This window comes from Yoonia vestfoldensis (assembly GCF_002158905.1).
Taxonomy (GTDB): Bacteria; Pseudomonadota; Alphaproteobacteria; order Rhodobacterales; family Rhodobacteraceae; genus Yoonia; species Yoonia vestfoldensis_B.
In genome coordinates, this window is record NZ_CP021431.1 from 3,520,831 (window position 1) to 3,634,060 (window position 113,230).

The 113,230-nt window shown below is 61.7% G+C and carries 103 protein-coding genes, 1 tRNA gene, 1 pseudogene and 1 riboswitch (2 of these 106 running past the window's edge); of the genes and pseudogenes, 53 read left to right on the forward strand and 52 right to left on the reverse strand.

All coding sequences use genetic code 11. From position 1 onward, the window contains the following. The 4 genes in view from LOKVESSMR4R_RS17660 to LOKVESSMR4R_RS17675 are tightly spaced (at most 56 nt apart) and all read right to left on the reverse strand, a layout consistent with a single transcriptional unit that may run on beyond the window. Nucleotides 1–230, reverse strand: the 5' end (the start) of a protein-coding gene (locus tag LOKVESSMR4R_RS17660) for an ABC transporter ATP-binding protein (protein WP_087211459.1). It extends 1,606 nt beyond the left edge of the window; the window shows 230 of its 1,836 coding nt (coding positions 1–230); its start codon is at nt 228–230; its stop codon lies beyond the left edge, outside the window. Nucleotides 231–286: 56 nt separating this feature from the next. Next, a complete protein-coding gene (locus LOKVESSMR4R_RS17665) occupies nt 287–1,429 on the reverse strand; it encodes a CCA tRNA nucleotidyltransferase (protein ID WP_087211462.1) in 1,143 nt (380 codons plus the stop codon). Further along, nucleotides 1,426–2,010 (reverse strand): CoA pyrophosphatase, encoded by a 585-nt coding sequence (locus LOKVESSMR4R_RS17670; protein ID WP_087213527.1) that lies wholly within the window; start codon nt 2,008–2,010, stop codon nt 1,426–1,428. Before LOKVESSMR4R_RS17670 ends, LOKVESSMR4R_RS17665 begins: the two co-directional genes overlap by 4 nt. Further along, the gene (locus LOKVESSMR4R_RS17675) at nt 2,003–2,995 is read right to left on the reverse strand and encodes an Hsp33 family molecular chaperone HslO (protein ID WP_087211465.1); all 993 of its coding nucleotides are present in this window, start codon (nt 2,993–2,995) and stop codon (nt 2,003–2,005) included. Before LOKVESSMR4R_RS17675 ends, LOKVESSMR4R_RS17670 begins: the two co-directional genes overlap by 8 nt. 76 nt (nt 2,996–3,071) lie before the next feature. On the opposite strand from LOKVESSMR4R_RS17675, the pseudogene LOKVESSMR4R_RS17680 reads away from it, so the two are divergent. From LOKVESSMR4R_RS17680 to LOKVESSMR4R_RS17690, 3 genes and pseudogenes are all read left to right on the forward strand, one after another. After that, nucleotides 3,072–3,510 (forward strand): annotated as a pseudogene (locus tag LOKVESSMR4R_RS17680) (NUDIX domain-containing protein). Between the two features lie 261 nt (nt 3,511–3,771). Continuing rightward, nucleotides 3,772–4,989: an argininosuccinate synthase gene (locus LOKVESSMR4R_RS17685; RefSeq protein ID WP_087211468.1), complete on the forward strand. Its 1,218-nt coding sequence runs from the start codon at nt 3,772–3,774 to the stop codon at nt 4,987–4,989. After that, nucleotides 4,986–5,273, forward strand: a complete 288-nt coding sequence (locus tag LOKVESSMR4R_RS17690) for an SCP2 sterol-binding domain-containing protein (protein ID WP_087211471.1) — start codon at nt 4,986–4,988, stop codon at nt 5,271–5,273. Before LOKVESSMR4R_RS17685 ends, LOKVESSMR4R_RS17690 begins: the two co-directional genes overlap by 4 nt. Here LOKVESSMR4R_RS17690 and LOKVESSMR4R_RS17695 read toward each other — a convergent pair. Genes LOKVESSMR4R_RS17695 through LOKVESSMR4R_RS17710 form a run of 4 tightly spaced genes read right to left on the reverse strand, consistent with a single transcriptional unit; the run spans nt 5,270 to nt 9,989 of the window. Then, nucleotides 5,270–5,956, reverse strand: coding sequence for an HAD family hydrolase (locus LOKVESSMR4R_RS17695; protein ID WP_237331843.1), 687 nt, complete (start codon nt 5,954–5,956; stop codon nt 5,270–5,272). The two genes, LOKVESSMR4R_RS17690 and LOKVESSMR4R_RS17695, sit on opposite strands and share 4 nt — an antisense overlap. A gap of 8 nt (nt 5,957–5,964) precedes the next feature. Further along, nucleotides 5,965–6,864, reverse strand: a complete 900-nt coding sequence (locus tag LOKVESSMR4R_RS17700; protein WP_087211477.1) for a D-amino acid aminotransferase — start codon at nt 6,862–6,864, stop codon at nt 5,965–5,967. A 3-nt stretch (nt 6,865–6,867) separates the two neighbouring features. After that, on the reverse strand, nt 6,868–7,734 hold the full coding sequence (locus tag LOKVESSMR4R_RS17705) for a ribokinase (RefSeq protein WP_087211480.1): 867 nt from the start codon (nt 7,732–7,734) through the stop codon (nt 6,868–6,870). Further along, complete coding sequence (locus tag LOKVESSMR4R_RS17710; protein ID WP_087211483.1) at nt 7,734–9,989, reverse strand: NADP-dependent malic enzyme; 2,256 nt, start codon at nt 9,987–9,989, stop codon at nt 7,734–7,736. The genes LOKVESSMR4R_RS17705 and LOKVESSMR4R_RS17710 overlap by 1 nt, the downstream gene beginning before the upstream one ends. A gap of 97 nt (nt 9,990–10,086) precedes the next feature. Here LOKVESSMR4R_RS17710 and mutS point away from each other — a divergent pair, with 97 nt between their 5' ends. Continuing rightward, nucleotides 10,087–12,726, forward strand: a complete 2,640-nt coding sequence (gene mutS / locus LOKVESSMR4R_RS17715) for a DNA mismatch repair protein MutS (RefSeq protein WP_420645895.1) — start codon at nt 10,087–10,089, stop codon at nt 12,724–12,726. A 9-nt stretch (nt 12,727–12,735) separates the two neighbouring features. Here mutS and LOKVESSMR4R_RS17720 read toward each other — a convergent pair whose 3' ends face one another. Then, nucleotides 12,736–13,251 (reverse strand): nucleotide exchange factor GrpE, encoded by a 516-nt coding sequence (locus LOKVESSMR4R_RS17720; RefSeq protein ID WP_420645919.1) that lies wholly within the window; start codon nt 13,249–13,251, stop codon nt 12,736–12,738. Nucleotides 13,252–13,302: 51 nt separating this feature from the next. Next, complete coding sequence (gene hrcA, locus LOKVESSMR4R_RS17725; protein WP_087213533.1) at nt 13,303–14,367, reverse strand: heat-inducible transcriptional repressor HrcA; 1,065 nt, start codon at nt 14,365–14,367, stop codon at nt 13,303–13,305. 115 nt (nt 14,368–14,482) lie between these two features. On the opposite strand from hrcA, the gene rph reads away from it, so the two are divergent. From rph to hemW, 3 genes are read left to right on the forward strand one after another with little or no spacing between them, the layout of a single operon-like run. Continuing rightward, nucleotides 14,483–15,190 carry a ribonuclease PH gene (rph, locus tag LOKVESSMR4R_RS17730; protein ID WP_087211489.1) on the forward strand — a complete coding sequence of 236 codons (708 nt, stop codon included), beginning with the start codon at nt 14,483–14,485 and terminating at the stop codon, nt 15,188–15,190. Then, nucleotides 15,190–15,798, forward strand: coding sequence for an RdgB/HAM1 family non-canonical purine NTP pyrophosphatase (gene rdgB / locus LOKVESSMR4R_RS17735; RefSeq protein ID WP_087211490.1), 609 nt, complete (start codon nt 15,190–15,192; stop codon nt 15,796–15,798). The genes rph and rdgB overlap by 1 nt, the downstream gene beginning before the upstream one ends. Beyond that, nucleotides 15,791–16,939: a radical SAM family heme chaperone HemW gene (gene hemW / locus LOKVESSMR4R_RS17740; protein ID WP_087211493.1), complete on the forward strand. Its 1,149-nt coding sequence runs from the start codon at nt 15,791–15,793 to the stop codon at nt 16,937–16,939. Before rdgB ends, hemW begins: the two co-directional genes overlap by 8 nt. On the opposite strand, the gene LOKVESSMR4R_RS17745 is transcribed toward hemW, so the two are convergent. From LOKVESSMR4R_RS17745 to hemJ, 7 genes are all read right to left on the reverse strand, one after another. Then, on the reverse strand, nt 16,936–17,823 hold the full coding sequence (locus LOKVESSMR4R_RS17745; protein ID WP_087211495.1) for a ParB/RepB/Spo0J family partition protein: 888 nt from the start codon (nt 17,821–17,823) through the stop codon (nt 16,936–16,938). The two genes, hemW and LOKVESSMR4R_RS17745, sit on opposite strands and share 4 nt — an antisense overlap. 4 nt (nt 17,824–17,827) lie before the next feature. Further along, nucleotides 17,828–18,625: a ParA family protein gene (locus LOKVESSMR4R_RS17750; RefSeq protein ID WP_087211498.1), complete on the reverse strand. Its 798-nt coding sequence runs from the start codon at nt 18,623–18,625 to the stop codon at nt 17,828–17,830. Then, nucleotides 18,615–19,229 carry a 16S rRNA (guanine(527)-N(7))-methyltransferase RsmG gene (rsmG, locus tag LOKVESSMR4R_RS17755; RefSeq protein WP_087211501.1) on the reverse strand — a complete coding sequence of 205 codons (615 nt, stop codon included), beginning with the start codon at nt 19,227–19,229 and terminating at the stop codon, nt 18,615–18,617. Before rsmG ends, LOKVESSMR4R_RS17750 begins: the two co-directional genes overlap by 11 nt. Before the next feature lie 4 nt (nt 19,230–19,233). Then, entirely contained in the window at nt 19,234–21,105 is a 1,872-nt protein-coding gene (mnmG, locus tag LOKVESSMR4R_RS17760) for a tRNA uridine-5-carboxymethylaminomethyl(34) synthesis enzyme MnmG (protein WP_087211504.1), read from the reverse strand. Between the two features lie 12 nt (nt 21,106–21,117). Beyond that, the gene (gene mnmE / locus LOKVESSMR4R_RS17765; protein ID WP_087211506.1) at nt 21,118–22,398 is read right to left on the reverse strand and encodes a tRNA uridine-5-carboxymethylaminomethyl(34) synthesis GTPase MnmE; all 1,281 of its coding nucleotides are present in this window, start codon (nt 22,396–22,398) and stop codon (nt 21,118–21,120) included. A gap of 30 nt (nt 22,399–22,428) precedes the next feature. Beyond that, nucleotides 22,429–23,700: a transcription termination factor Rho gene (rho, locus tag LOKVESSMR4R_RS17770; protein ID WP_087213535.1), complete on the reverse strand. Its 1,272-nt coding sequence runs from the start codon at nt 23,698–23,700 to the stop codon at nt 22,429–22,431. A 116-nt stretch (nt 23,701–23,816) separates the two neighbouring features. Then, a complete protein-coding gene (gene hemJ / locus LOKVESSMR4R_RS17775) occupies nt 23,817–24,266 on the reverse strand; it encodes a protoporphyrinogen oxidase HemJ (RefSeq protein ID WP_087211510.1) in 450 nt (149 codons plus the stop codon). 409 nt (nt 24,267–24,675) lie between these two features. On the opposite strand from hemJ, the gene LOKVESSMR4R_RS17780 reads away from it, so the two are divergent. The 4 genes from LOKVESSMR4R_RS17780 to dnaQ are packed head-to-tail and all read left to right on the forward strand — an operon-like array spanning nt 24,676 to nt 27,364. After that, entirely contained in the window at nt 24,676–25,275 is a 600-nt protein-coding gene (locus tag LOKVESSMR4R_RS17780; RefSeq protein ID WP_087211513.1) for a Maf family protein, read from the forward strand. After that, on the forward strand, nt 25,272–26,099 hold the full coding sequence (locus tag LOKVESSMR4R_RS17785; protein WP_087211516.1) for a shikimate dehydrogenase: 828 nt from the start codon (nt 25,272–25,274) through the stop codon (nt 26,097–26,099). Before LOKVESSMR4R_RS17780 ends, LOKVESSMR4R_RS17785 begins: the two co-directional genes overlap by 4 nt. Then, nucleotides 26,096–26,674 carry a dephospho-CoA kinase gene (coaE, locus tag LOKVESSMR4R_RS17790; protein WP_087211518.1) on the forward strand — a complete coding sequence of 193 codons (579 nt, stop codon included), beginning with the start codon at nt 26,096–26,098 and terminating at the stop codon, nt 26,672–26,674. The genes LOKVESSMR4R_RS17785 and coaE overlap by 4 nt, the downstream gene beginning before the upstream one ends. Before the next feature lie 3 nt (nt 26,675–26,677). Next, the gene (gene dnaQ, locus LOKVESSMR4R_RS17795; protein ID WP_087211521.1) at nt 26,678–27,364 is read left to right on the forward strand and encodes a DNA polymerase III subunit epsilon; all 687 of its coding nucleotides are present in this window, start codon (nt 26,678–26,680) and stop codon (nt 27,362–27,364) included. Here dnaQ and secB read toward each other — a convergent pair. Both secB and LOKVESSMR4R_RS17805 read right to left on the reverse strand, forming a co-directional pair. Further along, a complete protein-coding gene (gene secB, locus LOKVESSMR4R_RS17800; RefSeq protein WP_087211524.1) occupies nt 27,361–27,867 on the reverse strand; it encodes a protein-export chaperone SecB in 507 nt (168 codons plus the stop codon). The two genes, dnaQ and secB, sit on opposite strands and share 4 nt — an antisense overlap. Before the next feature lie 58 nt (nt 27,868–27,925). Continuing rightward, nucleotides 27,926–28,405 carry an FxsA family protein gene (locus LOKVESSMR4R_RS17805; protein ID WP_087211530.1) on the reverse strand — a complete coding sequence of 160 codons (480 nt, stop codon included), beginning with the start codon at nt 28,403–28,405 and terminating at the stop codon, nt 27,926–27,928. Nucleotides 28,406–28,516: 111 nt separating this feature from the next. Here LOKVESSMR4R_RS17805 and LOKVESSMR4R_RS17810 point away from each other — a divergent pair, with 111 nt between their 5' ends. From LOKVESSMR4R_RS17810 to LOKVESSMR4R_RS17820, 3 genes are read left to right on the forward strand one after another with little or no spacing between them, the layout of a single operon-like run. Then, nucleotides 28,517–29,176 (forward strand): Tim44/TimA family putative adaptor protein, encoded by a 660-nt coding sequence (locus LOKVESSMR4R_RS17810; RefSeq protein ID WP_087211534.1) that lies wholly within the window; start codon nt 28,517–28,519, stop codon nt 29,174–29,176. 42 nt (nt 29,177–29,218) lie between these two features. Next, entirely contained in the window at nt 29,219–30,178 is a 960-nt protein-coding gene (locus LOKVESSMR4R_RS17815) for a murein transglycosylase A (RefSeq protein ID WP_087211538.1), read from the forward strand. Next, the gene (locus LOKVESSMR4R_RS17820; protein ID WP_087211541.1) at nt 30,178–30,762 is read left to right on the forward strand and encodes a Smr/MutS family protein; all 585 of its coding nucleotides are present in this window, start codon (nt 30,178–30,180) and stop codon (nt 30,760–30,762) included. The genes LOKVESSMR4R_RS17815 and LOKVESSMR4R_RS17820 overlap by 1 nt, the downstream gene beginning before the upstream one ends. Here the strand turns inward: LOKVESSMR4R_RS17820 and LOKVESSMR4R_RS17825 are convergent. The 4 genes from LOKVESSMR4R_RS17825 to hslV form a co-directional block, all read right to left on the reverse strand. Next, a complete protein-coding gene (locus LOKVESSMR4R_RS17825) occupies nt 30,745–31,980 on the reverse strand; it encodes an MFS transporter (protein ID WP_087211543.1) in 1,236 nt (411 codons plus the stop codon). The two genes, LOKVESSMR4R_RS17820 and LOKVESSMR4R_RS17825, sit on opposite strands and share 18 nt — an antisense overlap. 62 nt (nt 31,981–32,042) lie before the next feature. Then, nucleotides 32,043–33,341 carry an ATP-dependent protease ATPase subunit HslU gene (gene hslU, locus LOKVESSMR4R_RS17830; RefSeq protein ID WP_087211546.1) on the reverse strand — a complete coding sequence of 433 codons (1,299 nt, stop codon included), beginning with the start codon at nt 33,339–33,341 and terminating at the stop codon, nt 32,043–32,045. Next, a complete protein-coding gene (locus tag LOKVESSMR4R_RS17835; protein ID WP_087211549.1) occupies nt 33,338–34,420 on the reverse strand; it encodes a hypothetical protein in 1,083 nt (360 codons plus the stop codon). Before LOKVESSMR4R_RS17835 ends, hslU begins: the two co-directional genes overlap by 4 nt. Next, entirely contained in the window at nt 34,417–34,971 is a 555-nt protein-coding gene (gene hslV / locus LOKVESSMR4R_RS17840; RefSeq protein WP_087213538.1) for an ATP-dependent protease subunit HslV, read from the reverse strand. Before hslV ends, LOKVESSMR4R_RS17835 begins: the two co-directional genes overlap by 4 nt. A gap of 101 nt (nt 34,972–35,072) precedes the next feature. Between hslV and LOKVESSMR4R_RS17845 the strand changes: the two genes are divergently transcribed. Beyond that, nucleotides 35,073–35,990 (forward strand): hypothetical protein, encoded by a 918-nt coding sequence (locus LOKVESSMR4R_RS17845; protein WP_087211552.1) that lies wholly within the window; start codon nt 35,073–35,075, stop codon nt 35,988–35,990. 2 nt (nt 35,991–35,992) lie between these two features. On the opposite strand, the gene trxA is transcribed toward LOKVESSMR4R_RS17845, so the two are convergent. The 8 genes from trxA to regB all read right to left on the reverse strand — a co-directional run bounded on the left by trxA (nt 35,993) and on the right by regB (nt 47,790). After that, nucleotides 35,993–36,313 carry a thioredoxin gene (gene trxA / locus LOKVESSMR4R_RS17850; protein WP_087211556.1) on the reverse strand — a complete coding sequence of 107 codons (321 nt, stop codon included), beginning with the start codon at nt 36,311–36,313 and terminating at the stop codon, nt 35,993–35,995. A gap of 59 nt (nt 36,314–36,372) precedes the next feature. Further along, a complete protein-coding gene (addA, locus tag LOKVESSMR4R_RS17855) occupies nt 36,373–39,705 on the reverse strand; it encodes a double-strand break repair helicase AddA (protein WP_087211560.1) in 3,333 nt (1,110 codons plus the stop codon). Next, nucleotides 39,702–42,626, reverse strand: coding sequence for a double-strand break repair protein AddB (gene addB / locus LOKVESSMR4R_RS17860; RefSeq protein WP_087211565.1), 2,925 nt, complete (start codon nt 42,624–42,626; stop codon nt 39,702–39,704). Before addB ends, addA begins: the two co-directional genes overlap by 4 nt. After that, on the reverse strand, nt 42,619–43,290 hold the full coding sequence (locus tag LOKVESSMR4R_RS17865) for a nucleotidyltransferase family protein (RefSeq protein ID WP_087211568.1): 672 nt from the start codon (nt 43,288–43,290) through the stop codon (nt 42,619–42,621). Before LOKVESSMR4R_RS17865 ends, addB begins: the two co-directional genes overlap by 8 nt. Then, nucleotides 43,287–44,255 carry an aminoglycoside phosphotransferase family protein gene (locus LOKVESSMR4R_RS17870; RefSeq protein WP_087211571.1) on the reverse strand — a complete coding sequence of 323 codons (969 nt, stop codon included), beginning with the start codon at nt 44,253–44,255 and terminating at the stop codon, nt 43,287–43,289. Before LOKVESSMR4R_RS17870 ends, LOKVESSMR4R_RS17865 begins: the two co-directional genes overlap by 4 nt. Then, nucleotides 44,248–44,712, reverse strand: coding sequence for a tRNA (adenosine(37)-N6)-threonylcarbamoyltransferase complex ATPase subunit type 1 TsaE (tsaE, locus tag LOKVESSMR4R_RS17875; protein WP_087211574.1), 465 nt, complete (start codon nt 44,710–44,712; stop codon nt 44,248–44,250). Before tsaE ends, LOKVESSMR4R_RS17870 begins: the two co-directional genes overlap by 8 nt. A gap of 41 nt (nt 44,713–44,753) precedes the next feature. Continuing rightward, nucleotides 44,754–46,313, reverse strand: coding sequence for a PAS-domain containing protein (locus tag LOKVESSMR4R_RS17880; RefSeq protein ID WP_087211577.1), 1,560 nt, complete (start codon nt 46,311–46,313; stop codon nt 44,754–44,756). Nucleotides 46,314–46,386: 73 nt separating this feature from the next. Beyond that, a complete protein-coding gene (gene regB, locus LOKVESSMR4R_RS17885) occupies nt 46,387–47,790 on the reverse strand; it encodes a sensor histidine kinase RegB (protein WP_157898270.1) in 1,404 nt (467 codons plus the stop codon). A gap of 143 nt (nt 47,791–47,933) precedes the next feature. Here regB and LOKVESSMR4R_RS17890 point away from each other — a divergent pair, with 143 nt between their 5' ends. Both LOKVESSMR4R_RS17890 and LOKVESSMR4R_RS17895 read left to right on the forward strand, forming a co-directional pair. Then, nucleotides 47,934–48,485 (forward strand): ActR/PrrA/RegA family redox response regulator transcription factor, encoded by a 552-nt coding sequence (locus LOKVESSMR4R_RS17890; protein ID WP_237331969.1) that lies wholly within the window; start codon nt 47,934–47,936, stop codon nt 48,483–48,485. 55 nt (nt 48,486–48,540) lie between these two features. Then, nucleotides 48,541–48,999, forward strand: coding sequence for a copper chaperone PCu(A)C (locus LOKVESSMR4R_RS17895; protein ID WP_087211581.1), 459 nt, complete (start codon nt 48,541–48,543; stop codon nt 48,997–48,999). On the opposite strand, the gene ppsR is transcribed toward LOKVESSMR4R_RS17895, so the two are convergent. Together ppsR and LOKVESSMR4R_RS17905 are read right to left on the reverse strand one after the other, a co-directional pair. Continuing rightward, complete coding sequence (gene ppsR, locus LOKVESSMR4R_RS17900) at nt 48,993–50,420, reverse strand: transcriptional regulator PpsR (protein WP_087211584.1); 1,428 nt, start codon at nt 50,418–50,420, stop codon at nt 48,993–48,995. The genes LOKVESSMR4R_RS17895 and ppsR overlap by 7 nt on opposite strands. A gap of 35 nt (nt 50,421–50,455) precedes the next feature. Continuing rightward, the gene (locus LOKVESSMR4R_RS17905) at nt 50,456–51,256 is read right to left on the reverse strand and encodes a cobalamin B12-binding domain-containing protein (RefSeq protein ID WP_237331844.1); all 801 of its coding nucleotides are present in this window, start codon (nt 51,254–51,256) and stop codon (nt 50,456–50,458) included. 265 nt (nt 51,257–51,521) lie between these two features. On the opposite strand from LOKVESSMR4R_RS17905, the gene bchF reads away from it, so the two are divergent. From bchF to LOKVESSMR4R_RS17980, 15 genes are all read left to right on the forward strand, one after another. Then, entirely contained in the window at nt 51,522–52,034 is a 513-nt protein-coding gene (bchF, locus tag LOKVESSMR4R_RS17910; protein ID WP_087211590.1) for a 2-vinyl bacteriochlorophyllide hydratase, read from the forward strand. Further along, the gene (locus LOKVESSMR4R_RS17915; protein ID WP_087211594.1) at nt 52,031–53,311 is read left to right on the forward strand and encodes a ferredoxin:protochlorophyllide reductase (ATP-dependent) subunit N; all 1,281 of its coding nucleotides are present in this window, start codon (nt 52,031–52,033) and stop codon (nt 53,309–53,311) included. Before bchF ends, LOKVESSMR4R_RS17915 begins: the two co-directional genes overlap by 4 nt. Before the next feature lie 61 nt (nt 53,312–53,372). Next, nucleotides 53,373–54,923, forward strand: a complete 1,551-nt coding sequence (bchB, locus tag LOKVESSMR4R_RS17920; RefSeq protein WP_087211600.1) for a ferredoxin:protochlorophyllide reductase (ATP-dependent) subunit B — start codon at nt 53,373–53,375, stop codon at nt 54,921–54,923. Then, nucleotides 54,913–58,455, forward strand: coding sequence for a magnesium chelatase subunit H (locus LOKVESSMR4R_RS17925; protein WP_087211606.1), 3,543 nt, complete (start codon nt 54,913–54,915; stop codon nt 58,453–58,455). Before bchB ends, LOKVESSMR4R_RS17925 begins: the two co-directional genes overlap by 11 nt. Before the next feature lie 37 nt (nt 58,456–58,492). Beyond that, nucleotides 58,493–59,389 carry a ferredoxin:protochlorophyllide reductase (ATP-dependent) iron-sulfur ATP-binding protein gene (gene bchL / locus LOKVESSMR4R_RS17930; RefSeq protein WP_007206350.1) on the forward strand — a complete coding sequence of 299 codons (897 nt, stop codon included), beginning with the start codon at nt 58,493–58,495 and terminating at the stop codon, nt 59,387–59,389. Beyond that, nucleotides 59,389–60,081: a magnesium protoporphyrin IX methyltransferase gene (bchM, locus tag LOKVESSMR4R_RS17935; RefSeq protein WP_087211609.1), complete on the forward strand. Its 693-nt coding sequence runs from the start codon at nt 59,389–59,391 to the stop codon at nt 60,079–60,081. The genes bchL and bchM overlap by 1 nt, the downstream gene beginning before the upstream one ends. Next, nucleotides 60,078–61,508, forward strand: a complete 1,431-nt coding sequence (locus tag LOKVESSMR4R_RS17940) for a PucC family protein (RefSeq protein WP_087211612.1) — start codon at nt 60,078–60,080, stop codon at nt 61,506–61,508. Before bchM ends, LOKVESSMR4R_RS17940 begins: the two co-directional genes overlap by 4 nt. Before the next feature lie 18 nt (nt 61,509–61,526). Continuing rightward, a complete protein-coding gene (puhA, locus tag LOKVESSMR4R_RS17945) occupies nt 61,527–62,300 on the forward strand; it encodes a photosynthetic reaction center subunit H (RefSeq protein WP_087211615.1) in 774 nt (257 codons plus the stop codon). Between the two features lie 55 nt (nt 62,301–62,355). Further along, nucleotides 62,356–62,997: a photosynthetic complex putative assembly protein PuhB gene (gene puhB / locus LOKVESSMR4R_RS17950; RefSeq protein ID WP_087211619.1), complete on the forward strand. Its 642-nt coding sequence runs from the start codon at nt 62,356–62,358 to the stop codon at nt 62,995–62,997. Nucleotides 62,998–63,002: 5 nt separating this feature from the next. After that, complete coding sequence (puhC, locus tag LOKVESSMR4R_RS17955; protein ID WP_087211622.1) at nt 63,003–63,461, forward strand: photosynthetic complex assembly protein PuhC; 459 nt, start codon at nt 63,003–63,005, stop codon at nt 63,459–63,461. A gap of 51 nt (nt 63,462–63,512) precedes the next feature. Further along, nucleotides 63,513–63,809 (forward strand): hypothetical protein, encoded by a 297-nt coding sequence (locus tag LOKVESSMR4R_RS17960; protein ID WP_204248696.1) that lies wholly within the window; start codon nt 63,513–63,515, stop codon nt 63,807–63,809. Next, nucleotides 63,806–64,924, forward strand: coding sequence for a magnesium-protoporphyrin IX monomethyl ester (oxidative) cyclase (gene acsF, locus LOKVESSMR4R_RS17965; RefSeq protein ID WP_087211627.1), 1,119 nt, complete (start codon nt 63,806–63,808; stop codon nt 64,922–64,924). Before LOKVESSMR4R_RS17960 ends, acsF begins: the two co-directional genes overlap by 4 nt. A gap of 82 nt (nt 64,925–65,006) precedes the next feature. Continuing rightward, on the forward strand, nt 65,007–65,804 hold the full coding sequence (gene puhE, locus LOKVESSMR4R_RS17970) for a putative photosynthetic complex assembly protein PuhE (RefSeq protein WP_087211630.1): 798 nt from the start codon (nt 65,007–65,009) through the stop codon (nt 65,802–65,804). A gap of 5 nt (nt 65,805–65,809) precedes the next feature. After that, complete coding sequence (gene hemA, locus LOKVESSMR4R_RS17975) at nt 65,810–67,027, forward strand: 5-aminolevulinate synthase (protein WP_087211633.1); 1,218 nt, start codon at nt 65,810–65,812, stop codon at nt 67,025–67,027. A gap of 111 nt (nt 67,028–67,138) precedes the next feature. After that, nucleotides 67,139–67,582, forward strand: coding sequence for a c-type cytochrome (locus LOKVESSMR4R_RS17980; protein WP_087211636.1), 444 nt, complete (start codon nt 67,139–67,141; stop codon nt 67,580–67,582). Nucleotides 67,583–67,654: 72 nt separating this feature from the next. On the opposite strand, the gene bchO is transcribed toward LOKVESSMR4R_RS17980, so the two are convergent. Genes bchO through crtA form a run of 4 tightly spaced genes read right to left on the reverse strand, consistent with a single transcriptional unit; the run spans nt 67,655 to nt 71,832 of the window. Then, entirely contained in the window at nt 67,655–68,491 is an 837-nt protein-coding gene (bchO, locus tag LOKVESSMR4R_RS17985; RefSeq protein WP_087211641.1) for an alpha/beta fold hydrolase BchO, read from the reverse strand. Then, complete coding sequence (locus LOKVESSMR4R_RS17990; protein ID WP_237331970.1) at nt 68,491–70,101, reverse strand: magnesium chelatase subunit D; 1,611 nt, start codon at nt 70,099–70,101, stop codon at nt 68,491–68,493. The genes bchO and LOKVESSMR4R_RS17990 overlap by 1 nt, the downstream gene beginning before the upstream one ends. A gap of 28 nt (nt 70,102–70,129) precedes the next feature. Further along, the gene (gene bchI / locus LOKVESSMR4R_RS17995) at nt 70,130–71,134 is read right to left on the reverse strand and encodes a magnesium chelatase ATPase subunit I (protein ID WP_087211648.1); all 1,005 of its coding nucleotides are present in this window, start codon (nt 71,132–71,134) and stop codon (nt 70,130–70,132) included. Then, on the reverse strand, nt 71,131–71,832 hold the full coding sequence (gene crtA, locus LOKVESSMR4R_RS18000; RefSeq protein ID WP_087211651.1) for a spheroidene monooxygenase: 702 nt from the start codon (nt 71,830–71,832) through the stop codon (nt 71,131–71,133). Before crtA ends, bchI begins: the two co-directional genes overlap by 4 nt. A 107-nt stretch (nt 71,833–71,939) precedes the next feature. On the opposite strand from crtA, the gene LOKVESSMR4R_RS18005 reads away from it, so the two are divergent. The 7 genes from LOKVESSMR4R_RS18005 (at nt 71,940) to LOKVESSMR4R_RS18035 (ending at nt 79,685) form a co-directional block, all read left to right on the forward strand. Further along, complete coding sequence (locus LOKVESSMR4R_RS18005) at nt 71,940–73,478, forward strand: phytoene desaturase (protein WP_087211653.1); 1,539 nt, start codon at nt 71,940–71,942, stop codon at nt 73,476–73,478. Next, nucleotides 73,475–74,497, forward strand: coding sequence for a 15-cis-phytoene synthase (gene crtB, locus LOKVESSMR4R_RS18010; protein WP_087211656.1), 1,023 nt, complete (start codon nt 73,475–73,477; stop codon nt 74,495–74,497). Before LOKVESSMR4R_RS18005 ends, crtB begins: the two co-directional genes overlap by 4 nt. 29 nt (nt 74,498–74,526) lie before the next feature. Then, nucleotides 74,527–75,006, forward strand: a complete 480-nt coding sequence (tspO, locus tag LOKVESSMR4R_RS18015; RefSeq protein WP_087211659.1) for a tryptophan-rich sensory protein TspO — start codon at nt 74,527–74,529, stop codon at nt 75,004–75,006. Nucleotides 75,007–75,046: 40 nt separating this feature from the next. Continuing rightward, the gene (locus tag LOKVESSMR4R_RS18020; protein WP_087211662.1) at nt 75,047–76,843 is read left to right on the forward strand and encodes an adenine deaminase; all 1,797 of its coding nucleotides are present in this window, start codon (nt 75,047–75,049) and stop codon (nt 76,841–76,843) included. Beyond that, on the forward strand, nt 76,840–78,321 hold the full coding sequence (locus LOKVESSMR4R_RS18025; RefSeq protein ID WP_087211665.1) for an AMP nucleosidase: 1,482 nt from the start codon (nt 76,840–76,842) through the stop codon (nt 78,319–78,321). The genes LOKVESSMR4R_RS18020 and LOKVESSMR4R_RS18025 overlap by 4 nt, the downstream gene beginning before the upstream one ends. Nucleotides 78,322–78,454: 133 nt before the next feature. Then, complete coding sequence (locus LOKVESSMR4R_RS18030) at nt 78,455–78,745, forward strand: HU family DNA-binding protein (protein WP_007206370.1); 291 nt, start codon at nt 78,455–78,457, stop codon at nt 78,743–78,745. Between the two features lie 76 nt (nt 78,746–78,821). Continuing rightward, entirely contained in the window at nt 78,822–79,685 is an 864-nt protein-coding gene (locus LOKVESSMR4R_RS18035) for a DMT family transporter (protein WP_087211668.1), read from the forward strand. 18 nt (nt 79,686–79,703) lie between these two features. On the opposite strand, the gene aroC is transcribed toward LOKVESSMR4R_RS18035, so the two are convergent. Then, nucleotides 79,704–80,807 (reverse strand): chorismate synthase, encoded by a 1,104-nt coding sequence (gene aroC / locus LOKVESSMR4R_RS18040; RefSeq protein ID WP_087211671.1) that lies wholly within the window; start codon nt 80,805–80,807, stop codon nt 79,704–79,706. A 90-nt stretch (nt 80,808–80,897) separates the two neighbouring features. Next, nucleotides 80,898–80,996: riboswitch (TPP riboswitch) on the forward strand. 37 nt (nt 80,997–81,033) lie between these two features. Between aroC and thiB the strand changes: the two genes are divergently transcribed. Genes thiB through LOKVESSMR4R_RS18055 form a run of 3 tightly spaced genes read left to right on the forward strand, consistent with a single transcriptional unit; the run spans nt 81,034 to nt 84,207 of the window. After that, the gene (gene thiB / locus LOKVESSMR4R_RS18045; protein WP_237331845.1) at nt 81,034–82,023 is read left to right on the forward strand and encodes a thiamine ABC transporter substrate binding subunit; all 990 of its coding nucleotides are present in this window, start codon (nt 81,034–81,036) and stop codon (nt 82,021–82,023) included. Further along, nucleotides 81,999–83,528 (forward strand): ABC transporter permease subunit, encoded by a 1,530-nt coding sequence (locus tag LOKVESSMR4R_RS18050; RefSeq protein ID WP_087211675.1) that lies wholly within the window; start codon nt 81,999–82,001, stop codon nt 83,526–83,528. Before thiB ends, LOKVESSMR4R_RS18050 begins: the two co-directional genes overlap by 25 nt. Beyond that, nucleotides 83,515–84,207 (forward strand): ATP-binding cassette domain-containing protein, encoded by a 693-nt coding sequence (locus tag LOKVESSMR4R_RS18055; protein ID WP_087211679.1) that lies wholly within the window; start codon nt 83,515–83,517, stop codon nt 84,205–84,207. The genes LOKVESSMR4R_RS18050 and LOKVESSMR4R_RS18055 overlap by 14 nt, the downstream gene beginning before the upstream one ends. Before the next feature lie 53 nt (nt 84,208–84,260). Here the strand turns inward: LOKVESSMR4R_RS18055 and LOKVESSMR4R_RS18060 are convergent, their stop codons facing one another. Genes LOKVESSMR4R_RS18060 through petA form a run of 3 tightly spaced genes read right to left on the reverse strand, consistent with a single transcriptional unit; the run spans nt 84,261 to nt 87,050 of the window. Further along, complete coding sequence (locus tag LOKVESSMR4R_RS18060; RefSeq protein ID WP_087211682.1) at nt 84,261–85,127, reverse strand: cytochrome c1; 867 nt, start codon at nt 85,125–85,127, stop codon at nt 84,261–84,263. Between the two features lie 9 nt (nt 85,128–85,136). Beyond that, on the reverse strand, nt 85,137–86,477 hold the full coding sequence (locus LOKVESSMR4R_RS18065; protein ID WP_087211685.1) for a cytochrome b: 1,341 nt from the start codon (nt 86,475–86,477) through the stop codon (nt 85,137–85,139). 12 nt (nt 86,478–86,489) lie between these two features. Continuing rightward, complete coding sequence (gene petA, locus LOKVESSMR4R_RS18070) at nt 86,490–87,050, reverse strand: ubiquinol-cytochrome c reductase iron-sulfur subunit (protein WP_087213548.1); 561 nt, start codon at nt 87,048–87,050, stop codon at nt 86,490–86,492. A 373-nt stretch (nt 87,051–87,423) separates the two neighbouring features. On the opposite strand from petA, the gene LOKVESSMR4R_RS18075 reads away from it, so the two are divergent. Beyond that, the gene (locus LOKVESSMR4R_RS18075) at nt 87,424–88,071 is read left to right on the forward strand and encodes an outer membrane protein (protein ID WP_087211688.1); all 648 of its coding nucleotides are present in this window, start codon (nt 87,424–87,426) and stop codon (nt 88,069–88,071) included. A gap of 3 nt (nt 88,072–88,074) precedes the next feature. On the opposite strand, the gene LOKVESSMR4R_RS18080 is transcribed toward LOKVESSMR4R_RS18075, so the two are convergent. From LOKVESSMR4R_RS18080 to dapF, 4 genes are all read right to left on the reverse strand, one after another. Beyond that, nucleotides 88,075–88,674 (reverse strand): glutathione S-transferase, encoded by a 600-nt coding sequence (locus tag LOKVESSMR4R_RS18080; RefSeq protein WP_087211691.1) that lies wholly within the window; start codon nt 88,672–88,674, stop codon nt 88,075–88,077. A 19-nt stretch (nt 88,675–88,693) separates the two neighbouring features. Continuing rightward, the gene (locus LOKVESSMR4R_RS18085; protein WP_087213551.1) at nt 88,694–89,326 is read right to left on the reverse strand and encodes a glutathione S-transferase; all 633 of its coding nucleotides are present in this window, start codon (nt 89,324–89,326) and stop codon (nt 88,694–88,696) included. A 68-nt stretch (nt 89,327–89,394) separates the two neighbouring features. Next, nucleotides 89,395–90,651 carry a tRNA (N(6)-L-threonylcarbamoyladenosine(37)-C(2))-methylthiotransferase MtaB gene (mtaB, locus tag LOKVESSMR4R_RS18090; RefSeq protein WP_087213554.1) on the reverse strand — a complete coding sequence of 419 codons (1,257 nt, stop codon included), beginning with the start codon at nt 90,649–90,651 and terminating at the stop codon, nt 89,395–89,397. Beyond that, nucleotides 90,648–91,466 carry a diaminopimelate epimerase gene (dapF, locus tag LOKVESSMR4R_RS18095; RefSeq protein ID WP_087213557.1) on the reverse strand — a complete coding sequence of 273 codons (819 nt, stop codon included), beginning with the start codon at nt 91,464–91,466 and terminating at the stop codon, nt 90,648–90,650. The genes mtaB and dapF overlap by 4 nt, the downstream gene beginning before the upstream one ends. Before the next feature lie 95 nt (nt 91,467–91,561). Between dapF and LOKVESSMR4R_RS18100 the strand changes: the two genes are divergently transcribed. Further along, nucleotides 91,562–91,637, forward strand: a tRNA-Lys gene (locus LOKVESSMR4R_RS18100). 164 nt (nt 91,638–91,801) lie between these two features. Here the strand turns inward: LOKVESSMR4R_RS18100 and LOKVESSMR4R_RS18105 are convergent. After that, complete coding sequence (locus LOKVESSMR4R_RS18105; RefSeq protein ID WP_087211694.1) at nt 91,802–92,695, reverse strand: hypothetical protein; 894 nt, start codon at nt 92,693–92,695, stop codon at nt 91,802–91,804. A 467-nt stretch (nt 92,696–93,162) separates the two neighbouring features. On the opposite strand from LOKVESSMR4R_RS18105, the gene LOKVESSMR4R_RS18110 reads away from it, so the two are divergent. Genes LOKVESSMR4R_RS18110 through LOKVESSMR4R_RS18140 form a run of 7 tightly spaced genes read left to right on the forward strand, consistent with a single transcriptional unit; the run spans nt 93,163 to nt 107,358 of the window. After that, a complete protein-coding gene (locus tag LOKVESSMR4R_RS18110; protein ID WP_087213560.1) occupies nt 93,163–95,142 on the forward strand; it encodes an alpha-1,4-glucan--maltose-1-phosphate maltosyltransferase in 1,980 nt (659 codons plus the stop codon). Then, a complete protein-coding gene (gene treS / locus LOKVESSMR4R_RS18115; protein WP_087211696.1) occupies nt 95,139–98,420 on the forward strand; it encodes a maltose alpha-D-glucosyltransferase in 3,282 nt (1,093 codons plus the stop codon). The genes LOKVESSMR4R_RS18110 and treS overlap by 4 nt, the downstream gene beginning before the upstream one ends. Further along, nucleotides 98,417–100,597 carry a 1,4-alpha-glucan branching protein GlgB gene (glgB, locus tag LOKVESSMR4R_RS18120; protein ID WP_087211699.1) on the forward strand — a complete coding sequence of 727 codons (2,181 nt, stop codon included), beginning with the start codon at nt 98,417–98,419 and terminating at the stop codon, nt 100,595–100,597. The genes treS and glgB overlap by 4 nt, the downstream gene beginning before the upstream one ends. Beyond that, nucleotides 100,597–102,663 carry a glycogen debranching protein GlgX gene (gene glgX / locus LOKVESSMR4R_RS18125; RefSeq protein ID WP_087211702.1) on the forward strand — a complete coding sequence of 689 codons (2,067 nt, stop codon included), beginning with the start codon at nt 100,597–100,599 and terminating at the stop codon, nt 102,661–102,663. Before glgB ends, glgX begins: the two co-directional genes overlap by 1 nt. Continuing rightward, a complete protein-coding gene (gene treZ / locus LOKVESSMR4R_RS18130) occupies nt 102,660–104,381 on the forward strand; it encodes a malto-oligosyltrehalose trehalohydrolase (RefSeq protein ID WP_087211706.1) in 1,722 nt (573 codons plus the stop codon). The genes glgX and treZ overlap by 4 nt, the downstream gene beginning before the upstream one ends. Continuing rightward, nucleotides 104,378–106,093 (forward strand): 4-alpha-glucanotransferase, encoded by a 1,716-nt coding sequence (gene malQ / locus LOKVESSMR4R_RS18135; RefSeq protein ID WP_087211708.1) that lies wholly within the window; start codon nt 104,378–104,380, stop codon nt 106,091–106,093. Before treZ ends, malQ begins: the two co-directional genes overlap by 4 nt. After that, complete coding sequence (locus LOKVESSMR4R_RS18140) at nt 106,090–107,358, forward strand: alpha-amylase family glycosyl hydrolase (protein ID WP_087211711.1); 1,269 nt, start codon at nt 106,090–106,092, stop codon at nt 107,356–107,358. The genes malQ and LOKVESSMR4R_RS18140 overlap by 4 nt, the downstream gene beginning before the upstream one ends. On the opposite strand, the gene tnpC is transcribed toward LOKVESSMR4R_RS18140, so the two are convergent. From tnpC to tnpA, 3 genes are all read right to left on the reverse strand, one after another. Continuing rightward, nucleotides 107,350–108,840 (reverse strand): IS66 family transposase, encoded by a 1,491-nt coding sequence (gene tnpC, locus LOKVESSMR4R_RS18145; protein WP_420645907.1) that lies wholly within the window; start codon nt 108,838–108,840, stop codon nt 107,350–107,352. The genes LOKVESSMR4R_RS18140 and tnpC overlap by 9 nt on opposite strands. 123 nt (nt 108,841–108,963) lie before the next feature. After that, nucleotides 108,964–109,317 (reverse strand): IS66 family insertion sequence element accessory protein TnpB, encoded by a 354-nt coding sequence (gene tnpB, locus LOKVESSMR4R_RS18150; RefSeq protein ID WP_087206430.1) that lies wholly within the window; start codon nt 109,315–109,317, stop codon nt 108,964–108,966. Then, complete coding sequence (gene tnpA / locus LOKVESSMR4R_RS18155; protein WP_087206431.1) at nt 109,314–109,745, reverse strand: IS66-like element accessory protein TnpA; 432 nt, start codon at nt 109,743–109,745, stop codon at nt 109,314–109,316. The genes tnpB and tnpA overlap by 4 nt, the downstream gene beginning before the upstream one ends. A 104-nt stretch (nt 109,746–109,849) precedes the next feature. On the opposite strand from tnpA, the gene LOKVESSMR4R_RS18165 reads away from it, so the two are divergent. Both LOKVESSMR4R_RS18165 and LOKVESSMR4R_RS20660 read left to right on the forward strand, forming a co-directional pair. Next, entirely contained in the window at nt 109,850–110,782 is a 933-nt protein-coding gene (locus LOKVESSMR4R_RS18165; protein ID WP_157898271.1) for a hypothetical protein, read from the forward strand. 81 nt (nt 110,783–110,863) lie between these two features. Then, nucleotides 110,864–111,073: a DUF378 domain-containing protein gene (locus LOKVESSMR4R_RS20660; protein WP_087211719.1), complete on the forward strand. Its 210-nt coding sequence runs from the start codon at nt 110,864–110,866 to the stop codon at nt 111,071–111,073. A gap of 35 nt (nt 111,074–111,108) precedes the next feature. Here the strand turns inward: LOKVESSMR4R_RS20660 and LOKVESSMR4R_RS18175 are convergent, their stop codons facing one another. The 3 genes in view from LOKVESSMR4R_RS18175 to LOKVESSMR4R_RS18185 are tightly spaced (at most 4 nt apart) and all read right to left on the reverse strand, a layout consistent with a single transcriptional unit that may run on beyond the window. Continuing rightward, entirely contained in the window at nt 111,109–112,125 is a 1,017-nt protein-coding gene (locus LOKVESSMR4R_RS18175; RefSeq protein WP_087211722.1) for a P1 family peptidase, read from the reverse strand. After that, nucleotides 112,109–112,846 (reverse strand): SDR family oxidoreductase, encoded by a 738-nt coding sequence (locus LOKVESSMR4R_RS18180; RefSeq protein WP_087213564.1) that lies wholly within the window; start codon nt 112,844–112,846, stop codon nt 112,109–112,111. The genes LOKVESSMR4R_RS18175 and LOKVESSMR4R_RS18180 overlap by 17 nt, the downstream gene beginning before the upstream one ends. 4 nt (nt 112,847–112,850) lie before the next feature. Beyond that, nucleotides 112,851–113,230, reverse strand: partial view of an aldehyde dehydrogenase family protein gene (locus tag LOKVESSMR4R_RS18185; protein ID WP_087211725.1) — the 3' end only. 1,063 nt of this gene lie beyond the right edge of the window; 380 of the gene's 1,443 nt are visible here — the last part of the coding sequence; its start codon lies beyond the right edge, outside the window; the stop codon is at nt 112,851–112,853.

The following is a 113,230-nucleotide window of genomic DNA, read 5'->3' on the forward strand; positions in this document are numbered from 1 at the left end:
CAGACCTCGGACGGGGTGCCGCTTTGCAGAATGTCGATCAGCCGCCCCAGATAGGAAATCAGCCAGATTTCCACCGCCGCCACAACGACAGACAGCGCCCCCGTAACCCAGAAAACCACGCGGAACGGTTCTGCATAGGCGCGCAGAAATGCAAAGAGCCGCTGTGGCGGCGTGTCGGTCTCCTGATACGCTGTATAGGGATCGACCAGGTCTTCGAAAAACCGGAACATGATTTCAGCCTTGGGATGTAGAGCTTCCTGATACAGAGGTTTGCGCGAAAGGAAAACTACCCGCGCAAGTGTCGGAGCAATTCAGCCTTTGTCAGCGTGAAACCAGAGGCGATCCAAGCGGACTCGGCCTTTTTCATCGCTTGCCCCAAGGCTGGTCCGCGCAGGTCAGGCATCAGGTCAGCGGCTTGCAAAGGAAAGGTCTGATCGGCCGCGAAATGCGCGTTTTTGCCAATGTTAGTGTCTAATTCCTGCCCCAAAACCGCCGCCATAATCGCCGCCTTGTCGATCGCGGCCTCGGACCCGTGGCGATAGGCAAGCTCTGGCAAGGGCAGATCGGACGCGATCTGGTCCAGCGCCAGCGCATCGCGTTTGGACAGACGCAACGCGCCCGCAGGATCACCGCCCAGCGCAGCCAGACGGCGAATGGCCGATGGCGCTAGACCCGCCGCGCCCTCGATATGGACCAGAACGGCAAGCGGTGCCGCGACCGCCCCCGGCAATATCTGCGCCAGAACGCCCGCCGCCGCCATCGACGCCACGGCAGGGGCCGGATCAGGGGCAGAGAGAAGTTTGAACATCTCTGCCGTGACCCTTTCGCGCGACAGGCTGGCCAGCCCGTCAATATTGGCAGCACAAGCGGCCAGCGCGTCCGGATCAAGACCATCCGCGCCATACCAGGCATGAAACCGGAAAAACCGCAGGATGCGCAGGTAATCTTCTTTGATCCGCTGATCCGCATCCTCGATAAACCGGACGCGGCGGGCGAACAGATCAGGCAAACCGCCCAAAGGATCGACCACCATCCCATCCGGTCCGGCATAAAGCGCATTCATCGTGAAATCGCGGCGGCGGGCATCCTCGGCCATGTTATCGGCAAAGGCGACGACAGCGCGCCGGCCATCCGTGGCCACATCGCGGCGAAAGGTGGTGACCTCGAAAGGGGTGTTTTGGGCAATAACAGTGACTGTTCCGTGGTCAATCCCGGTTGGGATCACCTTCAACCCCGCCGCCTTGGCAAGCTGTGTGACGACATCGGGCCGCGCATCGGTGGTCAGGTCCAGATCGGCGACAGGCGCGCCCAACAGCGCGTTGCGCACGCAACCGCCGACAAACCACGCCTGATATCCGGCATCCGTCAACACGCGGCACAGCTGCTGCGCAGCCGGATTGGTCAACCATGCGCCCGTCACGCGTGTCATGACACGCGGTCCACGAAAGCACGCAAGATACGCGCGGTCGCACCCCAAATGTAATAAGGCCCAAAAGGCACCGTGTAATACAGCCGCTTGCGCCCCTGCCAATGGCGGCCTTCGGTGCGGTAATGCGCGGGGTTGATCAGATGGGCCAAGGGAACCTCGAACACTTCACTGACTTCATTCGCCTCTGGCCTGGCGTCAAAACGGCCATGCACAATCGCCAGCACAGGCGTGATCAGATAGCCCGTCACCGTCTGATGCGGCGGCAAGACGCCCAATACATCGACCTGATCGGACGAAAGGCCGATTTCCTCATGCGCCTCGCGCAGGGCGGCGGCGGTCAGCGAAAGATCACCCGCATCCTGCTTGCCACCGGCAAAGGCGATCTGGCCGGGATGATGTTTCAACCGCGCCGACCGTTTGGTCAGGATCACGGTTTCCGTCTCGGCCCGCACGGCAAACAGGACCGCCGCAGGGGTCAATTGCACCTGCGGCAGCGCGATATCTTGGTTAAGGTCGAAATCACTGGATGCGCGCCCCTCGCGGGACAGCGCATCCAACAGGCGCTGATGCAGGTCAGGCACTGGCATCCTTGGCTTCAAACCCAAGGGTTTCCGGCGCAAAGACATAATGCGCCCCGCAGAACTGGCAATCGGCGGTGACGGTGCCTTCGTCTGTGGTCATCGTGGCGATATCCTTGGCCGAATAGATCGACAGGCTTTGCCGGACGCGGTCCTCGGAACAGGTGCAGCCAAAGGTGATGGGCTGGGCGTCATAGACCCGCGGCCCTTCCTCGTGGAACAGACGGACCAGCAATTCGGTCGGGGTGACGCTGGGCCCGATCAGTTCCAGATCATCGACCGTATCCAGCAACACATTGGCGCGGGTCCAGTTTTCGCCTTCGTCGTCGGACAAAAGATCAACCGCTGCCAGCAAACCCTGCTCGCCCGACCCGCCCTCGCCCGTGGCGAAAGGCGAGGCTTTGGGCATATGCTGCAACATCACACCACCCGCACGCCAATGCGCGGCCTCGCCGGGGGTCTGGCTGCGGCCATAGGTCAGCGCGAAACGGGTCGGGATCTGTTCGGATTGCGCGAAATAGGTCTGCGCGCAGGCCGACAGCGACCCGCCCGCCAAGGGCGTGATCCCCTGATAAGGGGCCGTGCCTTCGCCCTGATCGATCAGGATCGCGAAATAGCCGTTGCCAACATGGCTGAACGGCTCGGCGTCATGGTCCAGCCTGTCGGCATCATAGGACGCATAGGCGCGGATTCGCGCGGGCTGGCCGTCATCGGTCGGGCCATAATAATCGGTGGCGATCAACCGCGCCGCCCCCGACCCGCGCACCTGCAAGGACAATTTCCAGCGCAATTTCATCGTCTGCCCGATCAACGCGGTCAACAGCGCCATTTCGGCGACCAAAGCCTCGATCACGGGGGGATAATCATGTTGCTTCAACACCTGTTCCAGCACGCCATCAAGGCGCGCGACCCGACCGCGAATGTCGGATGCATCAAGTTGGAACGGCAGGACGGTATCGTCCCAAGCGATTTTGGCGCTGAGGCTCATGGGCTTTCCTTAACTGTCAGGAATTGGCATACCGCGCCTATATAGGCGGGGCAACCCGGCGTCCAAGAGGCAAGCCATGATCAAACGATACGGCACGGTCCCGAAAAGTGGCCAGCGCTACAGAACACGCGCCGGGGCCTATGCGATCCTGCCGCGCGGTGGCAAGCTATTGCTGACCTATCAAGGCGACCCACATTACGAGGTGCAATTGCCCGGCGGCGGCATCGACCCCGGCGAAAGCCCGCTGCGCGCGCTGCACCGCGAAGTGTTCGAAGAAACCGGATACCGTATCGCCGCCCCCCGCAAGCTGGGCACATTCCGGCGGTTCACCTTCATGCCGGAATACGACCTCTGGGCGGAAAAGCTGTGCCATATCTATCTGGCCCAGCCAGTGCGCCCGCACGGCCGGCCCGCCGCGTGAACCGGGGCATCTGGCGATCTGGATGTCCCCGACCGAGGCATTGTCGGAACTCTACAATGACGGCGATGCCGCCTTTGTGGCGCGACACGCCTAGGCGCATTCCAACGAACATTGTGGCGCGGGATATCTCGGAGCCTCCGGCGGGGATATTTTCTTCTCGGAAGATGGAAGAAACGGTCCGCAAGTCGCGCAACTTTTATTCAAATGCAGAACACCGCTTTTCTTCCGAGCCAAAATATCCCCGCCGGAGGCCCTTCTGCGTCGCAGACGCAGCAGGATCGGGGCGCATCCTTGCCCATCGGCACGAAACCCGCTATCGCGCGAGACCAGACATATTGACGCAAAGGCTGCTTGCATGACCGCCCCTAAAAAAGTTGTTCTGGCCTATTCCGGTGGCCTTGATACCTCCATCATCCTCAAATGGCTGCAGACCGAATATGGCTGCGAGGTCGTGACCTTCACCGCCGATCTGGGTCAGGGCGAGGAACTGGAACCCGCCCGCGCCAAGGCCGAAATGATGGGTGCGAAATCCATCTATATCGAGGATCTGCGCGAAGAATTCGTCCGCGATTTCGTCTTCCCGATGTTCCGCGCCAATGCGCTGTATGAAGGGCTTTATCTGCTGGGCACATCCATTGCGCGGCCGCTGATCTCCAAGCGCCTGGTCGAAATCGCCGCTGCCGAAGGGGCCGATGCGGTCGCCCATGGTGCCACTGGCAAAGGCAATGATCAGGTGCGGTTCGAACTGGCCGCCTATGCGCTGAACCCCGATATCAAGGTGATCGCGCCTTGGCGCGAATGGGATCTGACCAGCCGCACCAAGCTTCTGGAATTTGCCGAGAAAAACCAGATCCCTGTCGCCAAGGACAAGCGCGGCGAAGCGCCGTTCAGCGTGGATGCGAACCTGCTGCACACCTCCTCCGAAGGCAAAGTGCTGGAAGACCCCGGTCAGGAAGCGCCCGATTACGTCTATCAGCGCACCGTCGCCCCCGAAGATGCGCCCGATACGCCCGAAATGGTGGAAATCACCTTTGAACGTGGCGATGCCGTGGCGATCAATGGTGAGGCCATGTCGCCCGCCACGATCCTGACGAAGCTCAATGAACTCGGGGGCAAGCATGGTGTGGGGCGGCTTGATCTGGTGGAAAACCGCTTTGTCGGGATGAAATCGCGCGGCATCTATGAAACGCCGGGTGGGACGATTTTGCTGGAGGCGCATCGCGGGATCGAGCAGATCACGCTGGATTCAGGTGCTGGCCATCTGAAAGACAGCATCATGCCGCGCTATGCCGAACTGATCTATAACGGTTTCTGGTTCAGCCCCGAACGCGAGATGCTGCAGGCCCTGATCGACAAGAGCCAGGAACATGTGTCCGGCACCGTGCGGGTGAAGCTTTACAAAGGGTCCGCCAGCACCGTGGCGCGCTGGTCCGACCGGTCGCTTTATTCCGAAGCGCATGTCACCTTCGAGGATGACGCCGGTGCCTATGACCAGAAAGATGCGCAGGGGTTCATCCAGTTGAACGCGTTGCGGCTGAAGCTGCTGGCATCGCGCGCACGCCGCCTGAAATGACGCTGGCCGAGATCACGGCCCTGCTGCAACGGGGCGTCGATCACGCGCCGTTGCAGGGGTCGCTGAAATTCGATTGCGGGGTTGACGGGGTCGTCGTGCTGGAAAACAACACAACGTCCACCATCGACCGCCCCGCCGATTGCACGATCCGCATCACGCTGGACAATCTGGCCAAGCTGGTCAAAGGCAAGCTGAACCCGATGACCGGCGTGGTGACGGGCAAGCTGAAAGTGTCCGGCGATGCCCGGATCGCGCTGAAACTGGGCGAATTGTTGAAGGCTTAAAGCCTGACAGCCGCCAGTTTGTCGTAAAACGGCATGGCGTCGCGGCATAGCTGCGCGGCCTCGCCCGCGAGTTCCGGCAAATCGCCCTCTGCCCCGGCAAACCCCGTGCTTTGATGCACGGCGTTATACCAATGGCTGGCCCAGATGCCGTCCTCGGCCCTTGGGCCTGCGGGCCAATGCAGCATCGCTGGGTCGAAATCCAGCCCGATGGCAGCGCAAAGCTTGCGCAGCATGGTTGCGGGGTCGGCGCGGATATCGGCGCTGTCGATCACCACGCCACCCAATTTGTCGAACAGGGCCGCCTGCTGGGGATAGCCAATCGCCTCTAGGCTGATGTGATCCATCTTGGCGCCATAGCTGGCGATCACCCGCGCGGGATGGCGGATCAGATGCACATTCACACAATCCGCCGCCCAATCCAGCGGAAAGCCCGCGATCATGTGATGCGGCATATGTTTCATGTAAAAATGCGGCTTTTGCCCTGTGATAGTGTCTAAACAGCGTCGCGCCACCGCGGCGGGGTCGGTTTCATGGGCGGCGATGATCTCGGCCCGCAGCGGATGGTCGGCACCGGTCGCGGCCAGATAGGGCGCATAGAAGGGTTCGTCCCAGATCGCGCAATCGGCGCGGTTGCCAAAGGCATACATCATCGCGGTGGACAGGTTCCGCGGGCCAGACCACATGGCAATCCTCATGATGATGCCACCAGATCTTTGTAAAGCGCACGCAGGCGGGTGGTCACGGGGCCAAGATCGCCTGTCCCGATCACCCGCCCGTCGATACGGCCCACAGGGGTTTGCGCGCCGAAAGTGCCGGTCAAGAAAGCCTCATCCGCGCTATAGGTGTCCACAAGGCTGAAATTCCGCTCAAAAACAGGGATATCATTGACGCGGCAGAGGTCGATGACCTTTTGGCGGGTGATGCCATTCATGCAATAATCGCCCGTGCTGGTCCAGACCTGCCCTTTTTTCACGATAAAGAAATTGCAGGCATTGGTCGTGTTCACGAAGCCATGCACGTCAAGCATCAGCGCCTCATCCGCGCCGGCCTTTTGCGCGGCGATACAGGCGAGGATGCAATTCAGCTTGGAATGGCTGTTCAGTTTCGGGTCCTGCGTCATCGGCAGCCCGCGCATATGCGGCACGGTGGCCAAGGTGATCGGGCGCGGGATCTTGGGCAGGGAATGTTCCATGATGATCACGCATGTCGGCCCCTGCTGGGACAGGTTCGGATGCTGGAAAGGCCGCGTTTTCACACCGCGCGTCACCATCAGCCGGGCATGGGCGTCGGTGGTCATGCCATTGGCTTTTTGCGTCTCTAACAAGGCGGAAATGACAGATTTTCGGTCCAGGCCGATATCCAGATCAATCGCTTTGGCAGCCTCGAACAGCCGGTCGATATGGTCGTCCAGAAAGGCCCATTTGCCATTATAAAGCCGCAGCCCTTCCCAGATACCATCACCCAGCATGAAACCGCTGTCATAGACACTGATCACGGCCTGCGCCTTGGGGACAATCCGCCCATCGACATAGATCAGGATCGCATCGTTGCGGGCGTCTTGCGCGGCTTGGTGGGTGGTGACCTCGGCCATGGTTTATCCTTGGAATGCCTGCACTTCGGAAAGATCGGGGATCACATCGGCGGTGCCATGGCGCATGACCATCAAGGCGGCGGCGCGCATCGCCTGCCCGATTGCCTGCGCCATCGGCATGCCGCGATCCAGCCCCGCCAGCACATAGCCGGTAAAGGTATCGCCCGCGCCGGTGGTATCGACGGGATCGACCTTGATCGCGGGGAAATGCTGATGGCCTTGCGGACCATGCCAATCCGCACCATCCGCGCCCCGCGTGACGATCACATCGGCGAGACCCAGATCAGCGGGCAGCTTGCCGGTGGCTTGGCGCAGCTGATCCGCCTCGACCGCGTTCAGGATCAGGAAATCAAGGTAAGGCAGCACGGCCATCACCCGATCGGCATCAAAGGGCGCGGCAGCATAGGCGACGCGCAGCCCCATCTTGCGACCAAGGCTGGCGGCGGTGCGTTGCAGGTTGGTTTCATTCTGGATCACCAGCCAGTCGCCTGTCTGCGCCTCGGCCATCGCGGTCTGCAAGATGGTCTGCGGAATCTCGGCATTGGCACCCGGATGCAGCAGGATCGCATTTTCGCCCTTGGGGTCGACCATGATGATCGCTTGCGCGGTTTCAGTGTCTAACACGGCGATATTGCGGGTATCGACGCCATATTCCAGCAGGCGTTCGACCGCCCATAAACCATCCTGCCCGACCGCGCCGATATGATGGACATGCGCGGCAGCCCGCGCCGCGGCCACCGACATATTCGCCCCTTTGCCGCCCAGAAACATCTTGCGCCCTGTCGTGCCCAGCGTTTCACCGGGGCCGGGAATATGCGGCACGGCATAGACGAAATCCGCGTTGATCGACCCGAGATTCCAAATCGCCATCAGTCGATCCCGCAGGCGGCGATGACAGCCATATTCAGGATATCATTCACCGTCGACACGGTGGAACAGATCTGCATCGGCTTGCCCACGCCGGACAGGATCGGGCCGATCACGGTGGCACCGGCCATTTCCTGCATCAGCTTTACCGAGATCGAGGCCGAATGCCGCGCAGGCACGACCAGCACATTGGCCGGGCCGGTCAGGCGCGAAAACGGATAATTTTCCTGCGCGCGCGCGTTCAGGGCGACATCGACGGTCATTTCGCCCTCATATTCGAAATCGACACGGCGGCTGTCCAGCACGACCGGGGCCTTGCGCATCTTTTCGGCGCGTTCCGACACGGGCGATCCGAAGGTCGAGAAGGACAGAAACGCCACGCGCGGTTCCAACCCCAGATCGCGCGCGACCGAGGCGCCGCGTTCAGCGATATCGGCCAGATCGTTTTCATCGGGCCATTCATGGACCAGCGTGTCGGTGATCAGCACGATCCGCCCTTTATGCAGCACGGCGGTCACCCCGACCGCGCCATCATGGGGCTGCGCGTCGAACACATGGTTGATCAGTTCCAGCACATGCGCCGATTTACGGGTCGCGCCGGTGACCATGCCATCCGCATGGCCATGCGCCAGCATCAATGCCGCGAACACATGCCGGTCGCGCGCGGCAAGGCGGTGGATGTCCTGCACATCGAATCCCTTGCGCTGCAAACGCTTGTAAAGAAACGCCTTATAGGTTTCGAGATGGGTGGTATTGGCGGCATTCACAACCTCGATCTCGTCCACGGCTTCGGCCAGACCTTCGGCGGTCAGCTTGGCGCGCACATCGTCAGACCGGCCCACGACCAGCGCCTTGCCCATGCCCGCGCGCTGATAAAGCACGGCCGCACGCAAGACGCGCGGATCGTCGCCTTCGGCAAAAACCACGGTGGATTGCGCCGCACGCGCGCGCGCGTTCAGGCTGCGCAGGATCGACGCGGTCGGGTCCATGCGGGATTTGAGAGACAGCTCATAAGCGTCCATATCCACGATAGGCCGCCGGGCGACGCCGGTTTTCATCCCCGCTTGGGCCACAGCGGTCGGAATCCGGTGGATCAGGCGCGGGTCAAAGGGCGTCGGGATGATGTAATCGCGCCCAAAGGACAGTTTCTTGCCATAGGCCATGGCAACCTCGTCGGGCACATCCTCGCGCGCCAAAGCGGCAAGGGCTTCGGCGCAGGCGATCTTCATCTCGTCATTGATGGCGCGGGCGTGGATATCCAGCGCGCCACGGAACAGATAGGGAAAGCCCAGGACATTGTTGACCTGATTGGGGTAATCGCTACGGCCCGTGGCGACGATCGCATCGGGGCGGACGGCGTGCGCCTCTTCGGGGGTGATCTCGGGGTCGGGGTTGGCCATGGCGAAAATCACGGGGTTCGGGGCCATGCTGGCGACCATATCCTGCGTGACGGCACCTTTGGCGCTGACACCAAGGAAAACATCGGCATCTTTCATCGCATCCGCAAGGCTGCGGGCATCGGTCGCCACAGCATGGGCCGATTTCCATTGGTTCATGCCTTCGGTGCGGCCTTGATAGATCACCCCCTTGGTATCGGCCATGATGCAATTGCCATGGCGCGCGCCCATGGATTTCAGCAATTCAAGGCAAGCGATCCCCGCCGCCCCCGCGCCGTTCAGCACGATTTTGACATCTTCGATCTTTTTGCCCGACAGATGCAGCGCATTCAGCAGACCGGCCGCACAGATCACGGCCGTGCCGTGCTGGTCGTCATGGAACACCGGAATGTCCATTTCTTCCTTCAGCCGCTGTTCGATGATGAAACATTCGGGCGCTTTGATATCTTCCAGATTGATGCCGCCAAAGGTCGGGCCCATCAGGCGGACAGCATTGCAAAAAGCATCGGGGTCTTCGGTATCCAGTTCGATATCGATGGAATTGACATCGGCAAAGCGCTTGAACAGCACGGATTTGCCTTCCATCACCGGCTTGGACGCCAGCGCGCCCAGATTGCCAAGGCCCAGCACCGCGGTCCCGTTCGAGATTACAGCGACCAGATTGCCCTTGTTGGTGTAATCATAGGCAGTGGCCGGATCGGCGTGGATTTCCTCGCAAGGGATCGCGACGCCGGGGGAATAGGCCAACGACAGGTCGCGCTGCGTGGTCATCGGCACGGTGGCCTGTATTTCCCATTTACCCGGGCTTGGCTGCATGTGGAATTGCAGCGCATCTTCGCGGGTCAGTTTGTTCTTGGCCATGTGGTTCCCCCTCTGCCCGCCATTCATAGCGGGTTCCGCCCGACAGCCGCAACGGATACATTTCGGGGTTTCGCCGCCTTGGCCCGCTGGATAGGGTATGGCGAAGGTTCGCGGGGGCAAGATGAACACGACAGCCACACCCATGATGGCCCAATATCTGGAAATCAAGGCGCAGCATCCCGACGCCCTGCTGTTCTATCGCATGGGCGATTTCTACGAGATGTTCTTTGACGATGCCATCGCCGCCGCCGAGGCGCTGGATATCGCGCTGACCAAACGCGGCAAACATGATGACGCCGATATCCCGATGTGCGGTGTGCCGCATCATGCCGCCGAAAGCTATTTTCTGACGCTGATCCGCAAAGGGTTTCGCGTCGCGGTCTGCGAACAGATGGAAAGCCCGGCCGAGGCCAAGAAACGCGGGTCCAAATCCGTGGTCCGGCGCGAGGTTGTCCGCTTGGTCACCCCCGGCACCCTGACCGAGGATTCGCTGCTGGATGCGCGGCGGCATAATTATCTGGCGGCATTTCATATCGTGCGCGACCAAGGCGCGCTGGCTTGGGTCGATATCTCGACAGGGGCGTTTCATGTGATGCCCTGCGCGGGGGCGAAACTGGGGCCGGAACTGGCCCGCCTGACCCCACGCGAAGTCATCGTCGTGGACAGCGCACAAGCCGATTGGACCGGATTAGTGTCTGAATCAAGCGCTGTGCTGACAACTTTGGGCGCGGCCGCCTTTGACAGCACGGCAGGGGAAAAGCGGCTCTGCGCGCTGTTCAAGGTGGGGTCGCTGGATGCTTTTGGCGCATTCGAACGGGCCGAGATTGCCGCCATGTCCGCTGTCGCCGAATATCTGGATATCACCCAGCGCGGCAATCTGCCCCTGCTGCGCCCGCCGATGCGCGAAACCCAGAAATCCGCGATGCAGATCGACGCCGCGACACGGCGGTCGCTGGAATTGACCCATGCGCTGGCGGGTGGACGGCAGGGATCATTGCTGGCCTGTATCGACCGGACGGTGACGGCGGGCGGCGCGCGGCTGTTGGAACGGCGGCTGGCCTCGCCCAGCTGCGATCTGGGGATCATCACCGCGCGGCAGGATGCGGTGGCTTTCATGCTGGATCAAACACGGCTTTGCGATGATATCCGCGACGCTTTGCGCGGCACGCATGATCTGGACCGCGCTTTGTCGCGTTTGGCGCTGGACCGTGGCGGGCCGCGCGATATGGCCGCGATCCGCAATACGATTGCGCAGGCCGCACGATTGCCGATGCAGCCCGATTTGCCGCCGCTGCTGGCCGATGTCGCACGCGATCTGACGGGGCATGATGATCTGCTGGCCTTGCTCGATGCCGCCTTGGTCGCCGAACCGCCGCTGCTGGCGCGCGATGGCGGGTTCATCGCGGCAGGCTATGACGCGGAACTGGACGATGCGCGCAAGCTGCGCGACGAAGGCCGGTCCGTGATCGCGGGGATGCAGGCCGATTTCATCGCGCAGACGGGGATTACCTCGCTCAAGATCAAGCATAACAATGTGCTGGGCTATTTCATCGAGACCACGGCGACCCATGCCGAAAAGATGTTCGCCCCGCCGCTGAACGATACCTTCATCCACCGGCAAACCACTGCGAACCAAGTGCGTTTCACGACATTGGACCTGTCCGAGATCGAAACCCGCATCCTGAATGCAGGCGGCCATGCGCTGGAGATTGAAAAGCGGCTCTATTCCAGCCTGAAAGAGGCTATTCTGGCGCAGGCCGGGCCGCTGGGTGCGCTGGCCCGCGCGCTGGCCGAGGTTGATCTGGCCACCGCGCTGGCGCATCTGGCGCGCAGCGAAAACTGGGTGCGCCCGAAACTGGACGACAGCCGCGCCTTTGCGATTACCGGCGGGCGGCATCCGGTCGTGGAAATGGCGCTGCAAAAGCAAGGCGCGCCCTTTGTCGCCAATGATTGCGCGCTCAGCGATGCGCGGGTCTGGTTGCTGACGGGGCCGAATATGGCGGGTAAATCGACCTTTCTGCGGCAGAATGCGCTATTGGCGATACTCGCGCAGATGGGCGGGTTTGTCCCTGCGACAGCGGCGCATATCGGCATTGTCAGCCAGATTTTCAGCCGTGTGGGCGCATCGGATGATCTGGCGCGCGGGCGGTCAACCTTCATGGTGGAAATGGTCGAAACGGCGGCGATCCTGAACCAGGCGGATGACCGCGCGCTGGTGATTTTGGACGAAATCGGGCGCGGCACGGCGACTTATGATGGCTTGTCCATTGCTTGGGCAACGCTGGAACATCTGCATGATGTGAACCGCTGCCGCGCGCTGTTCGCCACCCATTACCACGAGATGTCGGCACTGTCGGCGAAACTGGACGGGGTCGAAAACGCGACCGTCACGGTCAAGGAATGGGACGGCGACGTGATCTTCCTGCATGAGGTCAAACGCGGCACCGCCGACCGCAGCTATGGCGTGCAGGTGGCACGGCTGGCAGGGCTGCCGCAGGTCGTGGTGGACCGCGCCAAGGTGGTACTGGAAGCGCTGGAAAAAGGCGAACGCGAGGGCGGGCGCAAAGCAATCGTCGATGATCTGCCGCTATTCGCGGCCATCCCCGCCCCGGCAGCCGTGAAACAGCCCGGATCAGAGGTCGAGGCGCGGTTGAAAGAGGTCCTGCCCGACGAGCTGACGCCGAAAGAGGCGTTGGCGTTGATTTATGAGCTGCGGGGGATGGTGGCGCCGGGGTAAAACCCCGGCCTACGATGCCGGTGTCGATGACACGCCAACCTGCGCGGGGCGCAGCAGGCGGTCGTGCAGCATGAAACCTTCGGCAGCGACCTGGATGATATCGCCCGCCTTGGTGCCGGGCAGCGGGGCCTCGAACATGGCCTGATGCAGCTGCGGATCAAAGCGGTCACCGACCTGCGGCACAATCGGGTCGATCCCATGTTTCTTGAACACGGAAATCAGCTCGCGCATGGTCAGTTCAACACCTTCCAGCAGAGCCTTGTTCACGTCCTGCTCTGCCTCATCGGCCGATTGCAGGGCGCGGCGCAGGTTGTCGTAGATCGGCAGCATATCGCGGGCGAAACGGGCGCTGCCGTAGTTTTCAGCCTCGCGGCGGTCGCGGTCGGCGCGTTTACGGGTGTTTTCGGCATCGGCCAAGGCGCGCATGAATTTATCGCGGAAATCGTCCCGCTCTGCGCGCAGCATCTCTAGCTCTTCGATCCCAGCCTCGACGGCTTGATCCATTGCATCGCCTTCGGCGGCCATTTCATCAAGGCTTTGGAATGCGGCGTCTTTATCGGCCATATTTATCTTCCTTCAGGAGCGGTCGGCAATCATCTTGCCCACCAGCTGTGCAGTGTAATTCACGATCGGCACGATCCGGCCATAGTTGAGCCGGGTCGGACCAATGACACCCACGGCGCCAATGATCTTGCGGTCGGCGTTCATATAAGGGGAAACGACCAGAGATGAACCCGTCAAAGAGAACAATTTGTTTTCCGAGCCGATAAAAATGCGCACGCCGTCACCATCCTGCGCCAGATCCAGAAACTGGGCGATGTCACGCTTGCGTTCCAGATCATCAAACAGGCTGCGAATGCGGTCGAGATCGCCTTCGTTTTCCTTGTCAGTCAACAGATTACCACGGCCGCGCACGATCAGGCGTTCGGTCGCCTCGCCCTCGTTTTCCCATAGGGCCAGGCCGCTTTGGACCAATTCGGCGGCCAGGCTGTCGATTTCACGGCGGCGCGTCTTGATTTCACGCGCGATCACCTGCCCCAGTTCGGACAATGTATGCCCTTCGGCGATGGCGTTGAGGAAATTCGCAGCCTCGCGCATGGATGACGGGGTCTGGCCGGGGGGTGGCGTGAAAATGCGGTTTTCAACATGGCCATCGGCAAAGACCAGCACCACCAGCGCGCGATCCTTGTTCAAGGACACGAATTCGATGTGCTTGATCGGGGCTTCGTGTTTCGGGGTCAGCACAAGGCTGGCACCATGTGTCACACCGGACAAGGCCTGCCCGACCTGATCCAGCATGGTGGCGACATCGCTATCGGCGGATTGCATGGTCTGGTCGATGGCCTGCCGGTCCTTGCCATCCAGATCACCAATTTCCAACAACCCATCGACGAACATCCGCAGGCCCAGCTGCGTCGGCACGCGCCCCGCGCTGATATGAGGACTGCCCAGAAGCCCAAGATATTCAAGGTCTTGCATCACATTGCGCACGGTCGCGGCGCTGACCTTTTCCGACAGGGTGCGGGTCAGGCTGCGCGAACCGACAGGCGCGCCGCTTTCAAGATAGCCTTCGACGACGCGGCGAAACACTTCGCGCGAGCGGTCGTTCATCTGGGCGATATTCGGGGTCTGATCCGGCAATTTGACCTCTTTCAGGGCGATGGCAGTTAAGGCCAAGTTGCACCGCGCGTCAATCGGGGTTGGATTTCAGATGTGGGCATACTATGCCCGCAAGGCAAGCAACAGGAGTATTCCCATGCGTCCATCTGGCCGTCAGATCAACGAAATGCGCAAGGTCACGATCGAGACCAATGTCACGATGCATGCGGAAGGGTCCTGCCTGATCAAATGCGGCAATACCCATGTGCTATGCACCGCCACGATCGACGAACGGGTGCCGCCGTTTCTGAAGAACTCGGGCCTTGGCTGGGTGACTGCGGAATATGGCATGCTGCCCCGCGCGACAAACACGCGGATGCGGCGCGAGGCCAAAGAAGGCCAATCCGGCCGCACGCAAGAGATTCAGCGCCTGATTGGCCGGTCGCTGCGTGCCGGTGTGGACCGTGTCGCGCTGGGTGAGCGGCAGATCATCGTGGATTGCGATGTGATCCAGGCGGATGGCGGGACGCGTTGCGCCTCGATTACCGGGGGTTGGGTGGCGCTGAAACTGGCGGTGCTGAAGCTGATGAAGACAGGCCAGATCAGCAGTGACCCGCTGGTGGACCCTGTCGCCGCGATCTCTTGTGGCATCTATGCTGGGCAGGAAGTGCTGGATCTGGATTATCCCGAAGACAGCGAAGCCGGCGTCGATGGCAATTTCGTCATGACAGGTGGCCGGCTGGTCGAGGTGCAGATGTCAGCCGAAGGCGCGACCTTCAGCCGCGCGCAGATGGACGGATTGCTGGGCCTTGCCGAAAAAGGCGTGGCAGAGCTGACCGCCTTGCAATTGGCCGCGGTGCGCTGATGCGCAGGTTCACGGGCGATCATCTGCTGGTGGCGACCCATAACAGGGGCAAGCTGGAAGAGATTGCCGATCTTCTGGCACCTTACGGCGTCAAGATCAGTGCCAACGCGGATCATGGCCTGCCCGAACCAGAAGAAACCGAGACGACATTCGTCGGCAATGCGCGGATCAAGGCGCATGCCGCAGCACAGGCAACCGGCCTGCCCGCCCTGTCCGATGACAGCGGGATCACGATTGACGGGTTGGGCGGCGCGCCGGGGGTCTATACGGCAGATTGGGCCGAAACACCGCAGGGGCGCGATTTTATCATGGCGATGGAACGGTCCTGGGCGGAACTGGAGGCCGCAAACGCCCCCTATCCGCGCCTGGCGCAGTTTCGCTGCACATTGGTGCTGGCCTGGCCCGACGGGCATGATGAAGTGTTCGAAGGCGTGATGCCGGGCCAGATCGTCTGGCCGATGCGCGGCGATCAGGGACATGGCTATGACCCGATCTTTCAACCAGATGGCTATGACCAGACTTTTGGGGAAATGGACCGCTGGGAAAAGAACAAGATCAGCCACCGGGCTGATGCTTTCCGCAAGCTGATCGCGGGCTGTTTTGGCTGAGGATTGGGAATGCGGCGGCTTTGGCCTTTATATCCATTGGCCCTTCTGCCAGGCCAAATGCCCCTATTGCGATTTCAATTCACATGTCGTGGCACAGATCGACCACAGGGCATGGGAGGCTGCTTATCTTAGCGAAATCAGCCGGTTAGGTGCTGAGACCGAAGGCCGTGTGCTGCGGTCGGTGTTCTTTGGCGGCGGCACGCCCAGCATGATGGACCCCGCCCTTGTCGATGCGGTGCTGACGCGGGTGCGCGCGACATGGCCGATGGCCAATGATATTGAAATCACGCTGGAAGCGAACCCGACATCGGTCGAGGCGGACAGGTTCGCGGGCTATCGTGCGGCGGGTGTGAATCGCGTTTCTATGGGGATTCAGGCGCTGAATGATCCCGACCTCAAGGCGCTGGGGCGGCTGCATGGGCGCGACGAGGCGCTGCGCGCCTTCGAGATCGCACGGGGGGTTTTTGAGCGGGTGAGTTTTGATCTGATCTATGCGCGACAAGGCCAGACCCTGGCCGCCTGGGAGGCGGAATTGCGCGAGGCGCTAAGCCTCGCCGTGGATCACCTGTCGCTTTACCAGCTGGCAATCGAGGACGGGACCGCCTTTGGTGACCGCTATGCAGCGGGCAAGCTGCGGGGACTGCCCGATGACGATGCGGCAGCAGATATGTATGCGCTGACGCAAGAGATTTGCGCGGCACATGGTTTTGCAGGCTATGAGGTGTCAAACCATGCGCGACCGGGCTGCGAGAGCATCCATAACCAGATCTATTGGCGCTATGGCGATTATGCCGGGATCGGGCCGGGGGCGCATGGGCGGCTGACGCTGGACCGCCGCCGCTATGCGACCGAGGCCGGGCTGGCGCCGCTGGGCTGGCTGGCGCAGGTCCGCAAGACCGGCAATGGCGATCTGTCGCGCAGCCTGCTGGACGAGGCAGCGCAGGCGACAGAACGGCTGTTGATGGGGATGCGGTTGACCGAAGGCGTGTTGCTGGAACGGCTGGATATGGCGGCTTTATCAAGCAAGATCAAAGATTTAGCTGATATGGGCATGGTCGAGATAGCCGAGGATCGGCTGCGCGCGACGGCCGCCGGCCGGCCTGTTCTGAATGCTGTCCTGCGGACCTTGCTGGCGGATTAATTCCCCGCCAGCGCGCGCAGCAGATCATCAAGCTGATCCAAGGATTTATAGCTGATCGAGATCTTGCCGCCTTCATCGCCCGCCTTGTGATCGATCGTGACCTTCATGCGCAGGGTCGCAGAAAGCTCATTTTCGATCTGGATCGTATCGGGATCCTTGGGGACCGGCGCGCCGGGAACGGAACGGCGTTTAAGCGCGGGGCCTTTTTTGGCGAGGTTTTCAGCCTCTCGGACAGAGAGTTTGCGCTGAATATATTCGCGCGCGAGCGTCACGGCCTGAGGATGGCCGACAAGCGTGCGGGCATGGCCAGCGGTCAGCGCGCCAGAGACAAGATAGCCCTGCACCTCTTCTGGCAGTGACAACAGCCTGAGAAGATTGGCGATATGGCTACGGCTTTTGCCCAGGGCCGTGGCCATCTGGTCCTGGGTATGGCCGAATTTATCCATCAATTGGCGATAGCTGGCCGCCTCGTCCACAGCGTTAAGATCGGCGCGCTGGATGTTTTCGATAATCGCGACTTCGAGGACTTCGGTATCGGAATAATCGCGCACCAGCACCGGAATCTCGTGCAATTTGGCGATCTGTGCGGCGCGCCAGCGCCGTTCGCCCGCGACAATTTCATAGCTGTCGGGGTCCTGCGGGGACCGGCGCACGATCAGCGGCTGGATGATCCCCTTTTCAGCGATAGAGGCCGCCAATTCGCGCAAGGCATCCTCGGCAAATGTACGGCGGGGCTGGTCGGGATTGGGGCGGATACGTTCCACCGGGACAATCAAATCGGGGCGCGGCGTGCCGGTCTGCGACGTTTCGGGCTGGCCGACATCGGACATCAACGCCGACAGGCCCCTGCCCAGACCACGCGGGTTTTTCGTGCTGCGTGCCATGATGCTAAGCCTTTTGCTTTTTTGATTTCTTTATGATTTCGCGGGCCAATGCGCGATAGGCGATACTGCCCTTGGAGGCCGGGTCATAGGTCAGCACCGGCATGGCGAAAGAGGGCGCCTCGCTGAGGCGGACATTGCGGGGAATGACGGTCTTGAACACCATGTCACCCATGTTTTCGCGCGCATCCTGTTCGACCTGCAGCGACAGGTTGTTGCGGCTGTCATACATCGTCAGCACGATGCCTTCGATCCGCAGATCGGGATTGGCGGATTGCCGGACGTCACGCACCGTCAGGATCAGTTGCGACAGCCCTTCGAGCGCGAAAAATTCGCTTTGCAGTGGGACAAGAATGGATTGCGCCGCCACCATCGCATTGACCGTCAATATATTGAGAGAGGGTGGGCAGTCGATCAAGATATAGTCGTATCCGGCAACATGTTCCAGAACATCGCGCAGCAGGAAACTGCGTTTCTTGTTATCGAGAAGCTCCATATCAGCCGAGCTGAGGTCGGTTGTCGCCGGGATAATCATCAAGCCGGACACATTGGTGGGCTGTGCCGCCTCTGACACGGTCGAATCGCCGGACAAAAGGTCATAGGTCGTGATATCACGCTGATCCGCAGCGACGCCAAGCCCGGTAGAGGCATTGCCCTGCGGATCAAGATCAATCAACAGGACCCGCTTTTTCAGTTCTGCAAGGGCGGCGCCGAGGTTGATGGTCGTCGTTGTCTTGCCAACCCCGCCCTTCTGATTGGCGATCGCAATGATTTTGGGACCAACTTTCGCGGTATCAAGCGGCACGGGATATCCTTTGAATCAGGAGAATGCGTGCATCAGGATCAGTCAAACTGGGCTGTTCTTCAAGCGCAAAGCGCCAGTTCTGTTGCGCTTCGTCAATTTCTGCGCGCACCTGCCGGCCTTTGTGCAAAATCGCGACCCCGGCGGGCTGCATATGGTAGGAAACAAGCGGTAAGAGAACCGACATACTGCCCAAAGCACGGGCTGAAACGACATCGGCGTTACTTGGCGGGACATCCTCGATCCGGTCAGCAAAGACGCGCGCAGCCAGCCCCAGCTGCCGTATGGCGGTGCGCAGAAAGGCAACTTTGCGCTGGTCGCTTTCAATCAGGGTGAATTGCGCATCCGGATGCTGCGCCTTGCCCAGGATCGCGGCAACGATACCCGGAAAGCCGCCACCGCTGCCAATATCCAGCCAGAGGCGAAAATCATCGGGCGCATAACGATAGATCTGGACGGAATCAACGATATGACGGTCCCAGATCAAAGCCTCGGAACTGGCGCTGATCAGGTTGATCTTGGGCGTCCATTTCAGAACCAGCGCCGCAAAGGCCTGCAAATCCACCATTGTTTCACGTGAAACATCCACCCCGCCGATCGTCACCATGTCGTCAGGATCCAGTCGCTGCCAGCGCGCGACGCTTGATCGCCGCGACCAGCAACATCAGCGCCGCAGGTGTCATACCTTCGATCCGGCCCGCCTGCGCGATGGATGTCGGGCGGGTTTTCTGCAATTTCATCGCCAATTCCGTCGAGAGCCCGCGCACATCCGCATAATCGAGATCATCGGGAATCGCCTGCGCCTCGTCCCGTTCCAATGCCGAAACGTCCTTTTCCTGGCGCAGAATGTAATGCGCATAAAGCGCGTCTTTCTTGACCTGGTCCTGAATATCCGGCGCGATATCTGTTGTTTCTGGCTCGATAGCGGTCAATTGGGCGAATCCGAAATCTGCCAGGGCCAGCGCCTCTAACGCGGTTTTGCGTGGGCCATCGGCGTTCAGCTGCACACCTGCCGCCGCAATATCCCGTGCCGATAGGCTGATCGCCCCCAGCCGCGTTTTGGCATCGGCAATCTGGTCCATCTTGGCGCTGAATGCCGCCCACCGCGTGTCATCAACGCACCCGATGGCCCGGCCACGCGCGGTCAGGCGTTGGTCCGCATTATCAGCGCGCAAGGATAACCGGAATTCCGCCCGCGAGGTGAACATCCGGTAAGGCTCTGACACGCCGCGGGTGATCAGATCATCGACCATCACGCCGATGTAAGATTCCCGGCGGCTGAACAGAATAGCATCTTTTTCAAGCGCGACCGTAGCGGCATTCAAACCAGCGACCAGGCCTTGTGCGGCTGCTTCTTCATAACCTGTCGTGCCGTTGATCTGGCCAGCAAGATATAGCCCCGGCACATCGCGCAATTCCAGCGTCGGGCGCAGGGCGCGTGGATCAACATAATCATATTCGATGGCATATCCCGGTTGCAGGATCACCGCATCTTCCAGCCCATGGATCGAGCGCACATAATCCCGCTGCACATCTTCGGGCAGCGATGTCGATATCCCGTTGGGATAGATCGTGTGATCATTCAGGCCCTCGGGTTCGAGGAAAATCTGATGCGAACCCTTATCGGCAAAGCGCACAACCTTATCTTCAATCGATGGGCAATAGCGCGGCCCTACCCCGTCGATATGGCCGCCATACATCGCAGACCGCCCTAGATTGGCACGGATGATGTCATGCGTGTTTTCATTCGTATGGGTGATCCCGCAATTAACCTGCTGGGCAACGACCCCTGTCGATAGAAAGGAAAACAACACCGGATCATCGTCAGATGGCTGGCTTTCCAGCGCGTCCCAGCGAATCGTCCGGCCATCCAGGCGTGGCGGCGTCCCAGTTTTCAGCCGGCCCATCGGTAAACCGAACCCGTCCAGCCGTTCGGCCATGCGCACGGATGGATCATCCCCCATGCGTCCACCGGGCCGAGAGATATCGCCGATATGAATCACGCCGCGTAGAAAAGTACCCGTCGTCAGAATGACTGATCGCGCCGTCAGGACCTGCCCATCGCGCAGATGGATACCGGCCACCCGGCCATCCTGCATCACAAGATCAGTGGCCTCGCCTTCCAGGATCGCCAGGTTTTGCTGGGCAGAGAGCATCGCCTGCATCGTGTCGCGGTAAATGGCCCGGTCGGTCTGCGCGCGCGGGCCTTGGACGGCTGGTCCTTTCTTGCGGTTCAGCAAACGAAACTGGATCCCCGCCCGATCAGCGACATGACCCATGACGCCACCCATTGCATCAATCTCGCGGACCAGATGACCCTTGCCCAATCCGCCAATCGCCGGGTTGCAGGACATCACTCCGATTGACCGATGCGTCAAGGTCACCAGCGCGGTGCGTGCACCCATTCTTGCAGCGGCATGCGCGGCCTCGCTGCCAGCATGGCCACCACCGATGACGATGACGTCATAATCGTGATGTTTCACGTGAAACACTCCTCATTTGCCGATGCAAAAGCTGGAAAAGATCTCGTCCAGCACCTGTTCTACATCAACCCGGCCGACAAGGCTATCCACCGCGCGGATCGACGTCCGCAAATCCTCGGCGATCAGATCCAGCATGCCGTGACCAGCATCCAGCCCCGCCCCCGCCTCATCCAGCGAGGTCACCGCCCGCAACAAGGCCAGCCGGTGCCGTTCGCGCATGGCCAGCCCTACAGATGCGACGCGCCTGCCCAGTTCATCCGCAATCAGCGCGACCAAGGCATCCACGCCCGCACCGGACAGCCCGGACACAGCAAGCCCGTCACCCGTCTTGATATCGGCCTTGGCCTGCACATAGATATCCCCCGCCGCCAAATCATGCGCCGGCACGGGGCCATCGAGCAGCATGTGAACCCGCAGATCCGCCTGTTCCGCACGGGCACGGGCACGCGCGACGCCCAGGCTTTCGACAATATCATCCGTGTCCCGCAGACCGGCCGTGTCCAGCAATGTCACAGGCAGGCCGTCAAGATCCAGACGCACCTCGATCACGTCACGGGTGGTCCCGGCGATCTCTGAGGTGATGGCCACATCACGCTGCGCCAGCCGGTTCAGCAAGGTCGACTTGCCCACATTCGGCGCGCCAATGATGGCCACCTCGAACCCATCGCGCAACCGTTCGGCCATGCGCACGCCAGCAGCCTCGCGGGCCATCTCGCGGCGCACGCCCTGCAACAGGTCGCGCACTTCGGGGACAACATCAACTGGCACATCCTCGTCGACGAAATCAATCGTCGCCTCTAGCAAGGCCGCCGCCCGGATCAACCGCTTGCGCCAGCTATCCGCAATCGCACCCAAAGCACCCGAAAAGACGCGCAATGCCTGTTTGCGCTGGCTTTCCGTCTCGGCATCAATCAGATCGGCCAGACCTTCGACCTGCGCCAGATCCAGCCGCCCATTGGCCAGCGCACGGCGGGTGAATTCCCCCGCTTCGGCCGGTCGCAACGCCGGATCATCGCCCAGATGGCGCAGCACGGCGGCCACAACCGCCGGGCTGCCATGCAGATGCAGCTCGATCACATCTTCGCCGGTAAAGCTCTTGCCGGAACCAAAGCGCAGCACCAGCGCCTCGTCAAAAAGCGCGCCCTTGCCATCGCGCAAAGCCCGCAGGCCGCGCATCTCTGGCACCGTATCCATCATCCGGGCAGCCGCGACAAAAGCCGCAGGCCCGGACAAGCGAATAACGGCAACACCCGCCCGTCCCTGGGCGGTGGCAAGTGCGAAAATCGTATCCATATCTTTATCTTATTGTATTAAAACAATAAGTTAAGTGTTCATCGAGTCAAAGAAGTCGGAATTCGTCTTGGTCTGCTTCAACTTCCCGATCAGGAATTCAATCGCATCGGTGGTCCCCATCGGATTCAGGATCCGGCGCAGCACATAGGTCTTGGCCAGATCCGCCTTTTCGACCAGCAATTCCTCTTTGCGGGTGCCGGATTTCAGAATATCCATCGCCGGGAAGACGCGCTTGTCGGCGACCTTGCGGTCCAGCACGATCTCGCTATTGCCCGTGCCTTTGAATTCCTCGAAAATCACCTCATCCATCCGGCTGCCTGTATCAATCAGCGCAGTGGCGATGATAGTCAGCGAACCCCCTTCCTCGATGTTGCGCGCCGCGCCAAAGAACCGCTTTGGCCGCTGCAGGGCATTGGCATCAACACCGCCGGTCAGCACCTTGCCAGATGATGGAACGGTCGTGTTAAAGGCCCGGCCCAGTCGCGTGATCGAATCCAGCAAGATCACGACATCGCGCTTATGCTCCACCAAGCGCTTGGCTTTCTCGATCACCATCTCGGCAACAGCAACATGGCGCGTGGCAGGCTCGTCAAAGGTCGATGATACAACCTCGCCTTTCACCGACCGCTGCATATCGGTCACTTCTTCTGGGCGTTCGTCGATCAGCAGGACAATCAGGTAGCATTCCGGATGGTTCTTCTCGATCGAATTGGCGATATTTTGCAACAATACCGTTTTACCCGTGCGCGGTGGCGCCACGATCAATGACCGCTGGCCTTTGCCGATCGGGGCCACCAGGTCAATAATCCGTGCGGACCGGTCTTTAACGGTCGGATCAGCGATCTCCATCGTCAGCCGTTCTTCGGGGTAAAGCGGTGTCAGATTGTCAAAGGCAACCTTGTGGCGCGCCCGTTCCGGATCTTCAAAATTGATCCGTTCAACCGAGGTCAGCGCGAAATAGCGTTCATTATCGTTGGGTTCCTTCATCACGCCTTCGACCGTGTCACCCGTGCGCAAAGAATATTGCCGGATCATGTCAGGCGAGACATAGATATCATCCGGACCAGGCAGGTAATTCGCCTCTGGCGACCGCAGGAAACCGAAACCGTCCTGCAACACCTCCAGCACACCATCGCCGCCGATCACCCATTCATCATCCGCGCGTTCCTTGAGGATCGCGAACATCATATCGCCCTTGCGCATCGTCGACGCGTTCTCGATCTCCAGCTCTTCTGCCATCGACAAAAGGTCTTTGGGGCTTTGTGCTTTCAAATCGGCAAGGTTCAAGCGGTCTTGTTGCATAGGAAGATCCTGTGCCAGCGATATCACCGGCGATGAAGGGACAGATGGGGAAATCAATGACCCGGACGGATCACGCCTGTCTGATAAGCGCGGATGCGGACCGAGTCAACGTGCCTTCAGAATGGCCGCACAATCACAGCCAGGACGATCACCACCATCAAAACCGTGGGCACCTCGTTGAACAGCCGATAGGCCCGCCCCGACCGCGTGTTCTGGCCCGCTGCAAATTCCTTGCGCCGCTTTGCCATCCATCCATGCGCAGCCGTCATCGCCAGCACAGCGCCTATCTTGATCCAGGACCAGGCCGCACCCCAATCAAAGACACCCATGGACAACAGCACCAAACCCGCCAGCCAGGCCACGATCATCGCAGGGTTCATGATCAGCCGCAGCAGCTTGGCTTCCATGATTTGAAAGGTCTGATCCAGCTCTGACCCGACAGCTGCGCGTTCCGCATGATAGACAAACAGACGCGGCAGATAGAACAACCCTGCCATCCAGGCGATCACCGCCATGATATGCAAAGCCTTGATCCAGGGATAAAGCAGGAAGATCAGATCAGGCATCGCGCACTCGCTTTGGTTAGGTCAGCCATCTTTAATAAATATATAGATAGAAAGAAAAGATGATGTTGATTTTAGGTCATCATTTTCCTGTGGCTACTTTTTCCATCCGCAGACTTATCAACAAGGCCTGTCGCGGAAAGGGAAACGGGAAAGAGACTGAAATTTCTAGCAAAGATAATAAATATCAATGCCTTAAGTAAAGTAAAATGCCAGTTATTTCACGCGGTATCGGTCTTGACAGAACCCAATGATCCGATTCTTCCACAGCCTTGATTTATCCTTTCCCACCGTGGAAAAAGCTGGCGGTCGTGGCGAACAAGTCTAGGTTTCTGCACAGCCCGGCGGTAACAGGGTTTTCAAGCTCAGTTTCCCGCCGCATTGCAACGGTGTTTTCCATCGGGTTATCCACATGCAAGACCAGATCATCCTCGCATCGGGTTCCGCGATCCGGGCGCAATTGCTTCGCAATGCAGATGTGCCTTTTTCGGTGCAGGTCGCGCGGATCGATGAAGAGGCCGTGCGCCTCTCGCTGCAATCCGAAAATGCATCGCCGCGCGACATCGCCGACACGCTCGCCGAACTCAAAGCGCAGAAAATCGCCGCCAGAAACCCCGATGCGCTGGTCATCGGTTGCGACCAGGTGCTGGCCTTTGGCCAGGATATTCTGACCAAGCCCGACACAAAGGCCCAGGCGCTGGCCCAATTGCATGCCCTGCGCGGCGGCAAACATCAGCTGCTTTCTGCGTTTGTCATTTATGGCGAGGGTAAACCGCTTTGGCGTCACGTTGGCGTTGTGCGCCTTCATATGCGTGATGCATCCGACGATTATCTGGCCGCCTATGTCGACCGGAATTGGGATCATATCCGTGACGCGGTCGGTGCCTATAAGCTGGAACAAGAAGGTGTGCGTCTTTTTACACGCATCGAAGGGGATTATTTCACTGTTCTTGGCCTGCCTTTGCTTGAACTCTTGTCATATCTGACACTTCGCGGAACATTGCCGTCATGACTCATTTTCCCCGCGCCGGTGTGATCGGCAATCCGGTCAGCCATTCTCTCTCGCCCAAGCTGCACGGCCATTGGTTGCGCCGCTATGGCATTGACGGCAGCTATGACGCCTTGCCGGTGACCGAGGATGCCTTGGAACGCACGCTGCGGTCCTTGCCCGCCCAAGGTTACGTCGGCGTGAACGTCACCCTGCCGCATAAGGTAGCCGTTTTACAGATCGCCGATCAATTGACGGATCGTGCCACGCTGATCGGCGCGGCCAATACGCTGACATTCAAAGAAGATGGCCGTATTTTCGCAGATAATACAGATGGTTATGGATTTATTGAAAACCTGCACCAAGGCGCACCCAGCTGGGATGCCAAGGCTGGCCCGGCTGTCGTTTTCGGCGCCGGTGGGGCTGCCCGCGCCGTGATCATGTCCCTGATCGAGGCTGGCGCGCCAGAAATCATCCTGACCAACCGGACCCGCCCCAAAGCAGAGGCCCTGCGCGCTGATTTCGGCGCGCGCATCCGCATTGTCGATTGGGTGCAGGCGGGGTCTGTTCTGGCCGATGCCGCAACATTGGTGAACACGACATCGCTGGGCATGACGGGTGGACAGGAATTCCGCGTCCCGCTTGACGCTCTGCGCGCGGGCACGGTGGTCACCGATATCGTCTATACCCCGCTGCGCACCAAATTTCTGGATGCCGCCGCGGAAAAAGGCTGTGTCACCGTCGATGGTCTGGGCATGTTGTTGCACCAAGGTGTGCCGGGGTTTGAACGCTGGTTCGGCAAACGGCCAGAGGTTGACGACGACCTGCGCCGCGCCGTTCTGGCATGACGCATTATCTGGGTCTGACCGGGTCGATGGGCATGGGCAAATCGACGACAGCCCAGATGTTCCGCGACGCCGGCGTGCCGGTCTGGGATGCCGACGCCAGCGTTCACAGGCTTTACGCCAAAGGTGGCGCAGCCGTGCCCCTGTTCCGCGATATCTTTCCCGATGCCATCATTGATGGTGCAATCGCGCGCGACAAATTAAAAGACATGATCGCGGCTGATCCATCGGTCTTGGACAAAATAGAACATATTGTGCATCCGCTGGTCGCGGCTGACAGATCGGCATTCATTGCTGCCAATGATGCTGCCATTCTTGTGTTCGACATACCACTTTTGTTCGAAACCGGGGCTGACAGCTGGCTGAGCTCTGTCCTTGTTGTCACCGCGCCCCCGGACGTGCAGCGCGCCCGTATCTTGGCGCGGCCTGGCATGACATCGGCGCATCTTGACAGTATTTTGGCCCGGCAAATGCCGGATGCTGAAAAATGCGCCCGCGCCGATCATGTGATCAAGACGCTGACGCTGGACGGCACCCGCGCCGCCGTGCAAGAATTGATCGGCAAACTGACGGGGTGACTTATGCGCGAAATCGTTCTGGATACCGAAACCACGGGGTTTGAACCGGGTGAAGGCGACCGGATCGTGGAAATCGGCGCGGTCGAATTGGTCGGCCATGTCCCCACCGGCCGGACCTATCACCAATATATCAACCCCCAGCGCGCCATGCCTGCCGAGGCTTTTGCCGTGCATGGGTTGGGTGATGATTTTCTGGCGGATAAACCGCTGTTCAAGGATATCGCGGATGATTTCCTGACCTTCATCGGTGATGCCAAACTGGTGATCCACAACGCCGCTTTCGATATGAAATTCCTCAATGCCGAATTGGGCTGGCTGCAAAAACCCGCCCTGCCGATGGATCGCGCGGTCGATACATTGATCATTGCCCGGCGCAAATTTCCCGGCTCGCCTGCGTCACTTGATGCGCTTTGCCGTCGTTTTGGCATCGATAATGCGGCGCGGACCCTGCATGGCGCCTTGCTTGACAGTGAAATTCTGGCAGAGGTCTATCTGGAACTGATCGGCGGTCGCCAGCCCGATTTCGCCTTGGCCCAAGGCGGCACGCAAAGCAGTAAACAGGATGCGGCGGCCGTGCGTGTCGGTCCGCGCCCAGAGCCTTTGCCGCCCCGCATCACCCCCGAGGAAATCGCCGCCCATACAGCCTTTGTTCAGGCGATGGGCGACGCTGCGTTGTGGAAACGGGCCTAGTTGACGGTTTTCTTGTCGGCCTCGGCACGCCGGGCCAATTCGGCACGGTAAAGCGCCAGAAAATCAATGGTTTCAAGGTTCAACGCAGGGAAACCACCGTCGCGGGTCACGTCGCTGACGATCCGGCGCAGGAAGGGAAAGGTGATGCGCGGGCATTCGATCAGCAGATAGGGATGCATCTGTTCCTCTGGCACGCCTTCGACGTGAAACACGCCCGCATATTCGATTTCCAGCACGAACAAAGGCTCGTTTGCGGCCTTGGTTTTGCTGGTGATGTTCAGCTTGGTGATCACTTCGAACTGGTGGTCTGCCGTCCGCTTGCGGGCATCAAGGTTCACCTGCACCTGAATTTCCGGCTGGGCATCACCTTTGACGCCTTTCTGGGCCAGAATATTCTCGAACGACATGTCGCGAATATATTGGGCCAGAACGCGGCTGGTGATCTGCTGTTGTTGGGGGGCGCCAGCCGCGGCTGGCGCGGCATTGTCGGGTGTATCAGTCATGAAAACCTGCTTTGGTTGCTATTCGGTCGCCTGTTCCTAGCAGCCCGTGTCCGCAGGCTCAATGCCGGGTCCATTTCGATGGCGGATGCGTCGGGCGTTTCTCGGGCGGGACTTCTTCAAAGTCGCCGTCGATGATCGTGTCACTGGGCCGTTGCGACGCGGGATGATGCGGTTGGCGTTCGAATTTCGCAAACCGGATCCGCGCCTTGATCCAATGGAACGCAGCGCGCCGCACGGCAGGGACCAGCAGAGACAGGCCGAGGATATCCGTGAAAAACCCCGGTGTCAGCAGCAAGGCCCCCGCAAACAGGATCATGGCGCCATTTGCCAATGGTTCTGTCGGGTCTTGCAGGTCTGAAAACGAGCGTTGCAGATTGCCCAGCTCGCGCAGGCCTTGATGGCGGACCAGCGCCGAGCCTGCCAGCGCCGTCGCCACGACGATCAAAAGGGTCCACCAGATGCCGATCAACCCGCCTACCTGAATGAACAGGGCGATCTCGATCATCGGAACGGCGATGAATGCAAATAACAGCCACATGATGCGGGCCTTTCACAACTTGTTGGTGGTACAGTGGACTTGACCGCACCCGTGACCTACATAAGAAGCCAAGAGGCATGTTTCCATGCTTTGTTCTGACACGAGGTCCTGATGAACTCTCCGATTATTCAGCTTTTGGTGCTTGCGGGCATCGCTGTTTTCCTGATCCTGCGTTTGCGCGGTGTTCTTGGCACGCGCGAAGGGTTCGAAAAACCCGCCGTGACACGGCAGGAAACCACCACCCGCCGCAAACCTGATTTCGACGTCATCGAAGGCGGGCCGGATCTGGATATCACCGATCACGTCGAAGCAGATTCCGCTGCCGCCAAGGCGCTGGCCGCGATGAAACGTGTTGATCCCGATTTCAACGTCAGCGAATTTCTGGGCGGCGCGCGCGGTGCCTATGAAATGATCCTGATGGCCTTTGAAAACAGCGATCTGGACAGTATCGTCCCGTTCATTTCCCAGGATGTCTATGAAGCCTTCGCCAGCGTCGTCGATGACCGCCAGCGTCAGGGCCTGACCGTCACCGCCAATTTCATCGGGATCAGCGACATGACGCTGGCCCATGCTGAATTTGACGAGACGACGAAAGAAGGCGAAGTCTCGGTCCGCTTCAAAAGCGAGATGACATCCGTCGTGCGCAATGCCGAGGGTGAAATCGTCGAAGGCAGCGAGAAAGAAATCAAGCGGCTTGTCGATACCTGGACATTCGCCCGCAAGATGGATGCAGGCGATCCGAACTGGAAACTGGTCGCCACCGGCGAATGATCTGACAGCTTTTGGCGGCCTTATGGCAAAACAGGCGGCGGGATGGCCAAGGCGACATATCATATCCAGCGTTTCGATGATTTGAACGGATGGGCGGCCGATGAACATCGCGCCGCCCTTGATGTTTTCTGCAAAACGGCGGACCGGATCACCGACCCATGGTGGCAGGCTGCCTGCCATCTGGCCCCCACCAGCACCGATCCGCGCGGATTTTTCGAGATGTATTTCCGCCCCGTGCTGATCAGCGATGGCCAGCCCATGCTGTTCACCGGCTATTATGAGCCAGAGATCTTGGGCGCGCGTGTTGCGGATGACAGGTTCAAATATCCGGTCCACGCGCTCCCGCCCGACCTGCCCAAAGGGGCGACACGCCGCCAGATCGAGCAAGGGCAGCTTGCCAAGGGTCACGAACTGGTCTGGCTATCCGATCCCGTCGATGCGTTTTTCCTGCAGGTCCAAGGGTCGGGCCGCATCAAGCTGCCCGATGGGTCCGTCCTGCGCTTGGGTTTCGCCGCCAAGAATGGGCTGCCCTATACTTCAATCGGCAAGGAACTGGTCGCGCGCGGTGTCACCTCGGCCGATCAGGTGTCGGCTGCGTTCATTCAATCATGGGTCCGCCAGAACCCCGATGCCGGGCGCGATCTGCTCTGGATCAACGAAAGCTATGTGTTCTTTCGCATATTGACCGATCTGGCGGATGATGACGGCCCTATCGGCGCGATGAAACGCCCCGTGACCGCTGGCCGCAGTATCGCGGTTGATCCCGATCATGTGCCTTTGGGCGCGCCTGTCTGGATCGAAAAAGACGCCCCCGACCCGATGACGCGGCTGATGGTCGCGCAGGATACCGGATCAGCGATCAAGGGGGCGCAGCGCGCGGATATATTCTTTGGGACCGGGCCTGGCGCAGGTGCCATTGCGGGCGGCGTCAAACACGGTGGCCGCATGATCGTGCTGCTGCCCATCGCGGTTGCGGATCGTCTGGCGGCGGGGGTCATCTGATGCGCAGGCCCCGCCATCTGTCGCCCGAGGAACGCGCTCTCTGGGACCGTGTCAAAGGCACGACCAAGCCCATGTCCCCCGAGGCGAAACCCGACCCCGCGCCCTTGCCCCCGCTGCGCAAGAAACCTGTCGCGCCGCGCGATCCCTTGCCCGATTTCCACGTCGGCCAAAAGGCCGATGCGCATCGCCCCAATGACCTGTTGCCCAGCATCACGCATCGTCTGGCCAATGCGCCGGTCAATATGGACAGCAAATCCTTTGGCAAGATGAAACGCGGCAAACTGGTGCCAGAGGCGCGGATCGACCTGCATGGCATGACGATGGCCGAGGCGCATCCGGAATTACTGGCCTTCATCCTTGGGTCGCAGGCGATGGGCCGCCGGCTGGTGCTGGTGATCACCGGCAAAGGCAAGGACCGCGACGATGGCGGGCCAATCCCCACCCGCAACGGCGTGCTGCGCCATCAGGTGCCGCAATGGATGGCCCTGCCGCCCTTGGCGCAAGCGATCCTGCAAGTCACCCCCGCGCATCTGAAACACGGCGGGCATGGGGCCTATTACGTCTATCTACGCCGCAGGCGCTAGCGCGATCCGCGCCTGCCTGACCGGCACGATCATGATCAGCGAGGCAAAACCGAACAGCGCGGCATAGCCCAGTTGCTGCACCTCGAACCCCACGCCGATATCGATTAGCCAGCCGCTGAACCCCGGACCAATGGCCGAGCCCAGCACCATCAGCGCCGTCGCCACCGATTTGATCGCCCCGATATGGCGCGTGCCGTAAAGTTCCGCCCAGCAGGCGTTCAGGATCGTGGCCTGTCCACCCCCCGCCAGCCCCATCAGGATGATGGCGATCGCCGTCCACCACAGCGATGGCGCATACCAATGCAACACAAAGGCCAGGACCAGCGGCAACAGATAGACCGGCAATAGCCGCACCGCGCCGAAACGGTCCACCGCCCAGCCATAGATGATCGTCGATAGCAACAGCGCTGCCGTGCCCAGCGGAAAGACTGCGACCAGCGACAGATGCGACCAGCCTTTGATTTCCGCGAAATGCGCCTGATGGAACCAGAAGGCCGTGCCAAACCCCGAAAACGACATGACCGCCGGTGCCATGACCCAGAACATCGGGTGGCGCAGCGCCTCTGCCCTTGTCCAATAGCGGGCATTCATGCCGGTGGATTGGTTGCTTTCGGCCACGGATTGCGGGGTCCGTTCCAGCCGCAGGAGGCGGAACAGCACAGCGCTTGCCAGCAGGCAGAACAGCGCACTGCCCACAAACAGCATCCGCCAGTCGATAAAGGATTTCAGCCAGACCATGGTCAGCGGCAAGGTCGCCTCGCCCAGCATGAAACCAAAGGCGGCGATGGCCAGCGCGCGGCCGCGCGTGGCGATGAACCAGCGTGCCATGGCCACGACGGCGACATGGCTGGTCATGCCTTGGCCGGTGAACCGCAGCGCGAAAATGACGAAAGGCAGCAGCACCACGGCAGGGTTGAACGCCATCGCCAGACAGGCCAGCGCCAGCATCCAGACCACGATGATCCCCAGCCTGCGCACCCGAAACCGGTCTGCCAATCCCCCCGCAAAGACCATCAGCACCGCCGACGCGCCGGTGCCGACCATATAGATCAGGCCCCATTCGCCGTTGGTCAGGCCGTAATCGGCGCGGATCTCGCCCCCGAAGATCGAAATGAAAAAGGTCTGCCCGAAGCTTGACAGAAACGACAACAGCGCGCCCGTCGCAAGGAAGGGCGCGTTGTCGCGGATGAAGGTGAGGTAGCTGCGCAAGCCGGTCATGCCATAGTCATGATCCGGTCCTGCCGCGGGTGCCAGCGCAAAGTGATAGCGCTAACCGGAATTCAAAGAACGTAGCGGCTGACATCCACCGAGCGGGACAATTCCCCCAGATGCTTTTCGACGAAAGCGGCATCGACGGCGATATCCTCGCCGCCACGGTCGGGCGCGTTGAAGGACAGATCCTCGAACACGCGTTCCATCACGGTATAAAGCCTGCGGGCACCGATGTTTTCGACCGCCTCGTTCACATCGGCGGCGATCTTGGCCAGCGCCTTGATCCCGTCCTCGGTGAAGGTGACGATCACCTGTTCGGTCTGCATCAGCGCGGAATATTGCAAGGTCAGCGCATTATCGGTTTCGGTCAGGATGCGGACGAAATCGCCTTCGGTCAGGGCGCGCAATTCCACGCGGATCGGCAGACGGCCCTGCAATTCGGGCAGCAGGTCCGACGGTTTGGCGACATGGAACGCACCCGATGCGATGAACAGGATATGGTCGGTCTTGATCGGGCCGTGTTTGGTGGACACGGTCGTCCCTTCGATCAGCGGTAGCAGGTCACGCTGTACACCTTCGCGCGACACATCGGCACCGCGTGCATCGGACCGGGCGCAGACCTTGTCGATCTCGTCCAGAAACACGATGCCGGATTGTTCGACCGCTTCCAGCGCGGCCTTGGTAACGGTTTCATCGTCGAGCAGTTTATCCGCCTCATCCGCAATCAGCGCGTCATAGCTGTCAGCAACGGTCATGCGTTTCTTGACGGTACGCCCGCCCATCGCCTTGCCGAACAGATCGCCCAGATTCATCATGCCGCCGGGCTGCCCGGGGATGTCGAAACCGCCCATCGGGTTGGATGTGTCGGTCAGTTCCAGCTCGATCACGGTGTTGTCCAGCTCGCCTGATTTGAGCTTGCGGCGGAACATTTCGCGCGTGGCTTCGCGGGCGTCAGTGCCGGCGACGGCGGTGATGACGCGTTCTTCGGCGGCTTCGCGGGCCTTGGTGCGCACATCCTCGCGCATATGTTCGCGGGTATCCAGAATGGCGGTATCCACCAGATCGCGGATGATCTGTTCGACGTCGCGCCCGACATAGCCGACCTCGGTAAACTTGGTCGCCTCGACCTTGATAAAGGGCGCGCGGGCCAGTTTCGCCAAACGGCGCGAGATTTCGGTTTTGCCCACACCGGTGGGGCCGATCATCAGGATATTCTTGGGATAAACCTCGTCGCGCAGGTCGTCGCCCAATTGCTTGCGGCGCCAGCGGTTGCGCAGGGCGACGGCGACGGCGCGTTTGGCCTCGGCCTGTCCGATGATGAAACGGTCCAGTTCCGATACGATCTCGCGGGGGGTCAGGTCTGTCATGTCAGTCCTTGGTTATGAGAAGGAGGAAGTTTATGCAGCGGCACGAAACCCGGCATCAGCCGCAGCACCCGCGCGCGGATCCGTTCCCAGAACGCACCCAGCAGCAACAGCACGATGCCCAGCGCCAGCACGGTATAGGCCGCACCGCTGCCATCCAGCACAGTGCCTGCCAGCACGACGATATAACCGATCGCCGCAATCAGGAACGACCGACGGTCGATGACGATCGCCACGATCGCGAAAAGCGCCAGAAAGGCCAGCAAGATCAGGTTTGACCCGCCATTGTGCTGATCCAGCAAGGACAGCGCCACCGTGTTCACCAATGCGGGTGCGGCCACGACATGCAGCCAGAACCCGTTGGCGGACCGGCGCGTGACGCGGTGTGGATCGCTTGTGTCGAATGCCATCGCGGCGGCGAAGACCAGCAAGCCCAGCGCCAGCGTGATCCAGGCAAATGGCCCGCCCGCCGATAGCAGGAACAGGTCGCTGATTTCTGTGATCCTTCCGCCACGGCTGGCGGCAAAGATGATTGCCACGACGAATAGCCCGACCGCGATCATCGCCATGGCAAATGGCACGCGGAACCGCCACCAATAAAGCCCAAGGGCAAGCGTGGCGAGCAAGAGCGGGACGGGCACGCTGCTATAATCGCCCTGCGCGATCATGAATGGTTCCGACATCAGCGCGATGAACCCAAAGGCTGCATTGCCCGCAAACATGATTGATAGCGCGATGGCGGGCGCGACCATGCGTCTTTTGCGGATGAAATATTCCGACAGCAGCCACAGAAACGCCGCACCCGCAAGTGACACGCCCAAAGCATAATCCTGCAGATTGACGATCCGGCTGCCGCCAAGAAGCAGCGTCACCACGCCCCACCAGCCAGAGGACAGGATCAGCAGACCGATCACGATGAAAATCTCGTTGAAGCCTTTGAACAGCTCGAAGGGTTCATCACCGGCGGCCAATGCCTCGCGCGCGCCGCGGCGGCTATCGGCAAGGCTGATCAGATTGGCCGCCTGCCGTTCCGACAAAAGCCCGCTGCCGACGGCGGCTTTCAGATCGTCGCGGTTGATCATCCCAAAGATTCCACCGTCAATTTGCCGTTGGTATAAACGCAGATATCCGCCGCAATCGCCATTGCCTTGCGGGCAATGTCCTCGGCCGCCAGATCGCTATCCATCAGCGCGCGTGCGGCGGCCAAAGCATAATTGCCGCCCGATCCGATGGCGGTGACATCATGTTCGGGTTCCAGCACATCGCCCGCGCCGGTGATCACGAACAGATCCTTGCCGTCGCTGACGATCAGCATCGCCTCTAGTTTTTGCAGATATTTGTCGGTGCGCCAATCCTTGGCCAATTCAACGCTGGCGCGGGCCAGTTGGCCGGGCGTCGCCTCTAGCTTTTTTTCCAGCCGTTCCAGCAGGGTAAAGGCATCGGCGGTCGATCCGGCGAAACCGCAGATCACATCCTGCCCGCCGGGTGACAGGCGGCGCACCTTGCGCGCGGTGCCTTTGATGACGGTCTGGCCCAACGAAACCTGCCCGTCACCCGCGATCACCACCTTGCCGCCTTTGCGCACCCCGATGATCGTGGTGCCGTGCCAGCCCGGAAAGTTGTCTTGTGCCATCGTCACCGTCTCCATGTCGCTTGTGGCTATATGGCGGCAGGTTGCCATGCAAACAACCCCGCCACCTTGCTGCTGCCACGCACCAAGGCTAGCCTTAACGCATGAGTATCGCCAGTGTTGTCACGTTTTACCTGCACCCCAAGCTGCGCAAGCAAGCACAAGAGGGCCGCCATAATTTCATCGCCCTGATCGGCAAAGTGCTGACCGATGCCGGTTTGACCGTTGCCTTTGACAGCGACGATACCCTTGCACGGCTGCGCGCAATGGCACGGCCGGGACGCGGTATCTTCTTGATGGACCCGCCGGTCAATGGCCGCAGCCTGACGATGCGCAAGACCTATATCGTGCCGTTCTGGCATATCGAAACGCAGGCCGAACGCTGGGATTGGCCCGTCGCCCAAGCGCGGTTTGAACCGGCATTCGTCGATCCGACCAAGGCTGCGAATTTTCAAAATTTCTGGCAAAAGCGCCTGTTTGGCGATGCGGTCCAAGACCCGCGCCGGGATGGTTTTGTCTTTATCCCTTTGCAGGGGCGTCTGACAGAAAAGCGGTCATTCCAGCATTGCAGCCCCATAGAGATGATCCGCAGCGTTCTGCAACATGACCCCGCCCGCCCGGTGATCGCCACGCTGCACCCCTCTGAGACCTATCAGCCCGACGAAGAAGGTGCGCTGGAACAGCTGCTTGCCGAATATGACAGGCTCTATATCCGCCGGGGCAACCCCGACCGTTACCTGCGCACTTGCGATTACATCGTCACGCAGAATTCGGGGCTGGCGTTACAGGGGTTCTTGTTCAACAAACCCGCGATCCTGTTCGGACGGTCGGATTTTCACCATATCACGCTGAATATCGCCGATATCGGCGCAGAGGCGGCCTTTAGTGCCGTAACAAGCCATGCGCCCGATTACGCAGCCTATCTCTATTGGTTCTTGCAAATGCAAGCGATCAACGCAGGCAGGCCAGAGGCGCAAGACCGGATTGCACAGGTCTTGCGCGGCCATGGATGGCCTGTCTAGCGTCAGATCGAGTCTTCGATCCAGCCTTGGATCGCGGCTTTGGGGGCAGCGCCTGCCTTGTTCGCGACGACCTGGCCGTTCTTGAAGACGAATAGCGCAGGAATACCGCGCACGCCCATCTGAGCGGGCGAATTGGGGTTTTCGTCAACATTGACTTTGACGATTTTCACCTTGCCCGCCATCTCGGCAGAGAGTTCTTCCAAAGCGGGGCCGATCTGTTTGCAAGGGCCACACCATTCCGCCCAGAAATCCACGACGACGGGGATGTCGGACTGGCGCACTTCGGCGTCAAAGGTTGCGTCTGTTACTGCTACGGTGGCCATTGGGATGCTCCTTGGCGTCATTCATTGGACCGCAAACCTATGAACGCGCGGGGCAATGGTCAAGGCATGGCAAGCCCTGTCATGGTTTCTTGCAACAGCGGCTCTGGCAGGTGCATCAGCTGCGCCGTCGCTGTCCACAAGATCGCGACCGTGATCTGCCGGTCTGGAAACACCTGCCGCAAGGCCGCGTGATAAACCGCCTGCTGGCGCAGCACGCCCAGCGGTGTCTGCGCGGGGCTGCCCGGCACAAGGCGGTTGGTCTTGTAATCCACCGCCAGCACGCTGCTCGGGGTCAGGATCAGCCGGTCAATCGTGCCATGCACGCGGCCCAAATTTGCCAGATCGGCGGTGATCGGCACCTCTGTCAGCGCGTCATCGCCCCAAAGATGGGTCAAGCCGGATTGGTCCAGCAGCCGGATCACGCTGTCGGTCAGGGTCGGGTCAACCGGCACCAGCGCATGACCAAGCCCCGCCCTGTCGGCAGTGGCCGCGCGCGGCAGATGTTCCAACAGCAGATGGATCAGCGTGCCGCGCTCTTTGGCATCGGCGTCGTCATCGGCCAGATCGCCGGGCAAGACCTTGGCCCCCGGCAAATCGGATGGGGAAATCGTCTTGGCGGATGGCACATCGGGCAATGGGTCAAAGACTGGCACGACCACTTCGGGCGCTGCGACCCCGGGCTTATCCACCAGATCCAGCCCGTCCCAATCCAGATAGGCCACGCGCTGCACCTGCAGATCGCCCGCCATCGCGGTTTCGGCCTGCCGTGCTTTCATCCCGGCGGCGACGATATTGTACCAGCTGTCCATATCCTCGCCGACATCGCCCGAGGCCCCGACGATCAGCCATTTTTCCGCCCGCGTCATCGCGACATACAGCAGGCGCAGGCGTTCTTCATCCTGCTTGGCCAGCACGGCCTCGCGCAGGGCGAGCGCCGCGGCGGGGGTTGCGGCGCTGGGGGTTTTCCAGATCACGCAATCGGGGGCGGGCAGGATCTCGCCTTTGAATTCATTCCGGCGTTTCATCGTTTCGGGCAGGATCACGATGGGGGCCTCCAGCCCTTTGGCGCCATGCACGGTCATCACCCTGATCTTGTCGCCCTGGCTGTCCATCTGGCGTTTGACCTCCAGATCGTCGGTCTGCATCCAGGTCAAAAACCCGGTCAGGCTGGGCACGCCGGTCTGTTCATAGGCCAAAGCCTGCGACAAGAGCGCGTCAATCCCGTCCTCTGCCTCTGGCCCCAGCCGCGCCAGCAATTTGCGCCGCCCGTCATGGCGGGTCAGGATGCGGGCGATCAGGTCATAGGGGCGCAGGAAATCGGCCTTGCCGCGCAGGTCGTCCAAGATCGCCAACGTGTCAGGATGCGGCGCATTGCGCAAAGCGTCCCACAGGAATTGCTTTTCACCGCGATGATGCGCCAGCGTGAACAAATCCTGTTCCGACCAGCCGAACAAGGGCGAGCGTAAGGCAGCCGCCAGCGATAGATCATCCTCGGCCAGCGCGAGGAATGACAAGAGCGCCGCCAGATCCTTGACCGCCAGTTCCGCGCCCACGCGCAGACGGTCGGCACCGGCGACGTTCAGCCCTGCGGCTTTGCAGGCGCGGATAATCTCGGCGAACAGATCCGACCGGCGCTGCACAAGGATCAGGAAATCCCCCGCCGTGATCCTGCGACGTTTGTAGCTGCCGGAATTGCCGTCCTCCTCTGGGATGGTTTCATGCGCGATCATATGGCTGATCTGGTCCGCGATGCGCTGGGCCATCTGGACATGATGGTCGGCCTCGCCGGGTTGATCGACAGGCTGATACCACGGGCGCGTATCCTCGGTCTTGGCCGCGTCAATCACGGGCCAAAGATCGACACGCCCCGGCATCTGGTCCTTGAAGGCGATATGGGTCAGCGCATCATCCATCCCCGCCGCCTGTTCGCCGGTGAATGTGGCATCGACCACCGACAAGATCGCCTGCGACGACCGGAACGAATGATCCAGCGATGTCGCCTCGAAAGGCTTGCCGATGGCATCATGCGCCGCGCGGAAATGCGCCTTCATCTTGTCAAAAGCGGCGGGATCGGCGCCCTGGAACGAATAGATCGATTGTTTCTTGTCACCCACAACGAACACCGTGCGTTCGCGGTTGGGCCGCGACCCGGCACCGGTGGCAAATTCCTGCGTCAGCGTTTCGACCACGTCCCATTGCGCGGGGCTGGTGTCCTGGGCTTCGTCGACCAGCACATGATCGATCCCGCCATCCAGCCGGAACAAGACCCATTGCGCCACCGCCGGATCGGTCAAAAGCGCGCGCGCCTTGCTGATCAGATCGTCGAAATCCAGCGCCCCCATTGCCAGTTTGCGCGCCTCATAGGCGGGCACGAAAGCGCGGCCAAAGCGATAAAGCGCAAGGGTGCGGTCATAGGCATCCATGGCAAACAGATGCTGTTTGGCGGCGGCGACACGGTCCATCCACGCATGGACAGCCTCTGCGATGGGGGCCATCGCCTCGACCGCTTTGCCATGGTTGCTTTGCGGGAAATTGCGGGATTTGGACGTGTTGTCAGCGTAAAGCAGGCGTTTGAACAGCGCTTCCAGCACCGTCCAATCGGGGTCTTTGAGGTTCAGCGCCAACAGATCGCGCGACAGGGTCTTATAGGTCGCGGATTGGCTGGCGAATAATTCTGCCATTTCTTGCGCGATCTCGGGTTCCTCGCCGCTAAAGGCGATGGCAAAGGCATCGTCACGGCGTGGATCAGGGCCAAGACCCAAAGTCGTGGCGATAGTTGCGCTGCCCGTGTCGCGCAAAAACGCCGCCTTATGGCGCGCCACCTCGGCGGTCAGTTTGGCCAGATCATCGCCGGTGAAATGATGCAGCATCCCGGTCACGGCATCCGCTGCCTCGCCCTGCACCAAAGCATCCATCACTTCGGCGCGCAGCAATTGCGCGGCGCGATCTTCCATTTCGCGGAACTGGGGGCTGACGCCGGCCTCCAGCGGGAAGCGGCGCAGCACAGCGGCGCAAAACGAATGGATCGTCTGGATCTTCAGCCCACCGGGCGTTTCGATCGCCCGCGCGAACAAGGTGCGCGCGGCGCGCAGCTGGTCCGCGTCAATCATCCGGTCCACGCCAAGACGGCGCAGATCATCGCGCAAAGCCTCATCCGGCATCATCGCCCAAGCCCCCAGCCGCTTGAACAGGCGGTTCTGCATCTCGGCGGCGGCGGCCTTGGTATAGGTCAGGCAGAGGATATTCTGCGGCGAGACATCTTCCAGCAACAGCCGCGCGACACGGTCGGTCAGCACGCGGGTCTTGCCCGACCCAGCATTGGCGGCAAGCCATGTCGATATCTGCGGATTGGCCGCATCGACCTGCCGCTGGGTGGCCGCGTCGCGGATCATGTCAGCACCTCGGGCTGGGCCGGGTCGCTGGTATCCCATTCGCCAAAGCGGGACAGATGGTCATAATCGCCGCTGTCATTCTTGGAAAATAGCGCATAACGGGCGGTATATCCGCTGTCAGCCCGTTGCCAATGTTGCAAAAGTGCGATCATGCCCGCCATGGTTGCATCTGTCGGGCTGTCCTTCATCGGGGCGGGAACGGTTTTCGCATCGGGTTTTATGCTGACAAATTGCGCATCCGCGACCTGCACCGGACCGACCGCTTCAAAACCGCCGTTTTCGACCATCGCCACCTCTAGCAGCAATTGCTTGTCGAATTTTTCCTGCTGCGGTTTTGTCGGCATCGTGCCGGTCTTGTAATCATAAAGGATCGCCGTGCCCTCTGGCGTCAGGTCGATCCGGTCGGCCTTGCAGGTCAGCGTGACCCCGACGCCGGGGATCAAAAGCTTGCCTTCCTGCTCGACCAGACGTGTGTCGGACAGCGCCTGCCGGTCGACCTCGGCCGCGCAGAAGGCGATTGCCGCCTGCGCAAACCGCGCCATCCATTGCGCGCGGTTCGTGGGCCAGGGGCATTTTGCGGCGAAATGCTGGGCCGCGATATCCAGCAAGGCCGCCAGATCATCGGGGGCATGGTTCTGTCTGATGAAATCCTCAAGTATCCCGTGGATGATCACCCCGCGCAGCGGCGCATCCGCGCTGGGCGTCAGCGGGTTGAGCGGGTTCAGCCCCAGCACCTTGCGCGCATAGATCGCATAGGGGTCGCGGATCAGAATCTTGATCTGCGTGACCGAGAAGGCATCGGGCCGTGCCGCGACAGGCGGGCAGGGCGCGGGGCGTTGGGCTTTCGGCAGCTCGGCCGAAGGGGCGGAAAGCTTTGCAGCCATCGCCAGCCACGCCGCACCGCGCGCCTGCATCAGGCGCAGGGCTTCTGGCCCGTTCTGATCTGGCAAGCCGCCCAACAGGTTCGTTAGCCGGTTGATCCAGCGTGACGGGATAGTTTCAGCGTCGGACGAGCGTTTGGCGCGGGTGATCCAAACCTCGCGCCCGGCCACGGCCTGCTGGTAATCATGCGCGGACAGGCCCACACGGCGTTCGGGCAACAGTAGCCCCGCCTGCGCGCGCATCATCCGGTTCAGCCACGGGTCAGGTGCGGGGGCCTCTGGCCAGACACCGTCATTCATGCCGCCCAGAATGGTCAGATCGGCGCCCTGCACCCGCGCCTCGAGCGTGCCCCAGATCAGGATCTGTGGATGGCCGGCATCGCGGTCGCGCACCACGCCGCCTGACAGGATCTTGCCGAACAAGGCGTCGTAATCGCGGGGCGACATGATGCCGCCAGACCCCGCATGGATGCGCAGGTCGGTGCAGATGCGCTGCGCCTCGCGGCCCGCCGCCGCAGCCCATAGGCCACCGGCACCGGCCATGGCGGGACCGGCACAAAAGGATTCCGCCAGCGTCAGATGCGCGTCCAGATGGTCGGTCAGATGTTTGTCGCCCGCTGTCTCATGCCCCGAGATCAGCCCCGCCACCCATTCTGCCCAAAGCTGCCGATCCGCGCAGTCGCCAGCCCATGTCAGCAATGTCTCGGCTGTGGGGAAGGGTGGCCCATGGCGGCGCAGATGCAGTTCCAGATCATGCGTCAGGCGCAGATGATCACCACGGTCGTTATCGGCGGAATGGCATAAGGGATGTTTAAGCAGGGTCAGCAACGCCTCGCCCGTCAGCGGGGTGCCGAACAGATCCGCCACATGCCGCAACAACCGCCCCGGAGGCGACAATTGCAAGGGCGTGCCCGCGCTGTCATCGGGCTTGATATCCCACCGGTCCAAGGCGGCGGTCACCTGCCGTGTCAGCATCCGGTCGGGCGAAATCAGCGCGGCGGTGATCCCGTCCTGCACGGCTTGGCGCAGGCGCAGCGCGATGGCCTCTGCCTCGGCGCGGGGCGATGCGGCTTCCAGCAGGGTCAGCCCTTCGGTCGCGGCGATCAGACAGCCAAGGTCCGGCCCTTCCTGCAACCATTGGCTGGTCACCGGCGCAGGGCGCAGCGACAGCGACACCAACCTGTTGCGCGCGGGGCGTTGCGGCGCAAGATCGGACCAGCGCGCGACATCATCAGGGGCAAAGCCGATCAGATCCATCAGCCGTTTGAACCGGTATTGCGGATGATCCTCATGAGTCAGCCCGTCATCCATCGCGGACCAGACAGCAGCGGGCAGATCGGTGTCATAACCCGGCAGCACGATCGCGCCTTGCGGCAATTTCGCCACCGCCTGCATGAACAGCGCGGTCGCCCCGCGCGACCCGGTGGACCCCGCCACGATCACCGGATGATCGGGGGGCGCGTCCGTCCAACGCGCGGCCAGCGTTTCAATCACCAGCCTTTGGCGGGCCTCGGTATCGGGCTGGCTGGTGGTGTCAAAGAATTGCGCGATGATGGTCAGGAATTTCTGCGCGCGCGCCCAATGGCCGGATTGGTCGCTGACATCAAGGGCTGCGATCGCATCGGGGCTGACGCCTTCGCCCTGCATTTCATCCATCAGGCTGGCCAGACTATCGGCCAGATCATAAAGTGCGGCCCGCGGGGCCAGATCGGGTTCGCTTTCCAGCAATTGCGCCACCAATTGCGCCAATTCCAACCGGCGCTGCAAAGGGGCGACGGCAGGGGGCAGGTCCTTGGATATCGGGTCGCGGGCCAGATCCGTCACCAGCCGGATGCGCGGCAATAGCAGCGCAGGCCCCGCATCAAACATCGCGCGGATGCGCCGCTGCATGCGGGCGGTGTTGACGTAAATTTCGACGCGGGCGAAATCTTCGGGCGGCATGTCTTGCGCACGCGCCATCAGCCCCGCAACAAGGCCCTTGGCGTAATCCACGCCGCAAGGTTCGACAAAGATACGTGGGCCGGTGGTTGGATCAAACATGCAGCATCTCCTCGGCCAGGCGGATGCTAGAGGGCTGCCCCACATCGCACCATTGCCCGTCATAGACGGTGCCATATAGCCCGCCGCCTGCCGCCATCTTGTCCCAGATCAGGTTCAGCGAAAAGACATCCTGCGCCACATCGGCCAAGCTGTCGGTGCGGATGATCTGCAGGCCGGTGTAAATCGCATCCGGCGCACGGTGCAGGCGGCCATCCGCAGCGCGGGTGAAATCGCCCGGACCTTTATGCCCGCGGACGCGGTCGCGCGGGATGATCAGCAACAGCGCCTCCATCCCCTCGCGCCAGGCGGCGGTCAGCTGCGCGACAGGGTTGGGGCCGCGCCAGACGGCATCGGTGTTCATCGTGATCACCGGACCCCCACCCAAGAGCGGCAGCGCATGGCGCAAGCCACCGCCGGTTTCGCGCAGCAGGTCGGTTTCATCGGAAAACAGGATGTTCCGGCCCGCCAGATGGGCGCGCAGCATTTCCGCGCGATAATGCAGGTTCACGACCTTTGTGCCGATCTGTGGCAGATCGCTCAGCGCCAGCGCATGGTCGATCAGCGGCTGGCCTGCGACCTGCACCAGCGGCTTGGGCCGGTCCTTGACCAGATCGCCCATGCGGGTGCCCAGCCCTGCGGCGAAGAAAAGCATGGCAAAGCTCATCGCCGCAACCTTGCCAGCAAGGCCGCATCGGGTGGCGGCAGCAGGTCAGCCACCACATTGCGCAGATCGGCCAATGCGGGATGCGCCAGATCCTTTTGCAATTGCGCCCAGACGCGCGGGATCATCGCGATATAGCGGGTCTTGCCCTGCGCGGTCGCCAGCCGGGCAAAGACGCCCAGGATCCGCAGGTTCCGCTGCGCGCCCAGACAGGCAAGCTGTGCGGGAAAATCCGCGCCCGCGCCCGTGGCCGCCATGAAATGGGCGATCATCGCGGCGCAGATATCCTCGGGCACGTCGCGTCTTGCGTCGCGCAGTAGCGAGGCCAGATCATAGCCCAGCGGCGCGACAAAGGCGTCCTGAAAATCCAGCAGCCCGACCCGTGCCAGACCATCCAGATCAGGCCGCCAGATCAGGTTTTCGGCATGATAATCGCGCAAAGCCAGCCTGTCGGCACGCGGGGCCAGCGCGGCCATCGCGGCTGTCACGGCGGCGACCAGATCGGGCAGCGGGCGCTGGGCGTAATGCGTGCCGGTGATCGCCACCATCTCGCCCGCGACCTGCGGTGTCAGCCGGGTCAGCGCGGGGGGGGACAGTTTGGCCAGATGGGCCAGCACATCGGTGCTGGCGCGGTAAAGCGGCAGCGCCTCGGCCGGGTGCCGGTCCAGCCATTGCGCAAGGCTGTCGCGGCCAAGATCGGTCAGCAAAAGCAGGCCCGCCTGTCTATCCTGCGCCACTATCGCGGGCGGGTGGAGCCCGGCATCCGCCAGAAAGCCCGCGATTGCGACAAAGGGCGTGACGTCTTCGCCCGCCTCGGGAGGGGCATCCATCAAGATCAGGGTTTGCGCCGCTTTGCTGAGCCGCAGGTAATTGCGGCCGGATGCATCGGCGGCAATCGGGTGCTGTTGCCAGCTGTCATGCCCTGTCTGCGCCAGAAAGGCGGTGATGGCGCGGCTGCGGTCAGACATGCAGCTTTGCCAGTCGGTCCTGCCATGCGGGTGGTGCGTCAAAGGTCACAAGGTGATCCTCTGCGCGCGCGGCAAAATTCAGCGTCAGCGCCGTATCGGGTGCATCAGGGCCAAGCCTGTCGGGCCATTCAATCAGGCAGATCGCGGTCTGGAACGCCTCGTCCAGGCCAAGTTCCAGCACCTCGGCGGGATCAGTCAGCCGGTAAAGATCGCAATGCCAGATATCGCCGTCTGGTGCCTCATAGGTCTGGACCAGCGTGAAAGTGGGGGACGGTACATCCTCCATCCGGTTCAGGCGTGCACGGATCACGCCGCGCGCAAAGGCCGATTTTCCCGCACCGATGGCCCCTTGCAGCAGGATCGTATCGCCCGGATGCAACAATGCGGCCATTGCCGTGGCAAAACGATTGGTCGCCGCTTCATCGGCAAGGCTGATCTGGCGGGCTGCGGCGGTCATGGCGGGACTCTATGGTCTGTGCCATCGCCTGCAAGTCCAAATCAGCGTTTGAGCGCGCGGATCGCGGGATCGGTCTGGGCCAGTTTACGCAAAACCGGCAGGTTGCGCGGGGCCAGCGTGAACCGCACCATTGTCATGCCGCCAGCAATCGGGATCGCCTGACAGCGCAGCATGCGACCATCCGCCAGCAAGGCATCGTCCGACCAGGGGTCGCGCGGGCCGGTCTGATGGATGAAATGCTGCAAATCGGTCCAGTCGGTCGCGGGGGCGCAACAGGCGTGCCATGTCACGATTTCCGATGCGGCGGCGCGATGTTCCAACCCCGGATCAGCCTCCATCCCCCATAATGTCGCATAGGCGCGGTTATACATGACCAGCGTGCCCGCCACCGTGAACACCGCGATCCCGTCGGACAGCGCGTCCAGCACTGCCTGACCGGTTTCGATATCCGACCGGAACCGGCGCGTCAGGGACAGATCGGCGGTGATATCCTCGAACAGAAAGGCAAAGGCGCCATCCGGATGCGGCCGGCCCGTCACGCGAAAAGCCTGACCGTCAGGCAGGTTCCACATCTCGCGGTAGGTGCCGTTGCGGGCGGCGGCTTCAACGGCGGTGAATTGATCCCGCCAGGATGCGTAATCCTTGGGTTCAGGCAGGATGCGGGTTTCGCGCAACCGGTCCAGCACCGTGTCGATGGTCGGGCGCGTGCTCAGAAATTCGAAGCCCAGCCGCGTCATATCCAGCAGCGCGGGGTTAAAGGTCACCAACCGGCGGTGCCTGTCAAAAATCGCAAGCCCGATGGAAAGTTCGGCAAAGGTTTTGCCCATGGTCTGGACAAAGGTCTTGCGGTCCTGGTCCGCGCGGACAGCCGCGCTCGCATCGGTGGCGAAATGCAGTGTCGATTGACCTTGTTGCACCGACAGCACGTCGCACCATTGGTCGGGATCATTGCCAGCGGCTGGAAAAGCGACCCGGCGAAGGCCGCTGGCGCCCCCGCTGGCGCCCCCATCGCTTGGCGCGGCCAATGCGCTGGCATCATGCTGGGTCTGGTCGCGTCCGGCCCAGAAATCGGTATGGGCCTGATTGGCCCAGATCACCTTGCCATCGCTATCGGTGCGCCAGATCAATTGCGGCGTATGGCGCAGCACATCGCGCAACAAGGCCAGTTCATCCGCCTGTTGGCTGGTCGCAAAGGGGACCAGCGCGCCATCTGCATCCTTTGGCAAACTGCCACAGACCGCGACACGCAGCTGGCCATGCGGCCAAGTGATATCGACCCAGATCGACGCGTGATGGCGATGCGCGATCCGGCATGATTTCTGGTCATTGGCGTCAAGATGCGCGGCAAGACCGGGGAATTCGGGGGCGAGCACATGGATCATCGCATCGCGGTCATCCATCAGGCTGAACGGCGCGATCATCTGCTGGGCATCATGCGTCGTGTCGATCAACCTGTCGCCATGAAACAAAAAGACCGGTCCGGCCGGTGGGATCACCTGTGCGGCATCAACCGGCAGCGCGCGGGCGGCTGTGCGCCATTGCCATCCAAGGCCAACGACAATCGCCACAATGGCAATGGTCAAGAGAATCAGCGACATCATGCAACAATCCTTGCCTGTTCATGCAAAGACCCTCGCGCAGTAAAGTTAACTGGGGGTTAAGTGCCCGGCAGGATCATGGCCAGGGCATGATCGGGACATTCTGCCCCAATGCGGGCGCATCGCCCTTGGTATCGGATGCAACCTTGTCGCGCGGCCAGACGACCTCGACGATTGCGCCGCCCGTGGCCTGCCCGGTCCAGCTGGCATGGCCATGCCTGCGGCTATTGGCAAAGGTCAGCTGCGCGCCCGACCGTTCCAGCAGCGTCTTGGCAATGAACAGGCCCAGCCCCATGCCTTCGTATCCGGGGCGGCGATAGCCATCTTCGGCCAGCCTGCGCCGCCGGACATAAGGATCGCCGATGCGCCCGATCACGGATTGTGGAAAGCCGCTGCCATCATCGGATATGCGGATGCTGATGGCGCTGTCGGACCATGTCATCTCGATCCAGACTTCGCTTTGGGAAAAATCGACCGCATTCTGGATCAGGTTGCGCAGACCGTGGATGATTTCCGGCCTGCGGTTGATCACCGGCTGGGTCTGGGTCGCGCCTTGTTCGGGGGCGATTTCAAATGTGACCATCTTGCCCCGGCTCAGATGCGGTTCCGCCGCTTCGCGCACCACGGTTTCCAAAGGCGCCTGCCGCAGATGCAGGTCATCCTTGCCGACGCGGCCCATCGAATGCAGGATATCGCGGCATCTGTCGGCCTGGGTGCGGATCAGGTCCGCATCCTCCAGCAGTTCAGGGTGGTCTTCGAGTTCTTCCATCAATTCGGTGCTGACCAGCTTGATCGTGGCCAACGGTGTGCCCAATTCATGCGCGGCGGCGGCGATGACACCGCCCAGATCGGTCAGCTTCTGTTCGCGCGCCAGCGCAAGCTGGGTGGCCAGCAGCGCCTCGCCCATGGCATGCATCTCGGTGGTGACCTGCCTTGCATAGATCGCCAGAAAGACGACACCGATCACCAGCGCCAGCCAGAACCCGAACTGGAACAACATGGGCAAGGCCAATGGGCTGCCATCAACCAACAGCAAGGGCATATGGGACTTGCTGATCAGCGTGATCAGAAAGATCGCGACAATCCCCAGAAACACCGTGCTGCGCAAATGCAAAACCGTCGCGGCAATCGTCACGGGGGCCAGCAACAGCAGGGCGAAAGGATTGTTCAATCCGCCGGTCAGAAACAACAAAACGCCCAGTTGCATCAGGTCGAAAAACAGCCACAGGGTGGCTTCGCGTTCGGACAAGCGCTTGTTTTCGGGGCTGCTATAGCGCGACAGCAGATTGGCCAGAACCGCGCTGGCGATGACAAGCCCGACCAGGCCATAATGAAATTCCAGCTGATAAAGCTGGGCCGCCACAATCGCGGCAATCGCCTGGCCCAGTGCCGCGAACCAGCGCAGCGTGACAAGCGTGCGCAACCGCACCCAATTGCTGCGTTCCTGATCTTGAAACATCTGGAATTCGGAAATGGACATCGGCAGCGCCCTTGCAGCTGAAAGCGCCGTGATACTGCCTGGCTGCGCTGCGATCAATGCGACCAATCGACGATCGGCGCCAAGCCGTTGACGAGATGCCCGCGCGGCCTAGTTCTTGGGCGACAAGATCAAGGATGACACGCATGATGACCGGGCCATTGGACCTTGGCGACGACAAATCGCTGCTTTTGGTGGATGATGATGATGCTTTTCTGAAACGTTTGGCCAAGGCCATGGAAAAACGCGGATTCGAGGTCGAAATGGCCGGCTCTGTCGCTGCGGGCAAGGCGATTGCCACGGCCCGCCCCCCGGCCTATGCCGTCGTCGATCTGCGCCTAGAGGATGGCAACGGCCTTGATGTGGTCGAAGTGCTGCGCGCCCGTCGCCCCGAAAGCCGGATTGTCGTGCTGACAGGATATGGGGCCATTGCAACCGCTGTGGCCGCCGTCAAGATCGGGGCCACGGATTACCTGGCCAAACCGGCCGATGCCACCGATGTGACCAATGCGCTGCTGGCGCTAAGCGATACGCTGCCGCCGCCGCCCGAAAACCCGATGAGCGCCGATCGCGTGCGTTGGGAACATATCCAGCGGGTCTATGAACTTTGCGATCGCAACGTGTCAGAAACCGCGCGGCGCTTGTCGATGCACCGGCGCACCTTGCAGCGTATTCTGGCCAAACGCAGCCCGCGATAGCAGCCCTTGCCCGGCGTGCTTTGCCACATTAAAGCACCCGCAAAAGGAGAGCTTGATGAAAAACCTGATGATGCTGGCCGCGCTGCTGCTGCCGACCGCGCTGTTTGCGCATGATTACACCCTTGGTGGCTTGCAGATCATTCACCCCGCCGCCGGGGTAACGGCGCCCACGGCGCAGGCGGGTGCGGGATATTTCCAGATCGTGAACAAGGGCAGCCAGCCTGACCGGCTGATCGGGGTGACGGCCGATTTCCCGCGCGTGATGATCCACACCACCCAGATGGATGGCGATATCGCGCGGATGGTGCATCTTGATGCGGTCGATATTCCCGCAGGCGAAACCGTGACCTTTGCGCCGGGTGGATTGCATGTGATGTTCATGGGGCTGAACGGCGATCCATTCGCGCTGGGCGAAACCTTTGACGCGGTGCTGATCTTTGAAAACGCGGGCGAAATCCCCGTCGTGTTCTATGTCGAAGAGATCAGCGACCTGACCGACCACAGCCATCACTGATTATCGTCGGGGTCCCGGATCAGCAGATCGAACTTGCGCAGTTTGACATAAAGCGACTGGCGCGACAGGCCGAGCATTTCTGCCGCCGCGACGCGGTTGTTCATGGTCAGCGCCACCGCTGTTTCGATACACATCTTTTCGACGACATTGGTGGTTTCGGCGACGATTTCCTTCAGCGTGGCACTGCCCACCAGCTCGACCACTGACCGCATGCTTTCGTCATTGCTGGGCAGCATCGCGCCACGGCTGGTGTCGGCATGGTTGGAATCGCGCATCACGAAGGCAAAGACCGAATGGCTGCCCGCATGCAGCTTGGTGACGGAAATCTCAACCGAGCGGGGGCTGCCATATTGCCCGGCGATCCGTGTCGCGTAAATCCGCATCCGGCCTGCGCGGGTGGCGTTTTCGGTCATGACCTTCAGATCAACGCTGCCGCGTTGCAGGTAATCGGCAAGGCTGCGGCCGCGCACATTGATGTCATGGGCCACGTCGATCAGGTCCAGAAACGCATCATTGGCGGATAGGACATCGCCGTTTTCAGACGCGAAAACAATCGCTTCGGGTCCGCTAAGGTAAAGATCCTGCATATTGCGTGCAAGGTTATCCGCCTTAAGACCGCTATCATCATCCGGCACGATGCGGCACAGCAAGATACGTTCGCCCGCCGCGCGAAACAGCGTCGGCGCCAGCTGCACCAGCTTGGATTTGCCGCGCAATTCGATCTTCATACCATCCGCGCGTTCCGAAATCGCCAGCGTCGTCAACGCCTCGACCAGATCGCCGCGTTTGCGGGTTTCGAAACAGCTCATCAGCGGGTTACCGATCAGATCATCGCGCGAGCGGTCCAGCAAAGTCGTGGCGGCGGCATTGGCCTCGGTGATCTCGCCGCTTTGGACCGAGACGAACAGAACAGGTTCGGCCATACTGCCCAGCAAGACGCGGAACCGGGTGTCGAATTCGCGCTGCACCTCGTAATCGCGTTCCAGTGCCAGCTGGGCCTTGATCAATTGCTGCTGCATCTCGGAAATCGCGCGCAGGTCGCGGCCCAGCATCAACACGGCACCATCAGGCGCGATACGGTGAAAACTGTAGCGAACCGGCGAATCCCAATCGCTGACCTCGCGCGAATGGTTCAATTCGACCGGGCGGACATCACTGTCCCCGGCCAGAAACGCTGCCAGGCGACTTTCGAATTTCGGCAGGCTTTCAACAGCCAGCGAGTCGCGGATATCCTTGCCTTCCCAATGTTCAAGCACCAGAAAAGAGGGATGGTTCGGGTTGACGATTACCGACAGAACCTTGCATTCATCGGAAATCACGATGGCCAGATCGGCCACATCGGCGATGATATCGCCCAGAATTTCGGGGGCGATCAGCGGGATCGCACCACTTTTCCAGAATTTCGCACCACGCGAGGTCATGGCAAGTTCCCTTTGGGCAACATCTTCGGCACGACCTAAACCTCGCGCGGTTGCGGCGCGATGGTCAGATATTTGGTAGTCAGGCCGCACAGCTCTAACGCCTCGCTCGGCACATTTGTTGCATGGTCCGCACCCGTCAAAGCCGTCACATCATTATGGTTTTCGACCTCAAGGACGGTTCCGCCTATCACGATAGGCATCGGTGTCTTGGACGAACTACGGACGAGGTAGACAATGCGTCGCAGCGATTCAAGGCTTTCGCCCGAGGATGCCGAAATGAACACGGCATCATAGCTGGTCTTGGCTAGTTTTTGTGCAAGCTCTTGCGGCTCTGCCCCCAGCATCAGCCGGACGGACAGCCCTTTGCGGCGCAGCTGGCCGCTCAGCACCATGGCGCCCAATGTGTGATAGACGTCCTGTCCGACGATCAGCATGATCGAAGGCGCTGCCGGGTTCGCTGATTGATCGCCGGCCCATTCGGGGCCAAGTTCGCGCAGCATCGCCTGCAACCGCGACACGCCGATCGTCACGGCCGCAAAGCTCAGCCCGTCCGAACACCAATCATCGCCAAGGTCGCGCGCCAGCTGCGGAATATAGAAATCGGCGATATCGTCGCGGGCGATCCCGGCCGTGATCGCATCTTGCAGCACATGGGTGCAGGCATCACGGTTCACCGCCAGAACGGCGGCGCGCATTGCGGCGATCACTTGCTTGTCCAGCTGTCGGGTAGAAAACGGCACCAGAGTCAGCCCCGCGGCGGCGGCCTGTGTGATAGAGTCCGGAGGCAGGCGAGGCGTCTTTCCCGCCATGACGTCTATGTTCCGGCGATCGCCCATACCCGCTCCTGACCTTTGACCCGCATCAGCGCGCGTCAACAGTATATCACATTCTCAGCGCTCTGGGGCATAATGTCAAAGTAAATTGACACAATCCCAAACCAGCCCCCGATTTGATTGGCTAATAGACTGATTTATTAGACATAATATGCCGTTTCAGGGGCGGTGCGGCGAACTTACACATGCTGGAATATAGGTGTAAGTTAAAGTTGACACATGCCACGGATCGCCCTTAATCTGGGCATAGTCAGTATCGGGAGGCCCCATGTCAGTCACAAGCACCGCGCCGGGAAATACCGCCGCCAGTGGTCGCCCCGCGACCCGTCGGCTGTATTCCGATGCAGAGCGGGCACGGCGTGACGGCACCCGCTGGACGCTGGTCCAGGGGATTCTGGCGCCCGTGCAATTCGTGGTCTTTCTGATCTCGCTGGTGCTGGTGCTGCGGTATCTGGCGACAGGGGGTGGATATGATGCCGCGACCCTCTCGATCGTGGCCAAGACATTCTTGCTGCTTACCATCATGATCACCGGCGCGATCTGGGAAAAAGTCGTTTTCGGTCAATACCTTTTCGCGCCCGCCTTCTTTTGGGAAGACGTGTTCAGCTTTGGCGTGATCGCGCTGCATCTGTGGTATCTGGCGGCGCTGCTGACGGGCGCGATGGATCCTGTTGCGCTGATGTATGTCGCGCTGGCCGCCTATGCTGCTTATGTGATCAACGCCGGGCAATTCCTGTGGAAACTGCGGATGGCCCGCCTTGATGCAGAGGGGCGCCCATGAACGCCCTGACCCCTTCCAACGGCGGTTGCCGCAGCGCGCCCGTTCTCAAGGAACGCGGCCAGCGCGAGGTCTTTTGCGGCCTGACGGGAATCATCTGGCTGCACCGCAAAATGCAGGATGCGTTCTTTCTGGTCGTCGGATCGCGCACCTGCGCGCATCTGCTGCAATCTGCGGCCGGTGTGATGATTTTTGCCGAACCCCGATTCGGCACCGCGATTCTGGAAGAAACCGATCTGGCGGGAATGAAGGATGCGCATGTCGAACTCGACCGCGAAGTCGCCCGCCTGCTCGCCCGTCGCCCCGATATCCGGCAATTGTTCCTCGTCGGCTCCTGCCCGTCCGAGGTGATCAAGATTGATCTCTCGCGCGCTGCTGAACGGCTGTCCCAGATCCATGCGCCCCATGTGCGGGTGCTGAATTATTCCGGCTCCGGGATTGAGACCACCTTTACCGAAGGCGAGGATGCCTGCCTTGCCTGCATGGTCCCCGTGCTCAAATCAACCGAGGCGCGCGAATTGCTGATCGTCGGCGCGCTGCCCGATGTGGTCGAAGACCAGATGCTGGCACTCTTGTCTGACATGGGCGTCGGCCCTGTCCGCCTGCTGCCCGCGCGCCGGATCGACGATACCACCGCCGTCGGCCCCAATAGTGTTTTCGCGCTGGTCCAGCCGTTTCTTGGCGAAACCCATGCCGCGCTGGAACGGCGGGGCGCGCGCCATCTGGCAGCGCCCTTCCCCTTTGGCGACGAAGGCACCACCGCCTGGCTGCGTGTCATCGCCACCGAATTCGGCGTCAGCGAAGAAACGTTCGAGGCCGTCACCGCCGCGCCGCGCGCCCGCGCGCGCAAGGCAATTGCCCAGGCCGCCGAGGTGCTGCGCGGCAAATCGGTCTTCTTCTTTCCCGACAGCCAGCTGGAAATCCCGCTTGCGCGTTTCCTGACCCGCGAATGCGGCATGACCGCGATCGAGGTGGGCAGCCCCTATATCCACGACGCGTTGCACGGTCCCGATCTCGACCTTTTGCCTGCCGGGCCGCAAATCTCCGAAGGGCAGGACGTGGATAAACAGCTCGACCGCGCCCGCGCCGCGCGGCCTGACCTGACAATCTGCGGCCTCGGCCTTGCCAACCCGCTGGAGGCCGAGGGCCTGTCCACCAAATGGGCCATCGAGCTGGTGTTCACGCCCGTTCATTTCTACGAACAGGCGGGTGATCTGGCGGGCCTGTTCTCGCGCCCTTTGCGCCGCAAGGCCGCCCTGCATCTGGAGGCCGCGCAATGACCCTCCCCCTCTTCCGAGCCCAAATATCCCGGGGTCCGGGGCAGCGCCCCGGGACAGCGCTATGAAACTGACCGTCTGGACATATGAAGGCCCGCCCCATGTCGGCGCGATGCGCGTCGCCACGGCGATGAAGGGTCTGCATTACGTCCTGCATGCGCCGCAAGGCGATACTTATGCGGACCTTTTGTTCACCATGATCGAACGGCGCAACCACCGCCCGCCGGTCAGCTATACTACCTTTCAGGCGCGCGATCTGGGCGCCGATACAGCCAGCTTGTTCAAGAAATCCTGTCAGGATGCCGTCGACCGGTTCCAGCCCGAGGCGATCATCGTCGGTGCATCCTGCACCGCGGAACTGATTCAGGATGATCCCGCAGGCCTGTCGGAAACGATGGGCCTGTCGATCCCCGTCATCCCGCTGGAATTGCCCAGCTATAGCCGCAAGGAAAACTTCGGCGCGGATGAGACGTTTTACCAGATCGTCAAGGCGCTGGCCAAGCCGCAGGACCGCTCTGCGCGGGTGACCTGCAATATCCTTGGGCCAACAGCGCTTGGTTTCCGCGCCCGCGACGATGTGGAAGAATTGACAGGGTTGCTGTCCGACCTGGGCGTGCAGGTGAATGTCGTGGCCCCCCTGGGTGCGACGCCAAGCGACATCGCCCGCCTGCCCGCCGCGCATTTCAACGTGCTGTTGTCCCCCGAAACGGGTGAAGCCGCCGCGCGCTGGCTGGAAAAGACCCATCACCAGCCATTTACGAAAATCGTCCCCATCGGCGTCGGTGCCACCCGCGATTTCATTGCCGAGGTGGGCGACATCATCGGCAAACCGGTGTTGATCGACGAAAGCCGCCTGCGCCTGCCCTGGTGGTCGCGGTCGGTGGACAGCACCTATCTGACCGGCAAACGCGTGTTCATCTTTGGCGATGGCACCCATGTCGCAGCCCACGCCCGCATCGCCCGCGATGAAATGGGCTTCGAGGTGGTCGGGCTAGGCTGCTACAACCGCGAAATGGCGCGGCCTGTGCGGGCATTGGCCAAGGCCTATGGCGTAGAGGCGCTCATCACCGATGATTACCTCGAGGTCGAGGCCGCGATCGAGGCGCTTTCCCCCGAAATGATCCTGGGCACCCAGATGGAACGCCATATCGGCAAGCGTCTGGGCATCCCCTGCGCGGTGATCTCTGCGCCGGTCCATGTGCAGGATTTCCCCGCCCGCTATTCCCCTCAGGTCGGGTTTGAAGGTGCCAATGTCATCTTTGACACGCTGATCCATCCGCTGGTCATGGGTCTGGAAGAACATCTGCTGACCATGTTCCGCGATGATTTCGAATTCCACGATGATGCCGGTCCCAGCCATCACGGTGGACATGCCCGAATTTCAGAAAATTCGGGTGCCTCCGGCGGGGATATTTCTGCTCGGAAGATGATCGAAGAGCCTGTGATCGCGGGCAATGTCATCTGGCTGGCCGATGCGGAAAAAGAGCTGAAGAAGATCCCCTTTTTCGTGCGCGGCAAGGCGCGGCGCAATACCGAAACCTATGCCAGCCAAAAGGGTCTGCACCAGATCAGCCTTGATACGCTTTACGAGGCAAAGGCCCATTATGCGCGATAATCTTGATCATAGCGCGTATCGCTTTGTCATCCTGACGCTGGATTCGCATTCCGCTGGCCCAGCGATGCGCGCCAGCGCCAAGCTGACAGCGGCCTTTCCGGGGCTGGATGTCACCATCCACGCCGCCGCCGAATGGGGCGAAAACCCGGCCGCGCTGATCGATGCCAAACAATCCATCGCGACGGCGAATATCATCGTCACGAATCTGCTGTTCCTCGAGGCCCATACCGCCGCGATCCTGCCGGACCTGATCGCGCGTCGCCCCGATTGCGACGCGATGATCAATATCATCGCCGATAGCGATATCGTCAAACTGACGAAAATGGGCGATCTGGACATGTCCAAGCCCGCAAGCGGGTTGATGGGCCTGCTCAAGCGGTTGAAACCCACCGCCAAGGCCAGCAAATCCGGCGAAAGCCAGATGAAGACGCTGCGCCGCCTGCCCAAGATCCTCCGCCTGATCCCGGGCAAAAGCCAGGATCTGCGCAATTGGTTCCTGTCGATGCAATATTGGCTGGGCGGGTCGGACGATAATATCGAACAGATGGTCCGCATGCTGGTGTCGCGCTATGCCAAAGGGCAGGACTGGAAGCCGGTCAAGATCGCGGCCCCCATCGAATATCCCGATGTCGGCGTCTATCACCCCGACCTGCCCGGCCATCACATCAGCACCGATCTGGCCGATCTGCCAGCACCTGCCGCCCCCGTGGCGACCGTCGGCATCCTGATGCTGCGGTCCTATATCCTGTCATCCGATTGCGCGCATTACGATGCCGTGATCCGCGCGTTCGAGGCCAAGGGCCTGCGCGTCATCCCTGCCTTTGCCGGTGGGCTGGACGGGCGCCCCGCGATCGAGCAATTCTTCCAAGGTCGCGTCGATGCGATGGTGTCGCTGACCGGCTTCTCGCTGATTGGCGGGCCTGCCTATAACGATAGCGATGCCGCCGTGTCGCTGCTGTCGAAACTGGATGTGCCCTATATCTCGGCCCAGCCTTTGGAATTCCAGACGCTTGGCCAATGGGCCGGCAGCGCGCAAGGTCTTGGCCCGATTGAAACCACGATGTTGGTCGCTTTGCCCGAAATCGACGGCGCGACCAATCCGACCGTGTTTGCTGGTCGCCACGGCCCTGATGGCTGCGACGGCTGCGCCCATAAATGCGCGCTGCAATCCGATTGCAAGGCGATGGCCCCTTGCCCTGAACGCATCGAAAACCTGGCCGAGAAAACCCGCCGCCTGGCCGTGCTGCGCCGCAAGGACAACGCCGCCAAAAAGGTCGCCATCGTCCTCTTTGGCTTTCCGCCCAATGCGGGCGCTGTCGGCACGGCTGCCTATCTTGCGGTCTTTGAAAGCCTGTTCAACACGCTGCACCGAATGCAGGCCGAAGGCTACACGATGGAGGTTCCCAAGACGGTGGACCACCTGCGCGCGATGATCCTGCAAGGCAATTCCCAGCAATATGGCCAGCAGGCCAATGTTGCCGCCCATGTCGATGCCGACACCATCGTGCGCACATCACGGCATCTGCCCGAGGTCGAGGCCGCTTGGGGCCCCGCCCCCGGCAAGGTGCAATCCGACGGGCGCGGTGTGTTCGTTCTGGGCCATCATTTCGGCAACGTCTTTGTCGGCGTCCAGCCTGCCTTTGGCTATGAAGGCGACCCGATGCGCCTGTTGTTCGAACGCGGTTTCGCGCCCACACATGCGTTTGTCACTTTCTACAGCTATCTGCGCGACACGTTCAGCGCCGATGTCGTGCTGCATTTCGGCATGCATGGCGCGCTGGAATTCATGCCGGGCAAACAGGCGGGCCTTGGTGCGCGCGACTGGCCGGACCGGCTGATCGGCGAGATGCCCAATGTCTATCTTTATGCCGCCAATAACCCGTCCGAGGCGTCATTGGCCAAGCGCCGGTCCAATGCGATCACGATCACCCATCTGACGCCGCCTTTGACGACAGCGGGCCTGTATAAGGGTCTGATCGACCTCAAGGACAGCCTGAAACGCTGGCGCGAAATGCCCGCCGAGGATCACCAGCGCGCCGATCTGGAACAGCTGATCCGCGATCAGGCCAATGCGGTCGATATGAACGCGCGCAATATCGACACGCTCTGGCTGAAGCTGCTGGAAACCGAAGGCTCGCTGATCACCGAAGGCTTTCATGTCGTGGGCCAGCCGATGTCGGGCGCCGCCCGCGCCGATATGATCCGCCTGATGCCAGCGGGCGAGGCTGCCGACCGCGCGGCAGAGCTGCTGAAGGAAGACCACGAACTGCCCGCGCTGATGCGCGCGCTATCGGGGCATTTCATCGCGCCTGTGCCGGGGGGTGATCTGATCCGCTCGCCTGCCATCGTGCCGACAGGCCGCAATATCCATGCTTTCGACCCGTTCCGCATGCCGACCGCCTTTGCCATGTCCGAAGGGCGCAAACAGGCCGATCTGCTGCTGGAAACACATGCGACATTGCCGCGGAGCGTGGCGCTGGTGCTCTGGGGGTCCGACAATATCAAATCCGATGGCGGGCCGATCGGGCAGGCCATGGCCTTGATGGGCACGGTGCCGCGTTTTGACAATTTCGGCCGTCTGGCGGGGGCCGATCTGGTGCCGCTGGACAAGCTTGGCCGCCCGCGCATCGATGTGGTGATGACGCTGTCGGGGATTTTCCGCGACCTGCTCCCGCTGCAAACCCGGATGCTGGCCGAGGCTGCGTTGAAATGCGCCCAAGCGGATGAGCCGCTGGACCAGAATTTCCTTCGCGCCCATGCGCTGGATTACGCCCGCCAGATGGGCTGTGATCTGGAAACCGCCGCGCTGCGCGTCTTTTCCAATGCCGAAGGCGCCTATGGGTCCAATGTGAACCAGCTGGTCGACAGCTCTGCCTTTGGGGATGAGGATGAATTGGCCGATGCCTATGAGGCCCGGAAATCCTTTGCCTATGGCGTCAACGGCAAGGCCACGCAAAACCCCGGCCTGCTGCAAAAGGCGCTCAAGGACGTGGATCTGGCCTATCAGAACCTCGAATCCGTCGAACTGGGCGTTACCACGGTCGATCATTATTTCGACACGCTTGGCGGCATTTCCCGCGCTGTGAAACGTGCCAAGGGCGGCGTGTCCGCGCCCGTCTATATCGGCGACCAGACGCGCGGATCGGCCAAGGTGCGCAGCTTGCAGGATCAGGTCGCGCTGGAAACCCGCAGCCGCAGCCTGAATCCGAAATTCTATGAAGGCCTGTTGAAACACGGCCATGAAGGTGTCCGCCAGATCGAGGCCCATGTCACCAACACGATGGGCTGGTCCGCCACGACAGGCGAGGTTGAACCCTGGGTCTATCAGCGCCTGTCGGAAACTTTCGTGCTGGATGATGCCATGCGCGAACGGCTGGCGGCGCTGAACCCGCAAGCCTCGATGCGGATGGCGAACCGTCTGCTGGAAGCATCGGACCGCAAATATTGGGCACCCGATGCTGCCACTTTGGCCGCGCTGCAAAACGCTGCCGACGCCTTGGAAGATCGCATGGAAGGAGTTGCCGCAGAATGACCCCTTTCGCAATGAATGTAACGGAAAGGAGGCTCTCATGAGCCCCAGAGACGAAATCCCCAACCTGCGCGGTCAAGATGGCGAAGGATCGGTGCAGGTCCATCAGGATGATGATACCAAGATCGAAGGCGCAAAGGTCTTTGCGGTCTATGGCAAAGGCGGCATCGGCAAATCGACAACTTCGTCGAACCTGTCGGCGGCCTTTTCCAAGCTGGGCAAGCGCGTGCTGCAAATCGGCTGCGACCCCAAACATGACAGCACGTTTACCCTGACCGGCACGTTGGTCCCGACCGTGATCGATATCCTCAAAGAGGTCGATTTCCACGCCGAAGAACTGCGCCCCGAAGATTTCATCTTTGAAGGTTATAATGGCGTCAAATGTGTCGAGGCTGGCGGCCCCCCCGCCGGCACCGGTTGCGGCGGTTATGTCGTTGGCCAGACGGTGAAACTGCTCAAGCAGCATCACCTGCTGGAAGACACCGATGTCGTGATCTTTGACGTTTTGGGCGATGTGGTCTGCGGTGGTTTTGCGGCACCCCTGCAACATGCCGACCGCGCGCTGATCGTCACCGCCAATGATTTCGACAGCATCTATGCGATGAACCGGATCATTGCCGCCGTGCAGGCGAAATCGGCAAACTATAAGGTGCGTCTGGCAGGCTGCGTCGCCAACCGGTCCAAGGCTACCGACGAGGTGGACCGCTATTGCGCCACCGTCGGGTTCAACCGGATCGCGCATATGCCCGATCTGGATGCGATCCGCCGCAGCCGCCTGAAAAAGAAAACCCTGTTCGAAATGCCCGATGACCAAGACGTGGTCATGGTGCGTGCCGAATATATCCGCCTTGCCGAAACGCTGTGGAACGGGACCGAGGCGCTGGCACCCGCACCGCTGCCTGATCGTGAAATCTTTGAATTGCTTGGGTTTGATTGATGACGCAATACGCCGCCACCCGTGACCGGGTCGAACATTACTTCGACCGCACCGCGACCAAGGTCTGGGAACGGTTGACGTCCGACGCGCCGGTGTCGGGCGTGCGCGCGACCGTGCGCGCGGGCCGCGACCGGATGCGCGCGCTGATGCTGGCGCAATTGCCGGGTGATCTGCGCGGCGCGCGGATCTTGGATGCGGGCTGCGGCACCGGGGCGATGGCGGTGGAACTGGCGCAGCGCGGCGCCGATGTGGTGGCGGTCGATATATCCCCTGCGCTGGTCGAGATCGGGGCCAAGCGGATGCCCGCCGGCCTGCCCGGCACGATCACCTGGGTCGCGGGCGATATGCTGGATGCGACCACCGGCGCGTTCGACCACGCATTGGCGATGGATTCGCTGATCTATTACACCGCCCCCGATATTGCCGCGCTGCTGGATCGGGCATCGCCACGGATCAACGGCAAATTCGTCTTTACCCTTGCCCCGCGCACACCTGCGCTGATGCTGATGTGGCGGGCGGGCAAGCTGTTCCCCGCCGGGGACCGCAGCCCCGTGATGATCCCGCATACGACCGCAGGCGTCGCCGATGCCTTGCGCAAGGCGGGGATCAAAGGCGCGCTGCGCGATGTCGAGCGGGTCAAATCGGGGTTCTATATCTCGAATGCCCTGGTCTTTGAAAGGGCGCGCAGATGATTTTCAAAGCGTCATCACTCAAGCGGATTTCTGTCAACCTCTTGCCGTTCAGCGATGCGGTCAGCGATGACCTGCCGCTGCGCCAATTGTTGCGGCTGTCGCTGTTTCAGGTCTCGGTCGGGATGGCGGCGGTGATGCTGCTGGGCACGCTGAACCGGGTGATGATCGTGGAATTGAACATCGCCTCTACCCTTGTGGCGATGATGATCGCGATCCCGGTACTGGTGGCCCCGTTCCGTGCGCTGGTGGGGTTCAAATCGGATAATTACCGCTCTGCCATTGGATGGAAGCGGATACCCTATCTGTGGTTCGGGACGATGTGGCAATTCGGCGGTCTGGCGATCATGCCGATGGCGCTGTTGGTGCTGTCGGGCGACCGGGCGCTGGATATCCCCTGGGCGGGCTATGTCGGTGCGGGGCTGGCGTTTCTGCTGACCGGGATCGGGATGCATATGACGCAGACCGCCGGTCTGGCGCTGGCCGCCGACCGCGCGACCGAGCAAACACGGCCCAAGGTCGTCGCCCTGCTATATGTCATGAACCTTGTGGGCATGGCGGTAGCGGCCATCATCATCGGTGCGCTGCTGCGTGATTACAGCGCCTTGCGGCTGGTGCAGGTCGTGCAGGGCACGGCCGTTGTGACGCTGCTTTTGAACCTGATTGCCTTGTGGAAACAGGAACGCGTCGCGCCGATGACCAAGGCGCAGCGCGCGGCCCCCGGCCCCACTTTCCGCGAAGCCTGGCACGATCTGGCCAAGGGCGGCGATGCGGGGCGGCTGCTGGCGGTGGTGTTCCTTGGGACGATGGCGTTCAACATGCAGGATGTGCTGCTGGAACCTTACGGCGGCGAAATCCTTGGCCTGTCGGTATCGGCAACCACGCTGCTGACCGCGATGTGGGCCTGCGGCGCGCTGATCGGTTTCGCCGTGGCGGCCCGCTGGCTGGCGCGCGGCGATGATCCGTTCCGCATGTGCGCGCGCGGCTTGCTGGCGGGTGTCGTCGCCTTCTGCGCGGTGATTTTCGCGGCCCCAATCGGGTCGTCTTTGCTGTTCTATCTGGGCGCAGGGCTGATCGGCTTCGGGTCGGGCCTTTTCGGCGTGTCCACGCTGACCGCCGCCATGACCATGCCGACCATCGGTCGCGCCGGTCGGGGCCTTGCCCTTGGTGCCTGGGGGGCTGCGCAAGCCACCGGTGCGGGGCTGTCCATCTTTATCGGGGGCACTTTGCGTGACCTTGTAAACCACGCCGCTGGGAACGGCATCTTGGGAGAGGCGCTCGCCACGCCTGCCACGGGGTATTCGGTGGTCTATCACACCGAAATCGCCCTTTTGTTCATCACATTGATCGTGCTGGGGCCGCTTGTGCGGCTGCGGGCGATAACACAACGGGGGTCTGCCAAGCTGGAATTGGCCGATTTCCCGACCTGATCCCGAAAGGACCACAACATGGTTGGAACTACATTCTTTGGCAACTTCGATCTGGCGAGCGCAGCAATCTGGCTTTTCTGGATCTTCTTTGCAGGGCTGATCTATTACCTGCAAACCGAAAACATGCGCGAAGGCTATCCGCTTCTGGACGAAGAAGGAAAGCCAGCCCCGAACCAGGGTCCGTTCCCGGTCCCGTCCGACAAGACGTTCCATCTGCGCGATGGGCGCGGTGAACTGGCCCTGCCAAGCGGGCAGCGCGGTGATCGTGACGATCTGGCGCTGGCGCAATCGTCGCGCGCGGCGGGGTCGCCCTATATTCCGACCGGCGATCCGATGCTGGATGGCGTCGGTCCGGCGTCCTGGGCGCCACGGCGTGACGCGCCAGAGCTGGATGCGCATGGCCATGTCAAGATCAAGCCGATGTCGCAACTGCCCGATTTCATCCTCTCTGCAGGCACCGATCCGCGCGGCAAGGTCGTCGTCGGCGGTGATGGCGAGGTTGTGGGCCGTGTGACCGATATGTGGGTGGATGTGCCGGAATCGCTGGTGCGTTTCCTGACCGTCGATCTGAACCCCGAAGGCAGCGGCAAGACCCGGCTGATCCCGATCAACATGGCCCGGATCAAGGGCGATCGCGTCGTTGTCCGGTCGCTTTACGCGCATAATTGGGAGGGCGTTCCCGTGACCAAGTTACCGGATGTCGTCACCCTTCTCGAGGAAGAAAAGATCATGGGCTATTACGCCGGCGGGACGCTTTATGCCTCTGCCGACCGTCTAGAGCCGCAAGTCTGAACCGCTACTGACCCCGGCTCGCCACCGGGGTCCGCCAACCCAAGGGAACACGACCATGAGCCATGACGATTTCGCAGTAGAACCGATCCCCGGCCTGCCCGAACAGCTGCCTGCCGATGAATATATCATCTGGCAAGGATCGCCCGACCACAAAGCGCTGGCGCGCGAAGCCTTGTCGCTGCGCTGGGTTGCGGGCTATTTCGCGCTGCTGACAATATGGCGCATCGGCGCGTCTTCGGCCGATTATCCGATGCAGATCGCGGTGATGCATGGCTTGCCATTCGTCATCAGCGGCCTGATTGCCTGCGGGCTGCTGTATCTGGTCGCCTATGTGCAGGCGCGCGCCACGATCTATACGCTGACCAACAAGCGCGTTGCGATGCGGATCGGCGCGGCGCTGACCATGACGCTGAACCTGCCCTATACATGGATCGGCACGGCGAAACTGGACCTGCGCCCCAAAGGCACCGGCACGCTGGCCTTCGAGCTGATCGGCGACAGCCGCGTATCCTATCTGATGACATGGCCGCATATCCGGCCTTGGCACATGACCCGCACCCAGCCTGCGCTGCGCTGCATCCCCGATGCCGCCAATGTGGCCAAACTGTTTGCCGAGGCTGCGGAAACCCGCATTGCCGCGCCGCAGGTCACCCGTGTCACATCTGAAACCGGCGCTTCTGCCGTTGCAGCGGAGTAAAGATCATGGCCCATTCGCCCAATACGATGAAACATCCCGAAAAGATCCTCGTGCCGCCTTTCGTGGCGCGGGCGATGTTCGCGCTGATGATCGCCGCCGTCGGTCTGGTCGCCTATGCCAAGATCACCGACAAGCCGCTGGTTGCCGTGGTGCAGCAGGCCCCGGTTGTGCAAACCGTCGATGTCATCATCACCGGCAACAAAAGTGGGATCTATACGGTCACCGGTATCGATGGCACCCTGCTGGCACGGTCATCTGACGATATGGCGGGTTTTCTGGGCGTCATGGGCCGCGTGATCGACCGCGAACGCGTGGTAAACGGCATATCGGGCACGCCGCCCGTGCAGGTTTTGCGCCGCGACAATGGCAATATCGCTATCCTTGACCCAAGCACCGGGATGGCGACGGAATTGATCGGCTATGGTGCCGATAACGTGGCAGCCTTTGCCAAGCTGCTGGATTGAAACCGCGGGCAGGCTAGCCCCCTGCGCGCAAGGATGTGAAAGGGAACTCACATGGGACTATTTTTAAGAGAGACGGAAACCGCGCCTTGCACGGTGACCATTTCGCACCGGTTCGAGGAATTGTCGGCGCATGTCCGGCTGGACAATGGTGCCGTGATCTATCCGGGCGATACCGTGCAGGTGCAGGGGCCGGAAATCATGGCCGCCTTTGGGGAATTGATCGAGGAACAGCGCACCGCGATCATCACGCGCGCGTCCAAGCTCGAACAGCTCTGGACCCGCGCGACGGGTGATTTCGAATTCATGGAATTGTGCGAATTTTCCTTTAGCGACGAGGTGCTGTCATGAACATGCATTCATCCAATGCCGCCACCGCCGAAGAAGCGATTGCCGCGCAAGAGGCCCTGCCGCCCCTGACCAATGAAGAGGCGACCAAGGTCGCGATGTCGAACACGCTGCTGACGCCGCGGTTCTATACCACCGATTTCGCCGAAATGGACGCGATCGACGTGACCCCCGTGCGCGAAGATTGGGACGTGCTGATCGCCCAGATGAAGGCCGACCCCAACAAGGGCCATTTTCGCAAGAACGAAGATTGGGACCATGTCGATTGGGACGGGATGGAACCCAAGCTGAAGGCGGAGTTCATCGATTTCCTGATCTCAAGCTGCACCGCCGAATTTTCCGGCTGTGTGCTGTATAAGGAAATGAAACGCCGCGGATCGAACAAGGACATCACCGAACTGTTCCAGCTGATGGCCCGTGACGAGGCCCGCCACGCCGGTTTCATCAACGACGCCCTGCGCGAGGCCGGGATCGCCGTGAACCTTGGCTTTCTGACACAGGCCAAGAAATACACCTATTTCCGGCCCAAATTCATCTATTACGCGACCTATCTGTCCGAAAAGATCGGCTATGCGCGCTATATCACGATCTATCGCCATCTCGAGGCGCATCCCGAACACCGGTTCCACCCGATTTTCAAATGGTTCCGCGAATGGTGCAATGACGAGTTTTCCCATGGCGAGGCCTTTGCCCTGCTGTTGAAAACCGACCCCGCGCTGACGCAAAGCCGGATGAACAAGCTCTGGATCAAGTTTTTCCTGACGGCGGTGTTTTCGACCATGTGGGTGCGCGACCACCAGCGCCCCGAATTCCACAAGGCGCTGGGCGTTGATCCGGCGTGGTACGGGCAGGAAGTGTTCCGCAAGACATCGGATATTTCACGGCAGGTGTTCCCGATGGTGCTGGATATCGACCATCCCCGCTGGATCCCCGCGCTGAACCGGATGCAGGACGCCAATGTGCAGATCGCACAGGGGCGCAAGCAGGGCGGTATCGGCGGTTGGGTCAAACGCATGACGGGATCGGCCAAGGCCGGTTTTGCCTTTGTGTCCTTGCTGACCATTCCCGCCGTCAAAAGCGACGTGCCCGAAAGCCCGCTGATGGCACCGGCCTATTGATGGGGGGGGCGGTTTTCATCCTGAAAACCGGTGGAGGCGCTGCCTCCACACCTCCGGGATATTTATGCTCGGAAGATGAAACATGACTGGCGCTGCGATAGCCATCATCGCGGCGATTTTCCTGTGGTGGTTTTCCACCGGGGTGATCCTGCTGGCCGTGCGCCGCGCGGATCAGAGCGGGCGGCATCTGCAAACCGTTGTCGCCGGGCTGCCATTGCTGGTGGTGGGCCTGTGGGCTGTCGGTGTTTCGCTGATGCGCGCGGATGTGGCGGGGGTCTATCTGGGATTCCTGGGCGCGCTGGCGATCTGGGGCTGGATCGAGCTTGCGTTTCTGGCGGGTGTTGTCGCCGGCCCGATGCGCGATGATTGTCCGCCGGGGCTGTCAGGCAAGCCGCGGTTCTTTCGTGCCTTTGCGACAGTGGCGCATCACGAATTGCTGCTGACCTTGGGTTTGTTGGGGCTGGTTCTGGTCTCTGGCGGGGCGGAAAACCAGATGGCGCTGGCGACCTATCTGATCCTTTACCTCGCGCGGATCTTTGCCAAGCTGAACCTGTTTTTCGGCGTGCCGCGGATCAATCTGGAATTCGTGCCGCGCCGCCTGTCCCATCTGAAAAGCTATTTCCGGCGCGGCCCGGTGACCTTTGCCTTTCCCCTGGCCATCACGGCGCTGACCGCCCTGTTGGCCATCTGCACCGAGCGGCTGTGGTTTGCCGGATCGGATGTGACCATCGTGGGCTACGGCCTGCTGACGACATTGGCAGCGCTTGCGCTGTTGGAACATTGGCTGATGGTCATTCCATTGCCGGATGCGAAACTCTGGCGCTGGATGTTGCCCCAACAACACCCACTGCCCAAAACGATGCCCAAAGAAGAAAGATAAGACCGATGGATTTTGACGCCCTTTTCAATGCGCAGCTGGATCAATTGAAAGCCGATGGCAATTACCGCTATTTCGCGGAATTGGAACGCCAATGCGGCAAGTTTCCCCGCGCGGCCAACCATGCCGCCGATGGGGCCGTGCGCGATGTGACGGTCTGGTGTTCCAATGATTACCTTGGCATGGGCCAGCACCCTGCCGTGATCGGCGCGATGTGTGAAGCGGTCCAGCGCACCGGAACCGGATCGGGCGGCACCCGCAATATCAGCGGCACCAATCATGATCACCTGTTGCTGGAACGCGAATTGGCCGATCTGCATGGCAAGCAATCGGCTTTGCTGTTCACCTCGGGCTATGTGTCGAATTGGGCGGCGCTGTCGACCTTGGGCAGCCGTTTGGAAAACTGCGTGATCCTGTCGGATGCGGGCAACCATGCGTCCATGATCGAGGGTATCCGCCATTCGCGTGCGCAAAAGGTGATCTGGAAGCACAATGATTACCATGATCTGGAAATGAAGCTGCGCGCCTTGCCCGCCGATGTCCCCAAGATCGTGGCCTTCGAAAGCGTCTATTCCATGGATGGCGATATCGCGCCCATTCGCCAGATCGTCGAGGTCTGCGAAAAATACGGCGCCATGACCTATCTGGACGAGGTCCATGCCGTCGGCATGTATGGCCCGCGCGGTGGCGGGGTCAGCGAACGCGAAGGTCTGGCCGATCGCATCACCTTGATCGAGGGCACATTGGGCAAGGCTTATGGCGTTGTCGGCGGCTATATCACCGGATCGGCGGCGCTATGCGATTTCATCCGCAGCTTTGCCTCGGGGTTCATCTTTACCACCGCGTTGCCGCCGGCCATTGCTGCCGCCGCGCGTGCATCCATTGCCTATCTCAAAGAATCCCAGATGGAACGCGCCCGCCAGCGCCGCCAGGTCGCCCGGCTGCGCGCCGCGCTTGACCGTGCGGGCATTCCGCATATGCTCAATGACAGCCATATCGTGCCGGTGCTGATCAAGGACCCGGTCAAGACCCGGATGCTGGCCGATTACCTGATGCGCGAATGGGATATCTATGTGCAGCCGATCAATTACCCGACCGTGCCCAAGGGCACCGAAAGGCTGCGCTTTACCCCATCACCGCTGCATTCGGATGAGGATATCGACCATCTGGTCACCGCGCTGCGCGTTTTGTGGAAACAATGCGCATTGGCGCATGCCGTTGCCTGAATGCTAGGCCACTTCTTTTCCTGCGCGGGGCTGGACCGTTGCACAGGATGCACTACAGTAAGAATTGACTGGGGCAACGGTCACAGAATCAGATCGAAAAGGAAGACGATCATGAAGAAATTTACACTCGCTGCGGCGCTTGCCATTCTGGCGGCACCAGCATTTGCACAAGATCTCGCGCCGACAATCGGCGATGCCGCGAATGGTGAAGAACAGTTCAACCGTCAATGCGTGGCCTGCCATATCGTGGCAGATGCCGATGGCAATGTTCTGGCAGGGCGCAATTCGCGCACGGGTCCGAACCAATATGGCCTGGTTGGCCGTGCGCTGGGCTCGGTCGAAGATTTCAACTACAGCGATGGGCTGGTCGCGCTGGGCGAGGCTGGCGAAGTCTGGAACGAAGAAAACTTTGTCGGCTATGTGCAGGACCCGACCGGCTGGCTGCGCGAAAAGCTGGAAGATCGCCGCGCCCGCGGCAAGATGGCCTATCAGGTGCGCTCCGAACAGGACGCCTATGATCTCTATGCCTATCTGGCGACATTCTCTGACATGTAAGCAATGGGCGGCGCGGGAACGCGCTGTTTCGCTGTGATCGAAGGGCTGTCAGGGAAACCTGTCAGCCCTTTTTCATTGCTCGGTGATCAGCTTTGCGATCAGGGCTGCGTTTTCTTCATGCGCCAGATGGCCCAGCTGCGCCAATTCGGTCAGGCGCGCCTGTGGCAGACGGGCGGCGGCGTCCCGGCTGACCGATGGCGGCACGGTCTTGTCATTCAACCCGCTGATCAGATGCACCGGGGCGCTGATCTGCGGCAGGCGCGCCAGCAAACCATCCAGCGACCATTGCGCCATCATTGACAGGGTCCCGTCGATATGGCTGCGGTCGCCCAGCAGGCGGTAATAAAGCGCGAGCCCGTCATCATCCAGCTTTGACCCTGTCCCCCTGATCAGGTTGCGGATCGTATTGCGGTTGCTGGTCACCGTCACGATGCTGGCGCTAAAGGGCGTCGCGGCCAGCGCCTTGGCCATGATCGGGAACAGCAAACCCGCAACGCCTTTGAAATTGCTCAGCGCGGCGTTGATCAGCACGATTTCGGCGGGCCGCAGCCCCAATTCCCAAAGCCGCAGGGCAATCGCGCCGCCTGCCGAATGGCCCAGGATGATCGCGGGATCCCAGCCTTGGGCATGGCAGAGCGACAAGATATCCTCGGCCATGTGATCCAGCCCGCAGCGTTGCCGCGCGCCCATCTGGGTGAACCCCTGACCGGGCAGGTCGATGGCGACGACATGATGGGTTTGCATCAGGATCGGAAAAAGATGCCGGAAACTTTGCGTCGCCCCGCCTGCGCCATGGATCAGCAGGATCAGCGGGCCGCTGCCGGCCTCTTGCACATGCCAGCGATGCGGGCGGTGCAGGATCTGGCGGGAATGGTCTGACAGCGGCCAGTCGCGCGGGGGCCAGCGCATCAGTCGCCCAAGGCGGTGGCGACGCTGGCCGATAGCCGCGCCGCATCGGCACGCGGCATGGGCAGATAGATCGCGCCCAAGCTTTGCGCCAAGGCCGCCAGCGCTGGTTCCGGCCGGTTGCCGGTGTCGATCACCAGCGCGTCGATCCCTTGCGCGCGCACCGCCTGCGCCATGCGCTGCGCATCGGCGGCGGCCTGCGGGCGGTTGCCTGCGCCATCCAATGCGATATTCGCGCGGCCGTCTGTCAGGATCACGATCGTCGGCGTCAGCCCTTTGCGTATGGCGGTGACGGCCTGGTCCAGTGCGGCCACGATCCCCGCCGCCAGCGGCGTGCCACCGCCCCCCGGCAAGGCGGCAAGGCGGCGTTTGGTCTGCACCAGCGACCGGGTGGGCGGCAGCAGCACCTCGGCCCCCGTTCCGCGAAACGCCACCAGCGCCACATGATCGCGCCGCGCATAGGCCTGCGCCAGCAGCAATTCGATCGCGCCTTTCGCCTCGGCCAGACGCGATAGCGCAGAAGACCCCGAGGCATCGACGGTGAAGACCAGCAGCCGGTCGGATTTTTCCTCGAACCGTTTGACGCGGATATCGGCGCTGCGCACTTGCAGGCTGTCGCGCCCTGTCGCCTGTTTGCGGATGCTTTGCCAAGGGGCTGCCGCGCGCAGGGTGGCGACAATATCGATCCGCGCGCCGTCCCCCAACCGCCCCGCGCGCGATGGCATCGGCCTGCCGCGCCGGTTGCCCTTGCGCGCAGCCCCTGACCCGCTGCCCTTGCCTTGGCGCGCCTTTTGCGCGGCGATCCGGTCCAGCAGGTCGTCAGGCAAGAGCGCCTTGATCGCATCCAGCAGCAATTCATCCGGCAGATCACGGATGTCGGTCTGGTCCTGATCCTCGGGATCATTCTGGTCGGGTTCGGGTGTGTCGTCGTCCTCTTCGCCGCCTGGCATCTGCGTGGCGCGATGGGCGAACACCAGCAGGCAGGCGATTTCCACATCATCGGCATCGACCAGCATTTTGCCCAGCAGCGCCGCATGCGCCTTGGCCGCGCGCAGGGCGAACAAGGGCGCGCGCAGGCTGTCGATGCCGAATTGCGCCGCGATCCGGGTCAGTTGTTCACACAGATCATCGGGGACAGCGACATGGCGCAGATGGGTGATCGCGGCGGCGGGGTCGAAAGCATCGGGCAGGATGGCCTCGGTCACGCTGACCTCTGACAGATCAGCAGCAAAGGCCAGCCGTTCCGCCAGTTTGGGGTTCAACGCCTCATCGGGTTCAGCGCCTTCATCCAGCGCGATCAGCCGGTGGGTGCTGCCCGCATCCAGCACCATGGCCAGCCGGGCGGCCAATTGCGTGGTTGCGCGTTCCGCCATGGTCAGGATCATTGTGCTAGGGCGCGATAACAGACCCTGTTCCTGCACAAACGCACCTGTTGCCAAGGTCGCGGACAGGTCCAGCCCGCCGAACAGCGCCTCGTCTGATATCGCGGGATGGATACGGTGCTGCGGCTGTGGCAACCAATGCAGCAAGCCCATCAGCCTGTCGCGCACCGGGCCGGACCTTGCGCGCAGGGCCATGCCCCCCAATGCGGGATCAACCGCCAGCAATTGCATCGCCAGAACGGCGCGGTGCCAGATCGCACTAGCCAAGGGTTTCTTCCACGATCCGCGCCACGCGGGTGCCGCTGCCCGCCTCGTCCAAAGGATCGCGGCGCAGGCGGTGGCGCAGGGCCATCGGCGCCATATCCTTGACATGCGCACGGGTCAGCGCGGTGTCATTGCGCCAGGCGGCATAGGCGCGGGCGGCCTTCAGCAGCGTCAGTTCACCGCGCAACCCGTCCGATCCCAGCGCAAGGCATAGCTCGGCCACGTCATGCAGCGTCTTTTCGGGCGTTTTCAGCCTTTTGAGTGTCTTTCTCGCCGTCAAGATCCGGTCGCGGATCGCGGCATCCTCGGCCTGCCAGCGCAGCATGAAAGCGGCATTGTCATTGTCAAATGCATCGCGGCGCTTGATCACCTCGACCCGCGTGGCGATATCCTTGGGCGAGGCCACCTCGACCGACAGACCAAACCGGTCGAGCAATTGCGGGCGCAATTCGCCTTCTTCGGGGTTGCCGGACCCGACCAGCACGAAACGCGCGGCATGGCGGATCGACAGACCTTCGCGTTCCACCACGTTTTCGCCCGATTGCGCCACGTCGAGCAGCAGATCGACGATGTGATCCTCCAGCAGGTTCACCTCGTCGATATAAAGATATCCCCGATTGGCCCGCGCCAGCAGACCGGGTTGAAACGCCTTCTCGCCTTTGGTCAGCGCCTTTTCGATATCGAGCGCGCCGGTGACGCGGTCTTCGGTCGCGCCAAGGGGCAAATCCACCACGGGGGTGGGCATTTCGGCCAGCTTTTTCGTCTCTAACACTGCCCAATCGGGTACATCACCGGGTTTGGCGCTGTTCACGGGACAGCCCTGCACGGCCTTGATCGGTGGCAGCAAAGCGGCCAGCGCGCGCACGGCGGTCGATTTGCCGGTGCCACGGTCGCCGAAGACCAGCACGCCGCCGATGGATGGGTCGATGGCGGTCAGGATCATGGCCTGTTTCATCTCGTCCTGACCGACGATGGCGGAAAAGGGGAAGGGCTGTTTCATGCGGCCTCTGGTCTGGCAAGGGGGGAGGTGCCGTTCCATGTGCCGGCATCGGAATGCACGGCGAAACGGGCATAGAGTTCTTCGGCAAACCAGCCTTCGTCACGCACGGCGCGGATCGCCTCGGCATGCGGGCCAGTGCGGGCAAAGGCGGCCATCGCGGATTCGGAGGGCCAGATCGAGAATGTGACCTGATGCAGCATCGGCACCTCGCCAATGCCGATCTTGAACATCACATTGCTATCCGCGCCGATCTTGGCGGAGATATTTGGCACCCGCCCCCAGAACCGCGCAAGTATGCGTGGCTTGATCGTCGCGCGGGTCAATGCCGCCAAGGGGCCGGGCGTGGCGGTGGCCGTGGGCGCGAAAGGTTGCTGGCCCGACCATTGCCCGCGGGCGGATTGGGTTTGCAAAAACACTGTCCAATGTTCCGCCGCGCGGCCCCTGTAGCGGGCGAAAATGCCGCTGCTGCTGCGCGCCTTGGCGGTCGCGATATCGGGCCACGTCGCAAGGATCGCATAGACGGCGGTATTGGGAACAGGCGTGAACCCTTCGCCGGTGCCAGAGCCGCAGAGCTTCCAGAACCCGATGTCGGGCGTGCGGGCCAGCGGCAACCGCGCGCCGCCCATCATCACCAGCGCCCAGACCCGCGCCAATGGCCCGGCAAAGCGGAAAAACGACAAGGTGACGATCTGGGTCAAGGGGGCGCCTGTGCTAGTGTCAACCAAGTCTGACATAGCGATCACCTTTTGAAAAGGGCGGGCGAATAGTATTTGTCAACTTTACCTTACACATCTAGAGTGAGGTTATGTTGACACATGATCAGACTGATTCAAACGCGGCCATCGTCATCGGGGCGGGCCTTGGCGGGCTTGCGGCCGCGATGCGTCTGGGTGCCAAAGGCTATGCCGTCACCGTTTTGGACCGGCTGGATTTGCCCGGCGGGCGGGGGTCATCCATCACGCAGGACGGGCATCGTTTCGATCTGGGGCCGACGATCATCACCGTCCCGCAGGTCTATGAAAACCTCTGGCGGGCTTGCGGGCGGGATTTCCACAAGGATATCAGCCTGCGCCCGATGGACCCGTTCTACGAAGTGCGCTGGCCCGATGGATCGACATTCACCGCGCGGCAGGACACAGACGCGATGCTGGCCGAGGTCGCCCGCCTGAGCCCCGCTGATGTGGCGGGTTACAAGCGGTTCCTGAAAGACAGCGAGGCCTGCTATAAGGTCGGGTTCGAAGGCATGGTCGCCAAGCCGATGAACAAGATCTGGGAAACGATCAAGGTGCTGCCCGAATTCGCCCGCCTGCGTGCGGACCGCTCGATCCTCGGGCTGGCCAAGGCGCGGGTCAAGGATGCCCGCCTGCGCATGGCTTTGTCGTTCCATCCACTGTTCATCGGGGGCGATCCGCGCAAGGTCACGTCGATCTATGCGCTGGTCGCCTATCTGGAAAAGACTTACGGCGTGCATTACGCGATGGGCGGCGTGCAGGCGATTGCCAATGCGATGGTCAAGGTGATCAAGGTGCAAGGCGGCACCGTCCGCCAGAATGTCGAGGTGGACGAGCTGCTGATCGACAACGGGGCTGCCAAAGGCGTGCGCCTGACCGATGGCAGCGTGATCCATGCGCCGCTGGTCGTCAGCAATGCCGATGCGGGCCATACCTATCAGCGCCTGTTGCGCAACCATCCGCGCAAACGCTGGACCGACAAGAAACTGAAATCGCGGCGCTGGTCGATGGGTCTGTTCGTCTGGTATTTCGGCACCAAAGGCACGGCGCAGATGTGGCCCGATGTGGGCCATCACACGATCACCAACGCCCCCCGCTATGAGGGTCTGCTGCGCGACATTTTCATCAAGGGCAAGCTGTCCGACGACATGAGCCTTTATATCCACCGCCCCGGCGTCACCGATCCCAGCGTCGCGCCCAAAGGCGATGATACGTTCTACGTCCTGTCACCCGTGCCGCATCTGGGGTTCGACAATCCGGTCGATTGGGCCACGGAATCCGCGATCTACAAGGCCAAGGTCATGGCCGAGGTGGAAAAAACCATCCCCGGTTTCGCGGATCGCATCAGCACCGAAATGATCCTGACGCCTGAGGATTTCCGCGACCGCTATCTGTCGCCGAACGGATCGGGCTTTTCAATCGAACCGCGCATCCTGCAATCGGCCTGGTTCCGCCCCCATAACATCAGCGAAGAGGCCAAGGGCCTGTTTCTGGTCGGCGCAGGCACGCATCCGGGCGCCGGTGTGCCGGGCGTGATTTCCAGCGCCGAGGTATTGGCGAAACTGGTCCCCGACGCCCCGGTGCAGATGCCATTGAAAGTGGCGGCAGAATGATCCGGCCCGAGGATCTGGCGCATTGCGAAAATGCGATCCGCCACGGGTCGCTGTCGTTTCACGCCGCCTCGCGCCTTTTGCCATCCTCGGTCCGTGATCCCGCGCTGGCGCTTTACGCCTTTTGCAGGCTCGCCGATGACGAGGTGGACGAAGGCACCCAGCAGGCCGGTGCCGTGCTGCGCCTGCAAGACCGGCTGGACCTGGCCTATGCCGGCACTCCCCGCAACGCCCCCGAAGACCGCGCCTTTGCCGCGATCATCGACGAATTCGAGATGCCCCGCGCCCTGCCCGATGCCTTGCTTGAAGGGCTGGCATGGGACGCGGCCGAATACCGCTATGACACCCTGTCCGGCGTCCGCGATTATTCTGCCCGTGTTGCCAGCGCCGTCGGTGCCATGATGTGCGTGCTGATGCGGGTGCGCGACCCCGATGCGCTGGCGCGTGCCTGCGATCTGGGGGTGGCGATGCAGCTGACCAATATCGCGCGCGATGTGGGCGAAGACGCGCGGATGGGCCGGATCTATCTGCCGCTCGACTGGCTGGCAGAGGCGGGGATCGACCCGCTGAATTTCACCCGCGACCCTGTGCCTGACGCGGCTTTGCGATTCATGGTCAAACGCCTGCTGGCCGAGGCGGACAGGCTCTATCTGCGGTCCGAATCTGGCATCAACGCGCTGCCCGTCAAGACACGCACCGGTATCTGGGCCGCGCGGCTGATCTATGCGGGTATCGGCAGACAGGTCCGGCAGAACGGCTATGACAGTATCACGATGCGGGCGCGGACCTCGGTGACGCAAAAACTGGGTTGGGTCGGGCAATCCGCGCTGCGCACCGCCTTTTCCGTCATGACGCCGAAATCGCCGATCATCTATGCGCGCCCCTTGGACGAGGTGGCCTTTCTGGTCGATGCCGCAAGCCGGTCCAAACCCAGCCAAAGCCGGTCCCTGGCGGTGCTGGACGTGCTGGCCGATCTGCGCAGCCGCCAAGCAGGGGTTGGAAACAGCGGCCATCGCGCCTAGGTAGGTTGGGTAGCGCGAAAGGGCCTCTGATGGATTATGTGCTGTTCTTGCTGTTTCTGGCCGCGACCTTTGCCGCCGGATCGACCGGTGCGCTGTTTCCGACAGGCGCATGGTATAAAAGCCTGAACAAACCGACATGGGTGCCGCGCGACTGGATGTTTCCTGTGGCATGGACATCAATCTATCTGCTGATTTCCTTTGCCGGCGCGCGGGTCGCGATGATTGACGGCAATGGCTATGCGATGGCTTTCTGGGCGATCCAGATCGCGCTGAACGCGCTCTGGACGCCGGTGTTCTTTGGCCTGCGCCGCCTGAAAGGCTCGCTGCCGATCATCGGGGCGCTGTGGCTGGCGGTGCTGGGCTGCACCATCACGCATTTCCAGCTGGATGTCTGGGCCGGGCTGGCCTTTGTGCCCTATCTGGTCTGGGTGACCATCGCGACCGCGCTTAGCATCGCGATGCTGCGGCTGAACCCCGATGAAAAGCCACTCGACCTGAGCGCGATCTGACCCCCCTTGAACACTGCCTGAATCGGTGTCAATTTTGGGGATGGAAAATCACATCAAATCATGGGCGGATGTCGCCCCGCATCTGGTCGCTGTCGCCGCAGGCCGCAGCCCCGCCGATATGGTCATCCGTGGCGGCAAGCTGGTCAATGTCCAAACCCGAGAGCTGCTGGATTGGCAGGTCGCCATCGCCGCCGGGCGTTTCGCCTATATCGGCCCTGACGCCAGCCATTGCATCGGCCCAGATACCGAAGTGATCGAGGCGGATGGCCGTTACCTGATCCCCGGCCTGTGTGACGGGCATATGCATATCGAAAGCGGCATGCTGACCCCCGCCGAATTCGCCGCCGCCGTGATCCCGCATGGCACGACGACCATGTTCACCGACCCGCATGAGATCGCCAATGTCCTTGGCCTGCGCGGTGTGCGGATGATGCATGACGAGGCGCTGATGCAGCCCGTCAATATCTTTACCCAGATGCCGTCCTGCGCGCCTTCTGCCCCCGGTCTGGAAACCACTGGATTCGAGATCAGCGCCGATGACGTGGCACAGGCGATGGCATGGCCCGGCATCATCGGTCTGGGCGAGATGATGAATTTTCCGGGCGTCGTGAACGGTGATCCGCAGATGCTGGCCGAAATGGCCGCCACGATGCGCGCGGGCAAGACCGTCGGCGGCCATTATGCCAGCCCTGACAAGGGCGTGGCCTTTAGCGCCTATGTCGCAGGCGGCGCCGCCGACGACCACGAAGGCACGGCAGAGGCGGACGCGCTGGCCCGCACCCGCAACGGCATGCGGTCGATGATGCGGCTAGGCTCGGCCTGGTATGACGTTGAAAGCCAGATCACGGCGGTGACGCAAAAGGGGCTGGATCCGCGCAATTTCATCCTCTGCACCGATGATTGCCATTCCGGCACCTTGGTTAATGATGGCCATATGAACCGCGTCGTGCGCCATGCCATCGCTTGCGGCTGCGACCCGCTGATCGCCTTGCAAATGGCGACGATCAACACCGCGACCCATTTCGGTCTGGAACGTGAGCTTGGCTCGATCACGCCGGGCCGCCGCGCCGATGTGATCCTGACCTCTGACCTTGTCACGTTGCCGATCGAGCACGTGATTGCACGCGGCAAGACCGTGGCGCTGAACGGCAAGATCACCGTGGATTGCCCGCATTACGACTGGCCCGATGATGCGCGTCAGACGGTGCGGATGGGCAAGCTGCTGGATCACGCCGATTTCGCCGTCCCCGCGCCGAAAGGGGCCAATAGCGTCGTCGCCAAAGTCATCGGCGTCGTCGAAAACCAGGCCCCGACCGAGGCGCTGACCGCCGAATTGCCCGTGGTCGATGGTGTGGTCGAAGGACAAGGCGATACCTATCAGATCGCGCTTGTCGAACGGCACCGCGCGACGGGTAAGGTTGTGAACGGCTTTGTTTCGGGTTTTGGCTATAGGGGGCGGATGGCCATCGCCTCGACCGTGGCGCATGACAGCCACCATATGATCGTCGTCGGCACCGACCGCGCGCTGATGGCCAAGGCGGCGAACCGGCTGGGCGAGGTCGGCGGCGGTGTCACCGTCTGGAAAGACGATGCCGAATTGGCGCTGGTCGCATTGCCCATCGCGGGGCTGATGTCCGACAGCCCCGCGGCAGAGGTCGCCGCCTCGGCCGATGCCATGGTCGCCGCGATGGCCGCCTGCGGCTGCACGCTGAACAATGCCTATATGCAGCATTCGCTGCTGGCGCTGGTTGTCATACCGGCGTTGCGGATCTCTGATCTGGGCTTGGTCGATGTGACGAAATTCGAAATTACCGATCTGTTCGAGGAAAATACATGAACGCTCCCCAAAAGGTTGTCATCCGGACACCTGACCTGCCGCAAGCCAAGGCCTTTACCGATCCGAAAAAGGCGGTTGCGCGCTTGATCGAAATTTATGATGCTTCTGTCGGGTTTCTATCAGAGAACTTTATCACCGCCCTGCGGGACGGCCAGCCGGAAACACGGTTTCGCGCCTTCTATCCCGAAATCCGCCTGACCACGACGACCCATGCCAAGATGGACAGCCGGCTGTCCTTTGGCCATGTCGCCGAACCGGGCACCTATGCCACGACCGTCACCCGCCCTGACCTGTTCCAAAGCTATCTGGAACAGCAGATCGACCTTTTGCTCAAAAGCCACGGCGTGCCCGTGGTGATCGGCACTTCGGACACGGTGATCCCCGTGCATTTCGCGGTGGCCAATGATCCGGGCGTGACCGTGCCGCAGGACGGGTCGATGGATTTCAACCTGCGCGACAATTTCGACGTGCCGGACCTGAGCACCACGCATGATGCCATCGTCAACGGTGCGGGGTTCACCTATCCCGACGGGGCGCACCCGCTGGCGCCATTCACCGCGCAGCGGATTGATTATTCGCTGGCGCGTCTGGCGCATTACACGGCCACCGCGCCCGAGCATTTCCAGAACCATGTGCTGTTCACCAATTACCAGTTCTATGTCGAGGAATTCGAGGCTTTCGCCCGCAAGATGCTGGCCGATCCTGCCAGCGGCTACACGAGTTTCGTCAGCACCGGCAATGTCGAGATCACGGCCCATGACGCGCCGCTGCCGGTGCCTGCGAAACTGCCGCAGATGCCGACCTATCACCTCAAACGCGCGAATGGCGCGGGGATCACGCTGGTCAATATCGGCGTCGGCCCGTCGAATGCGAAAACCGCGACCGACCATATCGCCGTGCTGCGCCCGCATGCCTGGCTGATGGTGGGTCATTGCGCGGGCCTGCGCAATTCGCAGCGGCTGGGCGATTTCGTGCTGGCCCATGCGTATCTGCGCGAAGATCACGTGCTGGATGATGATCTGCCGGTCTGGGTGCCGATCCCGGCGCTGGCGGAAATCCAGATCGCGCTGCAAACGGCGGTGGCGGATGTCACCCAGCTTGAAGGCTACGAGCTGAAACGCATCATGCGCACTGGCACCGTTGCCACCATCGACAACCGGAACTGGGAATTGCGCGAACAGGCGGGACCGGTGCAGCGGCTGTCGCAATCGCGCGCTATCGCGCTGGATATGGAAAGCGCGACGATTGCCGCCAATGGTTTCCGGTTCCGCGTGCCTTATGGCACCCTGCTTTGCGTCTCCGACAAACCGCTGCATGGTGAATTGAAATTGCCCGGCATGGCATCGGATTTCTACAAAACGCAGGTTGCGGCGCATCTGATGATCGGTATTCGCGCGATGGAATTGCTGCGCGAAATGCCGCTGGAACGCATCCATAGCCGCAAATTACGCAGTTTCGAGGAGACTGCTTTCCTCTGACGCAAGAAAAAACGGTGGAAAAGTGCGTTTTTGCCTTGTCAGGAGCCACTATTCGTTGTGGTGTGCCACAACATACCGTTATAAGGGCGGGGAATAGGCCCTACAGATGGGGCGAATGAGGGAGACCAGTAATATGGCGACGAAACCAATGACCAAAGCGCAGCTGGTTGCTGCAATTGCCGATCAGACCGGCATGGACAAAAAAGCAGCAGGCGCTGCGCTGGATGCCGTGACCGGCATCATCACATCCGAAGTGGCTGGCGGCGGTGCTGTCACCCTGCCCGGCGTCGGCAAGATCTATTGCCGCGAACGCCCCGAGCGGATGGTGCGCAACCCTGCCACCGGCGAGCAGATCAAGAAAGAAGCCGACAAGGTTGTCAAAGTGACGATCGCCAAGGCCCTGAAAGACAGCGTCAACGGCTAAGCTATCGGGCCTTGTGCCGGATGCGAAATCAGGAAAGGGTCGCCCCGACAGGCGGCCCTTTTTCTCGTGAGGTGACATGGATATCAAAGCGGTTCTGATGGGCCTCGCCTTCGCGTTCATGTGGTCCTCGGCCTTTACCTCGGCGCGGGTGATCGTGGAATATGCGCCGCCGCTGTCCGCACTGGCGCTGCGGTTCCTGATTTCCGGTCTGATCGGTGTGGTTATCGCTTGGCTGCTGGGGCAATCCGCGCGGCTGACGCGGCGGCAATGGACCGGGGTGCTGGTCTTTGGGATCTGCCAGAATGCGCTTTACCTCGGGCTGAACTTTGTGGCGATGCAGACGATTCCCGCCTCCTTGGCCGCGATCATCGCCTCGACCATGCCGCTGCTGGTGGCGCTGGTTGGTTGGGTGGTCTTTGGCACGCGGGTGCGCCCTTTGGGGATCGCAGGGCTATCGGCGGGGGTGATTGGCGTGGTGCTGATCATGGGCGCGCGGATCCAGGGCGGGGTCGATATCTTTGGCCTGATCCTCTGCGTGATCGGGGTGATTTCGCTGACCATCGCCACGCTGGCGGTGCTGGGCGCATCCTCTGGCGGCAATGTGCTGATGATCGTGGGCTTGCAGATGCTGGTCGGATCGGCGCTGCTGTGGATACCCGCCATGACATTGGAAACGCTAGAGGTGACCTGGAACTGGCAGCTGATCCTGGCCTTTAGCTATACCGTGCTGGTGCCGGGGCTGGCGGCGACGCTGGTCTGGTTCTTGTTGGTTGGCCGGATCGGCGCGGTCAAAGCATCGACCTTTCACTTTTTGAACCCGTTCCTGGGCGTCGCTGTGGCCGCGATCCTGTTGGGTGAAAAGATCGGGCCGCTGGATGTACTGGGTGTCGCGATTATCGCGGGGGGTATTCTGGCGGTGCAATTGTCGAAACAGACGTAAGGTGGATCGTGATCCACCTTACCCGATCACACCGCGCACGCCGCCGGTCTGGCCGCGATCCAGCAGCAAATGATCCAGGATCACGCAGGCCATCATCGCCTCGCCCACCGGCACAGCGCGGATGCCGACGCAGGGGTCGTGGCGGCCCTTGGTGATGACTTCGGTCGGGCTGCCGTCCATCATGATCGACTTGCGCGGGGACAGAATGGATGAGGTCGGTTTCACCGCAAAGCGCACGACGATATCCTGCCCCGTGCTGATCCCGCCAAGGATGCCGCCCGCATGATTGGACGCATATTCCGGCCCGTTCGGCCCCATGAAAATCTCATCCGCGTTATCCCGCCCGGTCAGCGCGGCGGCGGCCATGCCTTCACCGATTTCGACACCTTTGACGGCGTTGATCGACATCATCGCGGCGGCCAGATCCGTGTCGAGCTTGGCATAAACCGGCGCGCCGATGCCCGCAGGCACGCCGCGCGCCACCACCTCGATGATCGCGCCGACCGAATTGTGATCATCCTTGCGCAGCCATGTCAGATAGTCGTTCCATTCCGCTGCGGCCTGCGCATCGGGACAAAAGAAATCGTTTTGGTCGATCTGGTCCCAATCCATCCGGGTGCGGTCGATCTGCTTGGTGCCCATCTGGGTCATGTAGCCTTTGATCTGCACATTTGGCGCAATCGCCTTGATCGCCTCGCGCGCCACACCGCCTGCCGCCACCCGTGACGCGGTTTCGCGCGCCGATGACCGCCCGCCACCGCGCGGATCGCGCAGCCCGTATTTCTGGTGATAGGTGATATCGGCGTGACCGGGGCGGAACGTATTCAGGATATCGCCATAATCCTTGGACCGCTGGTCGGTGTTGCGGATCATCAGCTGAATGGGCGTGCCGGTGGTGCGCCCCTCATAGACACCCGACAGGATGTCCACCGCATCGGGTTCATTGCGTTGGGTCGTGTTCTTGTTCAGACCGGGGCGGCGTTTGTCCAGCCATTGCTGGATCATCGCAGGGTCCAGCGGCACGCCGGGCGGGCAGCCATCGACCGTGGCACCCAGCGCTGGCCCGTGGCTTTCGCCCCAAGTGGTAAAGCGGAACAAATGACCGAAACTGTTGATGGACATGGCAAACCCCTGTTTGGCATCGGTCTAGCGGGCGGGGGGGGCAGGCTCAAGAGGTTTCCCTTGCGCCCCGCCGCGTTCCACCCTAGCTTGCGCCCCACCTCGGGGTGCCTTTACCGGCTGAGATGCGTTTGCAGACCCGTTGAACCTGAACCGGTTAGGACCGGCGGAGGGAAGGTATGGCAATCCCGCTATTCCCCCAATCCGCCCGTCGCATTTGGAGGATAGAATGCAAAAATCCATTTATCTGCCACTTGTTGCGGGATTTGCGCTTTGTGCCAGCGGCACCGTCGCGCAGACCCCCGTATTGCAAGTGATGACATATGACAGCTTCGTCAGCGACTGGGGCCCCGGCCCCGCGATCGAGGCCGCCTTCGAGGAAACTTGCGGCTGTGATCTACAATTCATCGGCACTGGTGATGGTGCGGCGCTGCTGGCGCGGCTCCAGTTGGAAGGTCCACGGACCGAGGCTGATATCGTGCTGGGCCTTGATACCAACCTGATCGCCGCCGCGCGTGCAACGGGCCTGTTTGCACCCCATGGTGTGACCGCTGATCTGGACTTGCCGATCACCTGGGATGATCCTGAATTCCTGCCCTTCGACTGGGGCTATTTCGCCTTTGTCGGCAATGCCGGTGCCGAAGCGCCGACATCCCTGCGCGCCTTGGCCGACAGCGATATCCGGATCGTTATTCAGGACCCCCGGTCATCCACCCCCGGTCTGGGCCTGCTGATGTGGGTCAAGACCGCCTATCCTGACAGCGCCGCCGATCTGTGGGCTGATCTGGCCGATAATATCGTCACCGTCACGCCGGGCTGGTCCGAAGCTTATGGCTTGTTCCTCGAGGGCGAGGCGGATGCCGTCCTGTCCTATACCACATCCCCCGCCTATCACCTGATCGCGGAAGAGGATGACAGCAAGCGCGCTTGGGCCTTTGACGAAGGCCATTACATGCAGGTCGAGGTCGCGGCCAAAGTCGCCGGCACCGACCAGCCGGAACTGGCGGATCAATTTCTGGCCTTCATGGTCTCGGATGCGTTCCAGTCGATCATCCCGACGACCAATTGGATGTATCCCGCCGTGATCCCCGAGGCTGGCCTGCCCGCCGGGTTCGAGACGCTGATCACCCCCGATCTGGCCCTGCTGCTGTCGCCCGAGGATGCCGCAGCGATCCGTGATACGGCGCTGGACGAATGGCGCAACGCGCTGTCGCAATAGCGCCGCGCTGGCCCGGTGCCGCAGCGGCGGCGCTGGTGCTGGTGCTGACCATTGGCACGCTGGCCGCTGTCGGCTGGCGCGCCGAATGGCAGCGCGGGCTGTCGCCTGCCGATTGGGCCGCGATCCGGTTTACTGTCACGCAGGCGCTGGTGTCCGCAGGGCTGAGTGTGCTGCTGGCAATCCCCGTCGCGCGCGCGCTTGCGCGGCGGCGGTTTCGGGGGCGGTCTTTGCTGATCACGCTGATGGGTGCGCCGTTCCTGTTGCCGGTCGTGGTGGCGGTGATCGGCTTGCTGGCGGTGTTCGGACGCGCAGGCGTGGTCAACAGCGCCCTTGCATGGCTTGGCCTGCCCGCGATCAGCATCTTCGGCTTTCACGGCGTGGTTTTGGCGCATGTCTTTTTCAACCTGCCGCTGGCGATCCGGCTGATCCTGCAAGGCTGGCTGGCGATCCCGGCGGAAAAGTTCCGCCTTGCCGCATCGCTGAACGCGCCTGTGGGCCGCTTGCTGGAATGGCCGATGCTGCGCCGGGTGGTGCCGGGGGTCTTTTTGGTGATCTTTCTGATCTGCCTGACCAGTTTCGCAGTGGCGCTGACGCTGGGCGGCGGGCCGCGTGCGACCACGGTCGAACTGGCGATCTATCAGGCGCTGCGGTTCGATTTCGATCTGGGGCGCGCGGCCTTGCTGGCCTGTGTGCAATTCGGGCTCTGCGTGGTGGCGGCGGCCATCGTCTGGCGGCTGTCCTTGGTCGATACGATGGGCACAGGGCTGGACCGTGTCGTGCAGCGCTGGGATCTGCGCTGGCCGGTGCTGGATTACCTGATGATCGGATTGGTCGCCCTGTTCCTGTTCACCCCGCTTTGCATGGTGGTCTGGCGCGGTCTGCCGGGGCTGGCGCTGCTGCCTGCCGATATCTGGGCGGCGGCGGGGCGGTCGGTGATCGTGGCGGCATGCTCTGCCCTGCTTTGCCTCTGCATGGCGCTGGCGCTGGCACTGCGCGGCGGGCGGGTCATGGAAGTTGTCGGCGTCTTGCCCTTGGCGGCGTCAGGCCTGGTTGTGGGCACGGGGGCATTCCTGCTGGTCTATCCTTTCATCAACCCCGCGCGTCTGGCCTTGCCAATCACCGTGCTGGTCAATGCGACATTGGCCTTGCCCTTTGCCTTGCGCGCGATCGGGCAGGCCGTGGACGAGGTGGCGCGGGATTATAGCCGCCTTGGTGCCAGCCTTGGCCTGTCGCGCTGGGGCTGGGTGCGGATTGTCGTGCTGCCGCGCATCCGCCGGCCCTTGGGCTTCGGGGCGGGGCTTGCCGCGGCTTTGTCGATGGGTGATCTTGGGGTCATCACGCTTTTTGCGGGCGAGGCACAGCAGACCCTGCCGCTGGCCATGTACCGGCTGATGGGTGCCTACCGGATGGAGGCTGCCGCAGGGGCCGCCCTGCTGCTGCTGGCGCTCAGTTTTGTGGCCTTCTGGATCTGCGACCGGGGAGGGCGCGGCAATGCTGATCTGTGACAAGCTGGTCTTGCAGCAGGATGATTTCCGCCTCACAGCCGATGTCACATTCGGCGCGGGCAAGATCACCGCGCTGATCGGGCCGTCGGGTGCGGGCAAATCCACCTTGCTGGCGGCGCTGGCGGGGTTTCTGGCCCCGGCCGCAGGCCGGGTGCTGTGGCAAGAGACCGAGATCACCGCCCTGCCACCCGGTGCCCGCCCGGTCAGCGCGATCTTTCAGGATAACAACCTGTTCGCGCATCTGAGCATTGCGCAGAATGTGGGGCTGGGGCTGCGCCCCGCGCTGCATCTGGGCGCGGCCGAGCGTGCAGAGGTCGACCGCGCCTTGGCATCGGTCGGGCTGGCCGGGCTGGGCGCGCGCAAACCCGCGGCGCTGTCAGGCGGACAGCAAAGCCGCGCGGCGCTGGCGCGGGTTCTGCTGGCGGACCGGCCCGTGGTGCTGCTGGATGAACCTTTTGCCGCGCTTGGGCCGGGTCTGAAGGATGATATGCTGGATCTGGTGCAAGCGACTTTGGGCGCGGCAGGGCGCACGGTTCTGATGGTCACGCATGATCCGGGTGATGCACGGCGCATCGCGGATGCGGCCTGTCTTGTCGCTGATGGGACCGTCTCTGCGCCGGTCGCAACACAGGCGTTTTTCGATGCCCCCTCTGCCGCGCTGGCGGCCTATCTGGGCTGAACGAAAAAGGCCCGCCGATCTGGCGGGCCTTTTCATTTTGGAACAAGCGGGCGTTACGCCTTTTTGTTTTTATAGGGCGCCCACAAACGCTTGTTGGTCAGATAGAGAAGCACCGACAGCAGCGTCAGGAAAATGACGCCGGTCAGGCCAGCCTGCTGGCGGGCCATCATCTTGGGCTCTGCGGTCCACATCAGAAAGGCCGCGACATCCTTTGACACTGCGACAAGATCGGTTGCACTGCCGTCTTCGTAGAAAACGTCATCGCCATAAAGCGGTGGCGCCATGGCGATCCAGCTGCCGGGTACCTTGTGGTCGCCATTTGGATATTTGCAGCTGTCCGGGAAACCGCCAGCGGCAAAAGCGATGTTGTAATATCCGTCCATCGGTTCGCCTTCGAGGGCGCATTCAGGTTCTTCCACATAGCCGGTCATCAAAGAGGCGATATATTCCGCGCCCCCCATGCCCCGGAACAGCTGTGCCAGACCGGTGCCATATGGCCCCGAAAAGCCAGCGCGTGCCTTGGCCATCAGCGTCAGATCCGGCGCATTGGACAGGTTCGACATCGGGAATTTATCGGCTGGGGTGGCGGGGCGGAAATCGCCTTCGCCGTCAAACAGGGCCTGGTCGAAAACTTCGTAGAATTCGGCATAGGCGCGCATCTGATCCTCGGGCAGGTCCGGCCCGCCGGCGTCCGACAGGTTGCGGAAGGACAGATATTGCAGGCCGTGGCAGGCTGCGCAGATTTCTGTGTAGACCTGCAAGCCGCGCTGCAGCTGCATCTGGTCGAACTGGCCGAATGGACCTTCGAACGAGAAGGCATAATCGGTCACTTCGATCTTGGCGCCCGCCGCGATGGCCTGCCCTGATGTCAGGGCAAGCGCTGCTGCGGCGGCGAGTGTGGCGTTACGGAACATATTCATTGGTCTTCCTCACTCGGCCGGATTGGCAACAGGCGCGCTGTCGCTTTTCGGCGCGTAATGCGCGTTATAGTCGTCCTCGATTGTCGCTGGCGGTGTCAGCGGCTTTTCGATGACACCAAGCAGGGGCAGGATCACCAGGAAATAGGCGAACCAGTAAACCGAGCCGACCAGCGCGATATAGGGATAGATCCCCTCTGCCGGCATGGCCCCTGCCCACATTAGGACAAAGAAATCGACGACCAGCAGCCAGAACCAATATTTGAACATCGGGCGATAGCGGCCGGACCGCACGGTCGATGTGTCCAGCCAAGGGGCCAGCGCCATCACGACGATCGCGCCGAACATCGCCAGAACGCCAAAGAATTTCGCGTCGATGATGCCAAAGGTGATCCATTGGGTGAAAATCACCAGCCAGACTTCGCCGTCAAAGGCGCGCAGGATCGCGTAGAATGGCAGGAAATACCATTCCGGCACGATATGCGCAGGCGTCGCCAGCGGGTTTGCCGGGATATAGTTATCGGGGTGGCCCAGATAGTTCGGCATGAACCCGACGATTGCCATGAAGACGGCCAGGATCACGGCCAGCGCGAACAGGTCCTTGATCACGAAATAGGGCCAGAACGGCAGCGTGTCTTTTTCGGCGTCTTCTTTGGACGTGCGGCGGACTTCGACGCCCGTGGGGTTGTTGTTGCCGGTCGTGTGGAAGGCCCAGATATGCACGATCGTCAGGCCCAGCAGGATGAAGGGCAGCAGATAATGCAGCGAGAAGAACCGGTTCAGCGCAGGCTGACCCACGGCCGATGCACCCAAAAGCCAAGTCTGCACGCCTTCACCGATGAAAGGAATAGCGCCGAACAGGCCGGTGATCACGGCGGTCCCGTGGAACGACATCTGCCCCCATGGCAACACATAGCCCATAAAGGCGGTGCCCATCATCAGCAGATACATCAGCATCCCGATGATCCAGGTCACTTCGCGTGGGGCCTTGTATGACCCGTAATAGAGCGACCGGAAGATATGCGCGTAAACCGCGACAAAGAACAAGGATGCGCCATTCTGGTGGAAATAGCGGATCATATGGCCGCCGTTCACGTCACGCATGATATGTTCGACCGATGCAAAGGCCATGTCCACATGCGGCACATAATGCATGACCAGCACGATACCGGTGACGATTTGCAGCACCAGCGTGAAGACCAGCACGATCCCCCAGATCCACATCCAGTTCAGGTTGCGCGGGGTCGGCAGCATCAGGGTGTCATAGATCAGCCCGACGATCGGCAGCCGCGTGTGCAGCCACTTTTCGCCATTGGACTTTGGTTCGTAATGGTCGTGGGGGATACCAGCCATGGATCGCTCTCCTTAACCGAGTTGAATGGTTGTTTCGTCCACGAAGGACGCGACGGGAATATCAAGATTGCGCGGTGCAGGCCCGCGACGGATGCGCCCTGCGGTGTCGTAATGCGACCCGTGGCAGGGGCAGAACCAGCCGTTGAAATCACCCGACTGACCCAGAGGCACACAGCCAAGGTGGGTGCAGATGCCCATCTGGACCAGCCAGACGCCATCTTCGGACAAGGCGCGATTCGCGTCGCTTGCATCCGCTGTTGGATCAAGGTTGGCGTTTTGCGACAGACCGTCGGGCAATGTCGAAAGATCGACGGCATTCGCCTCGGCGATTTCGGCCTCTGTGCGGGCGCGGATGAAAACCGGCTTGCCCTGCCAAAGCACCGTCAGCTGCGTGCCGGGGTTGACGGCGCTGACATCCACGCGGATCGACGCCAGCGCAAGCACGTCGGCAGAGGGGTTCATCTGATTGACTAGAGGCCAGACTGCGGCACCTGTCACGACAACGCCGGCACCGGCGGTGGCATAGTAAAGGAAGTCGCGGCGTGTTCCCTGATGTTCTTCAACTTGTGACACTGGGTGCATCTCCGGTTCGTTGGCGGGCAACCTGCCCATAAATAAAATAGGCCGATGTTGCCATCGGTCCAATTCGCCGCTGTTTAGCCCCGTTCACCACAGGCGTCCAGCGGACATTCGGGCGCAGGGTCAACCCCGGTTTCACGGTGGCGCGCCCGCAGGGTCACATGTCTTGTCCTGCGCCGCTGCGGGTCACATAGGTCGAATGGCGACCCAGCCTGTAATCAATTCGGTTTTTTGCTGCCAATATGCGTGAATTTGTGGCCGAGTAGGCACAGAAGGGCAAGATACGCGGTATCACTTAATGTTTTATTGCGCCTTTTTGCGGCAGTCTTTAGGGGTGCTTTCCGACTGCTACGCTGGAGATTCGATCATGTTGCGCACCTTTGCACTTTGCTGCGGCCTGTTGGCTTTGCCGACATTGGGTTCTGCCGAGGTCGAGCTGAGCTTTTATGGCGGCGCGCAATCCGCACCTGACTCTGATGTCGTGATTCGGGGTGACAGCGTGATACCCAATTCCGATTTCTCGCAAAGCTGGGAAGGCCGCTCCGCCAGCGCACCGATCTATTACGGTATCCGCCTGACCCGGTGGCAATCGCCGACCTTCGGCTATGGCCTCGATTTCGCGCACAACAAGATCTATCCCAAAGATGACAATATGCCGACCGGCTTTAGCGTGCTGGAATTTACCGATGGTCTGAACATCCTGACGGTGAACGCCTATCGCCGCTGGCCCAATATGCTGGGCGCGATGACGCCCTATGTTGGCGGCGGGCTTGGCGTGTCGATCCCCTATGTCGAGGTGGAATACGGTGCCTCTGAAACCTTTGGCTATCAGCTGGCCGGCCCTGCCGCGACCTGGATCGCCGGTGCAAGCTATCCGATCAGCGACCAATGGTCGGTCTTTGGTGAATATAAAGGCACATTTTCGTCGAACAAAGGCGATCTTGATACCGGCGGCACCATTGAAACCGATGTGTTCACCAATGCGGTGAATGTCGGCGTCAGTTTCAACTTCTGAATATCAGACCGCCGTGTCGGCCATGCTGGTGCGGCTGACGAAAGTCGCGTGCCATTGCGCTAGCGCGTCATTTCCCTGTCGCCAACCGCGCGCATCATGGCGCAGGTCCACATAGGACAGCGCGCAGGCGATCCCGATATGCCCGATATCCAGCGGGCCTTGCAGATGGCTCATCCAGCGGGCGTTGACAGCGGCGATGCTGCGGCTGGCCTTGCCCCATTGCGCATCGATCCAATCGGATGATTGCTGCGCTTCGGGGCGCAGCCGCGCCTCGTAGGTCATCAGCACGGCGGCTTCCATGATCGCATCTGCCGTTGCTTCCAGCGTCAAAACGTCCCAGATGCGCGCCTGCGGATAGAATGAGCCGCCTGCGTGATCGTTCAAAAACCGCGTGATGACGCGGCTGTCATAGATCGCAGGGCCGGTGTCGCGGACCAGCGCGGGGATCTTGCCGGTGGGATTGGCCGCGATGACCGCCGGATCAGAGGCCAGCGGCGTTGTAGTCACGGCCACTTCTTCCACCTGATCCAACAGGTCGAGTTCGCGCAGCACCACACGGACCTTGCGCACAAAGGGGGAAGCGGGGGACATCAGCAGTTTCATCGTGGCACCTGTTTGCAAGTCAGCCGAACAAGACCTGATCCTGCCCGCTTTGCCAAGGCGGATATTTCTGCATCACGGCGGCAAAACGCGCGGAGGCTTTGAAATCATCCAGCCAGCGCGCCAGATCCCGCATGTCCTGCGCTGCGAACCACGCAAGGTCGATATGGGCGAATTGGCGCAGGAAGGGCAGGATCGCCATATCCGCCATGCGCGGCCGCGCCCCGAACAGGAACGCCGACCCCCGCAACTGCGCGTCCAGATCGCGCAGGAAATCCAGCGCCTTGGCGCGTTCGGTCGCCATGTCCAGATCGGGATAGCGCGGGGCATATTTGGTGTGATCGAGCGCGGTCTTGAACGGCCCGTCGCAAAGGTCGATCAGGTCATGCCCCTGCTGCGGCATGTCCAGCCAGCCTTCGGGGTCGTTCTGCGCCAGCGCCCAGAGCATGATGTCGCGGCTTTCGGCAATCACGCTTTCGCCGGTGTCGATGACCGGCACGGTGCCTTTGGGCGAGGTCGCCAGAAACGCCGCCGGTTTGGCGCGCAGCAGGATTTCACGCAGGTCCACCTGAACGCCGCTGGCATGGATCGCAAGCCTTGCGCGCATGGCGAAAGGACAGCGGCGGAAGGTCCAGAGGATGGGGCGGGATTGCAAAGATTCGATGCCTCCGGCGGGGATCACGTCAAATCGCGCTTTGTGCGCATTGACGCGCTTGGAAGATGTCAGACGGTCAGGCGGTTGTCGGCAGAGCCTGTGATTGTTGCCGTGACAATCCGGCTTTCGGGCTGGTCGGTGGCAAAGGTCACTTCGGTGAATTGTTCGGTGCGCCCCATGCGCGGGCTTTCCATCAGGATCTGATGGCTGCGCCCGATCTGGGCGGCCAGATGTGTGCTGACCTGCGCATCGCCCGCAGCGCGCAGCCGGGCGGCGCGGTCCTTGATCGCAGCACCGTTCACGGCGGGCATGCGCGCGGCGGGCGTGCCGGGGCGGGCGGAATAGGGAAAGACATGCAGCCATGTCAGATCGCAATCGCGCACCAGGGCGAGCGAATTGGCGAACATCGCTTCGGTTTCCGTGGGGAAGCCTGCGATGATATCGGCACCGAAGGTCATATCGGGGCGCAAGCGCCGCGCGGTTTCGCAAAAGCGGATCGCATCATCGCGCAGGTGGCGGCGTTTCATCCGTTTCAGGATCAGATCGTCGCCATGTTGCAGTGACAGATGCAAATGCGGCATCAGGCGTGGTTCGGTTGCGATGGCGGTAAGCAGGTTGTCGTCAACCTCGATACTGTCGATAGAGCTGATCCGCAGGCGCGGCAGGTCGGGCACCAGTTTGAGGATCCGCATCACCAGATCGCCCAGCCTTGGTGCGCTGGGCAGGTCAGCCCCCCAGCTGGTCAGGTCGACGCCGGTCAGCACCACCTCGGCATAGCCGCGATCCACCAGCCGTTTGATCTGGTCGACCACCACACCGGCAGGGACAGACCGCGAATTGCCGCGGCCAAAGGGGATGATGCAGAATGTGCAGCGGTGGTCGCAGCCGTTTTGCACCTGCACATAGGCGCGGCTGCGGGTGCCGAAACCGTCGATCAGATGACCCGCCGTTTCGGTCACCGACATGATGTCATCGACCTGCACGGCTTCGGTCTGGCCGATCAGGTCGGGCGTCAGCCGCGCCCATGTCGCGGGGTCCATCTTTTCGGTATTGCCGATGACCAGATCGACCTCGGCCATTTTGGCAAAAGTGTCCGGTTCGGTCTGGGCGGCGCAGCCTGTCACGATGATACGCGCATCCGGATGGTCGCGGCGCAGTTTGCGGATGTCCTGACGGGCTTTGCGCACGGCCTCGGCCGTCACGGCGCAGGTGTTCACGATCACGGCATCCTGCACGCCTGCCTGGGCTGCCAGGTCTTTCATGGCTTCGGTTTCATAGGCGTTCAGCCGGCAGCCGTGATTCGAAAAGATCGGTGTCTTGGTCATGACAGCCGCCATTGCCCGTCAAAGACATAGGCGGTCGGTCCTGTCATCCAGACCCCGTCCTCGCGCCAGTCGATGGCCAGATCGCCGCCGTCCAGCGTGATCGTCACCGCCCGGCCGGTCAGCCCGCGCCGCGCCGCCGCGACCGCCACCGCGCAAGAGGAAGAGCCAGAGGCCAGCGTCACCCCCACGCCCCGTTCCCAGACCCGCATCCGCAGATGGTCGGGGCCGATCAGGCTGGCGAATTGGACATTGGTGCGCTGCGGGAACAGCGGGTGATGTTCGATCAGCGCGCCGCGCTTGGCCAGATCGACCGCCGCGGCATCAGCGACGAAAAACGTGCAATGCGGGTTGCCCATGCCGGTGGCGACCGGTGTGCCGTCAATCGGCAGATGCAGCGTATCCATCTGTTCACAAAGCGGAATTTCCTGCCAATCAAGCTGTGGCTGGCCCATGTTGACCGCGGTCAGCCCGCCGCCTGCATCCTTTGCCTGCAATGTGCCCCGTGCTGTCGTGATCGTCAGCGCATTCTGTCCGGTCTGGTCCATGACCAGCCGCGCGATGCAGCGTGTCGCATTGCCACAGGCGGCGGCGGTCGATCCGTCACTGTTCCAGAATGTCAGGTGCAGATCGGCCGTGGCACTGTCAGAGATCACCGCAAGCTGGTCAAATCCGACGCCCCGATGCCGGTCTGCAATCGCCTGCGCAAGCGTCGCCGTCACGCGTGGCGCTGCCCCGCGTTCGTCCACGACGACGAAGTCGTTGCCAAGCCCGTGCATCTTGCGAAAGGGCAGAAAGGTGTGATCCGTTTGTGTCATGGCGGCGATATAAACAAAGCCCCGACACATATCCAGCCGCGAAGGCATTTGGGGGTTGACCGCGATGCAGCAGCTTTCTAAGTAGCGCCCTGTGTGGGCCGGTAGCTCAGCTGGTAGAGCAACTGACTTTTAATCAGTAGGTCTCGGGTTCGGATCCCGACCGGCTCACCAAATAAAAAGGCCCAGGCATTGCTGCCTGGGCCTTTTGTTTTGTTTGTTGGCAGTTGCGCCCGTTTAGAACAGCAGCGCGATGATGATCACGACGACAAGTGGCGCGCCGAGAAGCCAAGCGATGATAGCCGGCATTGGATGATCCTTTCCTTTATGGCCAAGACTTAGTCACGGCGGGCTGCGATAGCGTCGAACCCCGTGCCAGCGTCGCGGTGATGTCCGCCTGCCATCGCGGCAAAGAGAGCGGCAACAGCCCCGATCAGCAGCGTCGCCGCGGCGATGAACCCAAAGACGATGCCAGCCACGCGGGCCTGTTCCACCGCGTCCCGTGCTGCGGTCATCGCCTGATCCAGCTCTGCGCCGATCTGGGTGACGCGGCTGCGCGCCTCTTGCTGGGTCAGGGTGCTATTGGTGGCGATCACCTGCGCCAGATAGCTTTGGTCGCGCGCGGTCATATTACCTGTCGTCACGGTGCGGGTGATGATGCCGGCGATCTCTTCGCGGGTGGCCGGGTCGGTATCTGCCGTGGCATTGACCGCAGGACGCAGCATCAGATCGGCAAAGTAATCGGCCGAGACTGCCTCTGTCACCGCCTCGGTGGTGCTTTGCGCGCCGGACCCCAGCACGGCAGATCCGGCACCGACCAGCCCGCTGATCCCCGATGCGCCGATCATCAGGCTGACCACGGCCCCCAGCGCCCAGACGATCAGACCGTGCATCCCGTCACGCGCCGAGACTTCGTCCGATGTCGCATCGCCGATCTGGCTGCGCATCCGGCCGGCAAGATAGCCACCGGCCCCGAAAGCCGTGACCATGACCCAGGCAAACCAGATGCCCGCGGCAATGGCGATCCAGGCGGCGGATACGCCTTCGCCTTCATAGGGCGATGTCAGGGACAGGCCCAGCCCCGCCCCAAAGCTGATCAGCACAAAAGAGATGGCCAGCGCAAAGACGGCACCGGCAAGAATGGCAGCCCAATCGATGTAAGAGGGCACCGCGACACCTTGTTGCGGCGGCGTGATCTGGGCGGGGCGCGGCGGAATATTGGCGGCGGTCATGGCGGATATCCTTGCAAGCGCCAAATCAGCCGAGGCCGACGAAGCTGAGAATGGCAAGCACGATGACGACCGCGCCGACGATATAGATGATCTGGTTCATGATGGGTTCTTTCATTTCCTTGGCGCTTGGGGGCGCATGGGATGCGCACAGGGCGTCTGATGAGGGGTCAACCCGGCTGGGCTGATGGCGATATGATCAACCGGACAGTCAGATACCAAAGGCATAGAGGGTGCGGGGAACGCCATGCAGAGGGGCATGATGCTATGCGATCAGTGATGCTGCTGTCCGGTCTCACAGGCACCTAACCGGCATTGCGCGATATTGTTCCATCGGGTGCCTTTGCGGCCCTTTGCCCGGGTGGCTGCGCGGCAATTGTCTGGAACAATGCGTCGTCGCCCTTGTTCAATCTTGCATGAAGGATGCCGCGGCCGGTCTGCCGCCATCGCTAGCAGGAGGGTTCGCAATCATGCGTGCAGGCAAGACAAGCGCCAAGACAACCGAGGGCTCTGCCGATGCAAGATTGCTGCCCCGCCTGGTGATCGAGGCGATCCAGCCATCGGTGGACAATGGCCGTTTTGCGGCCAAGATCGTCGCCGGTTGGCCGACCCTGATCGCGGCGGATATTTTTGCGGATGGCCATGATGTGCTTGGCGCCGAGGTGGTGCTGACAATGCCCGGCCAGGATGCCGTGACCCTGCCGATGCAGCACGATGTCAATGATCGCTGGCTGGCCAAGGGCCATCTGGATGCGCCCGGCCCCGCCCGCTTTACCATCCGCGCTTGGCGTGACCCTTTTGCGACCCTGCAACGCAACAGCCGCAAAAAACGCGCGGCGGGACAATCAATAGCCGTCGAAATCGCCGAGGCGCGCGAGATGGTCAAATCGCTGCGGGTCAAAGGCGCGGATGCGGCCGCGCTGAAAGCTTTCAAGGCCGATCTCAAGGCGGATCACGCCCCCGATGTGCTGGTCTCCGAGGAAACCACCGCCCTGATGGCGCGGATCGGGCCGCGCGCCAACCTGACTTTGTCGCCCGACATGCCGATCTGGGTGGACACAGAGGCGGCGGCCTTTTCCGCCTGGTATGAATTGTTTCCCCGCTCGATGGGCGGACCGGACCGGCACGGCACGTTTGACGATGTGATCGCCAATCTGGATTATGTCACGGATATGGGGTTCGACACGCTCTATTTTCCGCCCATCCATCCGATCGGGCGGACCAATCGCAAGGGCAAGAACAACAGCCTGACTGCCGGGCCGGATGATGTCGGATCGCCCTATGCCATCGGGTCCGAGGCCGGTGGCCATAGCGCGGTGCATCCCGATCTGGGCACGCTGGACGATTTCGACCGCTTGGTCGCCAAAGCGGCCGAGGCGGGACTGGATATCGCGCTGGATATCGCGCTGAACGCCTCGCCCGATCATCCGTGGATCAAGGAACATCCCGATTGGTTCGAATGGCGCCCTGACGGGTCCATCGCCTATGCCGAAAACCCGCCCAAGAAATACGAAGATATCGTCAACTTTCGCTATTATCTGGATGATGGCAGCCCGAATGCGCCGTTCTGGGATGCGATCCGCGATATGATCCTGCATTGGGCCGATCACGGCGTCACGACTTTCCGAGTCGACAACCCGCACACCAAGCCCTTTCCGTTCTGGGAATGGCTGATGGCCGAGGTGCGGGGCATCCATCCCGGCGTGATCTTTCTGTCAGAGGCCTTCACCCGCCCCAAGGTCATGAAACGGCTGGCCAAGATCGGGTTCAACCAAAGCTACAGCTATTTCACCTGGCGCAATACCAAGGCGGAACTGACCGATTATCTGACCGAGCTGACGCAAGAGGATTGCCGCGATTACATGCGCGTCAATTTCTTCGTCAATACGCCCGATATCAACCCGATCCCGCTTCAGACATCGGGCCGGCCGGGGTTTCGCAGCCGCGCGATCCTTGCCGCCTCGCTGGCCGGCAATTGGGGGCTTTATGCGGGGTTTGAATATTGCGAAGGCGCGCCGATGCCCGGCAAGGAAGAATATCTCGATTCCGAGAAATACCAGCTGCGCCACCGCGACCCTGACACGCCGGGCCATATCCGCGACGATATCCGCCTGATCAACGATATCCGGCGCAGCCATCCGCAGATGCGTGACATGCGCAATCTGGTTTTCGTGCCGGCCCATGACGCGCGTGTGCTGTCCTATGCGCGCTGCGATGCAGATGGGGCGGTGTTGTTCCATGTTCTGCTGGACCCCCATGCCCCCGCCGAATTCGGGTTCGAGGTGCCGCTTTGGCAATTCGGCCTGCCGCATGATGCGTCAATCGAGGTGCAGGACCTGATCCAGGGCAACCGCTTTACCTGGCACGGGCGCGACCACCGGCTGACGCTTGATCCGCACGAACGCCCCTATGCCATCTGGAAACTCACCGCACCGGGAGGAGCACGATGAACGCCCCGTCACCCCAGCTACATGCCGACAACAAGGCCGACCGTCCCGATTGGTTCAAGGATGCGCTGATCTATCAATGCCATGTAAAGGCCTATCAGGACAGCGACGGCGACGGCATCGGCGATTTCAAAGGGCTGATGCAGCGGCTGGACCATATCGAATCCTTGGGTGCCTCGGCGGTCTGGCTGCTGCCGTTCTATCCCTCGCCTTTGCGCGATGACGGCTATGATATCGCCGCATTCAAGGCGGTGAACCCGCAATATGGCACGCTGGAGGATTTTCAGGCCTTCGTGGACGAGGCGCATCGCCGCGGGCTGAAGGTCATCACCGAATTGGTCATCAACCACACATCGGACCAGCATGCCTGGTTCCAGCGCGCCCGCAACGCGCCCAAAGGATCGCCGGAACGGGATTTCTATGTCTGGTCGGATGATCCGAACAAATGGATGGACAAGACGCGGGTCATTTTCAACGACACCCATGACAGCAATTGGACATGGGACCCGGTCGCGCAGCAATTTTATTGGCACCGCTTTTTCGACCATCAGCCCGACCTGAATTTCGACAATCCCGCCGTGCTGCAAGAGGTCATCGACGTGATGCATTTCTGGCTGGATATGGGGGTCGATGGCCTGCGGCTGGACGCGATCCCCTATCTGGTCGAACGCGACGGCACCAATAACGAGAACCTGCCTGAAACCCATGACGTACTGAAGAAAATCCGCGCCGATCTGGACGCGCATTACGAAGGCCGGATGCTGCTTGCCGAGGCGAACCAATGGCCAGAGGATACCCGCCCCTATTTCGGTGATGGCGACGAATGCCACATGGGTTTCCATTTTCCGCTGATGCCGCGCATGTATATGGCGGTGGCACAAGAAGACCGCCACGCGATCACCGATATCATCCGCCAGACCCCTGAAATCCCCGAAGATTGCCAATGGGGTATTTTCCTGCGCAACCATGACGAGTTGACGCTGGAAATGGTCACCGACCGCGAACGCGATTACCTGTGGGAAACCTATGCCGCCGACAATCGCGCGCGGATCAATATGGGCATCCGCCGCCGTCTGGCGCCCTTGATGCGCAATGACCGGCGCAAGATCGAGCTGCTTAATTCCATGCTGCTGTCGATGCCCGGCACGCCGATCATGTATTACGGCGATGAAATCGGGATGGGCGACAATATCTATCTGCGCGACCGCGACGGTGTGCGCACTCCGATGCAATGGACGGCCGACCGCAATGCTGGGTTTTCGCGCGCGGTGCCGCAGCAATTATATCTGCCGGTCATTCAAGACCCCGAATATGGCTATCAGGGGCTGAATGTCGAAACGCAGGCGCAATCGCCGTCGTCCTTCCTCAACTGGGTGCGGCGCATGATCAGCGTGCGCAAGAAACACGACGTTTTCGGGCGTGGCGAGATTGACCTGCTTTATCCCGCGAACCGCAAGGTGCTGGCCTATATCCGCCGCAACAAGGATGTGGATGCAGGCGGCGCGGGCGATGATGCCGTGCTTTGTGTCGCCAATCTAAGCCGCGCGCCACAGGCAGTAGAAATCGACCTGAGCCGCTATGAAGGCCGCGTGCCGGTGGAATTGGTCGGACAATCGCCTTTCCCGCCGGTGGGTGAATTGCCCTATATGCTGACGCTGCCCGCCTATGGCTTTTTCTGGTTCCTGCTGGCGACCGAAGAAGAGGCCCCCGATTGGCACATGCCCTTGCCGCCGGTGCTGCCGGATTTCGTGACGCTGACGACGACGGATGGCCATCTGACCACCGCCCTGAATGACCGCACCGCGCGGCAGTTCCTGGACCGGTCCTTGCCGCAATTCATCAGCCTGCAACGCTGGTTTGCCGGGAAATCTGCGGGTGCCGATGCGGTGCGCCTGCGCCCCTTGGCCGAGATCAAGCAAGGCCGGCACCTGATCGCTGTCGCCGATGTTGATACGGGCGGCGAGGCGCAGCGCTATTTCCTGCCGCTTTCGGCGGTCTGGGATGATGATGCATCGACCATGACGCCGCGCCTGCCTGCGACCATGGCCAAGCTGCGCCGCGCGAACAAGGTCGGTGCCTTGATGGATGGCGCATCCGACGAAGACATGGCGCGCAGCCTGCTGGATGCGATGCGCGATCAGCGGGTGATCGACAGCGACGGCGGCAGGCTGGTCTTTGCCAGCTCTGGCCTGCCCGATGCGGATCGGGCGGGCGAACCACGGCTGCTGGGCGCGGAACAATCCAATGCCTCCATCGCTTTTTCTGATCAGGTCATCCTGAAACTTTATCGTCGTGTGCGCGAAGGCGTGCAGCCCGATATCGAGGTCGCCCGCTTTCTGTCAGAGGCGCAAAGCTTTGACTCCTCGCCGCGCCTGTTGGGCACGATTGCATGGCAGGCTGATGATGGCACCGAAACCGTTCTTGCCGCTGCCTCGGAATTTGTGCCCAACCAAGGCGATGCCTGGTCCTTCCTGACCGATTGGCTGGACCGCGAAATGGAAGCGCGCGAGGTCGGGCATGACGACGCGCAACTGCCTTTGACCGTCGGTGCGCTTGATCTTGGCATGTTGCTGGGCCAGCGCACGGCGCAGATGCATCTGGCGCTGGCGTCAGGGACGGGGGCCTTTGGCACCGAACCGCTGACGCAGGACAGCGTCACCGCGCTGGTCGAAGAGACCCGCGCCGAGGTGGGGCGCATGTTTGACATGCTCAGGGCTGCCAAGCTGATCGGCCCGGCCGCCGCAATCGCGCAGGATGTGCTGGCCCAGCGCGAGGCTATCCTTGCGCGCATCGACCGGGTGACCGCCCTGCCGCTGTCGGGGGCGCAATCGCGTGTGCATGGCGATTATCATCTGGGGCAGGTTCTGGTCGCGCAGGATGATCTGGTGATTATCGATTTCGAGGGCGAGCCGTCGCGCAGCCTGGCGGAACGACAGGCGAAATCCTCGCCTTTGCGCGATGTCGCGGGCATGTTGCGCAGTTTCGATTATGCGCTGGCCACCGCCTTTGACCGCCGGACCGAGGCCGGGGCCGACCCCGCCCGCACGACGGCCCAGCTGGATGCGTGGTATGAGGCCACCGCTGGGGCCTTTCTGGCGGCCTGGCGCGACACGATGGGCGATGCGCCCGTGCGCCCGCGTGATGCCGCGTTCGAGGCCGCATTGCTGGATCTGCATCTGCTGCGCAAATGCGCCTATGAGGTGCAATATGAACGCGCCTTTCGCCCCGCCCGTATCGATGTGCCGCTTGCCGGATTGCTCAAGATCGCGAAAGCCCTATGACCCGACCTGATGACCAAACGCTCGAGGCGATCGTTCGCGGCCGCCTGTCCGACCCTTTTGCCACGCTGGGGATGCATGGCAGCCCGCCTGCGATCACCGTCTTTGCGCCCGATGCCGGGGCGGTGACCGTGCTGGATGGCGATGGCGAACCGCTGGGGGTGATGGAACGCATCCATCCCGAAGGCGTGTTTCACCTGCCGTTTTCGAAAAAGCGCAAGCCTTTTGCCTATCGTCTGCAATGCCGCGCGGGTGATCACGTCTGGGAAAAGGACGATCCTTTCCGCTTTGGCCCGGTGCTGGGCGAGATGGATGAATATCTGCTGGCCGAAGGGCGGCACGAGGAACTCTGGACCCGACTTGGCGCGCATCCGGTCACCCATGAAGGCTGCAAAGGCACAGCCTTTGGCGTCTGGGCGCCCAATGCGCGGCGCGTCAGTGTCGTGGGGCATTTCAACGCCTGGGACGGGCGACGCCATCCGATGCGGCGGCGCGGTGGCGGTCTTTGGGAATTGTTCGTGCCTGCGATTGGGGCGGGCGATATCTATAAATACGAGATTCTGGGCGCTTATGGGGATGTCCTGCCTTTGAAGGCGGATCCGGTGGCGTTTCGGATGGAACCTGCCCCCGGCACGGCCTCGATCATCGCGGGGGCGCTGGATCATGTCTGGCGCGACACGGATTGGATGGCGAGCAAACGGCGCGACCTGCGCGACCAGCCGGTGTCGATCTACGAGGTGCATCTGGGATCATGGCGGCGCGGTGACGGCGACAATATCCTGTCTTATGCCGAGGTGGGGCCGATGCTGGCGGAATATGTCCGGGATATGGGGTTCACCCATGTGGAATTTCTGCCGCTGTCCGAACATCCCTATACGCCGTCCTGGGGCTATCAGCCCATCGGGATGTATGCGCCCACGTCACGTTTCGGCGGGCCGGATGATTTTGCGGCGATGGTCGATCATCTGCATGGTGCCGGCATCGGTGTCATCATGGATTGGGTGCCTGCGCATTTCCCATCCGACGAACACGGGCTGGCGCGTTTTGACGGCACCGCGCTTTATGAACACCAAGACCCGCGACAGGGATTTCACAAGGATTGGAACACGCTGATCTATAATTTCGGGCGCAGCGAAGTGTCGAATTTCCTGCGGTCGTCAGCGCTTTACTGGCTGCGGGAACTGCATGTCGATGCGCTGCGCGTCGATGCGGTCGCGTCGATGCTCTATCTCGATTATTCGCGCGATGCGGGCGAATGGCTGCCCAACCGCGAGGGCGGACGCGAGAATCTCGAAGCGATCGGTTTTCTGCGCGACGTGAATACCCAGATCGCCGACCGCAGCCATGGCATCACGATCGCCGAGGAATCGACCGCCTTTCCGGGCGTGTCGCGGCCTGTGGATCAAGGCGGGCTGGGGTTCGATTTCAAATGGAACATGGGCTGGATGCATGACACGCTGCAATATATGGCCGAAGATCCGGTCAACCGGCGCTGGCATCATGACAAGATGACCTTTGGCCTGCATTACGCCTTTAGCGAAAATTTCGTCCTGCCGATCAGCCATGACGAGGTGGTCCATGGCAAAGGCTCGCTGCTGGGCAAGATGCCCGGCGATGATTGGCAGCGCTTTGCCAACCTGCGCGCCTATCTGGGCTGGATGTGGACGCATCCGGGCAAGAAGCTGTTGTTCATGGGGTCCGAATTCGGCCAGTCGCGTGAATGGTCGCATGACCGGTCCCTTGATTGGCATCTGCTAGAGGATCCGCGTCATGCCGGATTGCAGGCGCTGGTCCGCGATCTGAACCGGCTTTACCGCGATCATCCCGCGCTGCATGCGCGTGATTGCGCGCCCGAGGGGTTCCGCTGGATCGACGGCGGCGACGCGGCCAATAACGTGTTTTCCTATCTTCGGCTGGGCGCAGAGGGCGACCCGCCGGTCGCGGTGATCTGCAATATGGCGCCTGTTTTGCGCGATGATTTCCGCATCGGCCTGCCGCTTTCGGGCCGCTGGACAGAGCTGCTGAATTCCGATGCCGCCGATTACGGGGGAACCGGGTCGGGCAATGGGGGTTTGATTATGGCTGACGGCCAAGGCTGGCACGGTCAGCCGGTGTCCGCGTCGATCACGCTGCCGCCGCTTGCGACACTTGTTCTGACACCCGAAACCAGAGGCAGTTGATGGCATTGAAATATCACGTCGAAGCCGGCATCGGGTCGCGCCGCGGGGCGAGCTGGGACGGGGCGGGCACGAATTTCGCGCTCTATTCCGCCAATGCGACCAAGGTCGAATTATGCCTGTTCAACGCCGCAGGCACGCGCGAGATCGCCCGCGTGCCGCTGCCGGAAAACACCCATCAGATCTGGCATGGCTATCTGCCAGAGGTGCGGCCAGGGCAGCTATATGGCTATCGCGTCCATGGCCCCTATGCGCCCGAGGCGGGGCATAGGTTCAACCCCAACAAGCTGTTGCTTGACCCTTATGCCCGCGCGCATCACGGCGAATTGCGCTGGCATGATGCCTTGTTCGGCTACCGTGTCGGGCATCGGCGCGGTGATCTGAGCTTTGACCGCCGCGATTCCGCGCGCTTGATGCCAAAATGCGTGGTTGCGCCCAGTGCGGCCACCTGGGGCAATGATATGCCCCCGCGCACGCCATGGCAGCGCACCATCATCTACGAGGCCCATGTCGGCGGCATGACGATGCGCGCGCCGCATGTCAGCGATCCGGTGCGTGGCACTTTCGAAGGCCTGGCCCAGCCCGCCACGATTGCGCATCTCAAGCGGCTGGGCGTGACGGCGGTGGAACTCTTGCCGATCCATTCATTTCATGACGACCGGCATTTGCAGGAAAACGGGCTGGTCAATTGGTGGGGCTATAACACCACCGGCTTTTTCGCGCCCGCGAACCGCTATCTGGTGCAGCATGGCGCGCTGGATGAATTCCGCGTCATGGTCCACCGCCTGCATGATGCCGGGATCGAGGTGATTTTGGACGTTGTCTATAACCACACCGCCGAGGGCAACCAGATGGGCCCGACCCTGTCGTTCCGGGGGATCGACAACGCGTCTTATTACCTGCTGGGCGACGATCCGCGCTATTGTTTCGACACCACCGGCACCGGCAATACGCTGAACCTTGAAAACAGCCGCGTCATGCAGATGGTGATGGATTCGCTGCGCTATTGGGTCGAGGGTTGCCATATCGACGGGTTCCGTTTCGATCTGGCCACCACGCTGGGGCGGCGGCGCGATTACTTTGACCCGGCCAATCCATTCCTGACCGCCATGCGCCAGGACCCGGTGCTAAGCCAGGTCAAGCTGATCGCCGAACCCTGGGACACCGGCAATGACGGCTATCAGGTCGGCAATTTCCCGCCCGGCTGGGCCGAATGGAATGACACTTACCGCGATACATTGCGCGCGTTCTGGAAAGGCGACCCCGATCAGGCCCCGGCCATGGCGGACAGGCTGCTTGGTTCGGCCTCTTGTTTTGAACATGACGGGCGCAGGTCATGGACCTCGATCAATTTCATCACCGCGCATGACGGTTTCACGCTGGCCGATCTGGTGTCCTATGACCACAAGCATAATGAGGCCAATGGCGAGGATAACAACGACGGCCATGCCCATAACCTGTCGTGGAACCATGGCGCAGAGGGTCCGACGGATGACGCCGATATCAACGCTTTGCGCGACCGCCAGCGGCGCAACCTGATGGCCACGCTTTTGTTGTCGCAAGGCACGCCGATGATCCTGATGGGCGATGAAAACGGACGCACGCAGGGCGGCAATAACAACGCCTATTGCCAGCCCGGCGAAATGAACTGGTTTGATTGGGACAAGGTCGATGATCCATTCGTGGATTTCCTCAGCGGGTTGATCGCGCTGCGCGGGTCGCGGCCGATCTTGATGGCGCAGCGGTTTTTGCATGCGACCGACGACAACCCCGAGCATCGCTATGTCCGCTGGCACAAGCTGCGTGGCGGGGATATCGACCCCGAAGCCTGGCAGGAATCCGACAGGCGCGCGCTGGCGCTCAGCTTTCACGGGGCCAGGGACCGGACCTTGTTTCTGGCGATGAATGCCGCCGACACCCCGCGCGATCTGCATCTGCTGGATGGGCGCTGGCAGCATCTGGTTTGCACCAAGGATGCGCGCGCCGATCCGCAAGGTTTCGGTGATCCGGTCGCGGGCCAGATGAAGATCGACGCCCGCGCGCTGATCTTGCTGGAGGCGCTGCCATGACCGCGCTGCCATCCTGGGGTGCGATCGTGACGGAATCCGGCACCCGCTTTCGGCTTTGGGCGCCTGATCTGGCCAGTCTGCGGCTGTGCCTGCCCGACAGCGAAGACGCGATGCAGGCCACCGGCGACGGTTGGTTTTCGCTGACACGGCAGGCACCGGCAGGCACCGCCTATGCCTTTGGCCTGCCTGACGGGACGCGCGTGCCTGACCCTGCCTCGCGGTGGCAGGCGGATAATGTGCATGGCAAGAGCATCGTCACCACGCCCGATTACCGCTGGCGGCACAACCGCCCGGACCTGCCGTGGCATGCTGCGGTGATCTATGAATGCCATATCGGCACTTTTACGCCCCAAGGCACCTATCGCGCCGCCATGGCAAAGCTGCCGCATCTGGCGGATCTGGGCGTGACCGTGCTGGAACTGATGCCTGTCGCGCATTTCGGTGGTGATCGGGGCTGGGGCTATGACGGTGTTTTGCCCTATGCGCCGCATCCGGCCTATGGCACCCCCGATGATCTGCGCGCGCTGATTGACGCGGCCCATGGGCATGGGCTGATGGTCTTGCTGGATGTGGTCTATAACCACTTCGGACCAGAAGGAAATTACCTGCACCAATACGCCTCTGGGTTCTTTGAGGACCGGCAGACCCCCTGGGGGCCCGGGATCGCCTATGCCGCGCCTCCGGTGCGCCGGTTTTTCATTGATAACGCGCTTTACTGGCTGCGGGATTTCAATCTGGACGGGCTCCGCCTTGATGCGATCGACCATATCCGCGACCCTGACAGCGACCCCGAATTCCTGATCGCGCTGGCCCAAGAAATCCGCGCCAAGATCGCCCGGCCTGTCCATCTGACCACCGAGGATAACCGCAACGTCACCCATCTGCACGCCCGCAAGGGCGATGCGGTGCCCTTGATGACGGCTGAATGGAACGACGATTGGCACAATGCCGCCCATGTGCTGCTGACAGGGGAAACCGCAGGCTATTACAGCGGTTTTGCCGCAGATCCGACCGGCCTTTTGGCGCGCGCCATGGCCAAAGGCTATGCCACCACGGGCGCCGGCGGCAAAGGCGCGCCATCGGGTCATTTCCCGCCCGATGTCATGATCAATTTCATGCAAAATCACGACCAGATCGGCAATCGCGCGATGGGCGAGCGGTTGAATGTGCTGGCCCCCGAACCAGCCTTGCGGGCGATGCAGGCGGTGCTGCTGCTGTCGCCCCATGTGCCGATGATCTTTATGGGCGATGAATGGGAAGAGATGAACCCATTCCTGTTCTTTGCGGGGTTCACGGGCGATCTGGCCCGTGCTGTCACCGAAGGGCGCAGGCGCGAATTTGCAGATTTCGACAGTTTTGCCGCGCAGGATGTGCCTGATCCAATCGACCTGCAAAGCTATCACCGCAGCCGGATCGACTGGACGAAACTGGACAGCCATGCCGGTCGCACCGCCTTTGCGCGCTACCGCGATCTGCTGCGGTTGCGCCGTGACCGGATCGTGCCTTTGATCCCCGGCACCGGGCCGCATTCTGGCCAGCGGCTGGACGCACCCGACCGCTGTCTGGCAGTCGATTGGCGGCTGGGGGGCGGTATCTTGTCGGTGCGCGCGAACCTGTCGCCTGCCGCGGCCGATCTGCCCGCTGCCGCAGGAGAGCCTATCCATCTGACCGGTGACACCCCCGGCGCACCGCATTCCGCCGCGTTCTGGATCGCATGAGACGCCTTGCCCGCCATCACGGCATCGCGCTGGATTACGAGGGTCGCAAGGTGCCGGACCGGACATTGGCCTTGATCCTGCAAGGGCTGGGGCAGGATCCGCAGGGCGACCCTGTCGGCCCGCCAGCGCCGCAGCGGATGTCTGTGCCCGGCAGGACGCGGTGCCATGTGCCGCCGTCTTTGACAGAGGCGCCCGGCTGGGGGGTGTTTTGTCAGCTTTACGAATTGCGCTCTAACCGGGGCTGGGGGATCGGCGATTTCTCGGATCTGGCGGCTTTGGCGCGGATATGCGGCGCGGCAGGTGCCGATTTTCTGGGAGTCAATCCGGTCCATGCGCTGTTCACCGCCTTGCCCGAGCGCGCCTCGCCGTTTTCGCCATCGAACCGGCGGTTCCTGAACCCGCTTTACATCGCGCCGGATCTTCTGGGCGCAGAGCGGCCTGCCATGCAGGATGGCGATCATGTCGATTACCCCGCCGTCGCGCGTGCGAAGCTGGGCGCTTTGCGCCGGGTTTTCGACAGCTGCCGCCCCGATGCGGATTTTGATGATTTCGTCGCCCAAGGCGGCTATGCGCTGCACCAACATGCCCTGTTCGAGGCGCTGAGCCATCACCATGGCGGCGGCTGGCAGGACTGGCCGGTGCCGTTTCATGATCCGCATTCTGCCGCTGTCGCCGATTTCGCCCGCCGGAACAGGCCCGATGTGCAGTTTCACCTTTGGCTGCAATGGATCGCGCGCCAACAGCTGCATGCGGCGCAGCAGGCGGCGAAAGATGCAGGGATGCGGGTCGGGCTTTATCTTGATCTGGCCGTGGGCGAGGCGCTGGACGGGTCAGCCACATGGTCGGGCACGGCGGTGTCCTTGCCTGATCTGACCATCGGCGCGCCGCCGGATATGTTCAGCGAAGATGGGCAGAATTGGCAGCTGGCCGCGCCCTCGCCGGTCGCGCTGCGCGAAACGGATTTCGCCCCCTACCGCGCGATGATTGCGGCGCAATTGCAGGATGCCGGGGCCTTGCGGATCGATCATGCGATGGCGCTTTGGCAATTGTTCCTGATCCCGCGTGATGCCCCCGCCGCTGCTGGCGCGCATCTGCGGTTCCCTTTGGCCGATATGCTGCGGGTTCTGGCCGAGGCCTCGCAAAGCCATCGTGCGCTGATCATCGGCGAGGATCTTGGCTTTGTGCCGGATGGGTTTCGCGATTCCATGCAAAAGGCGGGGGTTCTGTCTTACCGGATCGTCTATTTCGAAAAATCCGCAGAGGGCTTTGCCCCCGCCGAGACCTATCCGCAACTGGCGCTGGCCTGTTTGTCGACGCATGATCTGCCGCCGCTGACAGGGTGGTGGGACGGGATCGACATCGACCTGCGCGAGGCGCATGGGCTGGTGTCCAAAGCCACAAGCCGCGCGCATCGCGACCAGCGTCTTGCGGAACGCAAACAGCTGGCGCGCGCGCTGGATGTTGCGGCACCGGATGCCGATGCCCTGCTGGACGCGGCGCACCGGTTTATCGCGGCGACGCCATCGGTGCTGGCCGGGGTGCGGCTGGCCGATCTGGTCGGACCGGCGCGGCCCACAAACCTGCCCGGCGTGACAGATGGCTATCCCAATTGGAAACCCCGGTCGCCTGTCAGCATCGATCAGATCGCGGCGCATCCGCGCTTTGCCCGGATCGCGCGGATCATGCGCCATGCCCGCCCGAGGCCGCAATGAAAATCCCCACCGCCACCTATCGCCTGCAATTGCGCAATGGCATGGATTTCGCCCAAGCGGAAACGCTTGTGCCTTATCTGCGCGATCTGGGAATATCTGATCTTTATCTTTCGCCGGTCTTTACGGCGGCTCCGGGATCGACCCATGGCTATGACGTGACCGATCCCAACGCGGTAGACCCCGCACTTGGCGGGCGCGCGGGGCTGGAAAGCTTGGCGCAGCGGTTGCAAGAGGCAGGCCTTGGCCTGATCCTTGATATCGTGCCGAACCATATGGCGTTCAACCTGTGTAACCCGTGGCTGGCTGATGTGCTGCGGCACGGGCAGGCCAGCCGCTATGCCCGTCACTTTGATATCGACTGGTCGGGCGGGCGGCTGCGTCTGCCCTGGCTGGACGCGCCATTCGCCGCATTGGCGGCAGCGGGCAAGATCACCCTTGACGGCGACATGATCTGCGCCCCCGGCCTGCAGGTGCCGCTGGCCGTTCCCGCCAAGGGCAGCATCACCGAAACCCATGATGCGCAGCCCTGGCGATTGACCCCCTGGCAGAGCGAGGCAGCCGCCATCGACCACCGCCGTTTCTTTACCGTGACCGGCTTGATCGGGCTTCGGATCGAGGATCGCGCCGTGTTTGACGATGTCCATCGGCTGACCTTTGATCTGCTGGACAGCGGCATCGCAACCGGCCTGCGTGTCGATCATGTGGACGGGCTGGCCGATCCCGCCGCCTATCTGGCGCAGCTGCGCGACAGGCTACCGCAGACGCCGATCTGGGTGGAAAAGATCCTGACCGGCGACGAGCCTTTGCCCGACTGGCCGGTGCAGGGCGAGACCGGCTATGTCGCCGCGCGCGCGATCACGGGGCTGTTGACCGACCCCGATGGTGCGGCGCAGCTGGCAGCGGGCTGGCCCGCCTTTGCGGATCTGCGCGATGATGCCAAGACCCAGATCGTCACTGTCGAATTGCAGGCCGAGGTGGAACGGCTGACCGATCTTGCCCTGCAAGCGGGGGCGCATCTGGATTGGGGGCGCGGGGCCTGGCGGCAGGCGATCCTTGCCTATCTGCGCGCCTTTCCGCGCTATCGCAGCTATACCACCGCCGATGCTGTGCCCGCCAGCGAGGCCGCGCTGATCCGCGCCACGGCGGCGCAGGCGGCGCGCCATCTGCCTGCCGCTTTGGCGCTGGATGATCTGGCGGACCTTCTATGCACAGCGGATCATGTCGCATGTAAGCGTTCTCAGGAGAGCACTGTCGGTTCAGCTTGACGGCTTGAAGTTCCACGGGAGCAGATCATCGAGGCGGCTTTGCGGGTGGCCATTAGCGATCGCTGTGAGGGTTGCTTTGAGATAGGCGAAGGGCTCGACGTCGTTGATCTTGCAGGTCTCGATCAGTGAGGCGATGCGACCCCAAGCGATGCCACCTTCGTCATGACCGGCGAAGAGCGCGTTCTTGCGATTGAGAGCAATGGGGCGGATCAGGTTTTCGACGCGGTTGTTGTCAATCTCGACGCGGCCATCGGCCAAGAAGGTCTGCAGCCCATCCCAGTGATTATGGATGTAAGTCAGCTTTTCACCCAACCGGGATTTAGCGGAGATCTTGCGGCGTTGGGCCTGCAGCCAATCGCCGAAGGCCGCGACCAGTGGAGCACTGCGGGTCTGGCGGGCCGACAATCGCTGGCTGGGAGAGATGCCACGGATATCGGCTTCGACAGCATAGATCTCGGCGATGCGGCGCAGGCCCTCGGCGGCGATCTGTGATCCATCGCGGTCGAAGACTTCCTTCAGCTTGCGGCGCGCGTGCGCCCAGCAATGGGCCACCTGAATGGGATCGCCGCCCTTGCGGGTCGGCTTGGTCAGCCGGTTGTAGCCCTGGTATCCGTCGATCTGCAGGATGCCGTCAAAACCTATCAGGAATGTTTCGGCATTCTCGCCCGCCCGACCGGGTGCATAGAAGTAGACCACACCGGGCGGGTCCTCACCGCCCCATGGCCGGTCATCGCGGGCAAGAGCCCAGAGATAGCCGGTTTTGGTCCTTCCGCGACCCGGATCCAGCACCGGGGCGGTGGTTTCGTCCATGAACAGCTTGTCTGATCGTTTCAGGTGTTCACCCAGCCGGTCGACGACGGGCTTGAGGTGGAATGCCGCCTTACCCACCCAATCGGCCAGCACAGCGCGGTGCAGATCGAGGCCTGCCCGCGCCAGGATCTGGCTCTGGCGATACAACGGCAGATGGTCGGCATATTTGCTGACCAGCACATGGGCGAGCGTCGCTTCTGTCGGCAACCCGCCCATGATTAGGTGGCAGGGCGCCGGTGCCTGGGTCACGCCGTTTGTGCAGGTCCGGCAGGCATATTTCGGGCGCACGGTGACAATCACACGCAACTGCGCTGGCACGATATCCAGCCGCTCGCTGCGGTCTTCACCGATCTTGTGCATGACGCCACAGCCACAAGGGCAGATCAGGCTGGCGGGTTCGATAATCTCTTCGATGCGCGGCAATGTGGCCGGTAGATTGCCGATGGTCCGCTTTGGCCCGGGCCTGGTTGCCGTCTTGCTATCTGCCTTGGCGGCAAGATGTTCCTTCTGCACCTCGACCTCGGCCAACGCGATGGACAGATCCTCAAACGCCAGCTGCCGTTCATCCTCGGTCAGCTTTTCCGACCGCTTCCCATGCAGGGCATGGTTCAACTCGGCAATCAGATGCTGTTGGCGTTGGGTAATATCCTGAAGTGCGGCGATCGTTTCCATCAAGGTCGCAACCACCGCGCGCTGCGCGGCAGGGATGGTGGAAAGGTCAATGACAGGCGTATCAATCATAGCCCGAGACTACGATTAAACCCCAGTAAAATCACGCAAAAACATATGGTTGATTCATTCTGCCGCAGCAGGTGGGCGCATCTCCAGCGCCTTGACCTTACGCCAGTCCAGACCGGCAAACAGGGCCTCAAACTGGGCGTGGTTCAGCGCCATCACCCCGTCTTTGATCGCAGGCCAGGTGAAGGTCATGTCTTCCAACCGCTTGTAGGCCATCACCAATCCGGTGCCATCCCAATACAAAAGCTTCAGCCGATCCGCCCGGCGCGACCGGAACACAAACACCGTGCCGGTGAACGGATCCTTACGCAGCACCGACGACACGATTGCCGCCAGACCATCATGACCTTTCCTGAAGTCCACAGGTTGCGTCGAGACCAGAACCCGCACGCGGTTTGACGGGAACATCATGGCCGCGCCCCGATTGCCCGCACGATCTCGGCAATCCGGTCAGAACTGGTGGTGCCATCGACCCGGATTGTCACACGACCTATCGCAATCTCGATGGGTTTACAGGACAACCCGTCAGGCTTTGTGAGCTGCCCGGCGACAGCCGGCACATCCGCACCGCCGCCACCATCCGACACGACGATCGGTGCAAAACAGAAGCTGTCATCTTCAACCGCAGGCAAAACCAACCGGCCGTCACGTGCCCGACTACGCCATTCCGATAAATGGTTCGCCCGCAGCCCATACCGCGCCGCAACTTCATTCACGCTCACACCTGGCTGCAAGCTCTCAGCAACGATCCGCGCCTTTATCTCTTCCGGCCAGCGTCGCTGTCCGTTGGTCCTTATGTCCACCCCGTAATCCCGGAGAAACTCCAACGTAGTCGCCATCGCGAAACTCCTGCACTGATCTCCATCGCACATGGAATCGCAGGTCAGACAATCTGTTGGAAGGTGAGGGCCAGCGACCGCTTACTGTCGCATTGCGTCTGCGGATGCAGCAATTGACCGGTGCCGCCATCGCCAAGGCGCAGGAAGACACGGCCTTTTATCGCTGGACCCCGCTTTTATCCGCCAATGAGGTCGGGGCAGAACCTGACGCCCCCGCCCTGACCAGCGCTGCGTTTCACACAAAGATGCAGCAGCGGCAGGCGGATATGCCCCATGGTCTGACCCTGACCTCTAGCCATGATACGAAACGTTCCGAGGATGCACGGATGCGGATTGCCGCGCTGTCGCATGATCCTGCCATGGCCGATGCGCTCTTGGCGCTGGTGCCCGATGTGCCCGCGCCCTGGCGTTGGTATATCGCGCAATCTGCCTTTGCCGCAGCCCCCGCGGGTGATCTGGCCGAGCGGCTGGTCGCGCATCTGCAAAAGGCCATGCGCGAGGCCAAGCAGGACACGTTCTGGTCAGCCCCCGTCGCCGATTTCGAAGGTCCCGTGCTGGATGCTGCCCGCATTGCTGCCAAGGCTTTTTGCGATGATAGCGCGCTGGCCGGTCTGGCCTTGCGGGCGGACAATCTTGCGCTGGCGCAATGCGCGCTGAAACTCTTCATGCCGGGGGTGCCTGATATCTATCAAGGCACGGAAATCGGCAGTTTCCGCCTGACAGACCCCGACAATCGCGCGCCTGTTGACTGGCACAGCCTGGCCCAGCTGGCCCAAGGGCTGCCGGTGGGCACGCCCTTTGACCGCAAAAAGTTTGACCTGACCCGCAGCCTGTTACAGCTGCGCCGCGAGGCGCCCGACACTTTCGCTGGCCCATGGCAACCGCGCGAGGCCCCCACAGGCGCATTGCGCGCCGCGCGCGGCGGGATCGTGCTGCATCTGTCAACCTGTGGACGGCACTTGCCAGAAACCACGGATGCCCTGCTTTGGCCAAGGCAGCCCGGGCCGACGCCGGTCCGCATCACAGGCACAATCTGACGCATGTGACCGGCATTTTTGGCAGGAACAAAGGCGGGCTGGCGCTGTTTTGCAGGTTTCAGCAACCAAGAAAGAAACACCATGCGGACCTTGAATATCCTTACCTTCGTGCTTGTCATCATCGGAGGCCTGAACTGGCTTTTGGTCGGGGCATTTCAAGTCGATCTTGTGGCCGCGCTTTTGGGTGGTCAGGCGGCGCTGCTGGCGCGGATCGTCTATATTCTGGTCGGCCTTTCCGCGATCTGGCAATTGACCCGGATCGATGCGGTCACCAAAGACCGGACCTATTGATCCGCGCAGCGCTGGGCGTGGCAAGGATGGCGTGATCAGCCTTGGCGGTAGCAGGGCAGGATATCGCCCGCCGCCGGGGTCGCCGCATAGACGGCGCGCGCGATGGCGCGGCTGAGGCAGATCGCACCTGCCGCCGCGATATCGCGAAAGGCGGTTGCATCGACCGACCCGTCACTGCCAGTGGCCACCCCAAAGACCAGATCACCATCCAGCGGCGTATGCGAGGGCACGATAGCCCGCGCCATCCCGTCATGCGCGGTCACCGCCAGCCGGTGGCATTGCACCTTGGTCAGCGGGGCGTCGGTGGCGACGATCGCGATTGTGGTATTCGTGCCCGCCATGGCCTGCATCTGCATCGCCTGTTCTTTCAGGCTGGGTTCCGGGCGGACCAGCCCGCCGCGCGGATCGGGGCCAAGGCCGCCGAATTCGGCCCCGATCTCGAAAGGTGCCGCCCAGAAATGCTGCCCGCCGGGCGTGGTCACGCTGCCCAAAGCATTGACCGCGACCAGCGCGCCCAGTGTCGTGCCATCCGGCAGGATCAGCGACGCCGAGCCCAGCCCGCCCTTTTGCATCGCCGCCAGCGCCCCGGTGCCGGCACCCGCAGTGCCCAGCGCGAAATCCTTGCCCGCCGCGTCCAGCGCGGCACGGCCCAGCGCGCGGTAGGGGTTTTCATCCCAATCCTTGGCCCCGCCATTGATCAGATCAAAGATGATCGCCCCCGGCACGATCGGTATCCGCAACGGCCCAAGGGCAAAGCCGCGCCCCATCGCGCGCAGCCCGTCCATGACGCCCGAACAGGCATCGAGGCCGTAAGCCGAGCCGCCCGAGAGCACCAGCGCATCAACCTGTTGCACGGTCTTGTCAGGGGCCAGAAGGTCGGTTTCCTTGGTCCCTGGTGCGCCGCCCATGACATGCACGCTGGCGGTGAAAGGCGCATCCGCGACCAGCACGCTGCTGCCGGTCTTGATCCGGTCGTCCTGCGCATTGCCCACCCGCAGCCCTGTCACATCGGTGATCAGATTGCGGGGGCCCGTTTTATATGCAGCGTCCACCGTCCACCTCCATTGCGATGCCTGTGATCATGCTGGCCTCGTCCGAGCAGAGGAAACAGGCGGCATTGCCCATATCCTCGGGCGTGGAAAAGCGGCCCAAGGGGATCGTCGCCAGAAACTTGGCGCGGATCTCGGGCGTATCCTCGCCCATGAAAGATGCCAGCAAGGGCGTTTCCCCCGCCACCGGATTGATGGCATTGACGCGGATGCCATGGGGTGCCAGTTCGACCGCCATCGTCTTGGTCGCGGTGATCATCCAGCCTTTCGACGCATTATACCAGTTCAGCCTTGGGCGCGGCGACACGCCCGCAGTCGAGGCCACGTTCAGGATCGCGCCTTTGCCTGATTGCTTGAACTGCGGCACGAAAGCACGCGCTGTCAGATAGACCGATTTCATATTCACCCGGAACAGGCGGTCGAAATCATCCTCTGTCACATCCTCCATCGCGCTGGGCAGATGCGTGATGCCTGCATTGTTCACCAGAATATCCAGCGGCCCGGCGGCTAACACGATGTCCGCCATGTCAGAGACTGAATCCGCGCGGCCCACGTCACAAGTGATCGCCCTGCCACCCAGTTCTGCCGCGATCTGTTCTGCCGCCGCGCCGTTAATATCGGCACACCAGACCTGCGCCCCTTCGGCTGCGAATTTGCGCGCGATACCCGCGCCAAAGCCCGATCCGGCCCCTGTCACCAAAGCTGTCTTGCCTGTCAGTCTCATATCTTTACCCATGCCATGCAGCGACGGTTTTCAGGGTCGAAAAGCCATAAAGCGCCTCGAACCCCTTTTCGCGGCCATGCCCCGATTTGCCGACACCGCCAAAGGGTAATTCCACCCCGCCGCCTGCGCCGTAATTGTTGATGAAGACCTGCCCTGCGTCCAGCGCCTTGGCCAGCCGCATCTGGCGGCCCCCGTCGCGGGTCCAGACCGATGCGACCAGCCCAAAGGCGGTGCCATTGGCGATTGATAACGCCTCGGCCTCGTCCGCGAAGGGGATCAGCACCTGCACGGGGCCAAAGATTTCCTCTTGCGCCAATATATGATCGGCGGGCACATCGGCGAAAAGCACGGGCGCTATGTAATGGCCCGCCGCATCGGTCACGA

Coding starts and splice junctions, on each gene's coding strand:
- LOKVESSMR4R_RS17665 (WP_087211462.1), bottom strand. CDS start 1,429: ATGACACGCGTGACGGGCGCATGGTTGACCAATCCGGCTGCGCAGCAG.
- LOKVESSMR4R_RS17675 (WP_087211465.1), bottom strand. CDS start 2,995: ATGAGCCTCAGCGCCAAAATCGCTTGGGACGATACCGTCCTGCCGTTC.
- LOKVESSMR4R_RS17685 (WP_087211468.1), top strand. CDS start 3,772: ATGACCGCCCCTAAAAAAGTTGTTCTGGCCTATTCCGGTGGCCTTGAT.
- LOKVESSMR4R_RS17690 (WP_087211471.1), top strand. CDS start 4,986: ATGACGCTGGCCGAGATCACGGCCCTGCTGCAACGGGGCGTCGATCAC.
- LOKVESSMR4R_RS17695 (WP_237331843.1), bottom strand. CDS start 5,956: ATGTGGTCTGGCCCGCGGAACCTGTCCACCGCGATGATGTATGCCTTT.
- LOKVESSMR4R_RS17700 (WP_087211477.1), bottom strand. CDS start 6,864: ATGGCCGAGGTCACCACCCACCAAGCCGCGCAAGACGCCCGCAACGAT.
- LOKVESSMR4R_RS17705 (WP_087211480.1), bottom strand. CDS start 7,734: ATGGCGATTTGGAATCTCGGGTCGATCAACGCGGATTTCGTCTATGCC.
- LOKVESSMR4R_RS17710 (WP_087211483.1), bottom strand. CDS start 9,989: ATGGCCAAGAACAAACTGACCCGCGAAGATGCGCTGCAATTCCACATG.
- mutS (WP_420645895.1), top strand. CDS start 10,087: ATGGCGAAGGTTCGCGGGGGCAAGATGAACACGACAGCCACACCCATG.
- LOKVESSMR4R_RS17720 (WP_420645919.1), bottom strand. CDS start 13,251: ATGGCCGCCGAAGGCGATGCAATGGATCAAGCCGTCGAGGCTGGGATC.
- rph (WP_087211489.1), top strand. CDS start 14,483: ATGCGTCCATCTGGCCGTCAGATCAACGAAATGCGCAAGGTCACGATC.
- rdgB (WP_087211490.1), top strand. CDS start 15,190: ATGCGCAGGTTCACGGGCGATCATCTGCTGGTGGCGACCCATAACAGG.
- LOKVESSMR4R_RS17745 (WP_087211495.1), bottom strand. CDS start 17,823: ATGGCACGCAGCACGAAAAACCCGCGTGGTCTGGGCAGGGGCCTGTCG.
- rsmG (WP_087211501.1), bottom strand. CDS start 19,229: ATGGTGACGATCGGCGGGGTGGATGTTTCACGTGAAACAATGGTGGAT.
- mnmE (WP_087211506.1), bottom strand. CDS start 22,398: ATGGATACGATTTTCGCACTTGCCACCGCCCAGGGACGGGCGGGTGTT.
- rho (WP_087213535.1), bottom strand. CDS start 23,700: ATGCAACAAGACCGCTTGAACCTTGCCGATTTGAAAGCACAAAGCCCC.
- hemJ (WP_087211510.1), bottom strand. CDS start 24,266: ATGCCTGATCTGATCTTCCTGCTTTATCCCTGGATCAAGGCTTTGCAT.
- LOKVESSMR4R_RS17780 (WP_087211513.1), top strand. CDS start 24,676: ATGCAAGACCAGATCATCCTCGCATCGGGTTCCGCGATCCGGGCGCAA.
- LOKVESSMR4R_RS17785 (WP_087211516.1), top strand. CDS start 25,272: ATGACTCATTTTCCCCGCGCCGGTGTGATCGGCAATCCGGTCAGCCAT.
- coaE (WP_087211518.1), top strand. CDS start 26,096: ATGACGCATTATCTGGGTCTGACCGGGTCGATGGGCATGGGCAAATCG.
- dnaQ (WP_087211521.1), top strand. CDS start 26,678: ATGCGCGAAATCGTTCTGGATACCGAAACCACGGGGTTTGAACCGGGT.
- secB (WP_087211524.1), bottom strand. CDS start 27,867: ATGACTGATACACCCGACAATGCCGCGCCAGCCGCGGCTGGCGCCCCC.
- LOKVESSMR4R_RS17805 (WP_087211530.1), bottom strand. CDS start 28,405: ATGTGGCTGTTATTTGCATTCATCGCCGTTCCGATGATCGAGATCGCC.
- LOKVESSMR4R_RS17810 (WP_087211534.1), top strand. CDS start 28,517: ATGAACTCTCCGATTATTCAGCTTTTGGTGCTTGCGGGCATCGCTGTT.
- LOKVESSMR4R_RS17815 (WP_087211538.1), top strand. CDS start 29,219: ATGGCCAAGGCGACATATCATATCCAGCGTTTCGATGATTTGAACGGA.
- LOKVESSMR4R_RS17820 (WP_087211541.1), top strand. CDS start 30,178: ATGCGCAGGCCCCGCCATCTGTCGCCCGAGGAACGCGCTCTCTGGGAC.
- LOKVESSMR4R_RS17825 (WP_087211543.1), bottom strand. CDS start 31,980: ATGACCGGCTTGCGCAGCTACCTCACCTTCATCCGCGACAACGCGCCC.
- hslU (WP_087211546.1), bottom strand. CDS start 33,341: ATGACAGACCTGACCCCCCGCGAGATCGTATCGGAACTGGACCGTTTC.
- LOKVESSMR4R_RS17835 (WP_087211549.1), bottom strand. CDS start 34,420: ATGATCAACCGCGACGATCTGAAAGCCGCCGTCGGCAGCGGGCTTTTG.
- hslV (WP_087213538.1), bottom strand. CDS start 34,971: ATGGCACAAGACAACTTTCCGGGCTGGCACGGCACCACGATCATCGGG.
- LOKVESSMR4R_RS17845 (WP_087211552.1), top strand. CDS start 35,073: ATGAGTATCGCCAGTGTTGTCACGTTTTACCTGCACCCCAAGCTGCGC.
- trxA (WP_087211556.1), bottom strand. CDS start 36,313: ATGGCCACCGTAGCAGTAACAGACGCAACCTTTGACGCCGAAGTGCGC.
- addA (WP_087211560.1), bottom strand. CDS start 39,705: ATGATCCGCGACGCGGCCACCCAGCGGCAGGTCGATGCGGCCAATCCG.
- addB (WP_087211565.1), bottom strand. CDS start 42,626: ATGTTTGATCCAACCACCGGCCCACGTATCTTTGTCGAACCTTGCGGC.
- LOKVESSMR4R_RS17865 (WP_087211568.1), bottom strand. CDS start 43,290: ATGAGCTTTGCCATGCTTTTCTTCGCCGCAGGGCTGGGCACCCGCATG.
- LOKVESSMR4R_RS17870 (WP_087211571.1), bottom strand. CDS start 44,255: ATGTCTGACCGCAGCCGCGCCATCACCGCCTTTCTGGCGCAGACAGGG.
- tsaE (WP_087211574.1), bottom strand. CDS start 44,712: ATGACCGCCGCAGCCCGCCAGATCAGCCTTGCCGATGAAGCGGCGACC.
- LOKVESSMR4R_RS17880 (WP_087211577.1), bottom strand. CDS start 46,313: ATGATGTCGCTGATTCTCTTGACCATTGCCATTGTGGCGATTGTCGTT.
- regB (WP_157898270.1), bottom strand. CDS start 47,790: ATGTCCATTTCCGAATTCCAGATGTTTCAAGATCAGGAACGCAGCAAT.
- LOKVESSMR4R_RS17890 (WP_237331969.1), top strand. CDS start 47,934: ATGATGACCGGGCCATTGGACCTTGGCGACGACAAATCGCTGCTTTTG.
- LOKVESSMR4R_RS17895 (WP_087211581.1), top strand. CDS start 48,541: ATGAAAAACCTGATGATGCTGGCCGCGCTGCTGCTGCCGACCGCGCTG.
- ppsR (WP_087211584.1), bottom strand. CDS start 50,420: ATGACCTCGCGTGGTGCGAAATTCTGGAAAAGTGGTGCGATCCCGCTG.
- LOKVESSMR4R_RS17905 (WP_237331844.1), bottom strand. CDS start 51,256: ATGGGCGATCGCCGGAACATAGACGTCATGGCGGGAAAGACGCCTCGC.
- bchF (WP_087211590.1), top strand. CDS start 51,522: ATGTCAGTCACAAGCACCGCGCCGGGAAATACCGCCGCCAGTGGTCGC.
- LOKVESSMR4R_RS17915 (WP_087211594.1), top strand. CDS start 52,031: ATGAACGCCCTGACCCCTTCCAACGGCGGTTGCCGCAGCGCGCCCGTT.
- bchB (WP_087211600.1), top strand. CDS start 53,373: ATGAAACTGACCGTCTGGACATATGAAGGCCCGCCCCATGTCGGCGCG.
- LOKVESSMR4R_RS17925 (WP_087211606.1), top strand. CDS start 54,913: ATGCGCGATAATCTTGATCATAGCGCGTATCGCTTTGTCATCCTGACG.
- bchL (WP_007206350.1), top strand. CDS start 58,493: ATGAGCCCCAGAGACGAAATCCCCAACCTGCGCGGTCAAGATGGCGAA.
- bchM (WP_087211609.1), top strand. CDS start 59,389: ATGACGCAATACGCCGCCACCCGTGACCGGGTCGAACATTACTTCGAC.
- LOKVESSMR4R_RS17940 (WP_087211612.1), top strand. CDS start 60,078: ATGATTTTCAAAGCGTCATCACTCAAGCGGATTTCTGTCAACCTCTTG.
- puhA (WP_087211615.1), top strand. CDS start 61,527: ATGGTTGGAACTACATTCTTTGGCAACTTCGATCTGGCGAGCGCAGCA.
- puhB (WP_087211619.1), top strand. CDS start 62,356: ATGAGCCATGACGATTTCGCAGTAGAACCGATCCCCGGCCTGCCCGAA.
- puhC (WP_087211622.1), top strand. CDS start 63,003: ATGGCCCATTCGCCCAATACGATGAAACATCCCGAAAAGATCCTCGTG.
- LOKVESSMR4R_RS17960 (WP_204248696.1), top strand. CDS start 63,513: ATGGGACTATTTTTAAGAGAGACGGAAACCGCGCCTTGCACGGTGACC.
- acsF (WP_087211627.1), top strand. CDS start 63,806: ATGAACATGCATTCATCCAATGCCGCCACCGCCGAAGAAGCGATTGCC.
- puhE (WP_087211630.1), top strand. CDS start 65,007: ATGACTGGCGCTGCGATAGCCATCATCGCGGCGATTTTCCTGTGGTGG.
- hemA (WP_087211633.1), top strand. CDS start 65,810: ATGGATTTTGACGCCCTTTTCAATGCGCAGCTGGATCAATTGAAAGCC.
- LOKVESSMR4R_RS17980 (WP_087211636.1), top strand. CDS start 67,139: ATGAAGAAATTTACACTCGCTGCGGCGCTTGCCATTCTGGCGGCACCA.
- bchO (WP_087211641.1), bottom strand. CDS start 68,491: ATGCGCTGGCCCCCGCGCGACTGGCCGCTGTCAGACCATTCCCGCCAG.
- LOKVESSMR4R_RS17990 (WP_237331970.1), bottom strand. CDS start 70,101: ATGCAATTGCTGGCGGTTGATCCCGCATTGGGGGGCATGGCCCTGCGC.
- bchI (WP_087211648.1), bottom strand. CDS start 71,134: ATGAAACAGCCCTTCCCCTTTTCCGCCATCGTCGGTCAGGACGAGATG.
- LOKVESSMR4R_RS18005 (WP_087211653.1), top strand. CDS start 71,940: ATGTTGACACATGATCAGACTGATTCAAACGCGGCCATCGTCATCGGG.
- crtB (WP_087211656.1), top strand. CDS start 73,475: ATGATCCGGCCCGAGGATCTGGCGCATTGCGAAAATGCGATCCGCCAC.
- tspO (WP_087211659.1), top strand. CDS start 74,527: ATGGATTATGTGCTGTTCTTGCTGTTTCTGGCCGCGACCTTTGCCGCC.
- LOKVESSMR4R_RS18020 (WP_087211662.1), top strand. CDS start 75,047: ATGGAAAATCACATCAAATCATGGGCGGATGTCGCCCCGCATCTGGTC.
- LOKVESSMR4R_RS18025 (WP_087211665.1), top strand. CDS start 76,840: ATGAACGCTCCCCAAAAGGTTGTCATCCGGACACCTGACCTGCCGCAA.
- LOKVESSMR4R_RS18030 (WP_007206370.1), top strand. CDS start 78,455: ATGGCGACGAAACCAATGACCAAAGCGCAGCTGGTTGCTGCAATTGCC.
- LOKVESSMR4R_RS18035 (WP_087211668.1), top strand. CDS start 78,822: ATGGATATCAAAGCGGTTCTGATGGGCCTCGCCTTCGCGTTCATGTGG.
- aroC (WP_087211671.1), bottom strand. CDS start 80,807: ATGTCCATCAACAGTTTCGGTCATTTGTTCCGCTTTACCACTTGGGGC.
- thiB (WP_237331845.1), top strand. CDS start 81,034: ATGCAAAAATCCATTTATCTGCCACTTGTTGCGGGATTTGCGCTTTGT.
- LOKVESSMR4R_RS18050 (WP_087211675.1), top strand. CDS start 81,999: ATGGCGCAACGCGCTGTCGCAATAGCGCCGCGCTGGCCCGGTGCCGCA.
- LOKVESSMR4R_RS18055 (WP_087211679.1), top strand. CDS start 83,515: ATGCTGATCTGTGACAAGCTGGTCTTGCAGCAGGATGATTTCCGCCTC.
- LOKVESSMR4R_RS18060 (WP_087211682.1), bottom strand. CDS start 85,127: ATGAATATGTTCCGTAACGCCACACTCGCCGCCGCAGCAGCGCTTGCC.
- LOKVESSMR4R_RS18065 (WP_087211685.1), bottom strand. CDS start 86,477: ATGGCTGGTATCCCCCACGACCATTACGAACCAAAGTCCAATGGCGAA.
- LOKVESSMR4R_RS18075 (WP_087211688.1), top strand. CDS start 87,424: ATGTTGCGCACCTTTGCACTTTGCTGCGGCCTGTTGGCTTTGCCGACA.
- LOKVESSMR4R_RS18080 (WP_087211691.1), bottom strand. CDS start 88,674: ATGAAACTGCTGATGTCCCCCGCTTCCCCCTTTGTGCGCAAGGTCCGT.
- mtaB (WP_087213554.1), bottom strand. CDS start 90,651: ATGACCAAGACACCGATCTTTTCGAATCACGGCTGCCGGCTGAACGCC.
- dapF (WP_087213557.1), bottom strand. CDS start 91,466: ATGACACAAACGGATCACACCTTTCTGCCCTTTCGCAAGATGCACGGG.
- LOKVESSMR4R_RS18105 (WP_087211694.1), bottom strand. CDS start 92,695: ATGACCGCCGCCAATATTCCGCCGCGCCCCGCCCAGATCACGCCGCCG.
- LOKVESSMR4R_RS18110 (WP_087213560.1), top strand. CDS start 93,163: ATGCGTGCAGGCAAGACAAGCGCCAAGACAACCGAGGGCTCTGCCGAT.
- treS (WP_087211696.1), top strand. CDS start 95,139: ATGAACGCCCCGTCACCCCAGCTACATGCCGACAACAAGGCCGACCGT.
- glgB (WP_087211699.1), top strand. CDS start 98,417: ATGACCCGACCTGATGACCAAACGCTCGAGGCGATCGTTCGCGGCCGC.
- glgX (WP_087211702.1), top strand. CDS start 100,597: ATGGCATTGAAATATCACGTCGAAGCCGGCATCGGGTCGCGCCGCGGG.
- treZ (WP_087211706.1), top strand. CDS start 102,660: ATGACCGCGCTGCCATCCTGGGGTGCGATCGTGACGGAATCCGGCACC.
- malQ (WP_087211708.1), top strand. CDS start 104,378: ATGAGACGCCTTGCCCGCCATCACGGCATCGCGCTGGATTACGAGGGT.
- LOKVESSMR4R_RS18140 (WP_087211711.1), top strand. CDS start 106,090: ATGAAAATCCCCACCGCCACCTATCGCCTGCAATTGCGCAATGGCATG.
- tnpC (WP_420645907.1), bottom strand. CDS start 108,840: ATGGAAACGATCGCCGCACTTCAGGATATTACCCAACGCCAACAGCAT.
- tnpB (WP_087206430.1), bottom strand. CDS start 109,317: ATGATGTTCCCGTCAAACCGCGTGCGGGTTCTGGTCTCGACGCAACCT.
- tnpA (WP_087206431.1), bottom strand. CDS start 109,745: ATGGCGACTACGTTGGAGTTTCTCCGGGATTACGGGGTGGACATAAGG.
- LOKVESSMR4R_RS18165 (WP_157898271.1), top strand. CDS start 109,850: ATGCAGCAATTGACCGGTGCCGCCATCGCCAAGGCGCAGGAAGACACG.
- LOKVESSMR4R_RS20660 (WP_087211719.1), top strand. CDS start 110,864: ATGCGGACCTTGAATATCCTTACCTTCGTGCTTGTCATCATCGGAGGC.
- LOKVESSMR4R_RS18180 (WP_087213564.1), bottom strand. CDS start 112,846: ATGAGACTGACAGGCAAGACAGCTTTGGTGACAGGGGCCGGATCGGGC.